Source organism: Novosphingopyxis baekryungensis DSM 16222, assembly GCF_000420305.1.
Classification (GTDB): domain Bacteria; phylum Pseudomonadota; class Alphaproteobacteria; order Sphingomonadales; family Sphingomonadaceae; genus Novosphingopyxis; species Novosphingopyxis baekryungensis.
Genome location: NZ_ATUR01000003.1, coordinates 511,181 through 613,188 on the forward strand (window position 1 = coordinate 511,181; position 102,008 = coordinate 613,188).

95 protein-coding genes, 1 tRNA gene, 2 rRNA genes, 1 other RNA gene and 1 pseudogene (1 of these 100 cut by a window edge) are annotated in these 102,008 nt (G+C 61.6%); 24 read left to right on the forward strand and 76 right to left on the reverse strand.

Annotation, left to right across the window (positions count from 1 at the left end; all coding sequences use genetic code 11):
• The 6 genes from G410_RS0106295 to G410_RS0106315 all read right to left on the reverse strand — a co-directional run.
• Positions 1 to 738: the 5' end (the start) of a DNA polymerase III subunit gamma/tau gene (locus G410_RS0106295; RefSeq protein ID WP_028971142.1), read on the reverse strand. 936 nt of this gene lie to the left of the window's left edge; the window shows 738 of its 1,674 coding nt (coding positions 1-738); its start codon is at positions 736 to 738; its stop codon lies off the left edge, out of view.
• Positions 739 to 986: 248 nt separating this feature from the next.
• Positions 987 to 1,082: signal recognition particle sRNA small type (gene ffs / locus G410_RS17670), an RNA gene on the reverse strand.
• 35 nt (positions 1,083 to 1,117) lie between these two features.
• On the reverse strand, positions 1,118 to 2,032 hold the full coding sequence (gene bla, locus G410_RS0106300; protein WP_022672806.1) for a class A beta-lactamase: 915 nt from the start codon (positions 2,030 to 2,032) through the stop codon (positions 1,118 to 1,120).
• Positions 2,033 to 2,036: 4 nt separating this feature from the next.
• The gene (locus G410_RS0106305; protein WP_022672807.1) at positions 2,037 to 2,372 is read right to left on the reverse strand and encodes a 2Fe-2S iron-sulfur cluster-binding protein; all 336 of its coding nucleotides are present in this window, start codon (positions 2,370 to 2,372) and stop codon (positions 2,037 to 2,039) included.
• 5 nt (positions 2,373 to 2,377) lie between these two features.
• Positions 2,378 to 3,478 carry a cysteine desulfurase family protein gene (locus G410_RS0106310; RefSeq protein WP_022672808.1) on the reverse strand — a complete coding sequence of 367 codons (1,101 nt, stop codon included), beginning with the start codon at positions 3,476 to 3,478 and terminating at the stop codon, positions 2,378 to 2,380.
• A complete protein-coding gene (locus G410_RS0106315) occupies positions 3,475 to 4,530 on the reverse strand; it encodes a cysteine desulfurase family protein (RefSeq protein WP_022672809.1) in 1,056 nt (351 codons plus the stop codon). The genes G410_RS0106310 and G410_RS0106315 overlap by 4 nt, the downstream gene beginning before the upstream one ends.
• Before the next feature lie 106 nt (positions 4,531 to 4,636).
• Between G410_RS0106315 and G410_RS0106320 the strand changes: the two genes are divergently transcribed.
• Positions 4,637 to 5,293, forward strand: coding sequence for an alpha/beta hydrolase (locus G410_RS0106320; RefSeq protein WP_022672810.1), 657 nt, complete (start codon positions 4,637 to 4,639; stop codon positions 5,291 to 5,293).
• A gap of 29 nt (positions 5,294 to 5,322) precedes the next feature.
• On the opposite strand, the gene G410_RS0106325 is transcribed toward G410_RS0106320, so the two are convergent.
• Positions 5,323 to 5,529, reverse strand: coding sequence for a hypothetical protein (locus G410_RS0106325; RefSeq protein WP_022672811.1), 207 nt, complete (start codon positions 5,527 to 5,529; stop codon positions 5,323 to 5,325).
• A 141-nt stretch (positions 5,530 to 5,670) separates the two neighbouring features.
• Here G410_RS0106325 and G410_RS0106330 point away from each other — a divergent pair, with 141 nt between their 5' ends.
• From G410_RS0106330 to G410_RS0106355, 5 genes are all read left to right on the forward strand, one after another.
• A complete protein-coding gene (locus G410_RS0106330) occupies positions 5,671 to 6,123 on the forward strand; it encodes an RpiB/LacA/LacB family sugar-phosphate isomerase (RefSeq protein ID WP_022672812.1) in 453 nt (150 codons plus the stop codon).
• A complete protein-coding gene (gene glyA, locus G410_RS0106335) occupies positions 6,120 to 7,427 on the forward strand; it encodes a serine hydroxymethyltransferase (protein ID WP_022672813.1) in 1,308 nt (435 codons plus the stop codon). Before G410_RS0106330 ends, glyA begins: the two co-directional genes overlap by 4 nt.
• 20 nt (positions 7,428 to 7,447) lie before the next feature.
• Positions 7,448 to 7,909 carry a transcriptional regulator NrdR gene (gene nrdR, locus G410_RS0106340; protein ID WP_022672814.1) on the forward strand — a complete coding sequence of 154 codons (462 nt, stop codon included), beginning with the start codon at positions 7,448 to 7,450 and terminating at the stop codon, positions 7,907 to 7,909.
• A 120-nt stretch (positions 7,910 to 8,029) separates the two neighbouring features.
• A complete protein-coding gene (locus G410_RS0106345; protein WP_156851872.1) occupies positions 8,030 to 8,662 on the forward strand; it encodes a hypothetical protein in 633 nt (210 codons plus the stop codon).
• Between the two features lie 234 nt (positions 8,663 to 8,896).
• Positions 8,897 to 9,343 (forward strand): OsmC family protein, encoded by a 447-nt coding sequence (locus tag G410_RS0106355; protein WP_022672817.1) that lies wholly within the window; start codon positions 8,897 to 8,899, stop codon positions 9,341 to 9,343.
• A 313-nt stretch (positions 9,344 to 9,656) separates the two neighbouring features.
• On the opposite strand, the gene G410_RS0106360 is transcribed toward G410_RS0106355, so the two are convergent.
• From G410_RS0106360 to G410_RS0106385, 6 genes are all read right to left on the reverse strand, one after another.
• Complete coding sequence (locus tag G410_RS0106360; RefSeq protein WP_022672818.1) at positions 9,657 to 9,851, reverse strand: hypothetical protein; 195 nt, start codon at positions 9,849 to 9,851, stop codon at positions 9,657 to 9,659.
• Entirely contained in the window at positions 9,848 to 10,114 is a 267-nt protein-coding gene (locus tag G410_RS15880) for a hypothetical protein (RefSeq protein ID WP_156851873.1), read from the reverse strand. The genes G410_RS0106360 and G410_RS15880 overlap by 4 nt, the downstream gene beginning before the upstream one ends.
• 73 nt (positions 10,115 to 10,187) lie before the next feature.
• Positions 10,188 to 10,985 carry an SDR family oxidoreductase gene (locus G410_RS0106370; protein WP_022672820.1) on the reverse strand — a complete coding sequence of 266 codons (798 nt, stop codon included), beginning with the start codon at positions 10,983 to 10,985 and terminating at the stop codon, positions 10,188 to 10,190.
• Between the two features lie 232 nt (positions 10,986 to 11,217).
• Entirely contained in the window at positions 11,218 to 12,366 is a 1,149-nt protein-coding gene (locus G410_RS0106375; protein WP_022672821.1) for an acyl-CoA dehydrogenase family protein, read from the reverse strand.
• Positions 12,367 to 12,413: 47 nt separating this feature from the next.
• The gene (locus G410_RS0106380; protein WP_022672822.1) at positions 12,414 to 13,550 is read right to left on the reverse strand and encodes an acyl-CoA dehydrogenase family protein; all 1,137 of its coding nucleotides are present in this window, start codon (positions 13,548 to 13,550) and stop codon (positions 12,414 to 12,416) included.
• A gap of 162 nt (positions 13,551 to 13,712) precedes the next feature.
• On the reverse strand, positions 13,713 to 14,894 hold the full coding sequence (locus tag G410_RS0106385) for an acyl-CoA dehydrogenase family protein (protein ID WP_022672823.1): 1,182 nt from the start codon (positions 14,892 to 14,894) through the stop codon (positions 13,713 to 13,715).
• Between the two features lie 119 nt (positions 14,895 to 15,013).
• Here G410_RS0106385 and G410_RS15885 point away from each other — a divergent pair, with 119 nt between their 5' ends.
• From G410_RS15885 to G410_RS0106415, 6 genes are all read left to right on the forward strand, one after another.
• Complete coding sequence (locus G410_RS15885) at positions 15,014 to 16,543, forward strand: MFS transporter (RefSeq protein WP_162604079.1); 1,530 nt, start codon at positions 15,014 to 15,016, stop codon at positions 16,541 to 16,543.
• Positions 16,544 to 16,641: 98 nt separating this feature from the next.
• The gene (locus tag G410_RS15890) at positions 16,642 to 17,940 is read left to right on the forward strand and encodes an acyl-CoA dehydrogenase family protein (RefSeq protein ID WP_022672825.1); all 1,299 of its coding nucleotides are present in this window, start codon (positions 16,642 to 16,644) and stop codon (positions 17,938 to 17,940) included.
• 138 nt (positions 17,941 to 18,078) lie between these two features.
• Positions 18,079 to 19,161 carry a Zn-dependent alcohol dehydrogenase gene (locus tag G410_RS0106400; RefSeq protein WP_022672826.1) on the forward strand — a complete coding sequence of 361 codons (1,083 nt, stop codon included), beginning with the start codon at positions 18,079 to 18,081 and terminating at the stop codon, positions 19,159 to 19,161.
• An 8-nt stretch (positions 19,162 to 19,169) separates the two neighbouring features.
• On the forward strand, positions 19,170 to 20,243 hold the full coding sequence (locus tag G410_RS0106405) for a phosphotransferase family protein (RefSeq protein ID WP_022672827.1): 1,074 nt from the start codon (positions 19,170 to 19,172) through the stop codon (positions 20,241 to 20,243).
• 85 nt (positions 20,244 to 20,328) lie between these two features.
• The gene (locus G410_RS0106410) at positions 20,329 to 21,531 is read left to right on the forward strand and encodes a serine hydrolase domain-containing protein (protein WP_022672828.1); all 1,203 of its coding nucleotides are present in this window, start codon (positions 20,329 to 20,331) and stop codon (positions 21,529 to 21,531) included.
• A 75-nt stretch (positions 21,532 to 21,606) separates the two neighbouring features.
• Positions 21,607 to 23,649: a 3-hydroxyacyl-CoA dehydrogenase NAD-binding domain-containing protein gene (locus G410_RS0106415; protein ID WP_022672829.1), complete on the forward strand. Its 2,043-nt coding sequence runs from the start codon at positions 21,607 to 21,609 to the stop codon at positions 23,647 to 23,649.
• Positions 23,650 to 23,726: 77 nt separating this feature from the next.
• Here G410_RS0106415 and G410_RS0106420 read toward each other — a convergent pair whose 3' ends face one another.
• From G410_RS0106420 to G410_RS0106610, 39 genes are all read right to left on the reverse strand, one after another.
• Positions 23,727 to 24,272, reverse strand: coding sequence for a hypothetical protein (locus G410_RS0106420; protein WP_022672830.1), 546 nt, complete (start codon positions 24,270 to 24,272; stop codon positions 23,727 to 23,729).
• Between the two features lie 162 nt (positions 24,273 to 24,434).
• Positions 24,435 to 26,606, reverse strand: a complete 2,172-nt coding sequence (locus G410_RS0106425; protein WP_022672831.1) for a prolyl oligopeptidase family serine peptidase — start codon at positions 26,604 to 26,606, stop codon at positions 24,435 to 24,437.
• A 127-nt stretch (positions 26,607 to 26,733) separates the two neighbouring features.
• Positions 26,734 to 27,159, reverse strand: a complete 426-nt coding sequence (gene rplQ, locus G410_RS0106430) for a 50S ribosomal protein L17 (protein ID WP_022672832.1) — start codon at positions 27,157 to 27,159, stop codon at positions 26,734 to 26,736.
• Positions 27,160 to 27,274: 115 nt separating this feature from the next.
• Complete coding sequence (locus G410_RS0106435; protein ID WP_022672833.1) at positions 27,275 to 28,333, reverse strand: DNA-directed RNA polymerase subunit alpha; 1,059 nt, start codon at positions 28,331 to 28,333, stop codon at positions 27,275 to 27,277.
• A gap of 155 nt (positions 28,334 to 28,488) precedes the next feature.
• Positions 28,489 to 28,878, reverse strand: a complete 390-nt coding sequence (gene rpsK / locus G410_RS0106440) for a 30S ribosomal protein S11 (protein ID WP_022672834.1) — start codon at positions 28,876 to 28,878, stop codon at positions 28,489 to 28,491.
• Positions 28,879 to 28,991: 113 nt separating this feature from the next.
• The gene (gene rpsM, locus G410_RS0106445; protein WP_022672835.1) at positions 28,992 to 29,360 is read right to left on the reverse strand and encodes a 30S ribosomal protein S13; all 369 of its coding nucleotides are present in this window, start codon (positions 29,358 to 29,360) and stop codon (positions 28,992 to 28,994) included.
• A 223-nt stretch (positions 29,361 to 29,583) separates the two neighbouring features.
• Positions 29,584 to 30,489: a 30S ribosomal protein S6--L-glutamate ligase gene (gene rimK / locus G410_RS0106450; protein ID WP_022672836.1), complete on the reverse strand. Its 906-nt coding sequence runs from the start codon at positions 30,487 to 30,489 to the stop codon at positions 29,584 to 29,586.
• Positions 30,486 to 30,977, reverse strand: coding sequence for an ATP-dependent zinc protease family protein (locus G410_RS0106455; RefSeq protein ID WP_022672837.1), 492 nt, complete (start codon positions 30,975 to 30,977; stop codon positions 30,486 to 30,488). Before G410_RS0106455 ends, rimK begins: the two co-directional genes overlap by 4 nt.
• Positions 30,974 to 32,293 (reverse strand): NADP-specific glutamate dehydrogenase, encoded by a 1,320-nt coding sequence (gene gdhA, locus G410_RS0106460; RefSeq protein ID WP_022672838.1) that lies wholly within the window; start codon positions 32,291 to 32,293, stop codon positions 30,974 to 30,976. Before gdhA ends, G410_RS0106455 begins: the two co-directional genes overlap by 4 nt.
• A gap of 119 nt (positions 32,294 to 32,412) precedes the next feature.
• A complete protein-coding gene (locus tag G410_RS15895; RefSeq protein WP_022672839.1) occupies positions 32,413 to 33,018 on the reverse strand; it encodes an SRPBCC family protein in 606 nt (201 codons plus the stop codon).
• A gap of 114 nt (positions 33,019 to 33,132) precedes the next feature.
• A complete protein-coding gene (locus G410_RS0106470; RefSeq protein WP_022672840.1) occupies positions 33,133 to 33,786 on the reverse strand; it encodes an adenylate kinase in 654 nt (217 codons plus the stop codon).
• Between the two features lie 70 nt (positions 33,787 to 33,856).
• Complete coding sequence (gene secY, locus G410_RS0106475) at positions 33,857 to 35,236, reverse strand: preprotein translocase subunit SecY (RefSeq protein WP_022672841.1); 1,380 nt, start codon at positions 35,234 to 35,236, stop codon at positions 33,857 to 33,859.
• 238 nt (positions 35,237 to 35,474) lie between these two features.
• On the reverse strand, positions 35,475 to 36,005 hold the full coding sequence (gene rplO / locus G410_RS0106480) for a 50S ribosomal protein L15 (RefSeq protein WP_022672842.1): 531 nt from the start codon (positions 36,003 to 36,005) through the stop codon (positions 35,475 to 35,477).
• Between the two features lie 167 nt (positions 36,006 to 36,172).
• Entirely contained in the window at positions 36,173 to 36,367 is a 195-nt protein-coding gene (gene rpmD / locus G410_RS0106485; RefSeq protein WP_022672843.1) for a 50S ribosomal protein L30, read from the reverse strand.
• Positions 36,368 to 36,372: 5 nt separating this feature from the next.
• The gene (gene rpsE, locus G410_RS0106490; RefSeq protein WP_022672844.1) at positions 36,373 to 37,167 is read right to left on the reverse strand and encodes a 30S ribosomal protein S5; all 795 of its coding nucleotides are present in this window, start codon (positions 37,165 to 37,167) and stop codon (positions 36,373 to 36,375) included.
• Positions 37,167 to 37,520, reverse strand: coding sequence for a 50S ribosomal protein L18 (gene rplR / locus G410_RS0106495; RefSeq protein ID WP_022672845.1), 354 nt, complete (start codon positions 37,518 to 37,520; stop codon positions 37,167 to 37,169). Before rplR ends, rpsE begins: the two co-directional genes overlap by 1 nt.
• 3 nt (positions 37,521 to 37,523) lie before the next feature.
• Positions 37,524 to 38,057 carry a 50S ribosomal protein L6 gene (rplF, locus tag G410_RS0106500; protein ID WP_022672846.1) on the reverse strand — a complete coding sequence of 178 codons (534 nt, stop codon included), beginning with the start codon at positions 38,055 to 38,057 and terminating at the stop codon, positions 37,524 to 37,526.
• Positions 38,057 to 38,461, reverse strand: coding sequence for a 30S ribosomal protein S8 (gene rpsH, locus G410_RS0106505; RefSeq protein ID WP_022672847.1), 405 nt, complete (start codon positions 38,459 to 38,461; stop codon positions 38,057 to 38,059). The genes rplF and rpsH overlap by 1 nt, the downstream gene beginning before the upstream one ends.
• A gap of 11 nt (positions 38,462 to 38,472) precedes the next feature.
• Positions 38,473 to 38,778, reverse strand: a complete 306-nt coding sequence (rpsN, locus tag G410_RS0106510; protein ID WP_022672848.1) for a 30S ribosomal protein S14 — start codon at positions 38,776 to 38,778, stop codon at positions 38,473 to 38,475.
• A gap of 43 nt (positions 38,779 to 38,821) precedes the next feature.
• Entirely contained in the window at positions 38,822 to 39,400 is a 579-nt protein-coding gene (gene rplE / locus G410_RS0106515) for a 50S ribosomal protein L5 (RefSeq protein WP_022672849.1), read from the reverse strand.
• Positions 39,393 to 39,713 carry a 50S ribosomal protein L24 gene (gene rplX, locus G410_RS0106520; RefSeq protein ID WP_022672850.1) on the reverse strand — a complete coding sequence of 107 codons (321 nt, stop codon included), beginning with the start codon at positions 39,711 to 39,713 and terminating at the stop codon, positions 39,393 to 39,395. The genes rplE and rplX overlap by 8 nt, the downstream gene beginning before the upstream one ends.
• Before the next feature lies 1 nt (position 39,714).
• On the reverse strand, positions 39,715 to 40,083 hold the full coding sequence (rplN, locus tag G410_RS0106525) for a 50S ribosomal protein L14 (protein ID WP_022672851.1): 369 nt from the start codon (positions 40,081 to 40,083) through the stop codon (positions 39,715 to 39,717).
• Positions 40,084 to 40,151: 68 nt separating this feature from the next.
• On the reverse strand, positions 40,152 to 40,448 hold the full coding sequence (gene rpsQ, locus G410_RS15900) for a 30S ribosomal protein S17 (RefSeq protein ID WP_022672852.1): 297 nt from the start codon (positions 40,446 to 40,448) through the stop codon (positions 40,152 to 40,154).
• Between the two features lie 16 nt (positions 40,449 to 40,464).
• On the reverse strand, positions 40,465 to 40,698 hold the full coding sequence (gene rpmC / locus G410_RS0106535; RefSeq protein ID WP_022672853.1) for a 50S ribosomal protein L29: 234 nt from the start codon (positions 40,696 to 40,698) through the stop codon (positions 40,465 to 40,467).
• A gap of 2 nt (positions 40,699 to 40,700) precedes the next feature.
• Positions 40,701 to 41,132: a 50S ribosomal protein L16 gene (rplP, locus tag G410_RS0106540; RefSeq protein WP_022672854.1), complete on the reverse strand. Its 432-nt coding sequence runs from the start codon at positions 41,130 to 41,132 to the stop codon at positions 40,701 to 40,703.
• A 31-nt stretch (positions 41,133 to 41,163) separates the two neighbouring features.
• Positions 41,164 to 41,859: a 30S ribosomal protein S3 gene (rpsC, locus tag G410_RS0106545; RefSeq protein WP_022672855.1), complete on the reverse strand. Its 696-nt coding sequence runs from the start codon at positions 41,857 to 41,859 to the stop codon at positions 41,164 to 41,166.
• 3 nt (positions 41,860 to 41,862) lie between these two features.
• Positions 41,863 to 42,243 carry a 50S ribosomal protein L22 gene (rplV, locus tag G410_RS0106550; RefSeq protein ID WP_022672856.1) on the reverse strand — a complete coding sequence of 127 codons (381 nt, stop codon included), beginning with the start codon at positions 42,241 to 42,243 and terminating at the stop codon, positions 41,863 to 41,865.
• Positions 42,243 to 42,518 (reverse strand): 30S ribosomal protein S19, encoded by a 276-nt coding sequence (gene rpsS, locus G410_RS0106555; protein WP_022672857.1) that lies wholly within the window; start codon positions 42,516 to 42,518, stop codon positions 42,243 to 42,245. Before rpsS ends, rplV begins: the two co-directional genes overlap by 1 nt.
• Positions 42,519 to 42,521: 3 nt before the next feature.
• Positions 42,522 to 43,361 carry a 50S ribosomal protein L2 gene (gene rplB / locus G410_RS0106560; protein ID WP_022672858.1) on the reverse strand — a complete coding sequence of 280 codons (840 nt, stop codon included), beginning with the start codon at positions 43,359 to 43,361 and terminating at the stop codon, positions 42,522 to 42,524.
• A gap of 1 nt (position 43,362) precedes the next feature.
• On the reverse strand, positions 43,363 to 43,674 hold the full coding sequence (locus tag G410_RS0106565) for a 50S ribosomal protein L23 (RefSeq protein ID WP_022672859.1): 312 nt from the start codon (positions 43,672 to 43,674) through the stop codon (positions 43,363 to 43,365).
• Entirely contained in the window at positions 43,667 to 44,296 is a 630-nt protein-coding gene (gene rplD, locus G410_RS0106570) for a 50S ribosomal protein L4 (protein WP_022672860.1), read from the reverse strand. The genes G410_RS0106565 and rplD overlap by 8 nt, the downstream gene beginning before the upstream one ends.
• Before the next feature lie 3 nt (positions 44,297 to 44,299).
• On the reverse strand, positions 44,300 to 45,166 hold the full coding sequence (gene rplC, locus G410_RS15905; protein WP_425411244.1) for a 50S ribosomal protein L3: 867 nt from the start codon (positions 45,164 to 45,166) through the stop codon (positions 44,300 to 44,302).
• A gap of 337 nt (positions 45,167 to 45,503) precedes the next feature.
• Positions 45,504 to 45,815 (reverse strand): 30S ribosomal protein S10, encoded by a 312-nt coding sequence (gene rpsJ, locus G410_RS0106580; RefSeq protein WP_022672862.1) that lies wholly within the window; start codon positions 45,813 to 45,815, stop codon positions 45,504 to 45,506.
• Positions 45,816 to 45,954: 139 nt separating this feature from the next.
• The gene (gene tuf, locus G410_RS0106585; protein ID WP_022672863.1) at positions 45,955 to 47,145 is read right to left on the reverse strand and encodes an elongation factor Tu; all 1,191 of its coding nucleotides are present in this window, start codon (positions 47,143 to 47,145) and stop codon (positions 45,955 to 45,957) included.
• A 160-nt stretch (positions 47,146 to 47,305) separates the two neighbouring features.
• The gene (gene fusA / locus G410_RS0106590; RefSeq protein WP_022672864.1) at positions 47,306 to 49,378 is read right to left on the reverse strand and encodes an elongation factor G; all 2,073 of its coding nucleotides are present in this window, start codon (positions 49,376 to 49,378) and stop codon (positions 47,306 to 47,308) included.
• Positions 49,379 to 49,486: 108 nt separating this feature from the next.
• Positions 49,487 to 49,957 carry a 30S ribosomal protein S7 gene (gene rpsG, locus G410_RS0106595; RefSeq protein ID WP_022672865.1) on the reverse strand — a complete coding sequence of 157 codons (471 nt, stop codon included), beginning with the start codon at positions 49,955 to 49,957 and terminating at the stop codon, positions 49,487 to 49,489.
• Between the two features lie 24 nt (positions 49,958 to 49,981).
• Positions 49,982 to 50,353 carry a 30S ribosomal protein S12 gene (rpsL, locus tag G410_RS0106600; RefSeq protein WP_006831873.1) on the reverse strand — a complete coding sequence of 124 codons (372 nt, stop codon included), beginning with the start codon at positions 50,351 to 50,353 and terminating at the stop codon, positions 49,982 to 49,984.
• Between the two features lie 334 nt (positions 50,354 to 50,687).
• Positions 50,688 to 51,221: an isoprenylcysteine carboxyl methyltransferase family protein gene (locus G410_RS0106605; protein WP_022672866.1), complete on the reverse strand. Its 534-nt coding sequence runs from the start codon at positions 51,219 to 51,221 to the stop codon at positions 50,688 to 50,690.
• A complete protein-coding gene (locus G410_RS0106610; protein WP_022672867.1) occupies positions 51,218 to 52,303 on the reverse strand; it encodes a type III polyketide synthase in 1,086 nt (361 codons plus the stop codon). Before G410_RS0106610 ends, G410_RS0106605 begins: the two co-directional genes overlap by 4 nt.
• Before the next feature lie 161 nt (positions 52,304 to 52,464).
• Here G410_RS0106610 and G410_RS0106615 point away from each other — a divergent pair, with 161 nt between their 5' ends.
• Both G410_RS0106615 and G410_RS0106620 read left to right on the forward strand, forming a co-directional pair.
• The gene (locus tag G410_RS0106615) at positions 52,465 to 54,873 is read left to right on the forward strand and encodes a TonB-dependent receptor (RefSeq protein ID WP_022672868.1); all 2,409 of its coding nucleotides are present in this window, start codon (positions 52,465 to 52,467) and stop codon (positions 54,871 to 54,873) included.
• 98 nt (positions 54,874 to 54,971) lie between these two features.
• Positions 54,972 to 56,609, forward strand: a complete 1,638-nt coding sequence (locus tag G410_RS0106620; protein WP_022672869.1) for an alkaline phosphatase D family protein — start codon at positions 54,972 to 54,974, stop codon at positions 56,607 to 56,609.
• A gap of 272 nt (positions 56,610 to 56,881) precedes the next feature.
• Here the strand turns inward: G410_RS0106620 and G410_RS15910 are convergent, their stop codons facing one another.
• The gene (locus G410_RS15910) at positions 56,882 to 58,243 is read right to left on the reverse strand and encodes a DEAD/DEAH box helicase (RefSeq protein WP_022672870.1); all 1,362 of its coding nucleotides are present in this window, start codon (positions 58,241 to 58,243) and stop codon (positions 56,882 to 56,884) included.
• A gap of 347 nt (positions 58,244 to 58,590) precedes the next feature.
• Between G410_RS15910 and G410_RS0106635 the strand changes: the two genes are divergently transcribed.
• From G410_RS0106635 to G410_RS0106645, 3 genes are all read left to right on the forward strand, one after another.
• Positions 58,591 to 58,902, forward strand: coding sequence for a hypothetical protein (locus G410_RS0106635; RefSeq protein WP_028971150.1), 312 nt, complete (start codon positions 58,591 to 58,593; stop codon positions 58,900 to 58,902).
• Positions 58,903 to 58,972: 70 nt separating this feature from the next.
• Positions 58,973 to 60,469, forward strand: coding sequence for a glutamate--tRNA ligase (gltX, locus tag G410_RS0106640; protein WP_022672873.1), 1,497 nt, complete (start codon positions 58,973 to 58,975; stop codon positions 60,467 to 60,469).
• A gap of 268 nt (positions 60,470 to 60,737) precedes the next feature.
• Positions 60,738 to 61,448 carry a Crp/Fnr family transcriptional regulator gene (locus G410_RS0106645; protein WP_211214997.1) on the forward strand — a complete coding sequence of 237 codons (711 nt, stop codon included), beginning with the start codon at positions 60,738 to 60,740 and terminating at the stop codon, positions 61,446 to 61,448.
• Between the two features lie 38 nt (positions 61,449 to 61,486).
• Here G410_RS0106645 and G410_RS15915 read toward each other — a convergent pair whose 3' ends face one another.
• The 8 genes from G410_RS15915 to G410_RS0106685 form a co-directional block, all read right to left on the reverse strand.
• Positions 61,487 to 61,834 carry a response regulator gene (locus G410_RS15915; protein WP_022672875.1) on the reverse strand — a complete coding sequence of 116 codons (348 nt, stop codon included), beginning with the start codon at positions 61,832 to 61,834 and terminating at the stop codon, positions 61,487 to 61,489.
• A 161-nt stretch (positions 61,835 to 61,995) separates the two neighbouring features.
• Complete coding sequence (locus tag G410_RS0106655; RefSeq protein ID WP_022672876.1) at positions 61,996 to 62,829, reverse strand: oxygenase MpaB family protein; 834 nt, start codon at positions 62,827 to 62,829, stop codon at positions 61,996 to 61,998.
• Positions 62,830 to 63,131: 302 nt separating this feature from the next.
• Complete coding sequence (locus G410_RS0106660) at positions 63,132 to 64,598, reverse strand: DUF4403 family protein (protein WP_028971153.1); 1,467 nt, start codon at positions 64,596 to 64,598, stop codon at positions 63,132 to 63,134.
• Between the two features lie 108 nt (positions 64,599 to 64,706).
• On the reverse strand, positions 64,707 to 64,898 hold the full coding sequence (locus G410_RS17955) for a hypothetical protein (RefSeq protein WP_156851874.1): 192 nt from the start codon (positions 64,896 to 64,898) through the stop codon (positions 64,707 to 64,709).
• A 173-nt stretch (positions 64,899 to 65,071) separates the two neighbouring features.
• Positions 65,072 to 65,914: a PEPxxWA-CTERM sorting domain-containing protein gene (locus G410_RS15920; RefSeq protein WP_162604080.1), complete on the reverse strand. Its 843-nt coding sequence runs from the start codon at positions 65,912 to 65,914 to the stop codon at positions 65,072 to 65,074.
• 28 nt (positions 65,915 to 65,942) lie between these two features.
• Positions 65,943 to 66,623, reverse strand: coding sequence for a PEPxxWA-CTERM sorting domain-containing protein (locus G410_RS0106670; protein ID WP_022672879.1), 681 nt, complete (start codon positions 66,621 to 66,623; stop codon positions 65,943 to 65,945).
• Between the two features lie 150 nt (positions 66,624 to 66,773).
• Positions 66,774 to 69,290 carry an ABC transporter permease gene (locus tag G410_RS0106680; RefSeq protein WP_022672881.1) on the reverse strand — a complete coding sequence of 839 codons (2,517 nt, stop codon included), beginning with the start codon at positions 69,288 to 69,290 and terminating at the stop codon, positions 66,774 to 66,776.
• Entirely contained in the window at positions 69,287 to 69,982 is a 696-nt protein-coding gene (locus G410_RS0106685; protein ID WP_028971155.1) for an ABC transporter ATP-binding protein, read from the reverse strand. Before G410_RS0106685 ends, G410_RS0106680 begins: the two co-directional genes overlap by 4 nt.
• Here G410_RS0106685 and G410_RS0106690 point away from each other — a divergent pair.
• Both G410_RS0106690 and G410_RS0106695 read left to right on the forward strand, forming a co-directional pair.
• On the forward strand, positions 69,981 to 70,706 hold the full coding sequence (locus G410_RS0106690; RefSeq protein WP_028971156.1) for an arylesterase: 726 nt from the start codon (positions 69,981 to 69,983) through the stop codon (positions 70,704 to 70,706). The genes G410_RS0106685 and G410_RS0106690 overlap by 2 nt on opposite strands.
• Positions 70,707 to 70,793: 87 nt before the next feature.
• Positions 70,794 to 72,239, forward strand: coding sequence for a helicase HerA domain-containing protein (locus G410_RS0106695; RefSeq protein ID WP_028971157.1), 1,446 nt, complete (start codon positions 70,794 to 70,796; stop codon positions 72,237 to 72,239).
• Between the two features lie 31 nt (positions 72,240 to 72,270).
• Here G410_RS0106695 and G410_RS0106700 read toward each other — a convergent pair whose 3' ends face one another.
• The 4 genes from G410_RS0106700 to G410_RS0106715 all read right to left on the reverse strand — a co-directional run bounded on the left by G410_RS0106700 (position 72,271) and on the right by G410_RS0106715 (position 77,477).
• Positions 72,271 to 72,675 carry a hypothetical protein gene (locus tag G410_RS0106700; RefSeq protein WP_022672885.1) on the reverse strand — a complete coding sequence of 135 codons (405 nt, stop codon included), beginning with the start codon at positions 72,673 to 72,675 and terminating at the stop codon, positions 72,271 to 72,273.
• 240 nt (positions 72,676 to 72,915) lie between these two features.
• Positions 72,916 to 73,797 carry an ROK family protein gene (locus tag G410_RS0106705; RefSeq protein WP_022672886.1) on the reverse strand — a complete coding sequence of 294 codons (882 nt, stop codon included), beginning with the start codon at positions 73,795 to 73,797 and terminating at the stop codon, positions 72,916 to 72,918.
• The gene (locus G410_RS0106710) at positions 73,794 to 74,915 is read right to left on the reverse strand and encodes a glycoside hydrolase family 68 protein (RefSeq protein WP_022672887.1); all 1,122 of its coding nucleotides are present in this window, start codon (positions 74,913 to 74,915) and stop codon (positions 73,794 to 73,796) included. Before G410_RS0106710 ends, G410_RS0106705 begins: the two co-directional genes overlap by 4 nt.
• A gap of 75 nt (positions 74,916 to 74,990) precedes the next feature.
• Positions 74,991 to 77,477 (reverse strand): TonB-dependent receptor domain-containing protein, encoded by a 2,487-nt coding sequence (locus tag G410_RS0106715; RefSeq protein WP_022672888.1) that lies wholly within the window; start codon positions 77,475 to 77,477, stop codon positions 74,991 to 74,993.
• A 169-nt stretch (positions 77,478 to 77,646) separates the two neighbouring features.
• Here G410_RS0106715 and G410_RS0106720 point away from each other — a divergent pair, with 169 nt between their 5' ends.
• On the forward strand, positions 77,647 to 78,981 hold the full coding sequence (locus G410_RS0106720) for an MFS transporter (RefSeq protein WP_022672889.1): 1,335 nt from the start codon (positions 77,647 to 77,649) through the stop codon (positions 78,979 to 78,981).
• A 40-nt stretch (positions 78,982 to 79,021) separates the two neighbouring features.
• Positions 79,022 to 80,074: a LacI family DNA-binding transcriptional regulator gene (locus G410_RS0106725; protein ID WP_022672890.1), complete on the forward strand. Its 1,053-nt coding sequence runs from the start codon at positions 79,022 to 79,024 to the stop codon at positions 80,072 to 80,074.
• Between the two features lie 409 nt (positions 80,075 to 80,483).
• On the opposite strand, the pseudogene G410_RS18450 reads toward G410_RS0106725, so the two are convergent.
• The 8 genes and pseudogenes from G410_RS18450 to G410_RS0106760 all read right to left on the reverse strand — a co-directional run.
• A pseudogene (locus G410_RS18450) lies at positions 80,484 to 80,624 on the reverse strand (prolyl oligopeptidase family serine peptidase); the annotation flags it as partial.
• Between the two features lie 113 nt (positions 80,625 to 80,737).
• Positions 80,738 to 82,249: a S10 family peptidase gene (locus tag G410_RS0106730; protein ID WP_022672891.1), complete on the reverse strand. Its 1,512-nt coding sequence runs from the start codon at positions 82,247 to 82,249 to the stop codon at positions 80,738 to 80,740.
• A 259-nt stretch (positions 82,250 to 82,508) separates the two neighbouring features.
• The gene (locus tag G410_RS15925) at positions 82,509 to 84,044 is read right to left on the reverse strand and encodes a tryptophan halogenase family protein (protein WP_022672892.1); all 1,536 of its coding nucleotides are present in this window, start codon (positions 84,042 to 84,044) and stop codon (positions 82,509 to 82,511) included.
• A complete protein-coding gene (locus tag G410_RS0106740; protein ID WP_022672893.1) occupies positions 84,041 to 86,071 on the reverse strand; it encodes a glycoside hydrolase family 97 protein in 2,031 nt (676 codons plus the stop codon). Before G410_RS0106740 ends, G410_RS15925 begins: the two co-directional genes overlap by 4 nt.
• Positions 86,071 to 87,702, reverse strand: coding sequence for an alpha-amylase family glycosyl hydrolase (locus G410_RS0106745; protein ID WP_022672894.1), 1,632 nt, complete (start codon positions 87,700 to 87,702; stop codon positions 86,071 to 86,073). Before G410_RS0106745 ends, G410_RS0106740 begins: the two co-directional genes overlap by 1 nt.
• Positions 87,699 to 89,546 (reverse strand): alpha-amylase family glycosyl hydrolase, encoded by a 1,848-nt coding sequence (locus G410_RS15930; RefSeq protein ID WP_033317365.1) that lies wholly within the window; start codon positions 89,544 to 89,546, stop codon positions 87,699 to 87,701. Before G410_RS15930 ends, G410_RS0106745 begins: the two co-directional genes overlap by 4 nt.
• A complete protein-coding gene (locus tag G410_RS0106755; protein WP_022672896.1) occupies positions 89,539 to 91,062 on the reverse strand; it encodes a tryptophan halogenase family protein in 1,524 nt (507 codons plus the stop codon). Before G410_RS0106755 ends, G410_RS15930 begins: the two co-directional genes overlap by 8 nt.
• 67 nt (positions 91,063 to 91,129) lie before the next feature.
• Complete coding sequence (locus G410_RS0106760) at positions 91,130 to 93,880, reverse strand: TonB-dependent receptor (protein WP_022672897.1); 2,751 nt, start codon at positions 93,878 to 93,880, stop codon at positions 91,130 to 91,132.
• A gap of 263 nt (positions 93,881 to 94,143) precedes the next feature.
• On the opposite strand from G410_RS0106760, the gene G410_RS0106765 reads away from it, so the two are divergent.
• The 3 genes from G410_RS0106765 (at position 94,144) to G410_RS0106775 (ending at position 98,234) form a co-directional block, all read left to right on the forward strand.
• The gene (locus G410_RS0106765) at positions 94,144 to 95,166 is read left to right on the forward strand and encodes a LacI family DNA-binding transcriptional regulator (RefSeq protein WP_022672898.1); all 1,023 of its coding nucleotides are present in this window, start codon (positions 94,144 to 94,146) and stop codon (positions 95,164 to 95,166) included.
• Positions 95,167 to 95,274: 108 nt separating this feature from the next.
• Complete coding sequence (locus G410_RS15935) at positions 95,275 to 96,813, forward strand: MFS transporter (protein WP_022672899.1); 1,539 nt, start codon at positions 95,275 to 95,277, stop codon at positions 96,811 to 96,813.
• Positions 96,810 to 98,234 carry an alpha-amylase family glycosyl hydrolase gene (locus tag G410_RS0106775; protein ID WP_022672900.1) on the forward strand — a complete coding sequence of 475 codons (1,425 nt, stop codon included), beginning with the start codon at positions 96,810 to 96,812 and terminating at the stop codon, positions 98,232 to 98,234. Before G410_RS15935 ends, G410_RS0106775 begins: the two co-directional genes overlap by 4 nt.
• A 373-nt stretch (positions 98,235 to 98,607) precedes the next feature.
• Here the strand turns inward: G410_RS0106775 and G410_RS0106780 are convergent.
• The 3 genes from G410_RS0106780 to G410_RS0106790 all read right to left on the reverse strand — a co-directional run bounded on the left by G410_RS0106780 (position 98,608) and on the right by G410_RS0106790 (position 101,906).
• A tRNA-Met gene (locus G410_RS0106780) sits at positions 98,608 to 98,684 on the reverse strand.
• 176 nt (positions 98,685 to 98,860) lie between these two features.
• Positions 98,861 to 98,975, reverse strand: a 5S ribosomal RNA gene (gene rrf / locus G410_RS0106785).
• Positions 98,976 to 99,108: 133 nt separating this feature from the next.
• A 23S ribosomal RNA gene (locus G410_RS0106790) occupies positions 99,109 to 101,906 on the reverse strand.
• Between the last annotated feature and the right edge of the window lie 102 nt (positions 101,907 to 102,008).

Below are 102,008 nucleotides of genomic sequence, written 5' to 3' on the forward strand. Positions count from 1 at the left end.
AACGCGGCCATCGCCGTCCATATCGGCATGCGCGATCGCCTGATCGAGAATGGACAGCCCGTCGCGCACCGATCCTTCGGCGGCATGGGCGACAAGCTCGACCGCTTCGTCCGCCGCAGTGACGCCTTCCTTCTCGACGATCTCGGCAAAATGCCGCGCCAAGAGGTCCACCGGAATACGCTTCAGGTCGAAGCGCTGGCACCGCGACAGCACCGTCACCGGCACTTTCTGCACCTCGGTCGTGGCAAACAGAAATTTGACATGCGGCGGCGGCTCTTCCAGCGTCTTCAACAGCGCGTTGAAGGCGTTTTTGGACAGCATGTGCACTTCGTCGATAATGTAAATCTTGTAGCGCGCCGACACGGCGGCATAGCGCACCGCCTCGATAATCTCCCGCACGTCGTCCACACCGGTATGGCTGGCGGCGTCCATCTCGATCACATCGATATGCCGCCCCTCCGCAATCGCGCGGCACGGTTCGCAGACACCGCAAGGGCTGATCGTCGGGCCGCCCTGCCCGTCCGGACCGATGCAGTTGAGCGCCTTGGCGATCAGGCGCGCAGTCGACGTCTTGCCGACCCCGCGCACGCCCGTCATCAGAAAGGCATGGGCCAGCCGGTCGCGCTTGATGGCGTTGGCCAGCGTCTGCACCATCGCATCCTGGCCGATCAGCGCATCGAAACTTTGCGGCCGATATTTACGCGCCAGCACCCGGTAAGCCGGGTCCGTGCCGGTCACCGTTTCGGGCACGCTGGCCGCCGCGGGGGCGGCAGCAGGCGGCGGCGCGGCGGGCTCGGGCAGGCCAAGGCCCAGCGCATCCTCCGGCATATCGGGATCGCGCGGCGTCAGATCGAGATCGTTGGAATCAGGCATCGAGGCGCAATGTAGGGTGGCAAATGCCCCCTGTCGAACCGCGCGCGGCAAAATCCGTGGATAAACGGTGCCGCGCTGTCGCGCGCATCGTGCAGTGCACTGACCTGTCAGGAAAAGTAGGAGCCGGACGACCCGCAGCGAATATCGTTACGGCTGCTTCCGTCAGGACCTGACCGGGTTGGCGAATGCCACGTCCGCCCGACTCCCGAACGGCATATGGCGAAGACCCGGCGCGAATGCAAGATCAGCGATCGGCTGCAATTCCGCTGGCCGCCAGGGCCGCCACTTTGGCGATGGCCGCATCCGCCGCTGCCGCATCGGTGGCCGGACGATCGAGATAGACCGCAATGACATAAGGCTCCGTGCGCGGGCTCGGGCGCACCACCGCCACGTCATTATAGGCCGGGTTGGGAAAGCCGCAGGTCCCGGTCTTGTCACCGACCACCCACCGCGCGGGCAGGCCGGCACGAATCCGCGCGCCGCCCGTTTCGCTGGCACGCAGCCATGTTTCCAGCTGCGCTTTGGAGATGTTGTTCAGTCGGTTTCCGGTCAGCAGCCGATGCAGCGTCTTGCCCATCGCGGCGGGCGTGGTGGTGTCGCGCATGTCTCCGGCCGCATTCTCGTTGAGATCCGGCTCCAGCCGCGATGGCCAGCTCACCTTGTCGCCGGTCGTGCGCAGCCACTGGAACAGTGTGCCCGGCCCGCCGACCAGATCATAAAGCAGATTTGCCGCGCTGTTATCGCTCAGCGAAACCGCCGCGCCCGCCGCGCCGCCCAGCGTGACCGAGCCGACGGCGGCATATCGCTCGACATAAGGCGAATAGCCGACCAGATCGGCCGGATCGAACGCCAGTGGCTGATCGAGATCGTAACTGCCCTGCTGAACGCCTTCCAGAACCATCGCGGCCAAGAGCGTCTTGAATGTCGAGCACATCGCAAACCGCTCATCGGCGCGATAGGCCAGCAAGGATTTACCGTCCGCATCGACAACGAAAGCGCCGAGGCGCCCGCCGGTTTCCGTCTCGATCGCGACCATCTGCGCCCCCAAATCGGACGGCGGGGCGAAAAACGGTTTGGGCGCAAGGATTTCCGTTACCGGTGCCAGCACGGAACAGCCACCAAGCCCGGCGCATGCCGCCAGAAGGAGCAGCCGGCGCACCCCGTCAGACCCCCTGCATGTTGCGGCTTTCGCCCGGAATGCGCACCGTCAGCCCGTCGAGCTGCTCGGTCAGGTCGATCTGGCAGCTCAGGCGGCTGGTGCGGCGTGCCCCGGCGGCCAGATCGAGCATATCCTCTTCTTCCTCGCTGGCGGGCGGCAGCTTGTCGAACCAGTTCGCATCGATAATGACATGGCAGGTGGAACAGGCCATCTGCCCCTCGCAGGTGCCTTCCAGCGGCTGGCCATTGGCCTGGCCCAGCCGGAGCAGATTATCGCCCGGCGCGCCTTCCACATGCTGCTCGGTTTCGCCATCGCTCGACAGGAATGTAACTTTCACCATATGCCTTATTGCGCCTTTGCGGCCCGATTGATCAAGTCCGCAGCAATCCGCAGATCCTGCACGCTGCTATACCGCCCGAAACCGAGACGGATGGAGCTTCTGATCTGCGTATCGGCGAGACCGAGCGCTTCCAGCACGTGGCTGGGGCGGCCCGACCCGCTGGCGCAGGCCGATCCGGCGGAAAACAGCACGCCGCGCACGTCGGACATCAGCCTGCCGACGTCCAGCCCGTCCCGGCGAATGTTCAGATTTCCGCGATAGCGCTGCCCGGTCGACCCGTTGACCGTCCAGTCGGCGAACAGCGCGGATGCCTCTTCCCACAGCCGGGCCACATGCTCGGCATCCTCTTTGCGGCGCACGCGCGCAATTGCGGCGGCGGCACCAAAGCCTGCGCACAAGGCCGGCGACAGCGTGCCCGATCGCAGCCCCTGCTCCTGCCCGCCGCCATGCATCAGCGGTTCGATCTGCACGCGATCGCGCAGCCACAGCGCGCCGATGCCCTTGGGGCCGTGGATCTTGTGCGCGCTGATCGCGATCATGTCCGCCATCACAGGCAGCGCGATGCGGCCATAGCCCTGCACGGCATCGCAGAAGAACAGCGCGCCCGCGCCATGGGCCATATCCGCCAGGGCATCGAGCGGCTGGATCACGCCGATTTCATTGTTGACCGCCATGGCCGCCACGATGGCGGTATCGTGATCGATGGCCGCGCGCGCCGCCTCCAGATCGACCAGTCCGTCCGGCCCAACCGGCAAAAGGACAAGCCTGTACCCTTCTCGTTCCAGCCAGAAAGCCGTGTCGCGGACGGCGGCATGCTCGGTGGCGATGGTCACGATGGTGCGGCGCTGGCCCGAACGCATGGCCCCGATCAGCCCCATATTGATCGCTTCGGTCGCCCCGCTGGTGAAGATGGTTTGCCCGCCGTCCGGCAGTAATCCGCTCACCTGATCGCGCGCCACTTCCACCGCCGCTGCCGCCTGCCGCCCGCCGCCATGGCTGCTATGCGGGTTCCAGAAGCCCGCATCGATCCAGTGGCGCATGGCATCGGCGGCCTCCGGGGCCATCGGCGTGGTCGCCTGATAATCGAGATAGATCGGATCGCTCATGGGGTCATCTGCTTCCAGAGGGTCAGAAACCGATCGATATCGGTCTCGCTGGTTTGCGGGCCGAAGCTGACGCGCACCACCTCGCCCGCCGCCTCGGCGCTCCAGCCCATGGATGTCAGCACATGGCTCGGCTTGATCGTACCGGAAGAGCAGGCGCTGCCAGCCGAAACGGCGATACCGGCCATGTCGAAGCGTACCAGCTGCGCCTGTGCGCTTTTGCCCGGCATGCGATAGCTGGCGATCATGGGCAGCCGCGGCGTGCTGTGCGCCACCACCTCCCCGCCCGCCGCTACGATCTCGTCGTCCAGCATCGCGCGCAGTTTTGCGGCGCGCGCCAGCCAGCCGAAATCCTGTTCCAGCGCGACCGCCATGCCGATGGCACCCGGTACATTCTGCGTGCCCGCGCGATAGCCTTGCTCCTGCCCGCCGCTCGGCCGGAGCAGCGACAGATCGCGGAGCAAAAGCGCGCCGATGCCGGGCGGGCCACCGAACTTATGCGCGGAAATGGCGATCACATCGGCGGCTGTGGGAAGCGGCAGCTTGCCTGCGCTTTGCGAACAATCGGCAAACAGCTTGCCCTCGTTCAGCCGGACGATCTGCGCGATATCGTCCAGCGGCTGAATGACCCCGGTCTCATTATTCACCTGCTGCACGGCAAACAGCCCGCCGGGGCTATGCGCCGCAAATTCGCTCAGATCCTCGAACGCGATCACGCCGTCTGGCTCGACCGGCAGACGAAAGGCATCCGGGGCCGCGCGCAGCACGGCGTCATGCTCGGTCGCGCCCACGGCATGCGCCGGGACGGACGCGCGCTGCAAGGCGATGGAGATGGATTCGCTGGCTCCGCTGGTGAGGATCAGCTCGCCGTCCCAGTCCAGCGCTTTTGCGATGCGCGCCCGCGCTTCTTCCAGCGCGCGCCCGGCGCTGCGCCCGGCAGCGTGCGGGGAGCTGGGGTTGGCCCAGCGTTCCATCGCGTCGTTCATCGCCTCACGCACCGCCGGAAGCACCGGCGTGGTGGCAGCATGATCGAGGTAGAGCGGGCAATTGGTCATGAACGTCCATCTTTATTGCAGTTTGCGTGGCAAATTCTATATAGCGGATCAATTATCGCTCCGTCCGTCCGGACGAGACGCCCCCTCTTAGCGGACTATTCCTCCCATGCCCGAAGTCATTATTCCCGGTCCCGAAGGACGGCTCGAAGGCCGTCTTGCACCAGCACCGCGTCCACGCGCGCCGGTTGCGATGATCCTGCATTCCCACCCCAAGGCGGGCGGAACGATGAATGAGCGGATCACCCAGAACCTGTTCAAGACGTTCAAGGCGCGCGGGTTCCTCACGCTGCGTTTCAACTTTCGCGGCGTCGGCCGCAGCCAGGGCGAATTCGACAACGGCATTGGCGAGCTTAGCGACGCTGCCTCCGCGCTGGACTGGGTGCAAAGCTTTCATGAAGAAGCGCAGACCACCTGGATCGCAGGCCACAGCTTTGGCGCGTGGATCGGCATGCAACTGCTGATGCGCCGTCCGGAAATTCGCGGCTTCATCTCGATCAGCCCGCCGGCCAACATGTATGATTTCAGCTTCCTGGCCCCCTGCCCCAGTTCCGGCATCATCATCCAGGGCAAGGAAGACGATATCGTCACGCCCGTGGGCGTGCAGAAGCTGGTCGACAAGCTGCGCACGCAAAAACACATCACCATCCACCATGACGAAATTCCGCGCGCCAATTTCCTGTATGATGGAGAACAGGACGCGCTGATGGCCTCGGTCGACAATTATCTCGACATGCGCCTGGACCCCAATTCACCGATCAAATGAGCCGGTGACACCGGCCATGGAATTGGCCTTCAGGACGCGTCGGCGGCGCGTCCTGCCAGCGTCTCGCCGCTTCTGGTCGGCACCGACCAGATCGCCAGATTGGCAAACATGACCAGCGCCGCGATCACCATGAGCAGCACCTTTTTGCGCTCTCCACCACGGCGGTGCAGCGCATAGGCACCGGCCAGCAGCGCGATGCCGGCGATCATCAGGACGGACAGGATTGCATTGGCCATGCAGCATGACCTAGCCGATTGCGTGCCGCATCGCCATATGCTGCGGGCAATAGGATAAGGGCCATATAGCGGTTGGCGTGCTGGCGCGGCGTCGCTAGATGGTGCGCCAACGGACTCGCCCGATCAGCACGAGGAGCATTTATGCGTGTCGCCATCGCTTCCGACCATGCCGCCATCGAGATGAAAGCCGCGCTCGCCGACATGATGCGCGAAGCCGGCCATGATGTGGTCGACCTTGGCCCTGCCGACAGCAGCAGCGTGGATTATCCGCTCTATGGCTACAAGCTGGCCGAGGCCGTGGCATCCGGCGCGGCGGAACGCGGCGTGGCATTGTGCGGATCTGGCATCGGCATTTCCATCGCGGTCAATCGCAACCCCGATTGCCGCAGCGCGCTCGTGTCCGAGCCGCTGTCCGCCGAGCTCGCGCGTTCGCACAACAACGCCAATATCATCGCCATGGGCGCACGGCTCATCGGCATCGAACAGGCCAAGGCCTGCCTGAACGCTTTCCTCACCACCGATTTTCTGGGCGACCGTCATCAACGCAGGGTCGACCAGCTCAGCAACCCACCTGCCCAGGAGAATGCCCGATGAGCACCGTTATCGACCGCAAGATTCGCCCCGATGGCTTCTTCGATTCCGCGCTAGTGAAATCCGACCATGCCGTGGCGGAGGCGATTTCCGCCGAATTGCGGCGCGAGCGCAGGCAGATCGAGCTGATCGCATCGGAAAACATCGTCAGCCAGGCCGTGCTGGAAGCCCAGGGCTCCGTGTTCACCAACAAATATGCCGAGGGTTATCCGGGCAAGCGCTATTATCAGGGATGCGCGCCATCGGACACGGTGGAGAAACTGGCGATCGATCGCGCGAAAATGCTGTTCGATTGCGCTTATGCCAATGTCCAGCCGCATTCGGGCGCGCAGGCCAATGGCGCAGTGCTGCTGGCCCTGATCAAGCCGGGTGACACCATATTGGGCATGAGCCTCGATGCCGGCGGCCATCTTACCCACGGCGCGGCGCCGTCCATGTCGGGCAAATGGTTCAACGCCGTGCAATATGGCGTGCGCGAAGACACGCATCTCATCGATTATGACGAAGTCGAGCGGCTGGCACTGGAACACAAGCCGCAGCTCATCATCGCTGGCGGCTCTGCCTATCCCCGGCATATCGATTTCCCGCGCTTCCGCGAGATTGCCGACAAGGTAGGCGCCTATCTGCAGGTCGATATGGCCCATTTCGCCGGACTGGTGGCCGCGGACATGCATCCCAGCCCGCTGCCGCACGCCCATGTCGTCACCACCACCACGCACAAGACGCTGCGCGGGCCGCGCGGTGGCATGATCCTCTCGAACGACGAGGCGCTGGGCAAGAAATTCAACAGCGCCGTTTTCCCGGGTCTGCAGGGCGGACCGCTCATGCATGTCATCGCCGCCAAGGCGGTGGCCTTCGGAGAGGCGCTGCGCCCTGAATTCCGCAGCTATTCGGCGGCGGTGATCGAAAACGCGCAGGCGCTGGCACAGCGGCTGAAGGATCGCGGGGCGGATCTGGTCGCGGGCGGCACGGACACGCATGTCGCGCTCGTCGATCTGCGCCCGCTCGGCGTGACCGGGCGGGATGCGGACGAGGCGCTGGAGCGCGCTTCGATCACCTGCAACAAGAACGGCATCCCCTTCGATCCGCTGCCGCCGACCAAGACCAGCGGCATCCGCGTCGGCTCACCCGCCGGCACCACGCGCGGCTTCGGCATCGCGGAGTTTCAGGAAATCGGCGACATGGTGGCCGATGTGCTGGAAGGCCTGCGCGACAAGGGCGAAGAGGGCGATCCGAAGGTGGAAGCCGATGTAAAGAAGCGCGTCGAGGCGCTGTGCGATCGCTTCCCGATTTACGAAGGCCAGTAAGGCCGATCTGAAAGACCGCCATGCGCTGTCCCTATTGCGCCCATGACAACAGCCAGGTGAAGGATAGCCGCCCCAGTGAAGACGGGGCGGCCATCCGGCGGCGGCGGCAGTGCGAAAGCTGCGCTGCGCGTTTCACGACCTTTGAGCGTATTCAGCTGCGCGATGTCACCGTGGTCAAAAGCGAGAACCGCCGCGAAAGCTTTGATCGCTCCAAGCTGGAAAAATCGATCGCGCTCGCCTGCCGCAAACGCACGGTGCCGCAGGAGCGGATCGATCAGCTGGTGTCCGGCATCCAGCGGCAGCTGGAAACCAGCGGCGACAGCGAAGTGCCCGCCGGGCGCATCGGCCAGATGGTGATGGAAGGGCTGCAACAGCTCGACAGCGTGGCCTATATCCGCTTCGCTTCGGTCTACAAGGACTTCACCGAGGCGCGTGATTTCGAGGAATTTGCAGGCACGGTGAAAGATATCGGCCAAGGCTGATCGTGATGCCGCCGGATTCTTTCGGCCATGCGAGACCTTCCGAACTGTAACCTTCCAAATTTCGGCCCTCCAAAATCTGGCCTTCCGATGTTTAGCCAGCGCGCTTATATCGGACGTCCGATGGCCAAGCGTCTTTCCATTGTATGCGGTCTTTTGCTCGTCGCGCTTTTTGCCGGACTGCTCGGCGCCAAGCTGCTTGGCGGCCCTTTCACCTCCGGCCGGGCGTCGGACGATCGGGTCCAGACCGAGCGTTATGCGCTGGGCCGGGATATCTACCATCAGGATGATTACGCGGTCGATACGCGCTATGCACCCTATACCCCCGGTGAAAAGCGCATCGCGAAACCCACCGTGGCCGGGGCGCGAGCGATCGAGCCCTATGAAGCTGCCCGGCCGGCGCACCGGATCGAATTTTCGATGGACGACGGCAATTTCATGGAGGCACAGGACCTGCCCCGCAGCGACTATGGCATGATCGATCCGCCCGCCCCCGCCAGAACGGACCGCGCGCGGCCATCGACCCAAGCGGACACGGATGGCCCGGAAAATCTGCTGCCGCGCGGTTACACCCGAACCGAAACGCCATCCACCCGCATCGCGCCGGCACCGGAGCGGTCTGTCCGGAAAGCCGATCCGGTGGCCGATACCGAGCAGCGGATCATGGATATCGCAACCGGACGGTCCGGGAATACCGCCCCCGGCAACGGGCGCCCGGACGATTCGCCGGACCCTGCCAGCATCGGCGAACAATAGCCCCAGCGCGCCCCGCCGGCCCGCAAACGGAACCTCAAGAACATCAGCGACGTTATCTTTGGCGAACCCGCTTTATGGATGGACGAATGATGACCCTGGGTCGGCTGACGATGCGCTTTCTGACATTGACCGCCGCACCATCGGCCCTCGCCGCCATCATCGCGATGTTCAGCTGCAGCTGATCTGGGCCGATAAAGCGATCACACATCACTTAAATCGAAGGAATATGAAATCATGGCGATGACCAATTGGGGCTCTGCCCGCTACGAAGGCCTTGGCAAATCCGGCAAGGGCCATGTGTCCACCCAATCGGGCGCGCTCGAAAACCAGCCTTATGGCTTCAACACGCGCTTCGAAGATGCGCCCGGCACCAATCCGGAAGAGCTGATTGGCGGTGCCCATGCCAGCTGCTTCACCATGGCATTGTCCTTCGCGCTGGCCGATGCCGGTTTCAAGGACGGCGTTCTGGATACCAAGGCCGTGGTCACGCTGGAAAAAGACGGAGACAGCTTCAAGGTCTCCAAAAGCGAGCTTACGCTGACCGCCCAGATCGCCGATATTCCGGAAGACAAGTTCGCCGAGATCGCCAATGGCGCGAAGAAGAATTGCCCGATCTCCAAGCTGCTCAATTGCGACATCACGCTGGAGCACACGCTGAACAGCGAATTTTCCGTCGGCTGACCGAGCAATCCCGAAAGACTGATCGGGGGCCGTGCCATTGGGCGCGGCCCTTTTTTTATGGGTGATCGCATTCCCACGATCCGCCCGATCAAATCGGCGATGGCCCAAAAGGAAAACGGCCCCTGAGGCATGCCCAGAGACCGTTTTCTCATCACTCCGGCTGGAGCTGGGAGAGGAGGAGGAGGAAAGCCACCCGCCGGAGGAAGGGCCGGTTGTTACCGGCGATGCAGCCTACATATGCCGCGCTGCGGCAAAGACAATTGCAGCTTGCTTGCCTCCAATTGCGGAAACCGCAACCCTGCTCTCCTCTCTCTTATTTCCGGTGCGGGCTGCCATAATCCGGCTTGCCGCCATCATCGTCCGGATAGGCGTCCGGCGTCGTGGTCGACTGCGTATCGGCCGCGCCGTCCGGGCCTTGCGGCTTGTTCGGGGTAACGGGCTCTGCTGGCCCTTCCGGCGCGTCAGGCTTTTCGCCCTGCGCATGATTTCCATATCCGCTGCCGCTCATCGTGCATTCTCCTTATTTTCGGACGAGTCCTCGTCCATCATGTCGACGATGTCCTGGTCCGGCATGGTGCCGACCGGGTGCAGTTCCTCTTCCACCGCTTCGCCTTCGGTGATCGACTGGCCACGATCGGGCGTCAGATCATCGACGATGGCGCCGTCCTTGTGATTGCGACCTTCCGTTTCCAGAATTTCGGCACGCTGCGAGGGATCATAGCCCTCCAGCTCTTCGGTTTCGTTCGCATTTTCATCGGGATGCCTAGGCATGATCATTTCCTTTCATTCCCGTGGACAACGGCGGGGTGCGCCTTGGCGTTCCCTCACCATCCCCGCAAACCGGTCAGCTGGGATCGATGCTGTTGTGCGGCAGCCCTGCATCGACGATGCCGCCGTCCACCGTAACGGTTGAACCGATGACATAATCGCCCGCGCGGCTTGCCAAATAGATGGCCGCGCCAGCCATATCCTCCGGCTCGCCGATCCGACGGGCCGGAATGCCCTTGGCCACGGCGTCGCCAAAGTCGCGCGCCGCCTTGTTCATGTCCGACTGATAGGCCCCCGGCGCAATCGCGGTTACGACGATACCGTCTTCGATCAAACGCGCGGCCATGCGCTTGGTCAGGTGCAGGATCGCGGCCTTGGACGCCTGATAGCTATAGGTTTCCCAAGGATTGAGCTTGCGCCCGTCGATCGAACCGATGTTGATGACCTTGGCCGGCGAATCCATCGATCCGGCGGCTTTGAGCAACCCATGCAGCGCCTGCGTGAGGAAGAACGGTCCCTTCACATTGACGTCCATCACCTTGTCCCAGCCTTGTTCCGGGAAATTCTCGAACTCCGCGCCCCAGGCGGCACCGGCATTGTTCACCAGGATATCGAGTTTTTCTTCCTTCGCGCCGATAGCCTCGGCCAGTGCGCGGCAGCCCTCGACCGTGCCGACATCGCCGGGAATGGCGATCACCTTGTCGCCAAGCTCGGCCACCGTGGCCTCCAGCTGCTCGACCTTGCGCGCGCTGATATAAACCCGCGCGCAGCCCGCGCCGAGAAAGCCCTCGACGATCATCCGGCCGATGCCACGCGAGCCGCCGGTCACCAGCGCTACCTTGCCGTCGAGCGAGAATAATTTGGGGATGTCCATGGGTCTTCTCCTGAGATTTCTGGTTATCGATGTAGTCGATCAATATGGCGTGATTGTCCGGAAGTTCGCAAAAGACGCGATACGCTCCCAGTCAAACGGGCCACGCTCATCGCCCGCAGCAGCATCATAGCGATTGCGCGCAATGAGCCAGGCCGTGAAACATGGTGCACCGTAGCGCCCCCAGCGGGCTTTAGGACAGGCCCGGCGGACAAAGCGTGATGCCGCCTCGCGGTCAGCCGCCGGTCTTCAGCGTCTCACGGGCGATGATGCTGCGCTGGATCTCGCTGGTGCCTTCATAAATGCGGAACAGCCGCACATCGCGGTAGAAACGTTCGATTCCGTAATCGGCGATATAGCCGGCCCCGCCATAGACCTGCACCGCGCGGTCGGCCACGCGGCCCACCATCTCCGATGCGATCAGCTTGGTTGCCGCGCAGTCCAGCGTGATGCTCTCACCCGCATCGCGCTTGCGGGCGGTCTGTTCCACCAGCGCGCGCGCGGCCATGCATTCGGCCTTGCTGTCGGCGATCTGCGCCTGGATCATCTGAAAGCTGGAGATCGGCTTGCCGAACTGCTGCCGCTCGCTGGCATAGCCCACCATATCTTCGATCAGCCGCTCGGCAGCGCCTACGCAGACGCCGCTGATGTGTAGCCGCCCGCGATCGAGCACGCGCATGGCGACCTTGAAGCCCTCGCCCTCCGCGCCGAGGCGGTTTTCCACCGGCACTTCGACATCGTCGAAATTGACGTCGCAGACATGCGCGCCCTGCTGGCCCATCTTTTTTTCATGCGCGCCAACGGAAAGCCCGGGCAGATCGCGCGGGACGAGGAAGCTGGAGACGCCATGCGCTCCTTCCCCGCCGGTGCGCGCCATGACGGTGAACAAATCGGCCTTATCGGCATTTGTGATGTACCGCTTCGATCCATTGAGGCGGTACACGCCCTTGGCTTCGTCCAGCGTGGCGCGCGTCTTCACGCTACCGGCATCGGACCCGGCATCGGGCTCGGTCAACGCGAAGCTGGTGATCAGCTCTCCGCTGGCAATGCGTGGCAGCCATTTTTGCTTCTGTTCATCGGTGCCGGCCATCACCAGCCCTTGGCTGCCGATGCCGATATTGGTGCCGAAGCTGGACCGCATGGCGGGCGAGGTATGCCCCATCGCAATGGCCACGCCGATCTCCTCGGCCATGGTCAGGCCGATGCCGCCATATTCTTCCGGAATCGTCAGCCCGAACAGGCCAAGTTCCTTCATCTCGTCGATAACGTCCTGCGGGATCTCGTCCTTATCGCCCACCTGCCCTTCCAGGGGACGCAGGCGTTCGGTGACGAAACGGCTGACCGTTTCGATGAGCTGATCATAGGTGTCTTTATCGAGGGGCACGTCTGTTTCCTAATGTGATTGCGCGGGCAGCTGCGGCATGGCCTGCCCTAGTAACCGCTAAGCTCTGCCACGCGGTTGGCATGATAATTGGCATCGCCCATATATTCGGCCAGCGCGCGATCGCGCTTCATGAACAGGCCGATATCATATTCATCGGTCATCCCGACGCCGCCATGCATCTGCACGCCTTCGCGCACGGCCAGATCGGACGTGATGCCGGCCTTCGCCTTGGCGATGGAGACCCAAAGCTCCGCATCGTCGCTGCCTTCATCCAGAAGCTGTTGCGCCTTGAGCACGGCAGCGCGCGCAATTTCCATCTCGCTATAGAGATGCGCCGCGCGATGCTGCAGCGCCTGGAATTCGCCGATCAACCGGCCGAACTGCTTGCGTTCCTTGAGATAGGTTACGGTGCGGTCCATCGCGCCGGTGCCCACGCCGATCAGCTCGGACGCCGAACCGGCACGCGCGGCGGCCAGCACCTTGCGCAGCACCGTCCAGCCCTCGTCCACTTCGCCGACCACCGCATCTGCCGTCACTTCCACGCCGTCGAAATCGACATGGGCTGCCATGGCGCTGTCGACCAGCCGGGCGCTTTCCATGCGCATATTGGCGGCATCCTTGTCGACCGCGAACAGGGTGATGCCCTGCGTCTCACCAGCGGCGCCGCCGGTGCGCGCGGCCACGATCAGTGCGTCCGCGCTGCCGCCCTGCAGCACGAACTGCTTGCGGCCGCTAAGCTTGAAGCCATTGCCGGCGCGCTCCGCCTGCATCGCAATGCGCTCGGGCCGGTGCTTGCCGCCCTCGTCTATCGCCATGCCGAGCACGGTTTCTCCGGCCACGATGCCGGGCAGATATTTCTCGCGCAGGGCCGATCCCGCTTCGTTCAGCGCGGTAACGCCGGCCACCGCGGTGCCCAGAAACGGCGAAGGCGTCAGATTGCGGCCAATCTCTTCCATGACCACGCCAGCCTCGACATGGCCCATGCCGAGCCCGCCATCGTCCTCGCCGACGAGGATGCCGGTAAAGCCCATCTCGCCGAACTTTCGCCACAGATCGTGACTGAACCCGTCCTTGCAGTTTTTGTCGCGGAATTCGCGCAGATGCGCGACGGGCGCCTCGTCCGCCATGAAGGGCCGTGCGCTGTCCTGCATCATGGCCTGATCGTCGTTGAGATAAAGTGGCATTGGTGATGTCCTCTGAATGTTTCCCTTCCCGTTCATGGGAGGGGCAATGAGACCAGGGGCCGTTGGCGGCATCCGGTCGCAGCGGTGTGGGCCTGCAGCCTGGCGCACCAGGACCGCAGCCCACCCCCGCCCCCTCCTGCGATCAGGAGGGGGAGATAATGATTACGCCCCCGGCAGTTCCAGAATGCGCTTGGCGACCACATTGAGCATGATCTCACTCGTGCCGCCTTCGATGCTGTTGGCCTTGGTGCGCAGCCAGCTGCGGGGACGCCCGCCCTCGTTCGAGCGCTCGCTTTCCCATTCCAGCGCGTCCGATCCGCCCGCCTCCATGATCAGCGCATGACGGCGCTTGTTCAGCTCCGTGCCTGCATATTTCAGCATATTGGGTTGGGCGGGATGCCCCTTGCCCGCCTTCATCTCATCGGTGAAACGCTCGCTCATCGCGGTGAAGGCCAGCGCATCGACGTCGAACATGGCGAGCTGCGCGCGCAGGATCGGGTCGTCCAGCTTGCCGGCATCGTCCTTGCCGACCGTTTCGGCCAGGACCGCTCCGAGCGATCCCGCGCGGTCTCCGCCACCGGTGCCGGAGATCATCTCGCGTTCATGACCCAGCAGATATTTCGCCACGTCCCAGCCGCGATTTTCCTTCCCGACGATCTGGTCCTTGGGCACCTTCACGTCATCGAAAAAGGTCTCGCAGAACGGGCTGTTGCCGCTGATCAGCTTGATCGGCTTGGTCGTGACGCCGTCCGATTCCATGTCGAACAACAGGAAGCTGATGCCCTGATATTTGTTTTCCTTGTCGGTACGGACCAGGCAGAAGATCCAGTCCGCCTTGTCGGCATAGCTGGTCCAGACCTTCTGTCCGTTGACCACCCAATGATCGCCCTCATCCTTGCCATAGGTCTGCAGCGAGACGAGGTCCGAGCCGCTGCCCGGCTCCGAATAGCCCTGGCACCAGCGGACTTCGCCGCGCGCGATGGGCGGCAGATAATGCTTCTTCTGCTCTTCGGTGCCGAAATGCAGCATGGCGGGCCCGAGCATGGAGATGCCGAAGCTGTTCAGCGGATTGCGTGCATTGATGCGCCCCATTTCCTGCCGCAGGATCTTGGTTTCTTCGGGCGAAAGACCGCCGCCGCCATAATCCTTCGGCCAGTCCGGCACGGTCCAGCCGCGCCCCGCCATGGCATCCAGCCACTGCTTTTGCGCTTCGTTCTTGAAGGTCCAGTTGCGCCCGCCCCAGCAGATATCGTCTTCGCTCTGCACCGGCTGGCGCATTTCGGGCGGGCAGTTTGCCTCCAGCCAGGCGCGGGTCTCGGCGCGGAATGTGTCCAGATCGCTCATGTCTTCGGTCTCCTTTGGGCGGCGCCTTTTGGAACGCGGCCATCTTCCCCGCAATTGCACCAAATTCGGGGCCGCGACGCAAGGGTTCGTTTTGCTTTTTCGAAAAAAGGGTATGGCGAATGCGATTGACGCACATGCTGGCGCGCGTCAGCATGGGGCAGAAAAAAGAACATAAAACAAATCTTGAAAAAGGAGGGGCGGCAATCGCCACGACTATCCATATCGCGCCCAGCGCGCCCGTTCCGCTTGGCACCAAGCTGGCTTACGGGTTCGGCGCGGTCGCCTACGGCATCAAGGATAACGGTTTTTCCGTGTTCCTGCTGCTGTTCTACAACCAGATCGTGGGACTTCCGGCCGACTCGGTGGGCCTCATCATCGGCTTGGCGCTGATTGCCGATGCCTTTATCGATCCGGTCATCGGCAGCCTGTCGGATCGCACCCGAACCAGATGGGGCCGTCGTCATCCGTGGCTCTACGGCTCCGCCCTGCCGATCGCACTCAGCTGGCTGATGCTGTGGAATCCGCCGGAAGCGAGCATGGGCGTGACCCTGGGCTATCTGTTCACGTTCGGGCTGCTGGTACGCGCGTCGCTGTCGTGCAACGAAGTCCCGTCACTGGCGCTGACGCCGGAACTGACCAGCGACTATACCGAGCGCACGCTGGTGGTGCGCTATCGCTATCTGTTCGGTTGGGCAGGCGGCATTCTGATGCTGGCGCTGGCCTATGGCGTGATACTGGTGCCCGGTCCCGGCTATCCCAATGGCACGCTGAACCCCGCAGGCTATCCGCGCTACGCCATGATCGGCGCGCTCATCATGTTCGTCTCCATTCTGGTATCGGCCATCGGCACCCACAAACGCCTTGCCCGCCCGATACCGGGCCGCCCGCAGACCGCCGACAGCATTCGCGATATCGTGGCGACGCTGCGATACAGGCCGTTCATGACCCTGATGATCGCTGCGCTGTTCGGCTATGCCGCGCAGGGCATCACCTTTGCGCTCACCAATTATCTGCTCGAATTCATCTGGCAGTTTTCTGCGGCCCAGTTCCTGATCTTCGCGCTGGTGCTGTTCGGCAGTGCGGTGGTGGCTTTTCTCGTTATCGCGCCGATTGCCAAGCGCACCAGCAAACAGCGGGGCGCGGCGGCCACCGCGGTGGTGGCCGTGTTGTTCGGCAGCGGCGCCTATTGGCTGCGCTTCTTCGGCATAGCGCCGGACAATGGCGATCCCCTGTTGCTGCCGCTGGTGCTGTCGATGATCGGCATCGGCAATGCGGCCTTCATTTCCTCGCTGATCCTGACCGCTTCCATGGTGGCGGACGTTACCGATCACGCCGCCAAAGCCACTGGACGCCAGACCGAGGGGCTGTTCTATGCCGGCTTCTTCTTCGTACAGAAATCGGTCACCGGTCTCGGCATCTTCCTCAGCGGTATGATCTTGGGCGCGGTGGGATTTCCGGAGAAAGCCGCGCCGGGCAGCGTGCCGGACGATATATTGTCCCGCCTGATCCTCGTTTACGGCCTGGCCGTGGCGATCCTCGGCACCCTCTCGGCCCTGTCCTATCTGCGCTATCCGCTATCTGGCCGGGAAGAGCCGGACGCCGAAGGGCTGCAGAAGGTGGCCGCCACTGCCGAGCCGCCCGCCACATAAGCCGATCGCCATACTGCATGCTGGAAAAAGCATCGCCGATCTGTCACTAACCCGGCATAACACTTCAACTGCTTCGTATTTCGAGAGGATGACCTTTTATGGATTTTGACCTGACCGAACGCCAGAGCCACTGGCGCGACCGTATCCGCACCTTCATCGAGCAGAATGTCCGCCCCGCCATTGGCGATGTGCAGGCCGAGATGAACCAGGGCGATCGCTGGAAAGTCATCCAGACCATCGAAAACCTGAAGGAAAAGGCCAAGGGCCAGGGTCTGTGGAACCTGTTCATGCCGCCGAATTCCGGCCAGACGCATGTCGACGACAGCTTCGAATTCGAAGGCCCCGGCCTGACCAATCTGGAATATGCGCTCTGTGCCGAGGAGATGGGCCGAATCGGCTTTGCGTCCGAGGTGTTCAACTGCTCCGCGCCGGATACCGGAAACATGGAAGTGTTCCACCGCTACGGCACGCGCGAGCAGAAGGAGCAATATCTGAAGCCGCTGATGAACGGCGAAATCCGCTCCGCGTTCCTGATGACCGAGCCCGATGTGGCCAGCTCCGATGCGACCAATATCGAGTGCCGGATCGAACGCGATGGCGACGAATATGTGATCAATGGCCGCAAATGGTGGTCCAGCGGTGCGGGCGATCCGCGCTGCAAGATTGCCATCCTGATGGGCAAGACCGATCCGGACGCCTCGCGTCACTCCCAGCAGTCCCAGATCCTCGTGCCGCTGGATGCCGAGGGCGTGGACATCGAACGTTTCCTGCCGGTGTTCGGTTATGACGATGCGCCGCATGGCCATATGGAAATCGCGCTGAAGGACGTGCGCGTACCAGCCAGCAACATCATTCTGGGCGAAGGCCGCGGGTTCGAAATCGCGCAGGGTCGCCTTGGGCCGGGCCGTATCCATCACTGCATGCGCACCATCGGTGCGGCGGAAGAAGCGTTGGAAAAGATGTGCCGCCGCCTGCTGAGCCGCACCGCCTTCGGCAAGCTGATTGCCGAACACAGCGTGTGGGAAGAGCGTGTGGCCCGTGCGCGGATCGATATCGACATGAGCCGCCTGCTCTGCCTGAAGGCCGCCGACATGATGGACAAGGCCGGCAACAAGGCGGCGCAGGCCGAGATCGCGATGATCAAGGTGCAGGGACCGAACATGGCACTGCGCATCATCGACGATGCGATCCAGGCCCATGGCGGCGGCGGCGTGAGCGAAGACTTCGGTCTCGCCAAGGCCTATGCCGGACAGCGCACGCTGCGGCTCGCCGATGGGCCGGACGAGGTGCACAACCGCGCCATCGCCCGCATCGAACTGGGCAAATATGGCGGCAAGGAAGCGATCCAGGCCGCCAAGGCCAGCCGCGCCCAGCCACCTGCCGGCATGCCCGGCTGATCAGGCGCCAGGGCTTATTTATATTGGAGTGTGATTCCGGCGAAGGCCGGAATCACAAATAGCCCCATAATAATCTGATCCGAACGACGCTCTATCCGAGACCCCGGCCTTTGCCGGTGTGACGACAAAAGGAATCCCATGAAAGCCGCTTTGCTGACCGCTCCCAAGACGCCGCTGGAAATCGTCGACGCGCAGACCGACAATCCCATGCCCCATGAAGTGCTGATCCGCACCGTGGCCTGCGGGGTCTGCCGGTCCGATCTCCATTTTGCGGACGGGGCATTTCCGCATCCCATGCCGGTGATCCTGGGCCATGAAGCCGCGGGTGTGGTGGAAAAGGTCGGCAGCGAAGTGACCACGGTGAAGCCGGGCGATCATGTCGTCACCTTCTTCACCGTATTCTGCGGCAAATGCGACATGTGCCTGTCCGGCAAATACACGTTGTGCACCAGCTCGGCCATTCGCCGCCCGGATGGTGCGCCGCCGCGTCTGACGTTGGACGGCGATCCGCTGGCGCAGTTCATCAATCTGTCCGCCTATGCCGAACAGATGCTGGTGCATGAAAATGCCTGCGTGGCGATCGACAAGGAAATGCCGCTGGAAAAGGCCGCGCTGCTGGGCTGCGCGGTGCTGACCGGCGCGGGCGCGGTGTTCAACGACAGCAAGGTGCGGCCCGGCGAGACCGTGGCCATCATCGGCTGCGGCGGCATCGGCCTCAGCGCCATCAACGCGGCGAAAATCGCCGGCGCGGGCCGCATCGTGGCGATCGACCCGATTGCCTCCAAGCGGGAACTTGCCCTGAAAATCGGCGCGACCGATGCGATGGACCCGATGGAAGACAACGCCACCAAGAGCCTGTTGAAATCCAGCGGCGGCGGGTTCGATCATGCCATCGAGTGCGTCGGCCAGCCGGCCACCGCGGAGATGGCGTGGAATATCCTGAAGCGCGGCGGCACCGCCACCATCCTGGGCATGATCGCGCCGGGCAAATCGGTCTCGATTCCGGGCCATACCTTCCTGTCCGCCAAGAAATTGCAGGGTTCGCTGCTGGGCGGCTGCGTGCCCCCGATCGATCTGCCCCGCCTCGTGCAGTTCTATCTGCGCGGCGATCTGGATCTCGATCTGATGGTGGCCGAGGAAATCCGGCTCGATGGCATCAACGGCGCGCTGGATGGCCTGCGGCAGGGCGATACCGCCCGCTCCGTCATCCGGTTCGATTGAGGAGAAACATGGTGAGCGAAGACCTGAACGATACCGTGATCGGCACCATGGACGTGCCGGAGAAGGATCAGCTCGATCGAGCGGCGCTGGACCAGTGGATGCAGGCCCATGTCGAAGGCTATGCCGGCCCCATGGACATATCCAAGTTCAAGGGCGGCCAGTCCAACCCCACCTACCGCATCGATACGCCGGACCGCAGCTATGTGCTGCGCCGCAAGCCCTTTGGCGAACTGCTGCCGTCGGCCCATGCGGTCGACCGGGAATATAAGGTGATCGCCGGGCTGCACCCCACCGGATTTCCGGTGGCCAAGCCCTATGGCCTGTGCACGGACGACGGCGTGGTCGGTTCGATGTTCTACATCATGGAAATGGTACAGGGCCGGTCGCTATGGGACGGCACGCTGCCCGGCATGACGAAGGACGAACGGCGCGACATCTATTTCGCGCTGATCGACACATTGGCAGAGCTGCACCAGACCGATCATGAAGCCGCCGGTCTTGGCGATTACGGTAAACCGGGCAATTATTTCGAACGTCAGGTGGGCCGCTGGACCAAGCAGTATAAAGCCGCCCAGACCGACGATCTGCCGGAGATGGACAAGCTGATCGCATGGCTGCCGCAGACATTGCCGAGCCAGGAGCGCACCAGCATCGTCCATGGCGATTACCGGATCGACAATGTGATCTTCGCGCAAAGCGAGGCGCGGGTCGCCGCCGTGCTGGATTGGGAACTGTCCACGCTGGGCGATCCGATGGCCGATGTCGCCTATCTGCTGATGAACTGGGAAACCGAGAGCGAGGGACGTGCGGGCCTTGCCGGGGTAGACCTGGAAAGCCTTGGCATTCCCACGATGGACGAAATGATCGCGCGCTACGCACAGAAGACCGGCCGATCGAGCATACCCGATCTCAACTGGTATTTCGCGTTCAACATGTTCCGGCTGGCCGGCATCGTCCAGGGCATCAAGAAGCGCATGATCGATGGCACCGCGTCCAGTGCGCATGCCAAGGAAACGGTTGCCCGCATGCCCGATCTTGTCCAGTCCGCCTGGATGTTTGCGCAGCGCGCCGGGGCCGCATGACCGCACATGGTGTGAACATATCGGCGGGCCCATGCGTTCGTCCATTGCAAAGCGAGACCCGGATGACAGGAGCAACACCCCTTATATGAGCACGGCTTTCAATCAGGATCGCCTCGAACGGATTGCGCCCTTTCTGAAGGCGAAATATCTCGATACCGGGCGCATGCCGCACGCCGCCGTGCTTGTCGGCACCAAGGACGGGCCGTCCTTTCATTCGCTGCAAGGCGATGCGCGTGAAGGCCAGCCACTGGCCGAGGACACGATCTATCGCATCGCCTCCATGACCAAGCCGCTCACCTCCATCGCTTTCATGCAGCTGGTGGAACAGGGCAAGGTAGCGCTCAGCAATTATGTGCATGACGTGATCCCCGAATGGAAGAATCTGGGCGTGTTCCAGGCCGGTGGCGGCGAAGCGCCGTTCCAGTCCCGCCGCCCAAAGCGCCCGATGCAGATGATCGATCTGCTGCGCCACACCTCCGGCCTGACCTATGGTTTTCAGGAGCGCACGCCGGTGGATGCGGCCTATCGGCGAGACAAGCTGGACAGCTTCAATGCGCAATATGATCTGGAGACCTTCCTCAAGAAGATCGCCGAATATCCGCTGCTGTTCGATCCCGGTGAAAGCTGGAACTATTCCATCTCCACCGATGTGCTGGGCGGCGTCATTCAGCGGATCGCCGATCAGCCGTTCGACGCCTATCTGAAAGAGCATGTGCTGGATCCGCTGGGCATGGAGGATACGCATTTCGAGGTGCCCAAGGACAAGGCGGACCGCCTGGCCGATGCCTATTATTTCCACAGCGCCGAGAAAAAGAAGCTGTTCGATCCCGGCGGCCCGATGAGCAAATGGGCCAATCCGCGCGCCATGCCCTCGGGCGGCGGCGGCTTGGCCTCCACCATCGGCGATTATGAACGCTTCTGCCGCATGTTGCTCGGTCAGGGAGAATATGAAGGCGCCCGTGTGATCGGTCGCAAGACGCTCGATCTCATGACCGCCAATCACCTGCCCGGTGGCAAGGATCTGACCGAATTGTCCGTCAGCCTGTTCTCCGAAGCGGACAATGCCGGCGTGGGCTTCGGCCTCGGCTTTGCCGGGACGATGGACCCGCACAAGACGCTGACGCCCGGATCGGCCGGCGATTTCTACTGGGGCGGCATGTTCTCGACCGCCTTTTTCATCGACCCGGCCGAAGAGCTGTTCATGATCTTCATGACGCAGCTGATGCCCAGCTCCACCTATCCGGTGCGCCGGGAACTCAAGACCATGATCTACGCCGCGCTGGAATAACCGGCGGTCAGGGGCAAGCCCCTGCCGATGCGGCGATCACCATTTCCATCCCATCCGTCAAAACAAGGAAAACATATGACAGACTCCCCCATTTCCACCACCCGCGAAGGCGATCTGCTGATCGTCACGTCCAACAATCCGCCGGTGAACGCACTGGGCGCCGCCGTGCGCACCGGCCTCACCGCCGCGCTGGACGAGGCAGAGGGTGACGACAGCATCAAGGCGCTGGTTCTGCGCTGCGAAGGCCGCACCTTCTTTGCCGGGGCCGACATCACCGAATTCGGCAAGCCGCCGGTCGAGCCGCTGCTGCCCGCCGTGATCGAGCGCATGGAAGCGTTCGGCAAGCCGATCGTTGCCGCGATCCACGGCACCGCGCTGGGTGGTGGCTGCGAGACGGCGCTGGGGTGCCATTATCGCATCGCCGTGCCGTCCGCCAAGATCGGCACGCCCGAGGTGAAGCTCGGCCTGTTGCCCGGTGCCGGTGGCACGCAGCGCCTTCCGCGCGTCGCGACGGTCGAGCTGGCGCTGGAGATGACCGCCAAGGGCGATCCCATCTCTGCCAAGAAAGCGCATGAAGCCGGCTTGATCGACCGCCTGGCGGGCGAAGATACGTTGCGCGAGGAGGCCATTGCCTTTGCCAATGAAATCAAGGACGCCCGCCCCATTCCGCGCGTGAGCGAGATGGAAGCCAAGGCGGACGCTGGTGTGTTCGACGAATTCCGCAAGGCCAATGCGCGTAAATTCCATGGCTTCGATGCGCCGGAAGCCAATATCAAATGCGTGGAAGCGGCCACGCAGATGCCTTTCAAGGAAGGGATCGCGTTCGAGCGCGAGCAGTTCGGCAAGCTGATGTTCGGCAGCCAGTCCGCCGCCATGCGGCACCTGTTCTTTGCCGAACGCAAGGCGGCCAAGATTGACGATGTGCCGTCCGACATTCAGCTGCGCGAGATCAAGAAGGTCGGCGTGATCGGTGCGGGCACCATGGGTGGCGGCATTTCGATGAACTTCCTGCAGGCCGGCTATCCGGTCACCATCGTCGAGATGAAGCAGGAAGCGCTGGACAGCGGCACGGGCGTGATTCGCAAAAATTATGAGAACAGCGCCGCCAAGGGCCGCTTCACCAATGATCAGGTGGAACAGTGGATGGGTCAGCTGACCGGTTCGCTGAGCCAGGACGATCTGGCCGATTGCGATCTGATCATCGAAGCGGTGTTCGAGAATATGGATGTGAAAAAGGAGATTTTCGGCAATCTCGATCGCATCTGCAAGCCGGGCGCAATCCTGGCGTCCAACACCAGCTATCTTGACGTGAATGAGATCGCTGCGGCCACCAACCGCCCCGGTGATGTAGTGGGCATGCACTTCTTCTCGCCTGCCAATGTGATGAAGCTGCTGGAAGTCGTGCGCGGTGAAAAGACCGACAAGGACGTGCTGGCCACGGTGATGGATGTCGCCAAGAAAATCCGCAAGGTCGCCGTCGTTGCCGGTGTGTGCGATGGCTTCATCGGCAACCGCATGCTGAAGCCGCGTCAGGTGGAAGCCAACAAGCTGCTGATGGAGGGCGCGACACCCAGCCAGATCGATAAGGTGCATACCGATTTCGGCATGCCCATGGGGCCGTTCCAGATGGCCGATCTGGCCGGTGTGGATATCGGTTGGCACCGCGATCCCACCCGCATCGAGAATATCCGCGATGCGCTGGCCGCAGAAGACCGCTGGGGTCAGAAGAAGGGCGCCGGTTTCTACGATTATGACGAGAAGCGCCGCCCCTCCCCGTCACCACGCGTGGCAGAGATCATCGAGGATTTCCGCAAGAAATCGAACGCCGAAGTGCGCGAGATCAGCGATGAGGAAATCATGGAGCGCACGCTGTACCCCATGGTGAACGAAGGCGCGCTCATTCTGGAAGAGGGCATCGCCCAGCGCGCCAGCGACATCGATGTGGTGTGGATCTACGGCTATGGCTGGCCGGTCTATCGCGGTGGCCCGATGTTCTGGGCCGATCTGGAAGGCGCCAAGAAAATCCTCGCCGGGCTGGAAAAGCATGAAGACAAGTTCGACTTCAAGATTTCCAAACTGCTTCGCGAGAAGGCGGACAAGGGCGAGCGGTTCAACTGATCCCGCTTCCCGATCACCAATAGAAAAAGGCCCGGTAGCGATACCGGGCTTTTTTTCTGTCTGCTCTCACCTATCGATCAGATGCCGCGAATATCGACATCGACCACGCGGCCACGCTGGATGGTGCAGGTGAAGCTGCCCCGGTCATAATTGTTGCGTCCGCGATTGCCCCAGCGGTTGCCACGGCGATCATATTCATTGATCACGATATTGCCGCGCACGCGCACACCCCGGCGCAGGCGATCGACGTCGCGCACTTCGGTCACACGAACATCGCTGCCATAGCGGCGGCCCTCATATTGCGCGGCCTGCACGCATTGCTGGATGGCCTGCGAACCGCGATTATATTGCGCGCTGCCGCGATAATATTGATTGTCGTTATAGCCACGCGTCGGATAGCCATTCGTATTGGGATAGCGATTGTAGCGGTCGTCATTGTCGCTGGCCGCCGCAATAATGGCGGCAAGCCCACCCAAAATGGCCACGCCGGCGATGACTTCGCCGGCGCCGATGCCGCCACGATCCCGGTCGCGAAAGACCTGCGCATTGGCGGGGGCCGCCGTGGACATGAGCACGGCCGCACCGACAGCCGAACCGATTAGCGTTTTCTTCAAATATGTCATGGGTCGTGCTCCTTTATATCTTCCCCGCTGCATGGTCCGTTCTAGCGAGGTCGTTGTGACCCCGTTCTGAACTGCACTGGCAGCGATTGTTAATAAAGGAAGCTATTTACATGAACAGACTGCCGGACTCCGCCGCTTGATAGACGGGCCCGGCAGCGATGATCAGTTTTTCGTCAGGTCCAGCCCGGTGCCGTTCGCCAGGAAGGCGTAGATATCGGCATATTCGGCGATCAGCTTGTCGGTCGGCTTGCCCGAACCGTGGCCGGCACGGGTTTCGATCCGAATGATCTTCGGCATCGGCCCCGTCTCGGTTGCCTGCAGCCGCGCGATATATTTGAAGCTGTGTCCCGGCACGACGCGGTCGTCCGTATCGGCGGTCGATACGATCACGGCGGGGTAATCCGCCTTCACCTTGCCAATCGTGTGATAGGGCGAATAGCTGATGAGGTTGCGGAAATCCTCTTCCCTGTCCGGATAGCCATAATCATCGACCCAGTAGCGCCCGGCGGTGAACCGGTCGAAGCGCAGCATGTCCATCACGCCCACCGCGGCATGCGCGGCAGCAAACAGATCAGGCCGTTGATTGACGACGGCGCCCACCAGAAGGCCACCATTCGAGCGGCCCTCGATCGCCAGCTCTTCCGGCCCGGTAAAGCCCTCTGCCTTCAGATACTCGCCTGCCGCGATGAAATCGTCGAACACATTCTGCTTGTTGAGCAATCGCCCGCCGTCATGCCAGGCCTTGCCATATTCCCCGCCGCCGCGAAGATTGGCCTGTGCGAACACGCCGCCCTTGTCGATCCACGCCATGCGAAGCGGAGAGAAGCCGGGCGTCAGCGAGATATCGAAGCCGCCATAACCGTAAAGAAGCGTTGGCGCGGGCCCGGTCACGTCTTTTCGGCGCACCACGAACATCGGAATCCTGGTGCCATCCTTGCTGGCGTAGAAGCGCTGCTCGGTCACGTAATCATCGGGGTTGAAGGCCAGCTTGGGCGCTTCCCAGACCATGGGCGTCTCGGAGGCCATGTCGAGCCGGTAGACCGCGCCGGGCTGCGTGAAGCTGGAAAAGGCAAAGAAGGTCTCGTCCTGGTCGGCATCGCCGCCAAAGCCGCCGACCGAGCCGATGCCGGGCAGCGCAAGGCTGTGCCGGTTGGACCCGTCCAGATCGGCGATCGTCACCTCGTTCTTGGCATCGACCAGATAGTTCAGCACCAGCTTGCCACCGACGATCGACGCGCTGTCGATCACGGATTCGCCTTCAGGCACGATCTCGGTCACATCGGCCTCGGTCCCCGTCACCGGCATGGTTACGATACGCAGCCTGGGCGCGTCCTTGTTGGTGGCGAAATAGAGCTGGTCGTCGACCTGTCCGAGCATGCGCCAATCGTTCTTCAGCTCCGGCACGATCACCCGCGCCGCCGGCGTTTCGGCGGTCAGATCGATCAGGTTCAGGCGATAGGCGCTGTCGGTGCCGGAGGAGCTGGTCACCAGGGCAAAGCGGCCATCATCGGTCATCTCGGCCACATGGTTGAGCTTGGGCTCGTCCGGCGTGGCAAAAAGCAGCCGGTCGGCCGATTGCGGCGTGCCGAGCGCATGATAATATACCGCCTGCTGCTCGTTCAGCGCCTGAAAGGTTTCGCCTTCTGCCGGCTCGGGAAAGCGCGAATAGACGAAGCCCTTGCCGTCCTTGGTCCAGTCGAGATTGGAGAATTTCACCCATTTGATCTCGTCGCCGGTCGGCTCACCAGTGGCCACATCCAGCACGCGGACGGTGCGCCAGTCGGTCCCTCCGTCCTGAATGCCATAGAGAAGATGCGTGCCGTCGTCGCTCGGCACCCATTCGGCCAGCGCGGTCGCGCCGTCCTTGGACCATGGATTGGGGTCGATCAGCACACGGCCCTCACCGTTCAGCTGATCGCGCACATACAGCACCGACTGGTTCTGCAGCCCGTCATTGCGGGTATAGAAATAATGCCCACCCTTGACCGTCGGCACACCGAAACGCGCATAGTCGTAAAGCTGCTTCATGCGCTGCGCGAGGGCATCCCGCCCTGGCAAGGTCGCCAGATAGGCGTTGGTGGTATCGACCTCGGACTGCACCCAGGCGGCCACCTCCGGGTCTTCCCGCACGTCATTCTCCAGCCAACGATAGGGGTCGGCCACCTTCACGCCAAACTGCTCTTCCACCACATCGCCCTTGCGGGTCTCGGGATAGGTCAGGCCTGGCGCTGCGGTATCGCTGTTCGTCGTCGCGCGCTCCGTTGTCTGCGCGCAAAGGGCGGCGGGCAGACTGAGCGCAAGAGCGGTGGCGGTAAGCAGCGAGGATGTGCGCATGAATGGGAGCTCCGGATTGTAGATACGAAAAAGGCCATGACATCCGTCGATGCCATGACCCGAATTCTGTTATAGTGCGCTCAGATGAACACAAGCTGTCAGATAACAGCTTTGGGAAGAATTGGCCTCAGGCCGCTTCGTCCTCATATTCGTCGGCGTTCATCACCGGGCCGCTATCCTGGCCGCGTGCGCTCTCGTCACGGTCCACCAGCTCGATGACGGCCATCGGCGCCATGTCCGACTTGCGGAAACCGGCCTTGATGACACGGCTGTAGCCGCCGCTACGGTCCGAATAGCGATCGGCCAGCGTGTCGAACAGCTTGGCGAGCTGCGTTTCGTCCATCAGGCGGCTCTGCGCCAGGCGACGGTTGGACAGGCCACCCTTCTTCGCCAGCGTGATCAGCTTTTCGATATAGGGACGCAGTTCCTTGGCCTTCGGCACGGTCGTCACGATCTGCTCATGCTTGATCAGTGCCGCTGCCATGTTGCGCAGCAGCGCGATACGGTGCGAGCTGGTCCGCTGAAGCTTCCGCTTGCCCATTTTATGACGCATGATTGTATCTCCGTTCGTAAGGGGTCCGTATGAGGTAACCCAGTCCAGGCTCTTTTAATGGGAAGAGCCATATCCCATAGATGGCCACCCCGCCGTCGACGGGGTGGCGGATGACTTAACCGAGCAGTTCCTGCTCCAGCTTCTTGGCCATTTCCTCGATATTCTCCGGCGGCCAGCCAGGAATGTCCATACCGAGGCGCAGGCCCATGCTGGACAGCACTTCCTTGATCTCGTTCAGCGACTTGCGACCGAAATTCGGCGTGCGCAGCATCTCGGCTTCGGTCTTCTGAACCAGATCGCCGATATAGATGATGTTGTCGTTCTTGAGGCAGTTGGCCGAACGCACCGAAAGCTCGAGCTCGTCGACCTTCTTGAGAAGATACCGGTTGAGCTGGTTAGCATCGGACTCTTCACCCATGGGCGAAGCGGCCTGGCCGACCGGCGCGCTGGACTGCGTCATCGCTTCTTCGAAGTGGACGAAGATCTGCAACTGATCCTGAAGAATGCGCGCGGCATAGGCCACGGCGTCTTCAGGTGTCACCGAACCATCGGTTTCCAGCGTCAGCGAGAGCTTGTCGAAATCCAGTTCCTGGCCAACGCGGGCATTGTCCACCTTGTACGCCACCTGGCGTACAGGCGAATACAGGCTGTCCACGGGGATCAGGCCGATCGGCGCGTCGGCCGGACGGTTGGCGACGGCAGGTACATAGCCCTTACCGCTATCGGCGGTCAGCTCCATGTTCAGCGTCGCGTCTTCGTCGAGATGACAGATGACGAGATCCTTGTTCATGATCTCGATATCGCCGGACACGGCAATGTCGCCGGCCTTGACTTCGCCGGGGCCGGTCTTCGACAGCTGCAGGCGCTTGGGGCCTTCGCCTTCCATCTTCAGCGCGATCTGCTTCACGTTGAGGACGATGTCGGTCACATCTTCGCGCACACCGGCGAGCGAGGAGAATTCGTGCAGCACATTTTCGATCTTGATCGAGGTGATGGCTGCGCCTTGCAAGGAAGACAGAAGCACGCGGCGCAGCGAGTTACCGAGAGTCAGGCCAAAGCCACGCTCAAGCGGCTCGGCAACCAGAGTGGCCTTGCGCTTGACGTCGCCGGCGGACTTCAGTTCGAGATTGCTGGGCTTCTTGAGTTCCTGCCAGTTCTTCATATTGACAGCCATGGAATTCCCCTAAAGTTCGGGCCCCGGAGCATCAGAGGACCCTCATGTGAATGTGCGCGGGGCGGGATGAAAGCAGCGCCGTCCGCCCCCGGCCGGCGGCCCGGATCAGCGGGCTTCCCCGAAAGGAAGCCCCACTGCCGGACCCTGAAGGGGGTTCAGACCCTCCGGCGCTTGGATGGGCGCACGCCATTATGCGGGATCGGCGTCACGTCGCGGATCGAGGTGATGGTGAAGCCCACCGCCTGTAGTGCGCGCAGCGCGGACTCGCGACCCGAACCGGGGCCCTTCACTTCGACTTCGAGCGTGCGGACACCGTGATCGGCGGCCTTCTTGCCTGCGTCCTCGGCCGCCACCTGAGCGGCGTACGGCGTGGACTTGCGGCTGCCCTTGAAGCCCATCATGCCGGCGCTGGACCAGCTGATCGCATTGCCCTGCGCGTCGGTGATGGTGATCATGGTGTTGTTGAAGCTGGCGTTCACATGCGCAACGCCGGCGGTGATGTTCTTGCGCTCGCGCTTGCGAATACGCTGGGGTTCACGTGCCATTTGGGTATTCCTTCAAAAATTGAAGGGGGATGTTGCCATTCCCGTCGCTCTGCGGAGGCCGAAGCCTCCCGCGGAGAAATAGGGAAAACAGTCCCCCGGACTGTTTTCTGGTCCTATTTCTTCTTGCCGGCGATCGGCTTGGCTTTACCCTTGCGGGTGCGCGCATTGGTGTGCGTGCGCTGGCCACGGACGGGGAGACCCCGGCGATGGCGCAAGCCGCGATAGGAAGCGAGATCCATCAGACGCTTGATGTTCATCGCGGTCTCGCGGCGAAGATCGCCTTCCACGGTGTGCTCAGCGTCGATCGTTTCACGGATCTGCAACACTTCCGCGTCGGTCAGATCCTGAACGCGGCGGCTGTGGTCGATGCCCAGCTTGTCCGCGATCTCAACGGCCTTCGTGCGGCCGATTCCGGTGATATAAGTCAGCGCAATAATTACGCGCTTGTTAGTGGGGATATTGACCCCAGCGATACGTGCCATTTATTCTTAAACTCCTGCTCCACAGGGAGGGCCCGGACGGGCGCCCTATCTCATCGCGTGAAACCGAACGCACGAAAGCCAGCGGCGCATAGCAGGCGCTGCTGGTACCTTCCGTTTTTCGGATGCTGCTTGATTTAGGAGTGAGTCGCCATGCTGTCAAGCGGTGTGGCGCAACTTGGCCAGCGGCACGCCGTCTTCATTCCGACCGCCGGCGGGCAGAGCGTCAGCCCTGCCCCTTGGTCTTGGTCCTGCCATTGGCTTTGTGCGTTTCCATGAATTCGATGATCTTGGTTGCCACGTCAATACCGCTGGCATTCTCGATGCCTTCCAGCCCGGGCGAACTGTTCACTTCCATGATGACCGGCCCGTGATTGGAGCGCAGGATATCGACGCCTGCGACGTTGAGCCCCATCACCTTGGCCGCGCGAACGGCCGTGGAGCGTTCTTCCGGCGTGATCTTGATCGACTTGGCCGATCCGCCGCGATGCAGATTGGAACGAAAATCCCCTTCGGCGCCCGTGCGCATCATGGAGGCAACCACCTTGCCGCCGATGATGAAGATGCGAATGTCCGAAGACCCCGCCTCCTTGATGAACTCCTGCACCAGGATGTTGACGTTGGCGCCGCGAAACGCCTCGATCACCGACTTGGCCGATTTCTCGGTCTCCCCCAGCACCACGCCGATGCCCTGTGTGCCTTCCAGCAACTTGATCACCACCGGCGCGCCGCCGACCATCTTGAGCACTTCGTCGGTCTGCTTGGGATCATGCGCAAAGGCGGTCACCGGCAGGCCTAGACCATGTTTGGCGAAAATCTGCATCGAGCGCAGCTTGTCCCGGCTGCGGCCGATGGCGACGCTTTCGTTCAACGGCCACACGCCCATCATCTCGAACTGCCGCAGAACGGCCAGACCATATTGCGTGATGGACGCGCCGATGCGTGGAATCACCGCGTCATAACCGAGCAGCGGCTCACCATTATGGCGCGCGCCGGGGCGATGGGACACGATGTCCATCGTCACCCGCAGCGTATTGAGAATATCGATCTCATGACCGCGTTCACGCGCCGCCTCCACGATACGCTTGTGCGAATAAAGATTGGCGTTGCGCGCCAGCATCGCGATTTTCATGCGTCTCTCTCCTCAGGGCGGCCCAGCATCCAGCGCCGCGCGCAATTCACGCGAAAACCCCGCGCCAATGCCCGCCGCCCGATGAGAATCGGAAAAGCCATTGCGCGCCTATTGGCGAGAGTCAGATGCCCGGTCCACGTAAAATCGCCCATGCGCATGGTTGTCTCGATAACATAGCGCAATTGCACCTCTCCATTGGAGGATTTGATCTTGCGCCGCGCCACGGCAGGCGCGGTAATTTTGCAAGAGGGCTCATCCTGATGCACGCGCGTCCAGAACTCGACCATCAGCCCGTCATCGGTCTCGATCGGCTTCAAGCGCGTGGCATGGATCGACGACGTGGCCGCGCCGGTATCGATCTTGGCACGAATATGGTGCAGCCCGAGATCCGGCAACTGCACCAGCTCCGCCCATCCAATCTCCACCGGCTGGGACAATTTGCTGCGTGGCTCACGCGCCCTTTCGGGCATTTCCCATTCGCTGGTCACATCACGCCATAGGCAAGCATTGCGTCGGCCACCTTTTCAAACCCGGCAATGTTCGCACCACGTCGATAATCGACCGATCCGTCATCGCATTCGCCAGCCTTACGGCATTTGTCATGGATGTCGGTCATGATTTCGGTCAGCAGATCATCCAGCTTTTCGCGGTCCCAGTGCATGCGTTCGGCATTCTGGCTCATCTCCAGGCCGGACACCGCCACACCCCCGGCATTGGCGGCCTTGGCCGGAGCAACCGTCACGCCCTTTGCGCGAAAGACGTCCATCGCGTCTGCCGTGGTCGGCATATTTGCCCCTTCCACCACATAGGCGATATCGTTGCCGGTGAGCGCTTTGGCGGCGCCTTCATCGATCTCGTTCTGCGTGGCACAGGGCATCGCGACGTCGGCATCCATTTGCCAAGGCTGTTTGCCCTCATGATAGGTGATGTCATCAAATTCGTCCGCCGCCTCGCTTATACGGCCGCGCTGTTCGAATTTCAGGGTCTGGATCCAATCCAGCTGATCACCAGTCAGACCGTCCTCGATCTCGATCGTGCCGTCACTGTCCGACAGGCTAAGCACCTTGGCCTCGCAATCGATCAGCTTCTGCGCGGCATATAGTGCCACATTGCCGCTGCCCGACAGAATGACCGATTTGCCCTTCAATTCCTCATCCTGCGCCGCGAGCATTTCGCGCAGGAAATAGACCGCGCCAAAGCCGGTGGCCTCGGGCCGCATGCGGCTGCCGCCATAGGGCATTTCTTTGCCAGTCAGCACACCCTCCCAGCGGCCGGTGATCCGCTTATATTGCCCGAACAGATAACCGATTTCGCGCGATCCCACGCCGATATCGCCCGCGGGCACGTCAACATCCGGGCCGATGTGGCGGTATAGCTCGGTCATGAAACTTTGGCAGAAACGCATGATTTCGGCGTCGCTCTTGCCATGCGGATCGAAATCCGACCCGCCCTTGCCTCCACCCATAGGCAGACCGGTCAGCGAATTCTTGAAGGTTTGCTCAAAAGCCAGGAATTTGAGAACGCTTTCATTCACCCCGGACGAGAAGCGCAGGCCGCCCTTATAGGGGCCGATCGCGTTGTTGTTTTGAACGCGCCAACCACGCTGCACCTGCAGATGCTTGTCATCATCCTCCCATACCACGCGAAAGCTGATGATCCGGTCCGGCTCCGCGATGCGCTGCAGGATCTGCGCATTGTGATAGTCCGATCGGTCCTGGATCCATTCGTAAATATCCTCGGCGACTTCGCCGACGGCCTGAACGAATTCATCCTGATGGGGGTTGCGGTCCTTCACGCCTTGCATGAAGTCTTCGAGCGTTGGGCATTTGCGGGAAATAACAGGCCTCTCGATATGCTTGGGATGGATCTACCCAAACAACCGGTGTCGCCGATTATCGGTTCCGGCCCCTACCCTTGCCGTCCTCACTTATCGCCGGGAACCGTCTTTTGGGCAGCGCCGGTTGCGGGCGCATCAGCCGCTGCGTCGACCAGCCTGGCCAGGCCCGACAGCTGCTGCCCGATGACACCATCCACCGCCGGGGCTATTTCAGCCACCGGATATCGCATGAAGCCGCCAACGACATATTTAAAGGTGATCAATGTGCCGCCCTCACTCGGTTTCAGACCGATGGTCAGCGTGCCGCTTACCCCTTCGGACTGCAACGGCCCCAGCGCGCCGGTCATGCGCAGCACCTTTGGCGGCTCCACATAAACCACCTGCATATGCTGTACGCTGCCGCTGTTCTCCAGTTTGCCACCGCGCTGCTCGCGGATACGCTCACAGAAACACCCGCCCGCCTGCATATCGAGAAAGAAATTGTCGCCATCGCCGGTGAAGCTATGCCGCTCGTCCCACCAGCGGTTCGGTGCAGCCAAGACGGCCCAGACATCGTCCGGAGATGCTTCCACCTGCGCCTGATGTTTGACGGCAAAGCCCATGCCCGACTGCGCCTCCACTTCCGCAGCGGCGGGAGCGGAAAGCAGGACCGGACAGGCGGCAAAAGCAGCGAGCGCAAGATATCTGTTCATGGCTCTACCGTAGCCCGGCGCGCCAAAGCACGGCAAGCGCCAAGACCGTATCCGGTAGCAGCTGGGATTTGAAGGACGACCGGTGGGTCAGGCAGACGCGCCAATGCGCATCGGTCAGGCTTTCAGAACCTCTTCGATTTGGGCCTGTACCGCGTCCATGGAGCCCATGCCGTCGATGCGAGTCACGATGCCACGCGCATCATATAGCGGTAGGATTGGCGCCGTCTTGGCACGATAGTCGGCCATGCGCTTGCGCACGGTCTCTTCATTATCGTCCGGACGGCGCTTGAATTCCTCGCTTCCGCATTCGTCGCAGACGCCCGCAGTTTCCGGCTGCTTGTAGCGATCATGATAACCAGCGCCGCAGCGTGCACAGGTGTAGCGGCCGGTAATCCGGTCGACCAGGGCTTCCTCGTCAACTTCAAGCTCGATCACATGATCCAGCTTGCGATTGCGCCGATCCAGCAGATCATCGAGCGCATGGGCCTGCGCTTCGGTGCGTGGATAGCCATCGAAAATGGCGCCGGTGTCGGGACCAAGCTGGTCCAGTCGATCGTCGATCAGGTCGCTGACCAGCTGATCGGAAACCAGCTCACCGGCATCCATCACGGCCTGCACTTGCTTGCCGAGATCGCTTCCGGATTTCACCGCGGCGCGCAGCATGTCTCCAGTCGAGAGCTGCACCATCGCATGCTCGGCTTCCAGACGATGTGCCTGCGTGCCCTTGCCGGCGCCAGGAGGCCCCAGCAGAATGATGTCCTTGGCCATAATCAATCCCCGTCCCGGCTCGTTTATTCACGTCGCGGCGTCGCCCGTCCGGCGACTCCCGCGCGGCGTCTTATAGACGCGAACGACCGCCCTTCAACTTCGCCTTCTTGATAAGATCGCCATACTGATGGGCGATCAGGTGGCTCTGGATCTGGCTGACTGTGTCAATCGTCACGTTCACGACGATCAGCAGGCTGGTCCCGCCGATCACGAAGAACTGCGTCTGACCGGTTGCGCCGATCACATATTCCGGCAGCAGGCAGACAACCGCCAGATAGGCAGACCCCAGCACCGTGATGCGCGTGAGCACATAATCCAGATAATCCTGCGTGTTCTTGCCAGGGCGGATGCCCGGAATGAACCCGCCCTGCTTCTTGAGATTATCTGCGGTTTCCTCGGGATTGAAGACCACCGCGGTGTAGAAGAAGCAGAAGAAGACGATCCCCAGACCATAGAGCAGCAGATAGAGCGGCTGCCCGTGGGCCAGATACTGATTGATGGTGATGATCACGTCGCCAAAGGCTGTGTCACCGGTCAGATTGCGACCGGCGAAGTTAGAAATCGTCACCGGCATCAGCAGCAGCGAGCTAGCGAAGATCGGCGGGATCACCCCGGCGGTATTGACCTTAAGCGGCAGATGGCTGCGATCCGCCTGCATCATGCCGCGCTGCGTGGCGCGCTTGGGATACTGGATCAGTACCCGGCGCTGTCCGCGCTCCATGAAACAGATGAGCAGGATCAGCACGATGAACATGCCAACGAACATCAGCACCATGCCGGCGCCCAGGCTGCCTTCGGAAAGACCGGCGCCAAGCTGACCGATCAGCGTTGGAATCTGGGCGATGATGCCGGCCATGATGATCAGCGAGATACCGTTACCGATGCCGCGTGCGGTGATCTGTTCACCCAGCCACATCAGGAACATGGTGCCGCCGACCAGGCTGATGACCGCGACGACGCGGAACATGAGGCCAGGCTCAACCACTGCCTGCATGCCGGAAGACGCGGCCAGCGTTTCCAGGCCAGCGGCAAGGAAATATCCCTGCATCGCGGTCAGGAACACCGTGCCGTAACGGGTATACTGGTTAAGCTTCTTGCGCCCGGCCTCGCCCTCTTTCTTGATCGCGGCCAGCGATGGAGATAGCGATGCTGCCAGCTGCACCACGATCGACGCGGTGATATACGGCATCACGCCCAGCGCGATGAGGCTCATGCGCTGCAGCGAACCGCCGGAGAAGGTGTTGAAGATATCCAGCACGCCGCCCTGCGCGTTGTTCGCGTAGAGTGCGGCAAGCGCAACCGGATCGATACCCGGAAGCGGGACGAAGCTTAGCAGGCGGAACACGATCAGCGCGCCAAGCGTAAACCACAGGCGCTGCTTGAGTTCGGTTGCCTTACCGAATTTCGAAAGACTGATATTGGCAGCCATTTGTTCGGCTTTGGAAGCCATGCGCGATACCCTCTTAACGTTCCCGCCCTGATGTTCCGACGCCGCGACTCCCGGCGCGGGTACAGACCATTCGCAAGGCGTCTATATCGGGCCCGCAGGCCCGGCTGGCAAGGGAGGCATTGCAAAGCGCCCCCTGCGCATAAAAAACCGCCCGCTCCGGCGATGCTAATTTCTGTCCTTCCGCCCTCTCACGAAGGCGAAGGAAGGTCGATCAGCACAGCCGCAGCGGGCGTGGATATTACTTCTTGGCTTTGGCGGCCTTCTTGTCGGCGCTCTTCTGCTTCTTGGCTTCGGCGTCGGCATCCACCTTCTTGGCGATGACTTCGACCGTACCGCCGGCCTTTTCGACCGCCTCGATCGCACCCTTGGATGCACCGGCAACGACGAAGTTTGCCTTGGTGGTCAGTTCGCCCTTGGCGAGCAGACGCACGCCATGCTTGCCGCCGCGTGCCAGACCAGCAGCCTTCAGCGCGGCATGGTCGAACGCGTTCTTCGCGTCCAGCTTGCCGGCGTCGATGAACTTCTGGACCATGCCCAGGTTCACTTCGGCATAATCCTTGCCGAACGGATTGTTGAAGCCGCGCTTCGGCAGGCGCATGTGGAGCGGCATTTGGCCACCCTCAAATCCCTTGATGGCAACGCCGGAACGGCTCTTCTGGCCCTTCTGGCCACGGCCGGAGGTCTTGCCCTTGCCGGAACCGATGCCACGGCCGACCCGCATCTTGGATTTGCGGGCACCGTCATTGTCACGGATATCATTGAGTTTCATAAGTCTGCACTCGCTTTCGCTTTGTTCGCGCTGGGGACGTCCAGGCCGGCTGGCCCGGGATGTAAAAATGTCCATGGGCCTGAAACAGGCCCGGGCCTTTCGGCGTCGGAGGCTTGCTCCTTACCAAAAGACCCGGACTTGTTAAAGACCGTTTGTAGAAAGGCTATTCAGCCCTCGACAACCTTCACCATATGGGGAAGCTTGGCGATCATGCCGCGAATTTCGGGCGTGTCTTGAAGCTCAACCACACGACCGATCTTGCCGAGGCCGAGCCCAGCCAGCGTCTTGCGCTGGTCCTTGGGACGGCGGATCGGCGAGCTGGTCTGCTGGATCTTGATCATGGTTTTTTCGTTCTTAGCCATGCTGATTACTCCGTGACCGCCGCGGCTTCCGCCTCGGCTGCCTGCTGATCGGCACCGCCGCGTCCGAGCAGATCCGCAATCTTCTTGCCACGGCGCGCCGCGACGGACTTCGGACTGGTCTGATCGGTGAGCGCTTCGAAGGTTGCGCGGATCATGTTGTAGGGATTGGACGTGCCGACAGACTTGGTCACCACATCGGCAACGCCAAGGCTCTCGAAGATAGCGCGCATCGGGCCACCGGCGATGATGCCGGTACCGGCAGGCGCCGAACGCAGCGTCACCTTGCCCGCACCGAAGCGGCCATTGCCGTCATGATGCAGCGTGCGGCCATCCTTCAGGGGAACGCGGACCATGGCCTTCTTGGCCGCCGCGGTTGCCTTGTTGATCGCTTCCGGCACTTCGCGTGCCTTGCCGTGACCGAAACCGACCCGCCCCTGACCGTCACCGACCACGACCAGCGCGGCAAAACCGAAGCGCTTACCGCCCTTCACCGTCTTGGACACGCGGTTGATGTGGACGAGCTTTTCGATCAGCTCTTCGCCGCCATCGTCGTTGCGGCCGCCACGGCCACCACGATTGTTGTCGCGACCACCACGGCCACCACCGCGATTGTTGTCACGGCCGCCGCCACCGGGGCCACCACGGCCACGGCCACGGGCGCCCTGACGGCCAGTGTCGTTGCGTGTGTTCTCGATGGTCTGCTGGTTCGCCTTGGGATCGAGAACCGCCTCGGGCTGGTTGCCCTCGCCGGTCGTGCCTGGCTTGGCAGCGCCTTCGTTGGGTTGTTCGTCAGCCATCATTAAAACTCCAGTCCGCCTTCGCGCGCGGCATCCGCCAGCGCCTTGACCCGGCCATGAAAGAGGAACCCGCCGCGATCAAACACGACATTGGTCACGCCAGCCTTCTTCGCAGCTTCGGCCACGCGCTTGCCGACTTCGGCAGCGCCATCCGATGTAGCGGCGTTCTTGGCTTTCGCGCCCTTGTCCAGCGACGATGCGGAGGCAAGCGTCTTGCCCTCCTTGTCGTCGATGATCTGTGCATAGATATGCTGGCCCGTCCGGTGAATGGACAGACGCGGGCGGTTGAGGCCCTGCTTGCGGAGCTTCGCGCGGACCCGGGCCCGGCGGCGTTCGAAAAGAGACATTTTCGCCATGGCTTATTTCTTCTTCCCTTCCTTGCGGAAGATATACTCGCCGCGATACTTCACGCCCTTGCCCTTGTAAGGCTCCGGCTTGCGCCAGCGGCGAATCTCGGCAGCAACCTGCCCAACCTTCTGCTTGTCGATGCCGGAAATCTCGATCGTGATCTGATCCGGCGTCTTGATATCGATGCCATCGGGAATGGCGAAATCGACGTCGTGGCTAAAGCCGAGCTGCAGTTTCAGGATCTTGCCCTGAACATTAGCACGGTAACCAACGCCGTTGATCTCGAGCACCTTGGAGAAACCCTCGGTCACGCCATCGACTAGGTTCTGGACCTGGGTACGCTGCATGCCCCAGAAGGAGCGCGCACGCTTCGTCTGGTTGGCCGGGGTCACCGCGACCTCGTTATCGTTCAGGTCGTACTTCACCTCGTCCAGGGTCGGCATGGTCAGCTCGCCCTTCGGTCCTTTGACCGAGAGCACAGCGCCGTCCATCTTTGCCGTCACGCCAGAAGGCAGTGCGACCGGTTTTTTACCGATGCGGCTCATCAGAATACCTCCGCGAGAACCTCGCCGCCAACATTCTGTTCGCGCGCTTCCGCGTCGGACAGAACGCCCTTTGGCGTCGAGACGATGGTGATGCCAAGGCCATTGCGGACCCGTGGCAGATCCTGGCTGCCGGAATATACGCGGCGGCCAGGCTTGGAGACACGCGCGACATGCTGGATCGCGGGCTGTCCTTCGAAATATTTCAGCTCGATGCGGATGCCTTCATGCTGGCTGCGACGGCCGATATTTTCAGCCGTGTAACCGCGAATATAACCTTCGCGCTGAAGAACGTCGAGCACCCGCTGGCGCAGCTTGGAGGACGGCGAGATAACGCTGTCCATCTTTGCCTGCTGGCCGTTGCGGATACGGGTGAGCATATCGCCCAGGGGATCGGTCAATGCCATGATTTAAATCCTTACCAGCTCGACTTGGTCACACCGGGGATCAAGCCTTTATTGGCCAGATCGCGCAGCTGAATGCGGCAAAGCCGGAACTTGCGGTAGTAAGCACGGGGACGGCCCGTCGTCTCGCAACGGTTCCGCACGCGGGTGGGATTCCCGTTGCGCGGAATTTCCGCCATCTTCAGACGCGCAATCAGACGCTCGCTCTCATCGAGAGACTGGTCTTTTGCCTGTGCCTTGAGCTTTGCATATTGGCCGGCGAATTTCTTCACCATGCGCTTGCGACGCTCATTCTTGTTAACGGAACTCAGTTTCGCCATGACTTAAGTTCTCTTCCTTTCTTAAGGAAAAGAGGCGTTGCCCTCAGGCCGCCTCCTTCTCCTGGGTTTCATCCTGGGGGAACGGAAAGCCGAACAGTTGCAGCATCTCGCGTGCTTCTTCATCGGTCTTGGCCGATGTCGTCACGATAACGTCCATCCCGCGAACCTGGTCGATCTGATCATAGCTGATCTCGGGGAACACGATCTGCTCTTTCAGACCCATGGCGAAATTGCCACGGCCATCGAAGCTCTTCGGATTCAGCCCGCGAAAGTCGCGAATACGCGGCATTGCGATGTTGGTCAGACGGTCCAGAAATTCGTACATGCGCTCACGGCGAAGCGTTACCTTCACACCGATCGGCATGCCTTCACGCAGCTTGAACTGCGCGATCGACTTCTTCGCCATGGTGATCACCGGCTTCTGGCCAGCAATCAGTTGCATTTCCTCAAGAGCGCTCTGGACCTTCTTCTTGTCCTGAGATCCCTCGCCCACACCCATGTTGATCGTGACTTTCTCGATCTTGGGTACGGCAAAAGAATTCGTGTAACCGAACTTCTCGGTCAACGCCTTGACGATTTCCTCGTCATATTTCTTGCGGAGGCGCGGCACATAATCAGCCATCGATTGTCTCCCCGGACTTTACGGCGACGCGAACGCGCTTGCCGTCTTTCTCTTCGAAACGAACGCGGGTCGGCTTGCCATCCTTGGGATCGGCGAGTGCCACGTTCGAAATGTGCAGGGGCGCCGGCTTGCGGTCGATGCCGCCCTGCGGGTTTTCCTGCGTCGGCTTGCGGTGCTTGGCGTGGACGTTGATTCCGTCCACCAGCAGCTTGCCGTCCTTGGGCATAACCCGGGTCACCTCACCGGTGCGGCCCTTGTCCTTGCCTGCGAGGACGACAATCTTGTCGCCCTTCTTGATCTTAGCCATCGCCATGTCAGAGCACCTCCGGAGCCAGCGAAATGATCTTCATGTGCCGCTTGGCACGAAGCTCGCGAACCACGGGGCCGAAGATACGCGTACCGATCGGCTCCTGGTTGTTGTTGACCAGCACGGCGGCATTGCCGTCGAAACGGATCACCGAACCATCGGGACGGCGCACATCCTTGCGGGTGCGCACGATGACGGCACGGTGCACGTCGCCCTTCTTCACGCGGCCACGCGGGGCAGCTTCCTTCACCGACACCACGATGATGTCGCCGACGCTGGCGGTACGACGCTTCGACCCGCCCAGCACCTTGATGCACTGGACGCGCTTGGCGCCGCTGTTATCCGCGACGTCTAGAGTGGATTGCATCTGGATCATGGATCCGGTTCCTTCTTCCTGGCTTGCCGGGACGGGCCCGGTAGTTCCTAGTTACTTCAAGATCGGGCTCAGGCTTCCGCCGGCTCGACCACTTCATTTACCGCTGCCGGCGCATCGGCTTCCGCACGGCCACCGACCTGCTCGAGCACGCGCCAGGTCTTGTTCTTGGAGATCGGCTTGGTCTCCTCGATGCGGACCACCTCACCGGTGCGGAACTTGTTGTCCTCGTCATGGGCGGAGTACTTCTTCGAGCGGCGCATGATCTTGCCGTAAAGAGGATGCTTGATCTTCCTCTCCACGAGCACGACGACCGTCTTGTCCATCTTGTCCGACACGATCGTGCCGGTAAGTACGCGCTTGGGCATATTCTTCTATCCTTCCTCAGGCGCTCTTCGCGGACGCAGCAGACTGGCTCTGGGCCGTCGCGGCGCGTTCCGTCTGCAGCGTCTTGATGCGCGCAATAGAGCGACGCACTTCGCGCACACGCGCGGGCTTTTCCATCTGGCCGGTCGCAGACTGAAAGCGCAGGTTGAACTGCTCCTTCTTCAGCTGGCCGAGCTCGGTCTGGAGCTCATCGTCGCTCTTGGCGCGAAAATCTTCGACAATCTTGCTCATGTTCAGCCTTTCAGGTGTGATTCGTCGCCAAGACGGGCGACCACCTTGGTCTTGATCGGCAGCTTCATCGCTGCACGCTCGAACGCTTCGGCGGCCAACGGACCAGCCACGCCGTCCAGTTCGAACAGGATGCGGCCGGGCTTCACACGTGCAGCCCAATATTCGACCGAACCCTTGCCCTTACCCTGACGAACTTCGGCAGGCTTCTTGGACACTGGAACGTCTGGAAACACGCGAATCCAGAGACGACCCTGACGCTTGATGTGACGCGTGATCGCACGGCGAGCCGCCTCGATCTGACGCGCGGTAATCCGCTCAGGTTCCATCGCCTTAAGACCATAGGAACCGAAATTCAAGGTGGTGCCGCCTGGCGCCTTGCCCTTGATCCGGCCCTTGAAGGCCTTGCGATACTTCATTTTCTTCGGTTGCAGCATCTTGCTTTACCTTATCCTCTAACCCTGGCGATCAACGAGCAGGCCGGACGCCGGAGGTTTGAGCCTCCATCATCAGCCGGTCGGTTGCCATGGGATCATGGGCCATGATCTCGCCCTTGAAGATCCACACCTTGATGCCGATGATGCCATAGGCAGTCAGCGCCTCGGCTTCGGCATAATCCACGTTCGCACGCAGCGTGTGGAGCGGAACGCGGCCCTCACGATACCATTCCGTACGCGCGATCTCGGCACCGCCAAGACGACCGGCGCAAACGATCTTGATGCCTTCGGCACCCAGACGCATGGCGGACTGCACGGCGCGCTTCATGGCGCGGCGGAACGCGATACGGCGGATCAGCTGATCGGCGATGCCTTGCGCAACAAGCTTGGAATCGACTTCCGGCTTGCGGATCTCGACGATGTTCAGTGACACGTCGCTCTGAGTCATGTTGCTCAGCGCGCGGCGCAGCTTTTCAATGTCTGCACCCTTCTTGCCGATGATCACGCCGGGACGCGCCGCATAAACGGACACGCGGCACAGCTTGGCAGGCCGCTCGATCACGACCTTGGAGATCGCGGCCTGCGGCACGGTTGCCATGATGTGCTGACGGATCTTGAGATCTTCCATCAGAAGACGGCCATAGTCATGCCCTTCGGCATACCAGCGGCTGTCCCACGTCCGGTTGATCTGAAGGCGCAGGCCGATCGGATTGCTTTTATGACCCATGGCTTACGCCTCCTCTTCCTGCTCGCGCACCACGATACGGATGCGGCTGAACGGCTTGATGATCTGGCTGGCGCGGCCGCGGGCACGGGCCCGGAAACGCTTCATGCGGATCGACTTGCCGACGCTGGCTTCCGATACGACCAGCGCATCGACATCCAGATTGTGGTTGTTCTCGGCATTGGCGATTGCAGAGGCGAGTACCTTGCGGACATCCTCGGCCATGGCCTTCTTGGAGAACTGCAGCACATTCATCGCATCTTCCACGCGGCGGCCACGAATAAGGCCTGCCACAAGGTTCAGCTTCTGCGCCGAGCCCTTGACCATCGTACCGACGGCCAGCGCTTCATTCTCTTCGACGCGGCGGGGGTTCTTGACCTGTCCCATCAGCGTTTGCCCTTCTTGTCAGCGCCGTGACCGTGGAAGGTCCGCGTCGGCGCGAATTCGCCCAGCTTGTGGCCAACCATGTCTTCATTGACGGACACAGGAATGAACTTGTGCCCGTTGTAGACGGTGAAGGTCAGGCCGACAAACTGCGGCAATATGGTGGACCGGCGCGACCAGGTCTTGATCGGCGTGCGGCTGGACTTGTCCTGTGCGTCCTCTGCCTTCTTGAGAAGGTAGAGATCGACGAACGGCCCTTTCCAAACAGAACGTGCCATGGATTACCTCTTCTTCTTCGCATGACGCGACCGGACGATCATCTTGTCCGACGCCTTTTTCTTGTCGCGGGTCCGCATACCCTTGGTCGGCTTGCCCCATGGTGTCACAGGGTGACGACCACCGGACGTACGACCTTCACCACCACCATGAGGGTGATCAACCGGGTTCTTGGCAACGCCGCGTGTCAGCGGGCGCTTGCCACGCCAGCGGTTGCGACCAGCCTTGGCGAGCGTCGTGTTCGAATTGTCCGGGTTGGACACAGCGCCCACGGTGCCCATGCAGGTGCCGTGAATATAACGCTGCTCGCCCGAGTTGAGGCGCATCAGGACCATGCCGCGATCGCGACCGACCAGCTGCGCATAGGTGCCAGCGGAACGAGCGATCTGACCGCCCTTGCCAGGCTTCATCTCAATATTGTGGCAGATCGTACCGACCGGCATCTGGCTCAGCAACATCGCGTTGCCAGGCTTGGTGTCGGTCTTTTCGCCTGCGATGATGGTATCGCCAACATTCATGCGCTGCGGAGCGATGATGTAAGCCTGCTCGCCATCGCTATACTTGATCAGCGCGATGAAAGCGGAACGGTTGGGGTCATATTCCAGACGCTCGACCGTCGCTTCCACGTCCCATTTACGACGCTTGAAATCGACGATGCGATATTTCTGCTTGTGACCGCCGCCGATGCCGCGCGATGTCACATGACCCTTGTTGTTCCGGCCACCGGTTTTGCGCTTGCCTTCGGTGAGTGCCTTGACCGGGCCGCCCTTGTGGAGCTCCTTCCGGTCGACAAGCACCAGGCCGCGGCGTGCGGGGCTGGTCGGTTTATAACTTTTCAACGCCATCTCAGACTCCCGTGGTCACGTCGATGCTCTGGCCTTCAGCCAAAGTCACAACGGCCTTCTTGACGTCCGAACGGCGGTAAGGCTGGCCTTTCCAGCGCTTCGTCTTGCCCTTCTGGACCATCGTGTTCACGCGAAGGACCTTCACGTCGAAAAGCGCTTCCACAGCAGCCTTGATCTGCGGCTTGGTGGAACTGCCGGCGACCTTGAAGACCACGGCATTGTTTTCGGACAGAAGCGTCGACTTCTCGGTGATGTGCGGTGCGACGATCACGTCATAATGACGCGTATCGATCTCGCTTTTTGCCTTAGCCATTGAAACGAGCCTCCAGCTTTTCGAGCCCTGCGCGGGTCAGAACCAGCGTTTCGGCCCGCAATATGTCGTACACGTTCGCGCCGATCGCTGGCAGAATGTCGATGCCGTACAAATTGGCCGAAGCCTTTTTGAAGCCTGCATCCACGGTCTCGCCGTCGATCACCAGGGTACGCTTGCCGAAGCCGAGGCCAGCGGCCTGCTCCTTGAGCGCCTTGGTTTTGGCATCCTTCATTTCCAACGTGTCGAGCACGATGATCTTGTCGGATTTCGCCTTGTCGCTCAGCGCCATTTTCAGGCCGAGCGTGCGAACTTTCTTGTTAAGCGACGGATTGAAGTCACGCAGACGGGCACCATGGGCCTTACCACCACCGATGAAAATCGGTGCAGCACGATCGCCATGACGGGCGGTACCGCCACCCTTCTGCTTGCCGAACTTCTTGCCAGTGCGGGCAACGTCGCTGCGCTCACGCGTCGGACGGGCGGTGCCACGTGCCTTCTCGCGCTGCCAAGTGACGACACGGTGCAGAATGTCTGCACGCGGATCGAGCCCGAATACGTCTTCGGAAAGCTCGATATCGGCGCCGGCGTTTTTACCGTCGAGGGTCTGAACCTTCAGCTTCACGGCTTAGCCCTCCTTCTCTTGATCTTCGACAGGCTTGTCGCTGTCCGTCGGCTGATTTTCCACCTTCTCGGCGTTCAATGCAGCCTGCTCCTGAACCTTCTGGCTTGCTTCCATCTCGGCAGCAGCTGCCTCGATCTCGGCATCGGTCGGGCCAGCCTGACGCTCATGCGCGGCTGCGCTCTCGATCATGCCAGCGCCAGCCTCGTCGTGGGAGAACTGATCGGCGTTGCGCTTCATCGCGCCGGGGAACGGAAGACCCTCAGGAGCCGGCACCTTCACCGAATCCTTGACGATCAACCAGCCACCCTTCGAACCTGGCACGGAGCCACGAACGAAAATAAGGCCGCGCTCGCTGTCGGTACGGACGATTTCGAGATGCTGCTGCGTGCGCAGACGGTCGCCCATATGGCCGGCCATCTTCTTGTTCTTGAACACCTTGCCCGGATCCTGACGGTTACCCGTCGAACCGTGCGAACGGTGGGAGAGCGACACACCATGGGTAGCACGAAGACCACCGAAACCGTGACGCTTCATGGCACCGGCAAAGCCCTTACCCTGCGTACGACCTTGAATATCGACCATCTGGCCGGCCACAAAGTGATCCGCGGTAACGGTGGCACCGATGGGAAGAAGACCCTCTTCGCTGTCTACGCGGAATTCCGCGACGCGCGCCTTGGGGGTCACCTCAGCCTTCGCGAAGATTTCGCGCTGGGGCTTGTTGACGTTCTTGGCCTTGCGCTCACCAGCACCGAGCGTAACGGCAAAATAGCCATCACGGTCCATGCGGCGCTCGCCGACGACCTGACAATTTTCTAGCGACAAGACGGTGACCGGCACATGCTGGCCGTCCTCCTGGAAGAGGCGGGTCATCCCCATCTTTTTCGCGATCACGCCAGTGCGCATGATCAATGCTCCTTTAAACAGAGGCCTGCCGGGACCATTCCCGAAAGGCGTGAAGGCCCGCCGGATCATTCCGACGAACCCTATTTCAGCCCAGCTTTTCGTAACGTCGCCCCGTCCGGGCTAAATGCTTCAACGCGCCGGAGCGCTGGAGAGGCGAGACGGGGGACGCAGGCCACGGACGAAACCGTGCGGTATCCCTATGTCGCGGAAGAGACCTGCTCTTCCCAAAGATAGTAGAGGGCCAATGCCTCAACGCTGATCAAAGTGCAACCCCGATCAACGGATACCAACCGATCCTTCTGGATCAGGCCAGCTTGATTTCAACATTTACACCAGCAGCAAGATCAAGCTTCATCAAAGCATCGACTGTCTGCGGCGTAGGCTGCACGATATCGAGCAACCGCTTGTAGGTGCGAACCTCGAACTGCTCGCGCGACTTCTTGTCGACATGCGGGCCGCGGTTGACCGTGAATTTCTCGATACGCGTCGGCAGCGGAATGGGCCCACGGATGAGCGCGCCGGTGCGCCGTGCAGTATCGGCGATGTCTCCCGTCGCCTGATCGAGCACGCGGTGATCAAAGGCCTTGAGGCGAATGCGAATATTCTGCGTTTCCATAACGTCCAAACACTACCGATGCGAAAGAGCCAAAAAACAAACCGCCCCACATCCATACGGAAAGCCGGGGCGGCCTCTGAAATAACGAGCCGCCCGGATCAGTGACGAATCAAGGATCCGGGCGGCTGCGCAGTACTTATTACACCTTGATGGTGCTGACAACCCCTGCGCCGACCGTACGGCCGCCTTCACGGATTGCGAAACGCAGACCTTCGTCCATGGCGATAGGTGCGATCAGCTTCACGCCGATGGTCACATTGTCGCCAGGCATAACCATCTCGGTGCCCTCTGGGAGGATCACTTCGCCGGTCACGTCGGTCGTGCGGAAGTAGAACTGCGGACGATAGTTGGCGAAGAATGGCGTGTGACGGCCACCTTCGTCCTTCGACAGCACGTACACCTCAGCGTCGAACTCGGTGTGCGGCGTGATCGAACCGGGCTTGGCCAGAACCTGACCACGCTCGACATCGTCACGGGCCGTACCGCGAAGCAGTGCACCGATATTGTCGCCAGCTTCACCACGATCGAGCAGCTTGCGGAACATTTCCACACCGGTCACGATGGTCTTGCTGGTGTCCTTGATGCCCACGATCGACACTTCGTCGCCAACGTTCACGATGCCGGTTTCGATACGGCCGGTCACAACCGTACCGCGACCGGAGATCGAGAACACGTCCTCGATCGGCATCAGGAAGTCCTTGTCGACCGGACGGTCAGGCTTTGGAATGTAGGAATCGACCGCATCCATGAGAGCGATGATCTTTTCCTTGCCGATATTGTCATCACGGCCCTCGAGCGCAGCAAGCGCCGAACCGGAGATGATCGGAATATCGTCGCCAGGGAAATCATAGGAGCTAAGCAGCTCGCGGATTTCCAGTTCGACCAGCTCGAGGAGCTCTTCGTCGTCGACCTGATCGACCTTGTTCATGAACACGACCAGAGCGGGCACACCAACCTGACGGGCAAGCAGGATGTGCTCGCGGGTCTGAGGCATCGGGCCGTCAGCAGCGTTCACGACCAGGATCGCGCCATCCATCTGGGCAGCACCGGTGATCATGTTCTTCACATAGTCGGCGTGACCGGGGCAATCGACGTGCGCGTAGTGACGCTCAGCGGTCTCATATTCCACATGAGCGGTCGAGATGGTGATGCCACGCTCGCGCTCTTCGGGTGCCTTGTCGATGTTGGCGAAGTCAACGGCCGCGCCGCCATGCGTTTCAGCCATCACCTTCGTGATCGCTGCGGTCAGCGTGGTCTTGCCATGGTCGACGTGACCGATGGTGCCTACGTTTACGTGCGGCTTGTTCCGCTCGAATTTTGCTTTTGCCATTTTACCCTACCTTCTTCTGCAATGTCGTTTGTCGGGCCCTGAAGCGCCGCGCATTGGCGGCGACCTGAACCCAAGTCAACAGTCTTAAACTTGGCTGCGCACGCTTCCGGACGCCGGATACCGGGACGCGAAAGCGTGCCCGATAGCCGATCCGAACGCCTTAGGCCAGCTTCTCTTTCACCTCGTCGGCAACATTCTGCGGCACTTCTTCATAATGAGAGAACTGCATGCTGTATTGCGCGCGTCCCTGAGAGAACGAACGAAGCTGGTTCACGTATCCGAACATATTCGCCAGCGGCACCATGGCTTCAACAGCCTGGGCGATCCCGCGCACTTCTGTGCCCTGGATCTGACCGCGACGGGAGTTCAGATCGCCGATCACGTCGCCCAGATACTCTTCCGGGGTGATGACCTCAACCTTCATGACCGGCTCGAGCAGCTTGATGCCCGACTTCTGCGCCACTTCGCGCATTGCGCCGCGAGCACAGATTTCGAACGCCAGTGCCGACGAATCGACGTCATGATATTGACCATCGGTCAGGCGGATATCGAAATCGATGATCGGGAAGCCAATCATCGAGCCGGTCTCTGCTGTCTCGCGCATGCCCTTCTCGACCGAGGGGATATATTCCTTGGGAATATTACCACCCTTGATCTCGTCGATGAAGTTGATGCCCTGGCCACGCTCACCCGGGGTTACCGTCACCTTGATACGACCGAACTGGCCGGAACCACCCGACTGCTTCTTGTGGGTGTAGTCGACTTCGACTTCGCGCTTCAGCGATTCGCGGTAAGCCACCTGCGGCGCACCGACATTTGCTTCTACCTTGAATTCGCGCTTCATGCGATCGACCAGAATGTCGAGGTGAAGCTCGCCCATGCCCTTGATGATCGTCTGGCCCGATTCGTGATCGGTCGACACGCGGAAGGACGGATCTTCGGCAGCCAGGCGATTGAGCGCAACGCCCATCTTCTCCTGATCGGCCTTGGTCTTCGGCTCCACCGACAGCTCGATCACCGGCTCGGGAAATTCCATGCGCTCAAGAATGATCGGCTTGTTCGACGCGCACAGCGTGTCACCGGTCGTGGTTTCCTTAAGGCCCGCAATAGCCACGATGTCACCGGCATAGGCCGCATCGATATCCTGACGATCATTGGCATGCATCAGCAACATGCGGCCGATCTTTTCCTTCTTGTCCTTGACGGAGTTGAGCACGGTGCCCTTCTCCAGAACGCCGGAATAGATGCGCGCAAAGGTCAGCGTACCCACGAACGGATCGTTCATGATCTTGAACGCCAGCGCGCTGAACGGCGCTTCGTCGCTGGAAGGACGCGTGTCTTCGGTGTCGGTATCGGGCAGAACGCCCTTGATGGCCGGCACGTCGAGCGGGCTGGGCAGATAATCCACCACGGCATCGAGCAGGGGCTGCACGCCCTTGTTCTTGAACGCCGAGCCGCAAAGCACGGGCACAAACTTCTGGTCCAGCGTACCCTTGCGGATCAGCTTCTTCAGCGTGGCCACGTCAGGCTCATTGCCTTCCAGATAGGCTTCCATGGCATCATCGTCCTGCTCGACGGCAAGCTCGATCAGACGCTCACGATATTCTTGCGCCTTGTCCTTCAGATCGTCGGGAATTTCGATATATTCGAACTTCGCGCCGAGATCTTCGTCTTCCCAGACGATACCGCGGTTCTCGACCAGATCGACGAGACCCTTCAGGTCGCTCTCGATACCGATCGGGATGTACAGCACGGCAGGCTTCGCGCCGAGACGATCAATGATCGACTGCACGCAGAACTCGAAGTTCGCGCCGGTACGGTCCAGCTTGTTGATGAAGCACATGCGCGGGACTTTATACTTGTCCGCCTGGCGCCACACGGTTTCGGACTGCGGCTCCACGCCGGCCACGCCGTCGAAGCAGGCCACAGCGCCATCGAGCACACGGAGCGAACGCTCGACTTCAATCGTGAAGTCGACGTGGCCGGGGGTGTCGATGATGTTGATGCGGTGATCGTTCCAGAAGCAGGTGGTTGCTGCGGAGGTGATCGTGATGCCACGCTCCTGCTCCTGCTCCATCCAGTCCATCGTCGCAGCGCCATCATGCACTTCGCCGATCTTGTAGGACTTACCGGTGTAATAGAGGATCCGCTCGGTCGTGGTGGTCTTGCCGGCGTCAATATGCGCCATGATGCCGATGTTGCGGTATTTTTCGAGCGGATAATCGCGGGCCATGCTGGCTACTCCAGGAATGCGGTCGGGGTGTTCGGAATTCGGGGGCTATATAGGAAGAGGGGCCGGTATGTGCCAGCCCCTCTTCCGTTCGTTCAAGTTGGCGGGCGCTTACCAGCGATAGTGCGAGAAGGCACGGTTGGCTTCGGCCATCCGGTGCGCATCTTCGCGCTTCTTCACGGCGTTGCCGCGATTATTGGCTGCGTCCATCAGTTCGCCGGACAGACGGCCGACCATGGTGGTCTCACCGCGCCCACGCGCAGCCGAGATCAACCAGCGAATCGCCAGCGCCTGAGCGCGCTCCGGACGCACTTCGACGGGGACCTGATAGGTGGCACCGCCCACGCGGCGGCTACGGACTTCGATGCCCGGCTTGATGTTGTTGAGGGCATCATGGAACATCTGAACCGGATCGGTCTTGGCGCGCGCCTCGACGGTGTCGAGCGCTCCGTAGACGATGCGTTCGGCGGCAGATTTCTTGCCGTCATACATCAGGTTGTTCATGAACTTCGAAAGGATGACATCCCCGAACTTAGGATCGGGAAGAATCTCGCGCTTTTCTGGGCGACGACGACGTGACATAAATTTTTCTCCTGAACCCGGTGCTTATTTAGGACGCTTCGCGCCGTACTTCGAACGGCTCTGCTTGCGGTCCTTGACCCCCTGCGTATCGAGCACGCCGCGCAGGACGTGATAACGCACGCCGGGAAGATCGCGCACACGGCCGCCACGGATCAGCACAACGCTGTGCTCCTGGAGGTTGTGGCCTTCGCCCGGGATATAGGAGATGACTTCGCGCTGATTGGTCAGGCGAACCTTGGCCACCTTGCGCAACGCCGAGTTCGGCTTCTTCGGAGTCGTCGTATAGACGCGGGTGCAAACGCCGCGCTTCTGCGGGTTCTGCTCCATGGCAGGGACCTTGCTCTTGGCCTTCTGCGGAACGCGGCCCTTGCGGACCAGCTGGTTGATAGTCGGCATAAATGCTTCACCTTATCATTCTGTGTGCCACGACCGGTTGGCGCAAACGAACATCGCTTGCGCCCATGAAGGCCATGGCGGCGGTTACTAGAGCACCCGGCTGCGTGGGTAATGACGGGGGAACCAGTCCCATGATCCGTCCGCCCCGGGCGCGCTTGTTTTCAGCCCTATCGGCTGCTTCCATCTCGGCCATGCAGAAAAACACGGCCTTAACGGAAGCGCGCCCTCTACAGGCAAACAAGACGCCGGTCAACGCCCTGCCGTATGGGTTATGGGCAAAATCCAGGGCGCTTGCGGCACGGCCATTGCCGATGGTTGCCGGTACGTAGCGCCATCACGCCTTTGCGTCGAGGCCCCCGCGCTTGGCGAGCACGCTGTTCTCCATGCGAATGCGCCAGAATAGCAGCATCGCATTCAGGATGGAAAAGACGATCGCCACCGTCACTTCGTTCAGAATCAGCGGCACCAGCGCTATTTCCAGCACCACAACCAGATAGTTCGGGTGGGACAGGAAGCGATATGGCCCCCGCTTCACCCTCGGAAAGTCCGGCCCACTGACCAGCCGCGTCGTCCACCAGCGGCCCAGCGTCACCAGCGCCCAATAGCGCAGTCCCTGCACCACCACGAACAGCGCGAACAGCAACGATGGCGGCTCGGAGCCAGGAACCGCCAATGCCACAACGCACAACAGCCACAGCGTGTGGAGAATGATGAACAGCGGATAGCCCCGCTGACCGAATTCCTCTCCACCTTCCTTCAGCAGACGCGCCGTGTTGCGCCGCGCAATGACCAGCTCGATCATACGCTGCAAGAAAACATAGGCGATGAAGGCCACCGCCCAGATCGGCCAGTCGACCAGCGGGGTCATGGCCGCACCATGCCGATGGCGCCGGTGAAGCCGGGACCAAGCGCCGTCATCAGGAACGGCTTCTCGCGCTGTTCGGCCAGCAGACGTTGCAGCACGAACAGTACCGTCGGCGACGACATGTTTCCATAATCGCGCAGGACCGCGCGTGTGGCTGGCAGCGCTGCGCCTGTGTCTGGTGCATCCGGCACGAAATAGGCGGCCAACGCATCGACCACGCGTCCGCCGCCGGGATGGCAGGCAGGCTCTCCCATATCGGAGAGAGCGAGCCCCTCCCCTGCAAGATATGCATTGCACATGGGCGCAAACTCCTGCGTCACGAAGGCGGGAATATTTTTGGCCAGCACCAGGTCGAAGCCGGTATCGCCGATGTCCCAGCCCATCATGTCGATCGTCTTCGGCCAGACGCGCTGGGCGAAACTGCCGATCTGCGCACCAGGCCGATCGGCGGACAGGATGGCCGCGGCGCAGCCATCGGCGAACAGGCAGGCAGCAACGATGTCCTTCTTGTCCATCCGCTGATGATCATAGGCCAGGCTGCACAGCTCCAGCGCCACGAACAGCGTGTGCCCGCCGCCCTGCGTCAGCTGCGACGCAATCGACAGGCCTAGCACGCCGCCCGCACAGCCATAACCGAACAGCGGCACCGTGCGCGTATCGGGGCTGAACCCCATGTCGGCAATCAGGCGGCTGGGAAGGCTCGGCGTCATCGTGCCGGTGGTGGATACGAACACGATGGTATCAATATCGGCGGGTGACAGAGCAGCAGCGTCCATCGCCTCATTCGCCGCACGGCGCGCCAGCGCCGCCCCGGTGTCGGCATAGACCTGTGCGCGCTCGGGCCAGCTGCGCGGCTGCATGTAAAAGTCCACGGGCCGCGCAATATGGCGCCGCGCGATGCCGGTATTGGCAAGGATGCTCTCCATCCGTCCGGGCAAGGGGCTGCCGCGCCCAGCAGCCAATATGTCCATCACATCGCCCTGCTCCAGGACGGTATCCGGCACCGCAGTGCCGATCGATTGCAGATAGGCCAATGTCCGTACGGGCTCCTTGCAGATCGCCGGCCCAAGCAGGCGATCGTTCATTCTTACGAAGCGTTAGCGCCAAAAGCTGCGCGCCGTCTTGCAAATTCCCCAGTTCGGCAGATTTGCGCCGCCGATGACTTGCTCCGGACGCACAGATTTCACGCCCCTGTCACCGCCCGTCGCCAAGGGCAGCGCACAACCAAAACAGAGGGCTCTCTTCCATGCGCACCATCTCCCATCTTGCTATCGCCATATCGCTCACCGCCGGCCTCTCGGCCACCGCACAGGCGCAGTCCGCCGCCACTCTCGATGCGGACCAGCCCGGCAATGCCGGCGTCAATGACGAGATCGTGGTCACCGCCCAGAAGCGTGCCGAGAGCATTACCGATGTACCGCTGACCGTGACCGCACTGAGCGGGGAATCGCTGGCCAGGATCGGCGTGGACGAATTCGACGAGGTGGCTGCTTATATTCCCGGCCTGATCGTGCAGGAGCAGAGCCCCAATAACCCCGGCTTCGTGATCCGTGGCATTACCTCCGATTCGGGCAGCGCGCAGATCGCGCCGCGCGTATCGATCTATTATAATGGCGTCGACGTATCGCGCTCGCGCGGATCCTATTTCGATCTGTTCGATATCGAGCGGATCGAAGTGGTGAAAGGCCCGCAGGCTACTTTGTTCGGTACCGCCTCCACCATCGGCGCGATCAGCGTCATCACTGCCCGCCCCACGTCCGACGAAAGCGCCTTTGGGCAGGTGAGTTACGGCAATCTGGGCGCGGTGCAGGCCACCGGCGTCATCAATGGCGGCAGCGAAAAGGTGCAGGGGCGCCTGGCCGCCACCTATAAATATCGCGACGGCTATGTGCGCAATATCGCTGGCCAGCCGGGCACCGTCAGCGCGCAGCAAGTTGGGGTTGTGCAGGACGATCTGAACGGTGTGGACCAGTTGGGCGTGCGCGGATCGCTGCGTCTGCGCCCGACCGAGGACGGCATCATCGATTTCGTGTTCACTTATGAACAGCAGCGCAATCCCGGCACGGCGTTCAAATCCGGCACCATCGCGCCGACGGGCGGCGACACCAGCCCCTACAGCTTCGCCGAACTGGGCGGATCGCCGTTCAGCGAGGCAGTGCTCGGCCTACCAAAGCTCGGCCTGAACCGCGAAGTCTATGACGCCAATGTCAGCATCGAATTCCCCATGTCGGACGACTGGTCGCTGAATTCCATTACCGGCTATCGCAAGTTCGACAGCCTGGAAGTGTTCGACGCCGACGGATCGGGCCTGTTCTTCCTGGAATTTGCCGAGGATTCCAAGGGCGAGCAGATGAGCCATGAGACGCGCATCAACTATGACGGCGGCAATTTGCGCGGTTTTGCCGGCTTCAACATCTTCCATGAAGAAGGCACCCAAGGCGTTCCCTTCTCCACCGATGAGGGCACCTATATCGCCTGCGCGCCCTTCCCTGCCTTCAACCCCGTGCGACAGGCCGTGGCCCCGGCATTCGGCGGGCTGGACAATGTCTGCATCGGCCCCAATGGCGAATTTAATGCCGCTGCCGTCAGCGGACTGCTCACGCAGGGCGCGGCGGCCATCATCCCCTATGCCAGCGAATTCGTGAATGGCGGCAAGAACAGCAGCTATTCGCTGTTCGCCGATGCCACCGCCGTGCTCGGCAATCTGGAGCTGACGGCTGGGCTGCGCTATCTCTATGAAGAGCGGCTATCGACCTATTTTTCCAACCAGCCCGGCAGCCAGGTGTTCGCCGGTCTGGGCGCGCCCGGCGTGGCGCTGCTCGGTTCGGTCGATACCGCCGGGCAAACCTTCCGCGTCAGCGATGACTATGACGCCTTCCTGCCCCGTTTCAATGCGCTCTACCGCATCTCGCCGGATGTGAACCTCTACGGCACCATCTCCAAGGGCCGCCGCTCGCCGGTGCTTCAACTTGGCGCAAGGAGTACGGCCAGTGGTCCGGTGGCGAATGTTACCCGGATCGCGGAGGAAACCGTCTGGAATTACGAGGGCGGCATCAAGGGCAGCTTCGACGGGTTCACCGGATCGCTTGGCGCCTTCTATCAGGATTACAATAATTTCCAGGTTTCCCTGATCGACGATGCCGGCAATGCACAGAACTTCAACGCCGGGCAGGCGCAGAATTTCGGCATCGAGGTGGAAGGCAGTTACGCCGTCTCCCGCGATCTGCGGATCTTTGCCAATTATGCCTATATCGATGCCAAGATCGGCGAGCCTGCCGACACATCGGTCACCCAGTTCGTCGACAGCCGCTTCCGTCTGACGCCCGAACATAGCGCGTCCGGCGGCATCGATTTCGACAAGGATCTGGGCGGCGGCATCGGCATCTTCCTGACGCCGACCGTCACCTTCCAGAGCCGGGTCTATTTCGAGGTGCCCAACAGCCCGCTGACCACCGAGGATGGCTACACCCTCGTCAATCTGCGCGGCGGCGTCAGCTTCGACGATGGCCGCTATGAAATCGCCGGTTTTGCCCGCAACCTGCTGGACGAAGACTATCTGATCGACGCAGGCAATACCGGCGGCTCGTTCGGCACCACCACCTATATCGCTGGCGAACCGCGCCTGTACGGCGTGCAGCTTTCCGCGCGCTTCTGAACGATCACTTCCCAGGGCTGCGCCCGCTTGTGAGATGCCCCAGCCATGGGCAGGATCGCGGCGCAGCCCACTGTTTTTCCGACCGGGAGACTTTTGTCATGACCCTAGACCTCGACCGCCGCCTTCTCCTGCAGGCAGGCACCTTCGGCATTGCCGCACTATCACTGCCCGGTGCGGCGCTGGCCTTTCAATCGGCCAGCGGTTTTTCCCACGGCGTCGCCTCGGGCGAGCCGACGCAGGGTTCGGTGCTGCTTTGGACGCGCTATGTCAGCAGCGGCGATACCCGATTGACCGCCGAAGTCACCGACCCGGCCACCGGCAAGGTGGTCGGCGGCGGATCGGTCACCGCGATGCGTGACCGCGATTCCATCGCCAAGCTGGTGGTCGACGGGTTGCAGCCTGGCCGCTGGTATTATTACCGCTTCATCGCCCCGGATGGCAGCGCCTCCCCGCAGGGACGCACGCGCACGCTGCCCGATGGGGAAACCGCCAAATTTCGTATGGGCGTGTTCAGCTGTTCCAACCTGTCCTTCGGCTGGTTCAACGCCTATGCCGCCGCCTGCGCGCGCGACGATCTGGACCTGGTCATGCATCTGGGCGATTATTTCTACGAATATCAGGTTGGCAAATACCCATCCGCTGCAGAGGCTCTGCCTGGCCGGACGATCCAGCCGAGCAATGAGATCCTGACGCTCATGGACTATCGCCTGCGCTATCAAAGCTACCGTGCCGATACCGATCTGCAGCGTCTGCACCAGATGTGGCCGATGATCGCGCAGTGGGACGATCATGAAATCGCCAATGACAGCTGGCAACATGGCGCAGAGAACCACCAGGCGGACGAAGGCGATTATGAAACGCGCAAGCGGATCGCGCGCCGTGTCTATCGCGAATGGATGCCGGTCAGTGATTTGCCCGACGACCACGATCAGTGGAAAAGCTACCGCATCGGCGATCTGGCCACCATCTTGCTAACGGAAAGCCGTCTGCACGCGCGCGATGAGCAGCTCGATCTGGGCGCTGCGCTGAAAGGCCAGACCAATGTGGAAGCCACCCTGGCCGCCTTCCGCGACCAGACATGGCGCGACCCAAGCCGCACCATGCTCGGCATGGATCAGGAGGCATGGTTCGCGGACACGCTGAAACGCTCCGTCGGCGCCGGCCAGAAATGGCAGGTCTGGGCGCAGCAGACCGTTATGGGCAATCTGCGCCTGCCGCCACAGGCGCTCGGTTGGATCCCCGAAAGCGCACCGGAGATTGCCAAGCAGCGCGCCGCGATCGGTGCGATGGCCAGCAAGGCCGGTCTGCCGCTCAATTTCGACAGTTGGGACGGCTATCCCGCTGCGCGCAACCGTGCCTTGAAAGCTGCACAGGCCGCCGATGCCGACCTGATCGTGCTATCGGGCGACAGCCATAATGGCTGGGCCTTCGATCTGCCAACGGAGGGCAAGCCAGCCGGCGTCGAATTTGCCGGCCACAGTGTCACCTCGCCCGGCTTCGAAAGCTATTTTAGCGGGGTCGGAGCGGATACCGTTGCCGCCGCGCTCTACGAGACCAATCCCACGCTAAAATGGGCTGACCTCGGCCAACGCGGCTATATGTCCGTGGAACTGACGCCAGACACCGCCAGCGCCACCTGGGAATTTGTCGGCACCATCCGCGAACGCTCGGCTGCGCTGTCTGGCAGTCACAAGGCTGTCGTGCAGAGCGGCCGCCGCGTGATGAGCGCCGCCTGATCAGGAACCACACTCACTGCATTCGCCATTAGGGGAAGCAATGGGGCGCGCCGCTGGCAAAAGGAGCCGACGGCTCAGAAACGAAAAAGCCGCTGTCCTACTGCCCTTTGGCGGGCACATAGGACAGCGGCTTTTCTATCATAGCATTAAGGCTGCCATTGGCCGCCGTCGGGATCCATTATTGCAACCGCATCCAACAGGATGATCGCAAAGGGCCGTTGTGGCGGTGAAATGGCCGTGCCGTTTACGACCTTTCGGCAGCCGTAAACCGATCAGCCTTGCGGCCGACCGCCCCCGCCGCTGCCGCGATTGGCGCTGCGGCGATTGCCGCCTCCACCAGCGCCGCCCGTGGATTTGCCGCGATGCGGCTTGCCGCCGCCAGCCTTGCGCTCACCGCGCGGCTGTCCGGCACCCTTTCCGCCACCAGCCGCGCGCGGCTTGAAGCGCTGCTGGCGCTGACCGCCCATCTGTGGCGGTGGCAGCTCCTCGATCTCTGGCTTGTCGAAACCCTTGGGCAATGGCTCGATATCGAGCTTCATCTTGATGGTGCGCTCGATGTCGCGCAGCCACTGGCGTTCTTCGGGGCCGACCAGCGCGATGGCGATGCCGCTGGCATCCGCACGGGCGGTCCGCCCGATGCGGTGGACATATTGCTCGGGCACATTGGGCAGTTCGTAATTGAACACATGGCTTACGCCGGACACGTCGATACCGCGCGCGGCGATATCGGTGGCGACCAGCACGCTGACGCCGCCCTTGCGGAAGGCGTTCAGCGCCTTTTCGCGCTGCGGCTGGCTCTTGTTGCCATGGATCGCGACCGCATCGATGCCGGCATGATCCAGGCTCTTGATGAGCCGGTCACAACCATGCTTGGTGCGCATGAAGACAAGCACGCGGTCCGGGTCTTCGCTGCGCAGCAAACTCGCCAGAATCTTCGGCTTGTCTTCGCTACGCACGAACATGCCGCGCTGCTCCACCTTTTCGGCGGTGGTGGCCTGCGGTGCCACGGAAACCTTCTGCGGATCGCGCAGGAACTGCTGGCTCAACTCGGCAATGCTCTTGGGCATGGTGGCCGAGAAGAACAGGCTCTGGCGCTTGTACGGCAGCAATTTCACGATGCGCTTGAGCGGCTGCATGAACCCAAGGTCGAGCATCTGGTCGGCTTCGTCCAGCACCAGGATTTCGACCATCGACAAGTCGAGGGACTTCTGATCGTACAGATCGAGCAGACGACCCGGCGTCGCGACGAGAACGTCGACGCCCTTGGCGAGCGCACGCTTCTGCCGGTTGATCGGCACACCGCCGAAAGCGGTCGTGACATAAAGCCCCGTGCCGCGGCCGTAATTTACCATGCTGTCGGCAATCTGCTTCGCCAGTTCACGCGTCGGTGCGAGCACCAGCATGCGGCACTGGTTGCGCCCGGTGCCAAGCTTCTTGTCTGCCAGACGGTGCAACGAAGGCAGCGAGAATGCCGCCGTCTTGCCGGTGCCGGTCTGTGCGATGCCGAGAATATCGCGGCCTTCCAATGCCAGCGGAATTGCCTGCGCCTGGATTGGCGTGGGGTCTTCATAGCCTTCGCTCTTGAGGGCATTCTGAAGCGTCGCGCTAAGCGCGAAATCGGAAAATTTGGTCATAAGGTCTTTCAATAAAGACGACTGCCCCGAAGCGCCTCACCCTGTATGCGTCTGAAACGCAAATGCGGATGATCGCGCCGCGCGTGCGGCCGGATCGCTAAAAAAGCGACCCGCGTGATTGGGCTGCCGTGAAAAGGATCGCGATAAAGAGGCACGGCCGATGCCGGATCATTCCGGCTCACACGCTGCGCGCGCCCAAGACGGTCTGGCCGTTCTCGCTGACCGCCAAGTGGATGCTGCGCTGCAAAATGTCAAGCGCCGTATGAAACATAGCACCACTCCGATCGAATATGGTGCAGCGCACAAAATCCTTGCAACCGGCGGCCCTCGGCATCATTCTTGTTGACATGGAACCGAACAAAATCGTGCTCGAAGCAATCGCCCGCCAGAAATGTGTGATGGCCACCTACAACCGGCAGGAGGTGAAACTGGCTCCCCATGTTCTGTGGATGCGGCATGAAGATCTGTTCGTTGACGCCGTGGCGCTGGAGCGGGACGGCAAGCCGCCCAAGGAGCACAAGATCGGCACCTATAAGCTGGACGGCCTGAAGGACCTCTCCTCCCACGATCAGTCGTTCCTGCCGGCAAGCACCTACAATGCCAATGATCCGAAATATGCCGACGCCAAGCTGTTCGCACTGGAGCCGTTGCGCGTGTAAGCTTGGCGCATGCAGGGCGCGCTGATAGGAGCACTTCAAATCGCTCCATCGCATTGAAAAGGCCCTCGCCATGACGACCGACCGCACCCGCCCCGTCCGCACCAGGGTTGCGCCCTCGCCCACCGGGGACCCGCATGTCGGCACGGCCTATATCGCCCTCATGAACTGGCTGTTCGCCAAGAAGTATGGCGGGCAGTTCATCCTCCGGATCGAGGATACCGATCAGGTTCGTTCCACGCCGCAGTCCGAACGGATGATTCTGGATGCGCTGCGCTGGCTTGGTCTCAGCTGGGATGAAGGGCCGGATGTCGGCGGACCGCATGGTCCCTATCGGCAGTCCGAACGCACCGCGCTGTATCAGGAGCATGCGCAAAAGCTGGAGGCCGACGGCCACGCTTTCAAATGCTATTGCACGGCCGAGCGTCTCGATGCGATGCGCAAGGCGCAGATGAAGGCCGGTCAGCCGCCGCGCTATGATGGCCGCTGTTTGACCGAAGAAGGCCGCGCCGACGCCAAGGCAGAAAGCCCTGACGGCAGTTTCGTGCTGCGCATGAAGATCCCCGGCGAAGGCGTCTGCGCCTTTCAGGACGAATTGCGCGACGATCCGATCACCATCGAATGGTCCAAGGTGGACATGCAGATCCTGATGAAATCGGATGGTTTCCCGACCTATCACATGGCCAATATCGTGGACGATCATGCCATGGGCATCACCCATGTAATTCGCGGCGAAGAGTGGATCAGCTCCGTGCCGAAGCACGAGTTGCTTTATTCCTATTTCGGCTGGGAGCCCCCGAAATGGGCTCATCTGCCGTTGCTGCGCAATGCAGACAAATCAAAGCTTTCCAAGCGTAAAAACCCCACCAGCATCCTGTTCTTCCAGCGCGCTGGCTATCTGCCAGAGGCTCTGATCAACTTCCTAGGCCTGGCGGCCAAATCCACGTCCGGCGGTGAGGAAATGACCAGCCTTGCCGAGCTGCGGGAGGATTTTGCGCTCACCAACATCTCGCTCGGCGGACCCGTATTCGATGTCGGCAAGCTTGACTGGCTGAACGCGCGCTATCTTCGCGAAACCATGGATGCGCCTGCCTTCCTCAACCGCGTGCGCGATTGGGCGTTGAATGAAGCATATCTGCTTCCGATTGCCGAGATGGCCCAGAGCCGGGTCGAAAAGCTTGGTGATCTTGGCGGTCTCACCGCCATGTTTTTCCAGAACCGCCTCGATATGGATGAACCCACGCTACGCGATGTGAAAATGGAGCCGGATGAGCAGCGCCAGGCGTATCAGCTCGCCTTGTGGAAGTTCGACGCGCTGACCGAATGGGACAAACCATCCGTGGAGGGCGTTCTGCGCGATACGGCAGAGACATTGGACATCAAGTTCAAGTTCATGATGCGTGCCTTTTTCATCGCCATCACCGGCAGCCCGACGTCCGTTCCGCTGTTCGAAGCGACCGTCCATCTGGGCCGCGATATCGTGCGCGAACGCCTGCGCCACGCGCTGGATATCCTGGGTGCGCCATCCAAGAAAGAGCTCAAGGCGTGGGAAAGCCTGGCCAGCCGGTAGACCGAGCCGAGCCTTTATTTCTGCTCCCGTGTGGCATCCCCGCACATGTATTTCTTGGCCGTAGGTGCGTCGCATTCGCTGACAACGCCATATCGGTTTTGAATATTGCCAAATATTATTAACCTGCATAGGGTTACGAAACGTAAACGATCAATCTTTGAGCTGATATTTGCTACCCTATGCAGGACTACACTGAACGTATGCCAGAATACACTGATTGCGACCGAGTGATTTGTGGAGCGTTGTTCTGCATGCGGATTTATTAGTTGTGCAGACATCCAATCTCCTCATGGGTGCTATACTTGCAGCAACCGATAAGAACTTGATTCCGCCGGCCAAGCAGGTGGCGCTTCCTGCTGGCGTCCCGATCAACGACGAATTCATTTACGGAGAGCATATCTTCGTCATTGAAGAAGGCGTGGTGGGGACATTCGTGAAATCCCGAAAGTCCGGCCGAGTGTCCGAGGTCGGCATGATCGGCATAGAGGGTATGTTTCCTCTGGGATCTCTGCTGCGCCTTCAGTTGCCGACGGATTATTTGGTGGTCCCGCAGCTTGGCATACTGAAGGCCCATTTGATTGAACGCAGTCTCTTCTTGGATTGGGTCGGGGATAGCGAACAAGTCAGAAGATTGTTTGACCAATATCTGTATTTTCAGCTGATCGAGAAAAACAGCACGATTGCGTGCATGGACCAGCAGGGCGTCGAAGAGCGCATCAGCCGTGTTCTGTTGATGTGTCACGATCGCACTTTTGGAGATATCCTGACAATTACGCACGAGGACGTCGCGCAGATGATTTCGTCTTACCGGCCTACCGTCACGAACTGTGTCCATAATCTGGAAGATCAGGGCGCGATCAAGCTCAGCAGAGGGCAGATCGAAATCCTGAACCGCGATCTTCTGAAAGACATCTGCGGCCACACCTATGGCTATGCCGAGCGTTTTTACCGCGACAATATTGCGCCTTTTGGCAAATAGGCCGCTCGGAAGCGCGCCCTTCCGCGCCCATCCACTGCCTAGTTCAGGGCCACCGCAGGCGGAAGGTGCGCCAGGAGCATTTCCGAGGTGATCGGCTTACCGATCACGACGCTGTCCTGCGCCCAGGCACCGATCTGTTCACGGGTGTAACCGGTCAAAATCACATAGGGAATGCCGCGCTGCTTCAGCCCGTCGGCGATGGGCTCTGCGCTCTTGCCGCCCAGATTGGCGTCGAGAATCGCGAAATCGGCGGCATTCTGCTCGATCGCTTCCATTGCGGTCGAGAGATGTTGTGCATTGGCTGCGACCTGATAGCCTGCATCCAACAGGGTCATTTCGATATCGGCCGCAATCAACGGCTCGTCGTCTATTATCAGAACTCTCATGACCCTAACGCCATCCTTACGCTCGCACTAACCTGCGATGGGGACGGTAGACGAATATTCAGGGATCGGAAACGGATATCTTTCCGCTGCGTCAATTGAACGCCTGCGTCGCTCGATTGCCACCCCTGCCCCCGCGCAATCCGGACCGGGCCGGCGGCGCTTCAAGGCGCGGCGAGCGCCCATCGCAAGGTGTGCGTTGCCCCCAGCGCGCCGGTGCGCAGCAATGGTTTGGCCAGCGCCGAGACGGACAATCCGTGCATGCGCCGCGCCCAGCCCGGCATGAGATCGATACCCGCCTGCACGCTGAGCGATTGCATGGGCCCCAGACTGCGCCGCTGCGGCCGATAGCGCAGCAGCGCCTGCGCGGCCGCTTCCGTGCGTTCGTCGCGGCGCAGTTCGGTGCGATAATCGCGCATATAGGCCATCGCCGCGCGCCGGCTGCGTGGCAGATCGACCGCGCCCAGCCTTGTGTTGATATCGGCGATCTGATCGAAATAGGCGTCCTGCCGCGCGCGGCTCATCATCGGTTCGCGGTAGCGGATATAGGCGTCCAGAAAGCTCACCGCCTCGGTGATGTGCACCCAGCCGAGCAGCCGTGGATCATCCGCGCGATAGGGCGTGCCGTCCGGCAAGGTGCCGGTGACATAGCCATGGATCTGCCGCACCTTGTGGATTGCCGCTTCGGCCTGCGCCAGATCGCCATAGGTGGTGGTGGCGATGAAGCGCGCCGTGCGCCGCAGCCGCCCCTGCATGTCCTGCCGGAAATTGCTGTGATCCCACACCCCGGCAAGCGCGAGCGGATGTAACATCTGGAGGAACAGCGCCGCGATGCCGCCGATCATCATGGTCATCACATCGCCATGCACGTCGCGGATCACCGCGCCCTCGGCAAACAGCCCCGGCCCGTCATAGACCGATGCGCCCTGCCCTTCCTCCCGGAACAGGCCGCGCACCTCTTCGGCGATGGCGCTGCGGATGGAGGGCAGCCGCCTCAATGCAACGCGCCCACAGGTTCACACAGGTCACACAGTCCAGAGACGCAAAAAGCTCGCCGCGGCAAAGCGGCTCCACGGCCAGTCGATTCGGGACCGGCAGACACCCCGCCCGCATGGCCAGCCTCAAGCCATGGCGCGGCCGCCGTCAGGAAAAAGGAATCCGTGGTCATCCAGCCAATATAGGAACGCCGGTCGATGTAGGACAGCACTGGATTTCAGCAGGCGTCCGCGTGGAGGCGTCACCCGGCCATCGCCAGCAAACCGAAACAGAGGGCCGGTGGCCATCCCCGGCCCCATCCCACTCATTGCAGCGCCACGCGCGCCGTCCCCTCGATCCTGGCGGGCAGGAACAGACCCGCGCCCGTCACGCTGATCTTGCCGGTGGTCACCCGCGTGATATCCGCGCTGATGGCGAAATCGCCCTCCTGCGTGCTGCTGACCGCGGCTTTGACCTTGCGCAGGAGATCGTCGAAATCCTTCTCGAAATTCTGCGCGAGCGACGCGGCGACGAAGGACTTGATCCCCGGCGCATTGACCAGTTGCAGGATCAGATCGCCGCCGGTCATGTCGGTCGTGCCACTCACCTTCAGATCCTCGATCTGCACGGCGCGGGAATTTTTCGCATTGGTCGGTTCGCCGGTCAGCCAGACCGTGCCGGTGGTCGCCGCATCCCTGGATCCGATCTCGCGCGCGGCAAAGACGATGCCCACGGCAATGCGATCATTCTTGGTGGCATAGATCGTGACCTTGCGGAATTCGGCACGGACGTCGCCCACGCCGGGCAGGGAGAAGGGGCGCGCGGATCGCTTGACCAGCGCGCGCAGCAACACCGGCTCCAGCTGCCGGTAATCGGCGACCACGGGCACCACGAAGGACACCTTGCCCGGCTTTCTGTCCATCCTGGTCATATTGGGCAAGGGTGCCGGGTTCGGCGGGGCGGGCTTGTTGCCGACAAAGGCCTCCGTCAGCGCCTTCATGCCCAGGTTGAGCCGGATGGTCTGTCCATCGATGCGATACCCGCCATAAGCCAGCGTCTGCGGGGTGACCCGCATCCACACCGGCGGGTTTTGATCGTTGAGCGACAATATGGTGAAGGCGGACTGCCATGCCTTTTCCACCTCTTCGCGAATCCCGAGCTTCTTCAGCTCGGCTGGCAGATCGCGCTCCAGCCTGGCGATCACCGGCTTCAGTTTGGCATCGGCCTTGTCCGCGAAATTGATCCGCTGGCCAAGAAATTCGACATGCGGTTCGTCGGTCCAGTCATAATGCAGATCGGCGCTGCCGCGCGGGGTCCAGTCCTCGGCCAGATCGAGGCGAATCTCCGCCCGCGCCATGGCCCGCGCCGTTGCGGTCTCCCGGCTGATCACGCCGCCGATATCCTCCGCACGGACCACGGCGTTGAGCGGAATGGCAACCTCGATGGTGCGGCCAGACCCCGACAGGCGAAGATGGCCGCGCGTGACCGTGCCGACGATCCGGCATTTGATGCGCGGCGTCTTGATGGTGGCAATGCCCAGATCGACGCCCTTGGGTGCCACGCAGGTCTGCCCCGGTCGATCGATCGACCAGAGCTGTTTGGGTATCGACCGGTCCAGCGCGGCGGCCAGCGTGCCAAGCCGCGCCGTGACCGGAATGGCGATGATGGATGGCGCCGCCTCGATCTCGATCGGCGTGGTCACCCGCACCGGGGCCTTGTCGGGCGGCGTACGGCTGCAGGAGGCCAGCACGGGGATCGCCAGCAACAATGCCATTATTCTGACCAAGACCATGTCCTCCCGCGTTTCCTATGCAACCGGGCGCCGCCTGTGCCGAGCGCCGGTCTTATCGAACAAACCACCGAATGCTTTTTTTGCTCCCAAGGTTGCTGACGTGCGATTTCATAGAGCGTTGGCTTTACCGGGAATTGGCCACCAAGCATCCAAAATCTGGATTTGCCAGGCGACGCTTCTCGCGCGATGCGTCATGTACAGTTGCCTCAGCGCCCGCGATGGCCACAGATTCACCAACGGCACCGATCCGGCCAGCCCGACGCCCAGCGTATTCATGATCACGTTGTCATTGCTGCGCACCTGTCATGGCGCGGCCTTTCGCGGCGCGCATCAGGACGCAAGCCGAGGGTGCGATGGCAGGAGCAGCCGCACAGCTTCATCGCATCACCCAGTCGTGATGCCCCGAGCATATTGCGCGTTGCCCCTGCTTATTTGCATCATCCTATGAAATCATGTCCGTCGTCCGGGCACGATCATGCAGGAACGTGAGCCACTTTTTTGAGTGTGGCTTCGAAGCGCTTGTTCGACCGGCGTACTGCGCCGCGCATCGTGAACCCGATCATAGCGAACCCAAGCAGCAGCATCAGCCATGTGGACGGTTCCGGAACGGCACCGGCCACCGGCGCAAGGCTGGCGGTGATCCGCAGATCGTCCACGGCCAGGCCATGATCGCTGCCTGTGGAGTTGGAATCGAACCAGCGAAAGCCGAAGGAAGCGCCGTCGGCAATGGAAAGACCGGCAATCGTGCCGAATATATCGACCGAATTCACATTGCCATTCAGGGCCGTGTTTCCGCTCAGCACCAGCGGCGTGAACGCCAATGCATCCACATCGCGCCAGGTGCCATTATCCAGTTCGGATGCGTCCGTCGAAAGCTGAAAGATCAGGCCATCGTCATTCGAGCTGCCAGCGCGCCACTGCTCGCCGGTATAGGCAAACCGCAAATCGCTTATGATCCGGTCAAGGCGATTGATGAAGATGGCCCCGAAATAGATCGCGTCATTGCTGCCGCTCGCCAGACTGCCCAGTGCGCGGTCCGCAGAATTGCCGAAGCTGTAGACATCTCCAGCGTTCGACGACCCGCTACCCGCCCGGTAGAATCCGTCCGCTGCACTGCCGGATCCGGTTTCGACAACTTGAAAGCCATCGGGAAGCGCGCTGTTTCCTGTGCCACTGGCTGCAAGGCCGTCGAAATTCTGGCTATAATCCAGCGTCGTCAGCGCAACGGGATTGGCGGGCGTTTTTCCGGCGGCATGGGCCGCGACCGGCGCACAGCCGAGAATAAGCGAGGCGACGAACAATTTTGATAAAGTCATGGGATGATCCCTTCTAAAGATATGCAGATCAGGCAGACACATAGCTCAGCTTGCGGGTGCGCCGACGCAGACCGGCACCGACCGCTCCAAAGCCCAGCACCAGGAATGCCCATGTCGACGGTTCCGGAACCGCCGCGATAACATCGCCGGTGACACGGAAATTGGCGTCGCAATTATTGCCCGGCCCCTGGCAATTGCTGTAGATATTGGCGGAATTTGTGAGGAGTCGGCCACCCGTATAGGCATCGCCGCCGAGCAACTGGCCGCTGCGCACGTCGAAGGCCGGCCCCACGACGAGGGCCGCGCGCGACGAGCTCGCATTCAGCACGGCAGTATACAGCGAACCGAGCGTCAGGACGACATCCGGCAAGGCTATGTCGACCCATTCCACATCGTTGCGCGACACGATCGAGCCTGGCAGCACGAAGCTTTGCGTGAACAGCGATGCGCCGGTCAGGGTTTCGCCCTGAAAGAGCGACAGTGTCAGCGGGCTGTTGGCGGAACCGGTGTTGAGAACGCTGAACTGAAATCCGATGGAACTGACCGTATTGGTTTGCGCCGTGAAGCTCTGCCCGATCGGATCGAAGGCGGAAATCGTGACCTTTCGATTCGTCTGCGGGTTGGCGACGACTTCCAGCGTTTCAGCGGCCAATGCCGGGGCTGCGAGCGAAAGAGCGATCAGGGGTATGGCAAAAGCTTTGAACAACATGCGACTCTCCAAAATGGCGTTAATCGCTTGTTAAGCAAAATCTAAGTCTGGCATATTTCAGTGAAATGGCGGCACGGTGAATTGCGTGAAAAACAATAGACAGCGCCTTGCAAAGCGGCCCAGCGCGCAGCCATAGCCGCGACGCGTCATCTACAATTGCCGCAGCGCCTGCGACGGGCGCACGTTCATCAGGGGCACCGATCCGGCAAGACCGATGCCGAGCGTGAGCAACGCGCCGCCGCCCAGCACGCCGAGCACGACAAGCCAATCCGGCCGCCAGCTGAATTCGAACAATTGGACGATCACCACCCAGGCGCCGAGCGTGCCGAGCGCAAGCGCCACCAGCGCCAGCGCCCCTGCGAGCATGGCATATTCCAACCCCTGCGCCGTAAGCACCTGACGGCGGGTGGCCCCGAGCGTCTTCATGATGACGCTGTCATAGCTGCGCGCCTGACGCGAGGCGGCAATCGCGCCGACCAGCACGGCCAGGCCCGCCAGGATCGCCACCGAGGCCGCAGCCAGGATGGCCGTCGCCATCTGGCGCATCAGCGTGGTGATCTGGCCCACCACCTCGCCGACCGGAATGATCGAGGCCGACGGGAAGGCATCGACGATTGCGCGCTGCAGACCGTCGGTGCGGGCCGCCGCAATGGTGGCGGCCAGATTGTGCGGCGCGGCGGCCAGCGTGTCCGGCGTTACCACCATCACATAGTTGAAGCCCATCGTATCCCAGTTCACCTTGCGGGTGGAGGCCAGCGTAAACGCGGTCTCGCGTCCCAGAATGGAGACGGTTATGCTGTCGCCGATCTTCAGGCCGAGAACATTGGCCGCTTCCTCGTCCAGCGAGATCAGCGGCGGCCCGCGATAGTCCTGCGGCCACCAGCGACCCGATGTCAGTTCGCTGCCCTCCGGCAGACGATCCGAATAGGTCACACCGCGCTCGCCGCGCAGGAACCATGCGCCTTCCGGCAACTCCTTCAGATCGGCGACGCGAACATTTTTATAGGCCACGATGGTGCCGCGAAGGGTTGGCACCACATTGGTATCGGCGCCGGGCGCATAGCGATCGACGATCTGCCCGAACCGCGCCTTCTGCTCCACCGGCACGTCGAGCACGAAATAATCCGGGGCGCGTTGCGGCACCACCGTTGCGATTTCATTGTTCAGGCTCGTCTGGATGCCCGCCAGCGTGACGAACAAGGTCAGCGCAAGGCCAAGGGCGACAACCAGCGCGGGGGTCTGCGATCCGGGGCGGTGAAGATTGGTGAGCGCCAGACGCAGCAAGGGATTGCGCGGGCGCGGCGCCCTGGCGGCGGCGCGGGCGATGGCCCAGCCAATCGCCAGCAGGATCAGCAGCACCGCCAGGCTTGCCGCCAGCACGGCGGCGGCGAACAGCGGGTCGCGCGCGGTGGCGATGGCCAGCGCGGCAATCGCGACCACGGCCAGACCCACCGGCCAGCGCACGGCCTTCCAACCGCTGCGCCCGCGCTCCACCACGCCGCGAAAGATCGACGCGGCCGGCTGCGTGCGTGCGCGGGCCAGCGGCGGCAGGGTAAACACCAGCGCGATCAATGCACCGAAGGTGGCGGCCTTGATCAGCGGCAGCGCAAACAGCCCCGCCTCGGGCCGCACCGGCAGCAGATCGCCGATCAGGGCGGAGAGCAGCGGCACCAGCGCCGCACCGGCGATCAGCCCCAGCAGGATGGCGGCCAGCGCGACCAGGCCGACCTGCAGACCGTAAATGCGCGCAATGTCCTTCGATCCGGCACCGAGCACCTTGAGCGTGGCGATGCCGGGACGCTTGGTCGCCAGATAGGACGCCACGCCATTGCCCACGCCGATGCCGGCGATGATGAGCGCGGTCAGACCGATCAGCTCCAGAAACTGGCCCATCCGCTCGAAAAAACGGAAGGCCCCCGGCGAGGCGCGGTCGCGCGTGCGGAACTCCAGCCCGGCGCTCGGGAACTGCTGCTCCCACCGTTCGATCAGCGCATCCGGGGCGGGGCCCCCGCTGGTGCGCACGCGATATTTGCTTTCATACATGCTGCCCGGCTGGATCAGCTCGGCCCGCCGAAATCCCGCAAGCGAGGCGATGGCCACCGGCCCCAGCGTGAAGCCCTCCCCCACCCGGTCCGGCTCGTCCCCGATGATGCCGCGCACGGTGTAATCCGCCGTGCCGTAGCGAAGCTGCGCGCCTGTCTGCAGCGCCAGCCTTTCGGCCAGTCCCTGATCGATCAGGATTTCATCGGCGGCGAGCGGCGGCATCGGCGCGCCATCGGCCAGCGTCAGCCGGCCATAGAGCGGATAGGCGCCATCGACGCCCTTGAACTCCGTCAGCACCGATTCCCCGCCCGCCACGGCCCGCGCCATGGCGCGAAGGCGGATAGTCTCGCTGACGGTGCCGGCCTGCGCAAAGGCGGCACGCTCGGCTCCATCGGCGCTGCGCTGGCTCATCGATATCTCGACATCGCCGCCCAGCAGGGCGCCGCCCTGATCGCTCAGCGCGCCGGTGATCGACGCGGTCAGGCTGCCGATCGCGGCCAAGGTCGCCACGCCCAGGAACAGGCACAGAAACAGGAGGCGCAGCCCGCGCAGGCTGGCGCTCAGATCGCGGCGCGCCAGACGCCAGGCGGTGCTCCAGGGAAGCGCGGCGACCGGGGCGCTCATGACGCGGCCGCGCTGTCCGATACGATCCGCCCGTCCTGCATTTCCAGCACCCGGTCGCAGCGCTCGGCCAGCGTCTCGTCATGGGTGATGATGATCAGCGTGGCGCCCGCACTGGCGCGCCGTTCGAACAGCAGATCGACAATGCCGCCGCCGGTTGCCCGGTCCAGATTGCCGGTCGGCTCGTCGGCAAAGATAATCGACGGACGCGGCGCGACGGCGCGGGCAATGGCCACGCGCTGCTGCTCGCCGCCCGAAAGCTGTGAGGGATAATGGGCCATGCGATGGCCAAGGCCGACTGCCGAAAGCTCCGCCGCCGCCGTACCGAAGGGATCATCGGCCCCGCTCAGCTCCAGCGGCACCGCCACATTCTCCTGCGCCGTCATGGTCGGCAGCAGATGGAAGCTTTGCAGCACAATGCCGAGCCGGTCCCGCCGTACGATCGCCAGCGCATCTTCATCCAGCGACCGGAAGTCCGCGCCCGCCACCTCGACCGTCCCGCCGGACGCCTGCTCCAGCCCGGACAGGATCGCCATCAGCGAGCTCTTGCCGGAGCCAGACGGGCCGAGCAGCGCCACGCTCTCGCCCTGCTGGATATCCAGATCGATCCCATGCAGAATGTCCACGCGCGCTTCTCCATCGCCCAGCGATAGCGTGACATTGCGGGCGCGCACGACAATAGGGGTATCCGGCATGAGGGAGCGTCGATCCTTGAAAAGAAATATCATCCTATATGTAGCCGCCGCGCTGCTTTTCCAGTCGCTGGCCGCCTGTTCGCCCGGCGCGGACAGCGCCCCTGCCCAAAGCGAGGCGCAGCAGAACGCAGGCGCCAGCACCGCAGCCGCGACGCCCGCCGTAGACGAGAAGCTCGTCCTGGCCTTCGGCGACAGCCTGTATGCCGGCTATCAGCTCGGCCCCAAGGAAGGGCTGGCCCCGCAGCTGGAACAGGCGCTGGATGCCAGCGGCACCCCCGCGCAGGTCGTCAATGCCGGGGTCTCCGGCGATACCAGCGCGGCGGCCCGGCAGAGGCTGGCCTTCACGCTGGACGGTCTGCCCCGCAAGCCGGATCTGGTGCTGGTTGGCCTTGGCGGCAACGACATGCTGCGCGGCGTCGATCCGGTGCAGACGCGCGCCAATCTCACCGCCATTCTGGACGAACTGCAACGGCGCGAGATTCCCGCCATGCTCACCGGCATGCTGGCCGCGCCCAATCTCGGCCCGGATTATCGCGCCGCCTTCGAATCGATCTATCCCGATCTGGCGCGCCGCTATGATGTGCCGCTCTATCCCTTCATCCTGGAGGGCGTGCTGGGCCAGAACGCGCTGATGCTGCCCGATCGCATCCATCCCAATCCACAAGGGGTGCAGGTGATGGTCCAGGGCCTCACGCCCGCGGTCAAGGCAGCGCTGGCCGGCTGAGACTATCCACAGGCTCTGCCCGCGCTTTTGACCCAAGGCACGCAAGCGCTCTTGGGCTGCGGCGTCGAACCGGATAGCGTGGCGGCCATGCGCAGCGATATCATCATCGGCCAGGCGGCGGACGGCTCCGACATCCCCGTCGATATCGAGGAGTTGCTGGCGAGCCGCCTGCTGGTGCAGGGCAATAGCGGATCGGGCAAATCGCACCTTCTGCGCCGCCTGCTGGAAGAAAGCGCCAAGCTGGTGCAGCAGGTGGTGATCGATCCGGAAGGCGACTTCGCCTCGCTGTCGGACCATTTCGGCCATGTGCTGATCGACGGCGCCAGCTATTCCCCGGCGGAGATCGAGGCGCTGGCGCTGCGCATCCGCGAACATCGTGCATCGGTGGTGCTCTCGCTGGAAGGGCTGGAGGTCGAACAGCAGATTCGCTGCGCCGCGCAGTTCCTGAACGGCCTGTTCGATGCCCCGCGCGATCACTGGTTTCCCGCCTTGGTGGTGGTGGACGAGGCGCAGATGTTCGCGCCCTCCGTGGCCGGCGAGATTGGCGAGGATACGCGCCGCCTGACCCTGTCCGCCATGACCAATCTGATGTGCCGGGGCCGCAAGCGCGGGCTGGCGGGGATCGTGGCCACGCAGCGGCTGGCCAAGCTGGCCAAGAATGTCGCGGCGGAAGCCTCCAATTTTCTCATGGGCCGCACCTTTCTGGATATCGACATGCAGCGCGCGGCCGATCTGCTCGGCATGGAACGGCGGCAGGCGGAGCGGATTCGCGATCTGGAGCGCGGCCATTTCCTCGGCCTCGGCCCCGCCATCAGCCGGCGCCCGCTTGCGGTGAAGATCGGCCCGGTGCAGTCCGGTCCCCGCACGGTGGAAAGCGGTCTGCTGCCACCGCCCGATGTCGAGGCGGCCGATATGGAAGCGCTGCTGCATGAAGAGCTGGCCGTTGCCGCGCCGCCCGCGCCTCCACCGCCCCCGCCACGGCCCGTTGCGGATGTGGCCGAGCATATCGAACGCGCAGCCCCAGGCGTGGCGACTGCAGAGCCTGCCGACATGCCCAGCCATACCGAGAGCCAGCAGGCCATCGACCGTATCCTAAGCCAGATGGCGCAGGAAGATGGCGCGACGTTCCGCTCCCCATCCCGCCTCTATCAGGATTTTGCCACCCGTTGCCGTCAGGATCCTGGCGTGGCCATTCCGCTCGATCTTACGGAATTTCGCCGCCGCTTCGCGATCGCCAGCGCCAGCCTGGATCATCTGGATCCGGCCCTGCGTGCGCAGATCGAATCGCTCGGCACGAATCTCAGCGACGATGTGCTGGCCCCCTTCCTCGTCATCGCCCGCGCGGCGGCCGAGGGATTGGACGAGCCCGATGAAGAGGAACTGGCGCGCGTCTACGGCAGCAGCAGCACCGGACGCATCCGCCGCTTGCTGGATCATTTCGAACGGTCCGGGCACATCGTGGTGCGCAACGAATTTGGCGGCGGCCGCCGCATTTTCGTGCCGGGGTTGGAAGAGGTAACGGCTGGCCGCTAGCGCAGCGCGGGCCAGTCAGTCCCAGGTCCCATCAATCGGGGTTGCTGCTACGCCGCTCGCGGAACCATTGGCGCAGCATCTGTTGCGTGCATCCGGTGGAGCCGGACGGGCCAACCGCGGTACAACTGCCGGGAATGAGATAACGGGCATCGTCTTCCATGCCCTCCACCTGCACCGCCCAGGCCGTATCGCCGGCACCCGTCCGCTGTTCGCGGACCGCCGCAGGAACACGGTACCGCTCGGATTCGGGATGGTGGGCACAGACCACCAGCTCTCCTTCGCTTTTGGGGCAGGCATCGCTGCCATAGACAGCCACGGGGATGACAATGCTGTCGCCATCGACCACCGCCGTAGCGTCGCCGCTGCCAGCAGACTGCGTGGCCATCAGCGGCGATGCCAAAAGGCCGAGGCCCAGCAGAGCAAAGCGGACGTGCATGAAGATGCCCTTTCCTGACGCCCCGTTTGCAGATGTAACGCAAGGAACGGCAATCCGTCCCGCACAAACTGCCACAAAACGCCGAGCCACGCGGGCCTTGGACGAAAGAGCCTCATCGGTTGGGGCGCTATCACCGCTGATCAGGCGCGGGGAAAAGCATAGGACGCTTTGCTGTCAGTGCGTCAGGCCATGGATCCAGCCCCCGCTCAGCATCGAGAACATCGCTCTGAGCTCGATCACTTATAATGAGGCATTACAGGCCAAGGCCAGAGCGCCGGTGATACCGGCGTCGATACCGAGAGCCGGCGTGCGCACGACATGTTGCTTGTGGCCCGGTAAATAATTTGCACCGATATCTGCGGTCATGCTGGCGACCCGCGCAACCAGCCCCGGTGTTTTGGCCACGCCGCCGCCAATCACGATTACTTCGGAAGCCATGGCGGCAAAAAGGGTGTGGCAAGCCTGGGCAAGATAGCCGGAGACATGATGATGGGCCTCATGTTCCGGCGGCAGGTCGGACAGGGTTTTGCCCCAGCGCTTCACGATGGCTGGTCCGCTTGAGAGCCCTTCCAGACAGTCGCCGTGGAAAGTGCAGATCCCGGCGAAATCGCGGTCGCCTGCTTCACGGCGTGGGAAATAATGGCCAAATTCCGGATGGCCTGCGCCATGCACCGTTTCGCCGTTGATCACCAAACCGACCCCTATACCGGTGCCGACCGTCATATAGGCAATGGAGGCGGCACCGCGTCCCGCACCGAAGCGATATTCGGCCAATGCGGCGGCATTTACATCGGTATCCAGGCCGATCGGGCGCTCGAGCGCGCGACTTAAATGGCCCACCAGATCGAAGCCGGACCAATCGGGTTTGGGGGTGTCGAGGATATGGCCCCATCGCTCGCTATGTCGGCTGAGTTCGACTGGACCGAAGCTGGCGACGCCCAGCGCAGCGATAGGTCCCTGGCTGGTAAACCACGCGACCGCCTCGGCCAGCGTCGTCTCAGGATCGCGTGTGGGAATGACATGGCGATCGATCATGGCGTCCGGCGCGGTGCCGACGGCCAAAACGAATTTCGTGCCGCCCGCCTCGATACCGCCAAACAGGGGAGCATCTCGGCAAGTCATGCAAAGGCCTCATCGGCCAGTGTGCAGCGATCGCCATCTATCGTCAGACGTAGCAAAGGCGCCGGCACGCCGCCGAACGGTTGTGGCCCGCTGGCTGCTTCGGGTGCAGAAACGGCATCTCCGCCGGGCCAAATATCGACGAAACTGGAAACGACCAGATCGGACGACACGAACCAGCTATAGCATTGAGAACCGGCATCTTCGGGGTTGGCGATGACCAGACCGCTACCGTTTAACGGGCGATAGGGTCCGTCCAGCCGGTCCGCCACCATGCCATAAAGACCGTTGGGCGCGTGGCGCAGATCGGGTGCAAAGGTGAAACGCTGCGTCACCCAGAAAGCGTAATAGCGCCCGGCGTGACTGACAAGATGTGCGCGCTCCAGCTCATTGTTCACGCCGTCGGCATGGATCGCCGGGGGAACCAGCTGCCATGCGCCATCCACGCGCTTCGCAAGCCCGAACGCGCCGTTGAAGGCGCTCTGCGATCCCGCAAGCGACGCGGTAAAGGCCAGATATTCAGCGCCATCGGCCGGATCGCGAAAATAGGCCGGATCGCGAAACGCCTTGATCTTGCCCGCCTCGCCCTCGTGCTGATCGGCCGCCATATAGTCCGGCGTGATCGCATCCAGCGATGGCTGCGGAACCGACCATTCGCCGATCGCACCGTCCGCGTCCACCGTGGCGGAGGTCTCGAACAGACGCTGCTGATAGCCGCCCGGACGCGCATCGGTCCCGGCACCGGTGAAATGCAGCGTGAGGCGGTCCCCGTCGAGCAGCGCCGTGCCCGCCCATTCGCGCTCATAATCCGTGTCGAAATCCGGCAGCACGGGGCCGCGGTCGTGCCAGCGCCCATCGATCCGCTCGAGCCAGCGGATCTTCGCCTCGAAATGGCGCAGGGCCGGATCACCGCGATCGGGCGCGCTCAGCACCATCCACATCTCGCGCCCGGCAATGTCTGCCATCATGCCGTCGGCTGCCTGGACCGGCCACATATCCCAATAATAGATGCCCTCCCCCCCGATCGGCTGGAGACCATCCAGATTGTTCAAAACCGGAACGCGGGCAAGCTGGCTGGTATCGATATTGCGCAGGTCCGCACCCGTCCATGCCGTGGTCATATGCTCAATTCTCATGCTCGATTGGTGGAACGGCCGGAAGCGCTGCCTCCGGCCGGCCGGAAAGGATCGACTGGCCTAGAAATCGAACCGGAGCGAGGCCGAGAGCGTACGGCCATTGATCGAGCGTGCACGAACAATGCCGTTGGCGGGGATTGCGCCTTCTTCCGCCTCGGTAAAGCCGTTGATGTCGAACACATTGTTCGCGTTCAGCGCTAGCGTCACATTCTCCACCGGGCGCACATTCAGATAGGCGTTGATGGAAGTGAAGCCCGGCAGGACCAGCTGATTGCTGTCCTGCGCATAGCTGTCCGTGGTGCCGACGGCATTGACGCCCAGACCGAAGAACTCGCTGTCATAGGCGGCGGTAGCCTGGAAAACGAGATCGGCCTGGCGGCGCGGCGTGTTGCCGATATTGGCCGGGCTGATATTGTCGTCCTTGATCTCGGCATCCGTATAGGTGGCACCAGCCGAAAGGCTGAAAGCGCCTATGCGATAAGAGCCTTCCAGCTCCACGCCATAAGCTTCGTAGGAGCGGCTGAAGACGGCCTGCGTTGTGGCCTCGAAATTCTCCTCCTCGGTCTCGGCGTAGAAACCGGTGGCGTACAGCGCCAGCCCACCGCCACGATATTTCACGCCGGCCTCGGCCTGCTTGACGAAATCGATGGCGACCGCGTCGCTGCGCAGTTCACCGGTCGTGGTGCTGACATTATTATCGTTGAACAGGATGCGATCGGCGTTGGCCCGCCCGCCTTTGCTGTAGCGCGCGAACACCGACAGATCGCTGGTCAGCAGATAGTTGGCGCCGATCGAGTAGGAGAAATAGTCGTAATTATAATCGACCGGAGCGCTGTTGGCCGGGATGAAGCTGGTCTGCGCCTCGGCCGGATCGATCACGCCATCATTGTTGAAATCGAACGACGTGATGCCGTTGCGGCCGCCCCCCAGATCCGAGCCCGATATGGTGCCACGCGCATCGCCGAAATCATAACGGACGCTGCCGTCCAGAGTGAGGTCGCCCAGCTCCAGACTGATCGAGCCGAACGGTGCCTTGGTGGTGTATTGCAGATCGTAGGAGCGGCGGCAGCAATTGCCGAAGAAGGTGGCACCGAAGCCGGCCGTACCGTTCTGCGTCACCAGATCGCCCGCGGCATTGCGCACGTCCAGCAACACGGCCTGCCCTTCGCCCTCTACCGAAGACAGATGGGAGGTCCACAGCCAGTCCGTATTGATGTCCTGCCGGGAGAAGTAGAAGCCGCCGGTAACGGTGGCCGACCCGCCGGCAAAATCGAAATCGCCGGTCGCACGGATATCATTGGTGAGATTATCGAGGCTGTTCAGCCTTGTGTTGAACAGCACGATGCTGGCGACCAACCCATTGCCGCCCAGCGCGGAGGGATTGGCGACCTGCTGACCGCTCAGCGGGCCGCTGGCATAGAATAAGGTAGAGCCTGCCCCGCCGACAGAATCGGCTGCCGCCTGCGCACCGCCGACACTGCCGGGAAATGGCGATACGAATGCACCGCTAATGTCCGAATAACGGAAGCGCTCGGTGATGGTGATGCCGCCAAAATCATATTCGGCTTCCAGGCCGCCGGCGGCAACCACGGGATGCATGCCTTCGGACACATTGTAGACGGCAGGGTTATTATTGCCGTCCAGCGACTGCACCGGCTTGAAATTGGCGGAGTGCAGCGAGCTGGAGTTGATGTCGAAATTCGGAACATTGCTATATTCCGGATTTTCGTTCGTGCCGGTCACCAGCACCGGATTGGGCAGATAGCCAACGGAATGATCGTCCAGATATTTACCGTAAAGGCGGATATAGCCGCCGGTGAACTGCTGCGTGATATTGGCCTTGATCTGGCCGCCCCGGCTACCGTCATAGCCCACGTCGCGCGGACCATCGCCGATGCGCGAAAAGCCGCCGATGTGGAACAGCGTGTCCGGCCCGATGCGGCCACCATAATCGAAGTCCGCACGGAACTCGCGATAATCGAGGCCTGCGGTCACGCCGAAGGATCCGCCTTCGCTCTGACCGGTCTTCGAAATAAAGTTGATCACGCCGCCCGGTGAGTTGGACGCAAAGGTGGAGGCCGAACCGCCGCGCACCGCTTCGACACGGGCAATGTTGAAATCGGTCCGCAGGAAGATGTCGGCATTGCCGAAAGTGATGTCGCCGAATTCGAGGATCGGCAGGCCGTCTTCCTGCAGTTGCAGGAATTTCGCGCCGCCGGACGCCACCGGCAGGCCGCGCACGGCGATATTGGCGTTACCGTCACCGCCGGAGCTTTCCGAGCGGATGCCCGGTATCTGGCGGATGAGCTCGGCAGAGGAGCGCGGTGCCAGGTCGACGATCGTGTCCGCATTCAGCGAACTGACCGACACCGACGATTCCAGCAGATTCTGGCCGCGCGCCACAGCGGTCACCACGATGGCGATATCGTCCAGCTGCGGCGGAGCCTCGTCATCATTGGCCGGGGCCTGTGCGGTCGTCTGACCCATGGCCGGGGTGGACAGAACGGTGAAGGCAACGCTGGCAGCCAGCAAATGGCGAAGTCTCATATCTCAAGCTCCTCTCGTCCACGCTTTGATAGCGCGATTCGCAGTCTTGAATACCGTTTGTGCAATCGTTTGCAAACAATTTATGCAATCGTTTGCAAAAGTCGATGGCTGGTGTATCTGCTGAACCACGACAAGATGCGCGACAGCATCGATGGAGAGGACCGAATTGATGGCAGGCATCGGTAAACCGCGGCTTTCGCTGCTGCGAATCATCGAAATGAACATCGGCTTTTTCGGCCTGCAGTTCAGCTTCGGTTTGCAGCAGGCCAATATGGGGCCGATCTACGGCTTCCTTGGCGCGGACGAGGCGACGATGCCGCTGCTATGGCTCGCCGGCCCCATGACCGGCCTGATCGTGCAGCCGATCATCGGCGCGATGAGCGACCGCACCAGCACCCGTTTCGGCCGCCGCACACCCTATTTCCTGATCGGCGCGATCATCTGTTCGATCAGCCTGTTTCTGATGCCCTATTCCAGCGCGCTGTGGATGGCCGCATCCTTGCTGTGGATCCTGGATGCCGGCAACAACATCACGATGGAGCCCTATCGCGCCTATGTGGCCGACCGGCTGGCGCCGGACCAGCGCTCCGTGGGCTTCCTGACTCAGAGCGCCTTTACCGGCCTTGCCCAGACCCTGTCTTATCTGGCCCCCACCCTGCTCACCGGCATGGTGGCGAGCAATGTGCTGGACGCCAATGGCATTCCGGTGGTCGTGCGCATCGCCTTCATCATCGGCGCGGTCCTGTCCATCTCCACCATCGTCTGGTCGGTCTGGCGGGTGCCGGAACTGCCGCTGACGGAAGCGGAGCAGGCCGATCTCGCGGCCAAGCCGCTCACGGTGCGCTCCACCTTTGCCGATATCGGCACAGCCGTTCGCGAGATGCCCAAACCCATGCGCCAGCTGGCGCTCGCCATGCTGTGCCAATGGTATGCGATGTTCGTCTATTGGCAGTATATCGCCTTCGCCATTTCCCGCTCGCTTTACGGCACCAGCGACACGGCCAGCGCCGGGTTTCGCGAGGCGGCGCTGACGGCGCAGCAGATCGGCGCTTTCTACAATTTCATCGCCTTCCTGTCCGCGCTGGCGCTGATCCCCATCGTGCGGCGGCTGGGTGCGCGATCGGTGCACGCCGCCTGCCTGGCCGCATCGGGCGCGGCGATGCTGCTGATTCCCGGCATGGACGATAAAATCGGCCTGTTCGTGCTGATGCTCGGCATCGGCATCGGTTGGGCGGGCATGATGGGCAATACCTATGTCATGCTGGCCGATTCGATCCCGCCCGAGCGCAACGGCATCTATATGGGCATTTTCAACATGTTCATCGTCATCCCCATGCTCATCGAGACGCTGACCATGCCGCTGATCTATGAGCCCCTATTGGGCGGCGATCCGCGTCATGCGCTGATGCTGGGCGGCGCGCTGATGCTGCTCGGCGCTATCGCCACGCTGTTCGTCGATGCCGGCCATCGCGTGCCGCGCAAGCCCATGCCGGTCACCAGCTAAACGCTGGGCTTAGGGGCAGACTGTGCTAGGCGAAGCGGACATGTCGGAACCAGACACAGACAGGCCGGCGGCGCCCGATGCGGCCACAGCGGACCGGCCGGTGCGCACTCTGGCCGATCTGGCGCGGATCGCAGGCGTGTCCACCGGCACGGTCAGCCGCGCGCTCGCAGGCAAGAGCGTGGTCAAGGGCGATACGCGCAAGAAGATCGAGGCGCTCGCCCAGCAGCATGGCTTTCGCCTCAATCAGGTCGCCAGCAATCTGCGCCGTCAGCGAACCGGCGTGATCGGCATCGCCATCCCGCTTGGCCATGACCGGCGCCAGCAGGTGTCCGATGCGTTCTTCATGACCCTGCTCGGTTATCTTGCCGATGCGCTGACGGAGAAGGGCTATGACCTGATGCTCCGCCGCGTGATCCCTGACCGTGACGAGGACTGGCTGGACCGTTTCATCGGATCCGGCATGGTCGATGGCGTGCTCGTGATCGGCCAGTCCGACCAGTTCGCGCGTATCGAGGAGGTTGCCGGTCGGTATCGTCCCATGGTCGTCTGGGGCAATCATCAGGAGGGCCAGCGCCACTGTGTCGTCGGATCGGACAATCGGCTGGGCGGCAAGCAGGCAGCCGAGCGCTTGATCGCGCAGGGTGCCCGCAGACTGGCCTTTCTTGGCGACCCGACCGCCACGGAATTCGCCGCGCGATACACCGGCGCCAAATCGGTTGCCGATGCGCATGATGTGCCGATGATCACCCTGCCCACGCATCTGGCCCCAGACCGCATGGCCAAGGAAGTGGCCAGCCATATGGATCAGCATGCGGGCGCAATCGACGGCATCTTCGCCGCGACGGATATTCTCGCCATGGTCTGCCTGGCAGAATTGGCCGGGCGGCAGATTGCGGTGCCGGACGATATCAGGGTGGTCGGGTTCGACGATCTTCCTCTGGCCGAACAGACCGCCCCGCCGCTCACCACCGTTCGACAGGATATACGGGCTGGCGCGTTCGGCATGGTCGATCTCTTGCTACGCCGCCTGGCGGGCGAGGAGACCGAGAGTCTCGTGATGCAACCAGAACTGGTGGTGCGGCAAAGCGCCTAGGCGGCCCGGAAGCGCTCTCAAAAATGAGGGCAGAGGAAAGCGTGTCTGTTTCCCAGCGTTCCTGCTTTCAACTGTCGGCTTCTTGCAACCGGCTTGTCGTGAGCCGGCAGTTCGTGACAGGCCCAAGAACGGCTGTGAGATCGTGATCCTCGACAATGGCAGCTTCGCGATGGATCGGCCCTATAATCGCTAGCGTCCGAAAGCATGATGCAAGTCGGTTGATCCCTTCCGACGTAGGCGTTCACGACCAGCTACTCACCGCTAGGCACAGCGCTTTCGCCAGGCCTGGTCCAGCCGCCCTGATATCGTTCGAACCATGCGAGAATTGCGGAGGCCTTTGCAGCCGACTGGGAGGGCCTTGCTCCAATCCAGCCGTATAAGGGCCGAGATAGGCTGGATTGTCAGCTCAGAGCGCCTGAGTCGTCCAGTTAATCAGCGGCTTCTGCGCCACAGCCGCCTTCAAACACTTTGTCATGCCGACAATCCAGCTCGTCAGCACACCACCGCCGGAGCCTCCGGTGACAAACAGGCGATCGGGATCTGCAATGCCTAGGCGGCGTGGACAAATTTCGGTTCGGATAAGACCGCATCAACCAGGCGTTTGCATGACCGATAGATTATCTGCCAAAACTACAGTTTCTATTTGCAAGTTTCCCAGCGCAGTCAGCGGGCCCGGATGAAGTCGCGTATATCCCGCGAAAGCGCCTGACGGTCTTCGTCGCGCACATACATCATGTGGCCGGCATCATAATAATGCCACTCGATCCTGTCCTGCGGAATGCCGGTGCGCGTTAGCGCATATTCGGCCGCAAAAAAGGGCGTCGCGAAATCGTACCAGCCCTGCCCGACGAAGATGCGCAGCCCTGAATTTTCACGCAAGGCGCGCCCGAGATACGGCGCCACAGTCAAATAGGCGTTGCGATCGCGCCCACCCTCCAGGCTCCAGTCCCATGGCCCGACATTGCCTATCGCAACATAGTCCTCGTCGGTTTTGTAGCCCAGCGTATCGCGCATGAAATGGTTGATCGCGGCATTGTAGCCACCATCGATGCCGTAAAAGCTGGGATCATTGTCCGGTGTTTCACCAGCCTTGTCATAATCCACGCCGGTATAGCGGCTGTCCAGCCGGCCTATGGTCATCCCGCGGTCGCGCAGCAATTCCTTGTAGAACCGGCCGGAGCTCACGCGAAGATCAGCCTGGTCGAGATATGACTCGGACAGGCCCGTAAAGCGCGCCAGCTCGCCGCGTATGGCTGTGCGCTCCTCAACCGTCGCGGTCTGCCCCTTGAGCAGGAAGCTGGCATAGGGTCCAATAGCGAACCGGCGCGCCTCCTCCACAAATTGCGCAACCGACGTGGCACCCGCCCCGGCCTTGCCGTGATAATGGGCGGTGGCTGCCATGGACGGCAAGGTCGTGATGTAACTGAGTTCTGCGCCCTCTGTCTCCGCGCCCGCGCCGAAATCGAGCACGGTGGAGATCAAAATTACGCCGTTGAGCGCGACATCATTATAGGCACCCTCAAGCTGGTCGACCACGGCGGCCGACCGGGTGGTGCCATAGCTCTCGCCGCCCAGAAATTTGGGGCTGTTCCAACGGCCATTGTCGCTCAGCCATTTGCGGATCACCTCGGCGACGGAGCGCGCATCCTTGGTCACACCCCAATAGTCACTGCCCTCCGTCTTACCGATCAGATGAGAGAAGCCGGTCCCCACCGGATCGATAAAGACAAGGTCGGTCACATCGAGCAGCGAATCCGGATTATCCAGGATAGGGTAAGGCGGGGCGCCATCATCACGCGCATCGGAAGGAATGGCGACCCGCTTGGGGCCAAAGGCGCCCATCTGCAGCCAGACAGAGCCAGAGCCCGGCCCGCCATTGAACAGGAAGGTGACCGGCCGCGCTGTGTCATTCGGCTCAGCGACATACGACGTCACCACAATCGCCGCGGCCGGTTCGTCATCCTCATTTTTCAGCACGGTTTCGGCTACGGTGGCGGTGTACGCCATGCGCGCGCCGCCAAAGGTACCCGAAAGCCTGCGCGAGGTGGAGTTGGCGATATAATCGACCTGCTCTTTGGCATCGGCCTTGTCGCCCCCCGCATCCTGCGCTGAGATGGGGGCGGACAAAAACGTGAGAGCGGCAGCGGTCGTCGCCAAGCAAAAGGTTCTGATCATTGCGCGACCATGCCAACGCGCGGTTGCCAACGCAATCATCGCCAACACTGGCATAATCGACAATCTGAGCCGGGGCCGAGCGCAACCCACTCGCTGCATTGCTCAAAATCCCTTCGCCAAGTCCAGACCCAGCATGACAATGTGCTTTATCGCCTGCGGCGCAAAGTCGAAAACATGTCAGAAGTGCTTTGGGGCCGATGACGCATCTACGTCCGTTCCCATTGAGGCACGCACCAGTTCATGCCCGGATTTTGCTTCGCTACAATCCTATTTTGCAGCTGGATTGGTGAGTCCTGAAGCTGGTCAGCTGAACATCATGAGAAGCAAAGTTTAGGGCCGCTCGATCAAGAAAGTCGGCAGCTTTAGATAAGTCGAACCTGTATGCGCCTTCACGCAGCTTCGACTGATCTGGAAAACTTCCATATCCAGCGAAAAGGCAGTGCCAACTGAGGTTGGAGTAATACCGAGCTATGTCTAGCCGCTGAATCGTAGCGTTCATGTCCTGGCCGGTGAACCAGGTGGTCATCAACGCTTTCAGATCGTCGGATAGCGTATCCATGGCCGCCGCTTCGCGCCAATATTCTCCGCCGCGCTGGTTCAACCTGTAATGCGCCACGATATAATCGCGGATGCCTTCATAGCGCCGTGCGATGCGGGTGTTGAAAGCGCCGCGATGCTGCGCAGCAAAACCGCCAGCTTCATAGGCAGCGATGAACTCCTCCACCGTCGCCAGCACGATATGCAGCGCAGTTGCTTCCAGCGGCTCTAGAAAGCCTTGCGCCAGACCGACGGCAAGGCAGTTGCTGCGCCAGCTATCCTCGAGCCGCCCGACTTTCATCCGCAAGTGCCGCGCCTCCACCAACCCGTCCAGCGTGCCGGTGTGACGGCGCAGCTCGGTCTCGGCTGCATCATCGGACAGATGGCTGCTGGAATAGACATAGCCATTGCCGGTCCGCGATGTCAGCGGGATGGACCAGGCCCAACCTGCGCTGAGCGCGGTGGCGCTGGTGGCGATCGGCATCCCGTCCGTGGCGGCGGGCGTCGGAAGCACTACGGCGCGATCGTTGAACAGATTTTCGGCAAAGGGCAGGAAGCGCGTACCCAGCGTCTTTTCAGCCAGCACCGCCGCGAAGCCAGAGCTGTCGATGAAAAAATCGCCCTCTATCCGTTCCCCGCCCTCGCATAGAAGCGCGGCGATATCGCCGCTTTCCGCCTGTTCCACTTCAATCACGCGGCGTTCCAGATGGCGCACGCCCTTTGCCGTGGCTTGATCGCGCAGATACGCGCCCAATTTGTGCGCATCGAAATGATAGCCATAGCTCAGATCGAAGGGGAATCGCCGATCGGCATGCGGGCCAAGCTTCGCATCAGCAAGCGCGGTCGGCAGGAACCAGCGGTCGGGATGGGCGGGCGCTGCGGTTCCGCCACGCTGCAAGGCGCAGGCCCGCTGGAAATGCGGCTGTGTGTGCACATCGATCGCCGAGGGAAAGGGGTGAAAATAGCGCTCAAAGCCTGGACGTTCGGACCAGCCATGAAAACGGATGCCGAGCTTGTAGGTGGCATCGCAGGCAAGCATCCAATCGGCCTCGGCTATGTCCAGCCGGTCGAAAAAAGCCTTGAGCTGCGGCGTAGAGCCTTCGCCCACGCCGATGATGCCGATGGCCGGGCTTTCGACGAGCGTGATCTCCACCGGGCGCGCCGCATGCTTGCCGAGCCAGCGCTGGGCCATCAGGCATGCGGCCATCCAGCCAGCGCTGCCGCCGCCCAGAATAACGATGCGGTGGATGCCGTTCACCCCACCGGCGTCAGCCGCACGGCAAATCCGCCGCCGGGCGCCATGGTGAGATCCAACATGTCGCCGCGCTGCACAGGCTTGCTCTCTATCGCGATGCTGTGGCGTGTTTCGGTGCGATAATCCGCGTCCGCGCCGTCGCGATAGATCGTGGCGGTATAGCTCTTGTCCGCGTCCAGAAAATCGAGCGACACGGAAACGCTGCGTGCATTCTCGTCCGTCACGCCGCCGACATACCAGTCCTGCCCGCCGCGTTCCTTGCGCGCCATCACGGCGTAGTCGGCCACCTCGCCCTGCAGCACGTGGCTTTCCTCCCAATCGGTCGGCACCTGCTTGATAAAGGCGAACGCATCGGGATAGCGGGCGTAATTTTCCGGCAGATCGGCGGCCATCTGGATCGGGGAATATAGCACCAGATAGAGCGCCAGCTGACGCGCGATGGTGCTCGGTAGATCGCGTCCGTCCCGCCCCTTCAGGGAGAGGACACCGGGCGTATAATCCATCGGGCCGGACAGCATGCGCGAGAAAATCAGGCTGGGCACATGGCTGGGGATGTTCCCGGGCACGCCCCAGGCCTGATATTCCATGCCCCGCGCGCCTTCGCGGCTCACCCAGTTGGGATAGGTGCGGCGCAAGCCCGTATCCTTGATCGGCTCGTGCGGATTGACAGCGATGCGATGGCGCGCGGCGGTCTCGACCACTTTCAGATGATGGCGCGCCATTTCCTGCCCGTCATGCCAGCCGTAGCGCAAAGGTGCGTCCCCGGTCGGCAGCAGCTTCACACCGCCCGCATCGGCGACGTAGCCCGTCTTCACGCTGTCCACGCCCAGCCGCTCGTACAGCGCCATCGCGTCTTCAAGCTGCGGCTCATACACCGCAATATTGCCGCCGGTTTCGTGATGGCCGACCAGATGCACGCCTTTGGACAGGCCATAGCGCGTGACTTCCTCGATATCGAAATCGGGATAGGCTTCGGTAAAGCTGAAGTCCGATCCATTGCCGAACCAGTTGCCGTCCCAACCCTTGTTCCAGCCTTCGATGAGCACGCCGCGAAAGCCGTTCTCGGCGGCAAAATCGATATAGTCCTTGGCGTGCTGCGTCGTGGCACCATGATCGGGCCCGCTGTTCCACGTCCATTCGTTGAGGTGCATCGCCCACCAGATGCCGACATATTTGTAGGGCTTCACCCAGCCCACATCGCCCAGCTTGTTCGGCTCGTTGAGGTTCAGATCGATATTATTGTCGTAGAGACCAGCGGCATCCTTGGCGATACGGATGGTGCGCCAGGGCGTGGTGAAGGCGCCATCGCGCACCACCTTGGCCTGCCCGCTGCCGGGCGAAAGTTCGGCGCGAAAACGGCGGCCGTCCATGCGGCGCATCCACATGCCAGCATAATCGACCAACGCCGCCTCGTGAAACGCCAGATGCGTGCCATCGGCCAGCTTGAACGTGATCGGCGTGTGCGCAGTACCCACGGCGTCGATCGGCGTCTCGTCGTAAAGATATTCGTATCGGTTCCAGTCGCCGCCGCGAATCCACCAGGCGGTGCCGGGCTGGGCGATGTTAAACTCGGTCAACTCCTCGGCAATTTCGGTGCGCCCGGCGCTCTCGGGAAATTCGTAGCGGAAGCCCACGCCATCGTCGAACAGGCGAAAGCGCACGGTCAGGCTGCGATCCTCGAACGCCGTATCGAGGAGCTCGAGACTTAGCTCGATGTGATTGTCGCGCACCTGCCGGTTCTCGCCCCAGGGCTGTTCCCACGTCATGTCGGCCCTGTCAGTCTGAACGTCGGCGAGCTCCAGAAAGCGGCTGATCGGCGGCGCGTTGTCCATCAGGAAACCGAGCCGGGAATTTTCGATCAGCGGCGTGCCGTCCCGCGCGATGGCATAGCTAAAATGCCCCTCCCCATCCCAGTCTATGCTGACGGTGATATGGCCATCGGGTGAGCTGGCGCTGGCCACTTCCTCAGCCAAAGCCGGCGCGGAGAAAAGCAGCGAAAGCGCAGGAAGGGCGGCAAGGATAGAGCGCATCAGACGGTCTCCAACTGGATGACGAGGGCGGCATAGGGTCCAAGCATATCACCGCCATGATCGCCGGTGGCGGACAGGATCGCACCGCCTTTCGGCAGCGTGCAGGACAGCGGTTCGGACGACAGGTTGAACAGGCATAGCAGCTGTTGGCCATCATAGGCTCGCCGGAAGCTGAGCAGCGATCCGGCAGCGTGGCAACCGGTCAACGTTCCTCGCGCCAGCGCGGGATTGGCCTTGCGCAATGCGATCATGGCGCGCGTCCAGTGCAGCATCGATTGCGCATCCGCGGCCTGTTTGTCGACCGCCAGCGCGGCATGGTCCGGCCCAATCGGCAGCCATGGTTCCCCGCTGGAAAAGCCCAGGCCATTATGCGTGGACTGCCATGGCATCGGCGTGCGCACCCCGTCGCGCGATAGCGTGAGCGGCCAATTGGCTATGGCTTCGGGGTCCTGCAACTGCTCGAACGGAATATCGACCTGCGTCAGACCCAGCTCCTCGCCCTGATAGAGGATGGCGTTGCCGCGCAGGCACAGGAGCAACATTGCCTTCATGCGCAGGAAGGCATCGATATGCTGCGGATCGGCCCAGCGGGAAACCGCGCGGGGCGCATCGTGATTTTCGAACGCCCAGCTCGGCCAGCCCTCGCCCGCATCGCCTGGCCACCCCGCCAGTGCCGTACAGACCAGTTGCGGGGTCAGTTCTTCGGCATAGAGAAAATCGAAGCCATAGGCGCTGTTCAGACGCTTATCGTCCGCCGTGAACTGCTTCATCTGCGTCTCGGCAAAATCCCCGCCGACCTCGGCCAGGGTAAAGGTAGCGCCATAGTCATCCGCCACCGCGCGGACCCGCTCCAGAAAGCGGGCTATGCCGTCATGGCCCTGGTTGAACTGCTTCAGCTGAAAATCATAAGGCCGTGTGCGCGGCTTGCCATTGTCCGGCATTGGCGGGTTATCGCGCAATTGCAGATCGTGCATCGTATAGTTCAGCGCATCGATGCGAAAGCCATCGACCCCGCGTGCAAACCAGAAGCGGGCCACGTCCAGGATCGCGTCCTGCACGTCCGGATGATGCAGATTCAGGTCCGGCTGTTCGGCCAGAAAATTGTGCAGATAATATTGCCCGCGCCGCGCGTCCCAGGTCCAGGCCGGGCCGCCAAAGACGGATTGCCAGTTGCTCGGCGGCGAACCGTCGGGCTTGGGATCGTGCCAGACATACCAGTCGGCACGCGGATTATCACGGCTTTGGCGGCTTTCCTCGAACCAGGGATGCTGATTGGAGCTGTGCGACCAGACCTGATCGATCATCAGCTTGAGGCCCAGTGCATGGGCCCGCTCCACCAGCGCATCGAAATCGGCGATCGTGCCGAAAATCGGGTCGACCCCGCGAAAATCCGAGATGTCGTAGCCGAAATCCCGCATCGGCGATGTGAAGAAGGGCGAGACCCAGATCGCATCGACGCCCAGATCGGCGACATGGCCGAGCCGCTGGGTAATTCCGGCCAGATCGCCCACGCCATCGCCGTTGGAGTCGGCGAAACTGCGCGGATAAATCTGGTAGATCACCGCCCCGCGCCACCAGTCGGCGCGCTCGGTGTCCTTCTGTCTGTCTGTGATGGGAGCCCCCAGTGTCATCGCGCCGATGCCTCCCTGCAGATGGCATAGCCGAAAGCGGGCAGCTCGATCGCCGCAGAGCCGGGTGCAGCCGGAGCGGCCGGACAGGTCCCCGCCAGCGCGGTGAAGGCGCTTGTGCCGGTCTCCACCACCACATTGCGGCGGATCGGCTGGGCGCTGGTGTTGAACGCGATCAGATATTCCGCGCCGCTTTCGGGGTCGAAGCGCGAGACTGCGAACAGCCCCGGCTCCTGCTCATAGCCGCGCACCACTTGCCGCCCTTCGCTCAGCGCGGGATGCGCCTTGCGGATGGCGGCCAGCGCGGCGATCAGCCGATAGAGAGGATGGCTGGTGTCGAAATTCTCCGACGCCGTGGTCGCATCGGTACCGATCAGCGCATTGTCATTATACACCGCCGTACGCGACGCGAACATATCCTCGCGCGCCGACTGATCGTTGCCATCGCCGACGAAGCCTTGCTCATCGCCATAATAGATGACCGGCGATCCACGCAGCGTCATGAGCATGGCATGGCCGAGCGAGACGCGCGCCAGAAGTTCGTCCTGCGTTACGCCAGGCATGTCTTCCTTCAGCAACGTAGAGAAGCGGCCCATGTCGTGATTGCCGAGAAAGGTCGGCAAGGTCCGCGCGGTTGCTTCTCCGCCCTCGTACAGCACGTCTCCGTCGAACGTTTCGGCCAGCACATGCGTGCCTTTGCCGCGCCCCAGCAGTTCGCGCATCGCCGCCTGAAACGCGAAATCGAGCACGGCGGGCAGTGCGTCGCGCCGGGTATATTGCGCGATATAGCCGTTGTCCGGCACGTCCTTGTACACCTCACCGAAGATATGGAAATTCGGGATGCCGCGCGCCTTGGCCCGCGCCTGCATGGCGGGCACGAAGGCCTGCCAGAATTCGGGGTTCACATGGCGCGCCGTATCGATGCGGAAACCGTCGATGCCGGTTCGGTCAATCCAGTCCGAATAGATATCGATCATGCCCGTCAACACATGCGGATGCTCGGTGAACAGATCGTCCAGTCCGGAAAAATCGCCGAAGCGTGAACTTTCACCGGTGAAGGTCGAATTGCCGCGATTGTGATAATATTGCGGATCGTTGAGCCAGGCTGGCGTCTTCACCGTCCGCTCGGCGGCTGGCACAACGGGCGTATAGGCGTAGGTAGGGTCCGTAAGCTGGGCGAAATTCTCCCGCGTCATCAGCTGGTCGCCGCCAAAGCCCGGATTGATCCGCGCGCCGTCCGGCCCGCCTTTCGCCGAATAAGGATAGTCCGCGCGCGAACGATAGGGAAAGCCCGCCGCCTTGCCTTGCGCATACTGGATCACGTCTGCGGTGTGATTGGTGATGATGTCCATATAGACCTTCATGCCGCGCGCATGGGCGGCATCGACAAAGGTCTGGAAGTCTGCCGGGCTGCCGAAATGGCGGTCCGGCCGCGTGAAATCGGTGATCCAATAGCCGTGATAGCCGGCACTTTCGCCGCCCTTTGGACCTTGCACCGCTTTGTTCTGGAAGATCGGCGAGAACCAGATGGCGGTGATGCCAAGGCCCTCCAGATAATCCAGCCGAGCCGTCAGGCCCGCCAGATCTCCGCCATGGAAAAAGCCCTTGGCGGCCGGATCGAAACCGGTGGTGAGGCGATCCCCGTTCAGTCCGCCGCGATCATTGGTTCTGTCGCTATTCTCGAACCGGTCGGGCAGCACGAAATAGACGATCTCCGCTTCCGGAGGCCGTGCGCGCATGTGTTCGAGCGTTGCGGCGCGGCCATCCTGCGCATTGGCAGCAGTGCCGGCAAAGGCGCAGCTCGCCATAGCGGCGAGGCTCAGAATAAGGCCGGTGGACTTAGCCATGGATTGGCTCCTGTGTTGGAACGGTGGCCAAAACGCGATCCAGAAAGTCGCGGTGACTGGGCATTTTGGCGGTTTCACGCGCAATCAGCGCTGCAATGTCGGAAAGAAAGCGCTGCAGCGCTTGCGGCTCCAGCGCATCGGCGAGCGGATGATAGGCCACAGGCTCCACCCCCTGCCCCAGCAGCAATTGCAGCCAGGCGGTTTCGGCGAACAGTTCGTCATGCTTGCGATGGATCTGACCGGAGGCGCGGAAGATCGCGATTTTCTGCGCCAGACCCCCCGGAATTGCCATGGCACGCACCGCTTTCCAAAAGGGCTCGGCCCGGCGGTTGAGATGATAATGTGCGATCAGAAAATCGCGCACAGTCTCATATTCGAACCGGGTCTGGCGGTTATATTCGGCGGCCAATGCGGGATCGCAGCTGCGGTCCGGAAAGCTTTTGATCAGCCGGTCGATGCCCGACTGGATAAGGTGGATCGAGGTGGATTCCAGCGGCTCCAGAAAGCCTGCCGACAGCCCCAGCGCCACCACATTGCCGGTCCATGGCGCGGCGCGCATCCCGGTGGTGAAGCGTAGCTGGCGCGGTTCGTCCAGCGGCGCGCCTTCCAGATTGGCCAGCAGCGCCGCGTGCGCCGCATCGTCGCTCATATAGGCGCTGGAATAGACCAGCCCATTGCCCACACGGTGCTGCAGCGGGATGCGCCATTGCCAGCCCGCCGCGCGCGCGGTCGCCTGCGTAAAAGGCCGGAACCGCGCCCCATGTTCGCACGGCACCGCCACCGCGCGGTCGCAGGGCAGCCAATGGCTCCAGTCATCATAGGCCGCGCCCAGCGCGCCTTCGATCAGCACGGCGCGAAAGCCCGAGCAATCGATGAAAAGGTCGGCCGCCAGAGTCTCGCCGGATTGCAGTGTGACCGAGGCAATATGGTCACGCTCACCCTTGCGTGTGGCATCCGCCACCTCGCCCTCGATCCGGCGCACGCCATCGCTCTCGGCCGAACGGCGCAGAAAAGCAGCATAGAGCCCGGCATCGAAATGATAGACCGGGCGCATACCGGACAGCCGCGTCTGGCCGATCCGTTCGATCGGCGCAAACCGCTCCTGCAAAGCTGCGGCGGCGTTGAGCGAATAATCGTCCAGCACCGTGGCCACGCCGCTATCGCGCCCGCGCAGCCAGTAATGGTGGAACGGGGTCAGCCCCAGCGGCGCACCGATATCGCCGAATGCGTGAAGATAGCTCTCTCCTTCCGCGCCCCAGCCATTGAACTGGATGCCAAGCTTGTAGCTGGCTTTGGTGGCCCGCAGAAAATCGGCTTCGTCGAACCCGAGAAACGCATTGATATGGCGAATTTGCGGGATCGTCGCCTCTCCCACGCCAACCGTGCCGATGCGATCCGATTCCACCACCGTAATCGCCACTTGCCGCCCGAATGCCTTGGCCAGCACGGCGGCGGCCGTCCAGCCTGCGGTGCCGCCGCCCAGGATCAGGACCGATCGGATGGAATTGTTACGCATCACTGCCCCTCATCCATGCCGCCCCATCTCCGGTACGCGTCCCCGGAGATGCGGCGATCATGGGCGATCAGAACTTATAGGTGAATCCGGCCAGGAAACGGCGACCATAGATCTGGTAATCAATCACCTGCAGCGGGGTGTCCTCACTGGTAGCGGATGCAAAGCGCTCGTCGGTCAGGTTCTGGCCCTGCAGATAGATGGACAGGCCGGACAACGCGCTCCCATCCTGAAAATCATAGCCGATCTGGCCGTCGATAATCGTCTCGCCCAGGGCCTGACGGCGCGTCGGCGATCCGCCGAAGCCGGTGAAATCACCCAGGAAGCTGGAGCGATAGCGCACACTGCCGCGGGCGTTGAATCCCCATTTCTCGAAATAGGCGGTGCCGTTCGCGACCAGATCGGAATAGCCGGGGATCTGCCCCTGATTGCCGTTCACATCCTCTACCTTGCTATCGGTATAGCCGACGCCGCCGGTCACACCGAAGCCATCCAGCGCATCGACAAATAGACCGAATGGCAGCGTCCCTGCCAATTCCACGCCCTTCAGCGAACCATTTCCAGTATTGGCCGGTGCACTGAGGCGCCCGATAAGACTGATGGGTGTCTGGCCAGCGGGTAGAGGGTAATTGCTATAGTCGAACGGTATCTGGTCGTTGGAAATATAGCTGGTGATGGTCTTGGCAAACAGCTGCACCGCGACATAGCCGCCGAGACCAAAATATCGCTCAAAGTTCAGATCGAGGCCCGTTGCGATATAGGGGCGTAGCTCCGGATTGCCGCCATTGCCGTCGATGATGGCGCCGAAAGGCGTCTGCGTCAGGCCATAGCTGATGGCCGCACGCATATCGTCAAGCCGCGGCTTCATGATCTGACGCGAGAACCCGACCCGGATCACGAAATCGCTGTCGAAACGCGCCGAGAAGTTCATGCTGGGCAGCACTTCCCAATATTTGTCCCCGCCGGACACATCCACCTGCGTACCGTTCAGGAACGCGATCCCGCGCGAGCTTTGATCCGTATATTGCGCCTGAATACCGATATTGCCGGTCAATGTGCCGCCGTCGAACGGCGCATCGATATTGGCCTGCGCATATAGCGTCAGCACATCCTCATCGATGGTGTAGGCCTTGGCCGGAACATCGTTGGACATGTTGGGCTGCAGCGTCAGCACGCCTGCCGAAATCAGATCCCGGGCGTCATAGCTGACGACGGGGCCGAGCCCCAGATAATCGAGATTGGTCGGCTCCAGCAGAAACTCGCCGGGGATCGTCACTTCCGTCGCGCCATTGGGCAGGGTGACGAAGCTTTCGTCCGGCGTCAGCGATTTGGTCCGTGTGGTGTAATTTGCGCCAAGCTGCACGCTGCGTAGAATGTCGCCGCCCAGCTCACGCTCCACCTCGGCACGGAACTGCTTCAGCTCATCCTTGATCATGCGATCGTTGGAATAGCCGGCCTGGATCACATCGCCGCCCCAGCCGAGCGGATCGGTCAGCTTGATTAGACTGGGATCGCTGTAATCCAGTTGATGAGTGTAGACGGACCCGGACGAGCCGGAGGTGAAGCCGATGGTGTCGGTCGCATCGGTCTGCGGACCATTGGGGTTCCAGTTATAGCCGGTGCCGGAATAGCTTTCGATGCTCAGCTCTTTGCGATCGGTGCGCGAATAGCCGAAATCGAGAAATGCGTTCCAGCCATTGTCGCCTTCATATTTGGCGTTGAGGCCGCCGCTGTACAGATCCGCCTTCCGATTGAAGATATCGTTGCGGACCACGCCCTGGACATTGTTGAACGTCCCAGTGGTGTACTGCCCGTCCACCACATTGCCGCCGCCGCCAAAGGTGGTGCCGAAGAAGGAGAAGGGCAGCTCGATGCCGCGCTTGGACTGGTCGTCGTTGAAATTCGAATAGAAGCCGTCGGCGGTCAACGTGATCTGGTCGCTAACGCGGGCCTGCACCGTACCGTTGAAGCCAAGGCGCTTCAGCAATGTGGACGTGACGAAGGATTTGGAACCGGCGGGCACCACATTGCCGCTGCCATCGGGATCGAAATAGCCCCAGGCGTTGAACTCCTGAATCTGATAGGGCTCTTCGGTATAGGCCGCGGACAGCGCAACGCCGATCTGATCATCGGCGAATTGATCGACATAGGTGGCGTTGGCCCGGAAGCCGAACTCGCGCGAACCGGCGTTGAGCGCGCCGAGGTCGGCGTAGGAACCGCGTGCGCCGACCGCCAGAACCTGACGTCCATAATCCAGCGGGCGGATGGTGCGGATGTCCACCGTACCGACCAGCCCCTGACCGACAAGCGACGCGCTGGGGGTTTTGTAGATCACCACTTCGCTGACGACTTCGGCCGGATACTGATCGAACTCGACCCCGCGATTGTCGTTCGTCGACGTCTGCTCACGTCCGTTCAGCAGGGTCTGTGAGAAATCGGGGCCGAAGCCGCGGATCGAGATGACGTTGGAACGGCCGTTGAGGCGCTGCGACGTAATACCCGGCAGACGCGCAATCGATTCGCCGATCGAGGCATCGGGCAGTTTGCCGATGTCTTCCGCCGACACCGATTCCACCACCTGGTCCGAGGTCTTTTTCTCGGCGACGGCGGTTTCCAACGCCCCGCGGAAACCGCTGACCACGATCTCCGGCGTATCGGCGATCTCTTCCTCGACCGTCTGGTCATCCTTGGCCTGCACCGGCGCGGCCTGCTGCTGCGCAAAGGCGGGTGCGGACAGGAAAAGTCCACTGGCCAGGGCGGCCGCGCTGACGCCGCGAATGAGATGGGCGTGAAGGCGCGCGTCGAAACGGGTCATGGTCATCAGATTTCCCCTCCAGGATATATCCGCCGTCTCTTGCCTGTTTCTTTAGACCAAGATTTGCGGCGTGCTTTGGCAATTAAGTGCCTGATGAGCCGCAGTTCCGGATCGCGCTAGACAGCATACGTATACGCATAATTGTCACATGCCCTGGAAAAGCAGCCGCCTTCGGACTGCGGCCGATTGCATAATATGCGCCCTCGCCTAGGCTAAGCATCCAGCGCCGCCGCAGGAGCAAGCGCCTAGGAGAAGGATGAAAGGCCAGCGTGAGCCAGCGCATCACGTCGTTCGATATCGCCGAACTGGCGGGCGTGTCCCAGCCGACCGTATCGCGCGCACTGCGCGGGTCCAATGCGGTCAGTAAATCCACGCGCGAGCGGATCGAGAAGATCGCGCGCGAGCTCAACTATTCGGTCGACAAGCATGCCAGTTCGCTGCGGCTGCAGCGCGCCAATACGCTGGCGCTTTTGTTTTTCGAGGACCCGACGGCGGACGATACGCTGATCAACCCCTTCTTCCTGTCCATGCTCGGATCGATCACGCGCCGCTGCGCGCAGGCCGGCTTCGATCTGCTCACCAGTTTCCAGCAGCTGTCGAGCGACTGGCACACCGATTATGAGGACAGCCGCAAGGCCGATGGTATCATTCTGCTAGGCTATGGCGATTATGCCGATTACCGCCCGCGCCTGCGCAGCCTGAAAGCGCAAGGCACCCATTTCGTGCGCTGGGGTGCGCCGGAAGCGGACGATAGCGGACTGACCGTCGGCTGCGACAATCGCGCAGGCGGACGGATAGCGACCGAACATCTGTTGGATGGCGGATGTCGCCGCATCGCCTTCATCGGGCGGTGCGACGATGGCTATCCCGAATTTCGCGCCCGCTATCGCGGCTATTGCGATGCACTGGCGGCACGGGGACTCAAGTTCGATCGGGATCTGCAGGTCGATGCGCTGACGCTGGAAAGCAGCGGTGTATCGGCGGCGGAGCACCTGCTCGCCAGCGGCACTGCCTTCGATGCATTGTTCTGCGCGTCAGATCTGATCGCCATCGGCGCAATGCAGGCGCTCAAGGATCGCGAATTGGCCTTGCCACAGGACGTGGCCGTGGTCGGCTTCGACAACATACCCGCCGCCGCGCAGGCCAGCCCACCGCTCACCACCGTGCAGCAAAATGCCCGGCTGGCTGGCGAAGTGCTGGTGGATACGCTGATCGCGCGCATCGATAACAAGGATGTAAGGCCCGAACTCCTGCCTGTGGAGCTGATCGTCCGCGACAGTTCACAGCTTTAGCATACGAATACATGGCCGCTCCCGGCCCGGCCGCGATTGCGCGGCGCCACCCGCTCCGCCACGCTCTGCCCCGATAACATAAGAATCCGTCCAGCCGGGAGAGGGTATATGGACCAGATCGCAACACAAGCGGGCAAGCCGCGCCAGGGATTCTGGGGGCTGTGGAATATCAGCTTCGGTTTCTTTGGCATCCAGATCGGCTTCGCGCTGCAAAATGCGAACATGAGCCGCATCTTTCAGTCGCTCGGAGAATCGCTCGACAATCTCCCCGCACTTTGGGTCGCAGCCCCGCTGACCGGGCTACTGGTCCAGCCGATCATCGGTCATTATTCGGATCGAACCTGGAGCCGGCTGGGACGCCGCCGTCCCTATTTTCTGGCAGGCGCAGTGCTGGCCGGACTGGCGCTGTTCGTGATGCCCAACAGCCCGGCTCTCTGGTTCGCCGCAATGATGCTGTGGATTCTCGATGCCTCGCTCAACATATCCATGGAGCCTTTCCGCGCCTTCGTCGGCGACATGCTCGGCAAGGATCAGCATACGGCGGGTTATGCGGTGCAAACCGCGTTCATCGGATCGGGCGCGGTGGTGGGATCGGTATTTCCGTATCTGCTGGAGACGATCGGCGTCTCGAATGTCGCGGCAGGCGGCGGGGTGCCGGACACGGTGCGCTACAGTTTCTGGTTCGGTGGCGCAGCGTTGCTGACCGCGGTGCTGTGGACCGTCTTCACGACGAAAGAATATAGCCCGGAGGAGATGGAAGCCTTTGCCGAGGAAGCGCGTGAGGACCCCGCCGTCTCTCCGGTCCGCGCCCTGGCGGCGCGCAGCCACACCGCGTCGATCCTGTGGATTGCAGCAGGCGCGATCATCGCCTTTGTAGTCGCCGAATTCGATCTGGAAAAGGAGCTGTTCCTGCTGGCCGGTCTCCTCGCGGCCTATGGCATAGCCTCGATCGCGGCCGTTGCGATGGCGCGCCAGGGGCGTGAGGCCAATCTGCTCGGCCATATCGTCGGCGATTTTTCCGGTATGCCCAATATCATGAAGAAGCTGGCGCTCGCGCAGTTTTTCAGCTGGTCGGCGTTGTTCATCATGTGGATCTACACCACGCCGGTGGTCGCCCAATATGCCTTCGGCACCAGCGATCCAGCTTCGCCTGCATTTAACGAGGCCGGCAATTGGGTTGGCATCCTGTTCGCGGTGTACAACGGCGTGGCGGCCATTTTCGCCCTCGTCGTGCTGCCGCGGCTGGCAGCAGCGATCGGCCGGGTACGCACGCATATGGCCTGTCTTCTGGCGGGCGCGCTGGGCTATGCCAGCTTTTTGATCATCCGCGATCCGCAATGGTTGATTGCGTCCGAGGTGCTGATCGGCATTGCCTGGGCGTCGATCCTCGCCATGCCTTACGCCATTCTGGCGAGCACGCTGCCGAGCCGGAAACTCGGCATCTATATGGGTCTGTTCAACGTCTTCATCGTGGTGCCGCAGCTGATCGTAGCCACCGTGATGGGCAGCGTATTGAAAACCTTTTTCCCGACCGAACCGATCTGGACCATGGCCTTTGCCGCCATCGTGATGGCCGCCGCCGCGCTTGCCATGCTGCGCGTGCCCAGAGTGGGCAAGACCGGCGCCGCACAAGGAGCCATGCTATGAAATCTACTCTCGGAACCACGCTGTTGGCGGTCACCTTCCTCGCAGCGCCTGCCGCGGCGCAAGACCGTCCGCCGATCGACCAGCGCACGCTCGCCGATTATGCGCCCGAACCCTATGTCACGCTGCAGCATGCTCCATGGACCGAAAAGGCGGTGCTGTATCAGATCAACACGCGGCAATTTACTAGGGAGGGCACCTTCCGCGCCGCCATGGCCGAACTACCGCGTCTGAAGGAGCTCGGCGTCGACATTCTCTGGCTCATGCCGATCCAGACGATCGGGGAACAGAACCGCAAGGGCACGCTCGGCAGTCCCTATTCGGTAAAGGACTATACCGCGGTCAACCCCGAGTTCGGTACCGAGGCGGACCTGCATGCCTTTATCGACGCCGCACACGCGATGGGCTTCAAGGTCATTCTGGACTGGGTTGCCAACCACAGCGCCTGGGACAATGCCTGGGTGACGGAGCATCCCGAATGGTATGAGCGCGACTGGAAGGGCGATTTTCACCCAACCCCATGGTGGGACTGGTCCGACATTATCGATCTGGATTACGATCAACCCGGCGTGCGCAAGGCGATGACGGAGGCGCTGGCCTATTGGGTGCGCAAATTCGATATCGACGGCTACCGCGCTGACGTGGCGGGCTATGTGCCCATCGATTTCTGGGAGCAGGCCCGCGCCGATCTGAATGCGCTCAAGCCAGTCTTCATGCTGGCCGAGTGGAAAGACCCGGAGCTGACGCGCAAGGCCTTCGACGCGGTCTACGCTTGGGATTGGCACCAGACCGCCAAGCGCGTGGCCAAAGGGGAAGCCGATGCAACCGCATTTTACGGCTATTATAGTGAGAATGAGAGTGCGTGGCCCAAAGAGGCGATGCGCATGACCTATATCGCCAATCATGACAGCAATGCGTGGGAGGGCACGCAATATGAGAATTTCGGCGCCGCTCTGCCCGCCATGATCGCGCTCAGTTTCACCGGCGAAGGCCTGCCGACCATCTATAACGGGCAGGAAGCGTGCAACCGCAAGCGGCTAGAGTTTTTCGAGCGAGACCCAATCGATTGGAGCCAAGCGAAGGGCTGCGAATTGACCGATCTTTTCCGTAACCTCATCGCTTTCCGCGATGCCAATCCGGCTCTTCATAATGCCCCGTGGGGCGCACGCATGATCAAGGTCGAGAATGACCAACCTAAGCAGGTCTTGAGTTGGGTGCGGCAAAAGGACGGTAATAAGGTGTTGGGGCTCTTCAATTTTTCCGATCAGCCCGTGAACGTCGGTTTTTCATCGACATTACAAAACGGAACCTACCGTGATTTCGCCACCGGTCTACCAATCGAAGTCGATAGCGAGACGACAGTGGCGCTCGCGCCATGGCATTATAGGCTAATGGCGACAGCGATCCACGGGGAGCAGGAATAAAAGCCCTTCCAGCTTTGAGCCCTGCCGATACGGGAAACACCTGTTAAAGCTTGTCGCGCGAGGCATCGCGCTATTGGCAAGTGACAGTGTACCAATAGGAGCGACCGGTCCGCACATGCTTAGTCAGGCACATAGGACACGGCGCCGCCGGCCCATGCGAGGCCGTAGAGCCACATGAACCGGCGCGACTGCAGGTGATGGGCGTGAGGAGGTGCCGCCTCATGGGGCCGTGCCATGGATCGATTCCCTAACCGCGCAGACCCTCTGCATAAGCGGCTTTGGGCTTTCTTGCCAAGACCGGGATGCGCTGCCGCCGAACCACGCGGGTTTTGGACAAAAAAAAAGCCCCGCCGGAGGGCGAGGCTGTTGTATTTGGTTGCGGGAGCAGGATTTGAACCTGCGACCTTCAGGTTATGAGCCTGACGAGCTACCGGACTGCTCCATCCCGCGACATTTTTTGTAGAGCCTCAAGCGCCGGCGCGAACATCCGTTCGCTTGACTATCCTCGCGCCTGCGGCGCTGCGGGCGGCCGTTCGGCCTTGCGAAGCCTAACGGCTTCGTTGGCTCTGTCAGCTGTATGACGATGTCATTATGAATGGGTTTTCCCTTGATGCGCCGGCTGCAATGCCTGGCGACGACCTACTCTTCCAGTGCTTGAGCAATAGTACCATCGGCGCTGTCTGGTTTCACGTCCGAGTTCGAGATGGGATCGGGTGGGTCACAGACGCTATGGTCACCAAGCAATGAAGCCGGCGCAAAAAGAGGTTTTAATCGATGCACGTTTTTACTGTTCTATCAGCGTCTCCGGCTGAGCAATCCGTCATGTTCTGACATCGCCAGTCTTGTGACTGGCACTGTCATTGATGGTGGGACTCTCAAGCGCGAATTGAGTAATTAGGACTGGTTAGCTTCATGCGTTACCGCACTTCCACACCCAGCCTATCAACGTCGTGGTCTACGACGACTCTATGAAATCTAATCTCGAGGGAGGCTTCCCGCTTAGATGCTTTCAGCGGTTATCCCGTCCATACATAGCTACCCTGCTGCGCGGCTGGCGCCACGACAGGTACACCAGAGGTATGTTCAACCCGGTCCTCTCGTACTAGGGTCAACTCCTCTCAAATTTCGACGCCCACGGCAGATAGGGACCAAACTGTCTCGCGACGTTCTGAACCCAGCTCACGTACCACTTTAATTGGCGAACAGCCAAACCCTTGGGACCTGCTCCAGCCCCAGGATGTGATGAGCCGACATCGAGGTGCCAAACGATTCCGTCGATATGAGCTCTTGGGAATCATCAGCCTGTTATCCCCGGCGTACCTTTTATCCGTTGAGCGATGGCCCTTCCACGAGGGACCACCGGATCACTATGACCGACTTTCGTCTCTGCTCGACTCGTCAGTCTCGCAGTCAGGCAGGCTTATGCCATTGCACTCTAACAGACGGTTTCCAACCGTCCTGAGCCTACCATCGCGCGCCTCCGTTACTCTTTAGGAGGCGACCGCCCCAGTCAAACTACCCGCCACAGAGGGTCCTACTACCGGATAACGGTAGTTAGTTAGACATCAGAAAAGCACAGGGTGGTATTTCACTGGTTGGCTCCACTCGGACTGGCGCCCAAGTTTCAAAGCCTCCCACCTATGCTACACAGTTCTTTCCTAATGCCACTCTGAAGCTGCAGTAAAGGTGCACGGGGTCTTTCCGTCTAACCGCGGGTACTCCGCATCTTCACGGAGAATTCAATTTCGCTGAGCATATCCTGGAGACAGTGGGGAAGTCGTTACGCCATTCGTGCAGGTCGGAACTTACCCGACAAGGAATTTCGCTACCTTAGGACCGTTATAGTTACGGCCGCCGTTTACTGGGGCTTCAATTCGGAGCTTGCACTCCTCCTCTTAACCTTCCAGCACCGGGCAGGCGTCAGGCCCTATACGTCGTCTTGAAGCCGACTTAGCAGAGCCCTGTGTTTTTGCTAAACAGTCGCTACCCCCTGGCCTGTGCCCCCCGACAGTGCTTGCGCATAGCCGGGGCCTCCTTCTTCCGAAGGTACGGAGGCAATTTGCCGAGTTCCTTCAGGATACTTCTCTCAAGCGCCTTGGTATACTCTACCTGACCACCTGTGTCGGTTTCGGGTACGGTCTATACGGTGGGGCTATTTCCTGGGACAACATCACCGCCCGGACAATCCAATAAGTCCGAACAATTTACGCCATCCGTCACACACCACCAGGCCCACGAATATTTACGTGGTTCCCATCGACTACCCCCTTCGGGCTCGTCTTAGGGACCGGCTAACCCTGCTCAGATTAGCTTTAAGCAGGAACCCTTGGTCTTTCGGCGACAGTGCATCTCACACTGTTTATCGCTACTCATGTCAGCATTCGCACTTCCGATACCTCCACCCTCCATTACCAGAGAGCTTCATCGGCTTACGGAACGCTCCGCTACCGCGTGATCGTAAACGATCACACCCTAAGCTTCGGTGCACGTCTTGAGCCCCGATACATTTTCGCCGCAGAATCTCTTATTTAGACCAGTGAGCTGTTACGCTTTCTTTAAAGGATGGCTGCTTCTAAGCCAACCTCCTGGTTGTTTTGGAAATTCCACATGCTTTACCACTTAGACGTGACTTGGGGACCTTAGCTGTAGGTTAGGGCTGTTTCCCTTTTGACGACGGACCTTAGCACCCGCCGTCTGTCTCCCGGACTTGTCTCTATGGTATTCGGAGTTTGGTTAGGTTTGGTAGATCTCGCGACCCCCTAGCCCATCCAGTGCTCTACCCCCATAGGAAAACGTCCGAGGCACTACCTCAATAGTTTTCGCGGAGAACCAGCTATTTCCCGGCTTGATTGGCCTTTCACCCCTAAGCACAACTCATCCGATAATTTTTCAACATTAAACGGTTCGGCCCTCCAGTGCGTGTTACCGCACCTTCAGCCTGGTCATGCATAGATCGCCGGGTTTCGGGTCTAATCCGTCGAACTCATTCGCCCTATTCAGACTCGCTTTCGCTGCGCCTACACCTAACGGCTTAAGCTTGCTCGACAGATTAAGTCACTGACCCATTATGCAAGAGGTACGCGGTTGCCCCATAAAGAGGCTCCCACTGCTTGTAGACATTCGGTTTCAGGTACTGTTTCACTCCCCTCATCGGGGTGCTTTTCACCTTTCCCTCACGGTACTGGTTCGCTATCGGTCATGTACGAGTATTTAGGCTTGGAGGGTGGTCCCCCCATATTCAGACAGGATTTCACGTGTCCCGCCCTACTCAAGTCCTGTTGTTTCGCTTTCGCATACGGGACTGTCACCCGCTATGGTCAAACTTTCCAGAATGTTCTGCTAACTAAACAACAGGCACTGGCCTGGTCCGCGTTCGCTCGCCACTACTAACGGAATCTCGGTTGATGTCTTTTCCTCCGGGTACTGAGATGTTTCAGTTCTCCGGGTTCGCTTCACCAAAGCTATTTTATTCACTTCGGTAATATCCTATCCACCTCGCTCCGATACTGGATAAATCCAGCAGCGAAGAGAAATGGTGAGGATGGGTTTCCCCATTCGGAAATCGCGGGATCAAAGCCTGCTCACGGCTCCCCCACGCTTATCGCAGCGTGCCACGTCCTTCATCGCCTGTACATGCCAAGGCATCCACCAAATGCCCTTACCTCACGCTTGAGAGTCCACACCACCAACGACAATGCCGGAGCAGCCAAAAGGCCAGCCCGTACGATCGTCAGCTTGTGGACGAATTATCTCAGCCAGATAATCATTTGATTG

Excerpts from the sequence above, each read along its gene's own strand:
- G410_RS0106305 (WP_022672807.1), bottom strand. The coding sequence starts at position 2,372 with ATGGTGAAAGTTACATTCCTGTCGAGCGATGGCGAAACCGAGCAGCAT.
- G410_RS0106310 (WP_022672808.1), bottom strand. The coding sequence starts at position 3,478 with ATGAGCGATCCGATCTATCTCGATTATCAGGCGACCACGCCGATGGCC.
- G410_RS0106315 (WP_022672809.1), bottom strand. The coding sequence starts at position 4,530 with ATGACCAATTGCCCGCTCTACCTCGATCATGCTGCCACCACGCCGGTG.
- G410_RS0106320 (WP_022672810.1), top strand. The coding sequence starts at position 4,637 with ATGCCCGAAGTCATTATTCCCGGTCCCGAAGGACGGCTCGAAGGCCGT.
- G410_RS0106325 (WP_022672811.1), bottom strand. The coding sequence starts at position 5,529 with ATGGCCAATGCAATCCTGTCCGTCCTGATGATCGCCGGCATCGCGCTG.
- G410_RS0106330 (WP_022672812.1), top strand. The coding sequence starts at position 5,671 with ATGCGTGTCGCCATCGCTTCCGACCATGCCGCCATCGAGATGAAAGCC.
- glyA (WP_022672813.1), top strand. The coding sequence starts at position 6,120 with ATGAGCACCGTTATCGACCGCAAGATTCGCCCCGATGGCTTCTTCGAT.
- nrdR (WP_022672814.1), top strand. The coding sequence starts at position 7,448 with ATGCGCTGTCCCTATTGCGCCCATGACAACAGCCAGGTGAAGGATAGC.
- G410_RS0106345 (WP_156851872.1), top strand. The coding sequence starts at position 8,030 with ATGGCCAAGCGTCTTTCCATTGTATGCGGTCTTTTGCTCGTCGCGCTT.
- G410_RS0106355 (WP_022672817.1), top strand. The coding sequence starts at position 8,897 with ATGGCGATGACCAATTGGGGCTCTGCCCGCTACGAAGGCCTTGGCAAA.
- G410_RS0106360 (WP_022672818.1), bottom strand. The coding sequence starts at position 9,851 with ATGAGCGGCAGCGGATATGGAAATCATGCGCAGGGCGAAAAGCCTGAC.
- G410_RS15880 (WP_156851873.1), bottom strand. The coding sequence starts at position 10,114 with ATGCCTAGGCATCCCGATGAAAATGCGAACGAAACCGAAGAGCTGGAG.
- G410_RS0106370 (WP_022672820.1), bottom strand. The coding sequence starts at position 10,985 with ATGGACATCCCCAAATTATTCTCGCTCGACGGCAAGGTAGCGCTGGTG.
- G410_RS0106380 (WP_022672822.1), bottom strand. The coding sequence starts at position 13,550 with ATGCCACTTTATCTCAACGACGATCAGGCCATGATGCAGGACAGCGCA.
- G410_RS0106385 (WP_022672823.1), bottom strand. The coding sequence starts at position 14,894 with ATGAGCGATCTGGACACATTCCGCGCCGAGACCCGCGCCTGGCTGGAG.
- G410_RS15885 (WP_162604079.1), top strand. The coding sequence starts at position 15,014 with ATGCGATTGACGCACATGCTGGCGCGCGTCAGCATGGGGCAGAAAAAA.
- G410_RS15890 (WP_022672825.1), top strand. The coding sequence starts at position 16,642 with ATGGATTTTGACCTGACCGAACGCCAGAGCCACTGGCGCGACCGTATC.
- G410_RS0106400 (WP_022672826.1), top strand. The coding sequence starts at position 18,079 with ATGAAAGCCGCTTTGCTGACCGCTCCCAAGACGCCGCTGGAAATCGTC.
- G410_RS0106405 (WP_022672827.1), top strand. The coding sequence starts at position 19,170 with ATGGTGAGCGAAGACCTGAACGATACCGTGATCGGCACCATGGACGTG.
- G410_RS0106410 (WP_022672828.1), top strand. The coding sequence starts at position 20,329 with ATGAGCACGGCTTTCAATCAGGATCGCCTCGAACGGATTGCGCCCTTT.
- G410_RS0106415 (WP_022672829.1), top strand. The coding sequence starts at position 21,607 with ATGACAGACTCCCCCATTTCCACCACCCGCGAAGGCGATCTGCTGATC.
- G410_RS0106420 (WP_022672830.1), bottom strand. The coding sequence starts at position 24,272 with ATGACATATTTGAAGAAAACGCTAATCGGTTCGGCTGTCGGTGCGGCC.
- G410_RS0106425 (WP_022672831.1), bottom strand. The coding sequence starts at position 26,606 with ATGCGCACATCCTCGCTGCTTACCGCCACCGCTCTTGCGCTCAGTCTG.
- rplQ (WP_022672832.1), bottom strand. The coding sequence starts at position 27,159 with ATGCGTCATAAAATGGGCAAGCGGAAGCTTCAGCGGACCAGCTCGCAC.
- G410_RS0106435 (WP_022672833.1), bottom strand. The coding sequence starts at position 28,333 with ATGGCTGTCAATATGAAGAACTGGCAGGAACTCAAGAAGCCCAGCAAT.
- rpsK (WP_022672834.1), bottom strand. The coding sequence starts at position 28,878 with ATGGCACGTGAACCCCAGCGTATTCGCAAGCGCGAGCGCAAGAACATC.
- rpsM (WP_022672835.1), bottom strand. The coding sequence starts at position 29,360 with ATGGCACGTATCGCTGGGGTCAATATCCCCACTAACAAGCGCGTAATT.
- rimK (WP_022672836.1), bottom strand. The coding sequence starts at position 30,489 with ATGAAAATCGCGATGCTGGCGCGCAACGCCAATCTTTATTCGCACAAG.
- gdhA (WP_022672838.1), bottom strand. The coding sequence starts at position 32,293 with ATGCAAGGCGTGAAGGACCGCAACCCCCATCAGGATGAATTCGTTCAG.
- G410_RS15895 (WP_022672839.1), bottom strand. The coding sequence starts at position 33,018 with ATGAACAGATATCTTGCGCTCGCTGCTTTTGCCGCCTGTCCGGTCCTG.
- G410_RS0106470 (WP_022672840.1), bottom strand. The coding sequence starts at position 33,786 with ATGGCCAAGGACATCATTCTGCTGGGGCCTCCTGGCGCCGGCAAGGGC.
- secY (WP_022672841.1), bottom strand. The coding sequence starts at position 35,236 with ATGGCTTCCAAAGCCGAACAAATGGCTGCCAATATCAGTCTTTCGAAA.
- rplO (WP_022672842.1), bottom strand. The coding sequence starts at position 36,005 with ATGAAACTCAATGATATCCGTGACAATGACGGTGCCCGCAAATCCAAG.
- rpmD (WP_022672843.1), bottom strand. The coding sequence starts at position 36,367 with ATGGCTAAGAACGAAAAAACCATGATCAAGATCCAGCAGACCAGCTCG.
- rpsE (WP_022672844.1), bottom strand. The coding sequence starts at position 37,167 with ATGATGGCTGACGAACAACCCAACGAAGGCGCTGCCAAGCCAGGCACG.
- rplR (WP_022672845.1), bottom strand. The coding sequence starts at position 37,520 with ATGGCGAAAATGTCTCTTTTCGAACGCCGCCGGGCCCGGGTCCGCGCG.
- rplF (WP_022672846.1), bottom strand. The coding sequence starts at position 38,057 with ATGAGCCGCATCGGTAAAAAACCGGTCGCACTGCCTTCTGGCGTGACG.
- rpsH (WP_022672847.1), bottom strand. The coding sequence starts at position 38,461 with ATGGCATTGACCGATCCCCTGGGCGATATGCTCACCCGTATCCGCAAC.
- rpsN (WP_022672848.1), bottom strand. The coding sequence starts at position 38,778 with ATGGCGAAACTGAGTTCCGTTAACAAGAATGAGCGTCGCAAGCGCATG.
- rplE (WP_022672849.1), bottom strand. The coding sequence starts at position 39,400 with ATGGCTGATTATGTGCCGCGCCTCCGCAAGAAATATGACGAGGAAATC.
- rplX (WP_022672850.1), bottom strand. The coding sequence starts at position 39,713 with ATGGCGATGGCTAAGATCAAGAAGGGCGACAAGATTGTCGTCCTCGCA.
- rplN (WP_022672851.1), bottom strand. The coding sequence starts at position 40,083 with ATGATCCAGATGCAATCCACTCTAGACGTCGCGGATAACAGCGGCGCC.
- rpsQ (WP_022672852.1), bottom strand. The coding sequence starts at position 40,448 with ATGCCCAAGCGCGTACTTACCGGCACGATCGTGTCGGACAAGATGGAC.
- rpmC (WP_022672853.1), bottom strand. The coding sequence starts at position 40,698 with ATGAGCAAGATTGTCGAAGATTTTCGCGCCAAGAGCGACGATGAGCTC.
- rplP (WP_022672854.1), bottom strand. The coding sequence starts at position 41,132 with ATGCTGCAACCGAAGAAAATGAAGTATCGCAAGGCCTTCAAGGGCCGG.
- rpsC (WP_022672855.1), bottom strand. The coding sequence starts at position 41,859 with ATGGGTCATAAAAGCAATCCGATCGGCCTGCGCCTTCAGATCAACCGG.
- rplV (WP_022672856.1), bottom strand. The coding sequence starts at position 42,243 with ATGGGACAGGTCAAGAACCCCCGCCGCGTCGAAGAGAATGAAGCGCTG.
- rpsS (WP_022672857.1), bottom strand. The coding sequence starts at position 42,518 with ATGGCACGTTCTGTTTGGAAAGGGCCGTTCGTCGATCTCTACCTTCTC.
- rplB (WP_022672858.1), bottom strand. The coding sequence starts at position 43,361 with ATGGCGTTGAAAAGTTATAAACCGACCAGCCCCGCACGCCGCGGCCTG.
- G410_RS0106565 (WP_022672859.1), bottom strand. The coding sequence starts at position 43,674 with ATGGCTAAGGCAAAAAGCGAGATCGATACGCGTCATTATGACGTGATC.
- rplC (WP_425411244.1), bottom strand. The coding sequence starts at position 45,166 with ATGACCCGCCTCTTCCAGGAGGACGGCCAGCATGTGCCGGTCACCGTC.
- rpsJ (WP_022672862.1), bottom strand. The coding sequence starts at position 45,815 with ATGGAAACGCAGAATATTCGCATTCGCCTCAAGGCCTTTGATCACCGC.
- tuf (WP_022672863.1), bottom strand. The coding sequence starts at position 47,145 with ATGGCAAAAGCAAAATTCGAGCGGAACAAGCCGCACGTAAACGTAGGC.
- fusA (WP_022672864.1), bottom strand. The coding sequence starts at position 49,378 with ATGGCCCGCGATTATCCGCTCGAAAAATACCGCAACATCGGCATCATG.
- rpsG (WP_022672865.1), bottom strand. The coding sequence starts at position 49,957 with ATGTCACGTCGTCGTCGCCCAGAAAAGCGCGAGATTCTTCCCGATCCT.
- rpsL (WP_006831873.1), bottom strand. The coding sequence starts at position 50,353 with ATGCCGACTATCAACCAGCTGGTCCGCAAGGGCCGCGTTCCGCAGAAG.
- G410_RS0106605 (WP_022672866.1), bottom strand. The coding sequence starts at position 51,221 with ATGACCCCGCTGGTCGACTGGCCGATCTGGGCGGTGGCCTTCATCGCC.
- G410_RS0106610 (WP_022672867.1), bottom strand. The coding sequence starts at position 52,303 with ATGAACGATCGCCTGCTTGGGCCGGCGATCTGCAAGGAGCCCGTACGG.
- G410_RS0106615 (WP_022672868.1), top strand. The coding sequence starts at position 52,465 with ATGCGCACCATCTCCCATCTTGCTATCGCCATATCGCTCACCGCCGGC.
- G410_RS0106620 (WP_022672869.1), top strand. The coding sequence starts at position 54,972 with ATGACCCTAGACCTCGACCGCCGCCTTCTCCTGCAGGCAGGCACCTTC.
- G410_RS15910 (WP_022672870.1), bottom strand. The coding sequence starts at position 58,243 with ATGACCAAATTTTCCGATTTCGCGCTTAGCGCGACGCTTCAGAATGCC.
- G410_RS0106635 (WP_028971150.1), top strand. The coding sequence starts at position 58,591 with ATGGAACCGAACAAAATCGTGCTCGAAGCAATCGCCCGCCAGAAATGT.
- gltX (WP_022672873.1), top strand. The coding sequence starts at position 58,973 with ATGACGACCGACCGCACCCGCCCCGTCCGCACCAGGGTTGCGCCCTCG.
- G410_RS15915 (WP_022672875.1), bottom strand. The coding sequence starts at position 61,834 with ATGAGAGTTCTGATAATAGACGACGAGCCGTTGATTGCGGCCGATATC.
- G410_RS0106660 (WP_028971153.1), bottom strand. The coding sequence starts at position 64,598 with ATGGTCTTGGTCAGAATAATGGCATTGTTGCTGGCGATCCCCGTGCTG.
- G410_RS15920 (WP_162604080.1), bottom strand. The coding sequence starts at position 65,914 with ATGACTTTATCAAAATTGTTCGTCGCCTCGCTTATTCTCGGCTGTGCG.
- G410_RS0106670 (WP_022672879.1), bottom strand. The coding sequence starts at position 66,623 with ATGTTGTTCAAAGCTTTTGCCATACCCCTGATCGCTCTTTCGCTCGCA.
- G410_RS0106680 (WP_022672881.1), bottom strand. The coding sequence starts at position 69,290 with ATGAGCGCCCCGGTCGCCGCGCTTCCCTGGAGCACCGCCTGGCGTCTG.
- G410_RS0106690 (WP_028971156.1), top strand. The coding sequence starts at position 69,981 with ATGAGGGAGCGTCGATCCTTGAAAAGAAATATCATCCTATATGTAGCC.
- G410_RS0106685 (WP_028971155.1), bottom strand. The coding sequence starts at position 69,982 with ATGCCGGATACCCCTATTGTCGTGCGCGCCCGCAATGTCACGCTATCG.
- G410_RS0106695 (WP_028971157.1), top strand. The coding sequence starts at position 70,794 with ATGCGCAGCGATATCATCATCGGCCAGGCGGCGGACGGCTCCGACATC.
- G410_RS0106700 (WP_022672885.1), bottom strand. The coding sequence starts at position 72,675 with ATGCACGTCCGCTTTGCTCTGCTGGGCCTCGGCCTTTTGGCATCGCCG.
- G410_RS0106705 (WP_022672886.1), bottom strand. The coding sequence starts at position 73,797 with ATGACTTGCCGAGATGCTCCCCTGTTTGGCGGTATCGAGGCGGGCGGC.
- G410_RS0106710 (WP_022672887.1), bottom strand. The coding sequence starts at position 74,915 with ATGACCACGGCATGGACGGGTGCGGACCTGCGCAATATCGATACCAGC.
- G410_RS0106715 (WP_022672888.1), bottom strand. The coding sequence starts at position 77,477 with ATGAGACTTCGCCATTTGCTGGCTGCCAGCGTTGCCTTCACCGTTCTG.
- G410_RS0106720 (WP_022672889.1), top strand. The coding sequence starts at position 77,647 with ATGGCAGGCATCGGTAAACCGCGGCTTTCGCTGCTGCGAATCATCGAA.
- G410_RS0106725 (WP_022672890.1), top strand. The coding sequence starts at position 79,022 with ATGTCGGAACCAGACACAGACAGGCCGGCGGCGCCCGATGCGGCCACA.
- G410_RS0106730 (WP_022672891.1), bottom strand. The coding sequence starts at position 82,249 with ATGATCAGAACCTTTTGCTTGGCGACGACCGCTGCCGCTCTCACGTTT.
- G410_RS0106740 (WP_022672893.1), bottom strand. The coding sequence starts at position 86,071 with ATGCGCTCTATCCTTGCCGCCCTTCCTGCGCTTTCGCTGCTTTTCTCC.
- G410_RS0106745 (WP_022672894.1), bottom strand. The coding sequence starts at position 87,702 with ATGACACTGGGGGCTCCCATCACAGACAGACAGAAGGACACCGAGCGC.
- G410_RS15930 (WP_033317365.1), bottom strand. The coding sequence starts at position 89,546 with ATGGCTAAGTCCACCGGCCTTATTCTGAGCCTCGCCGCTATGGCGAGC.
- G410_RS0106755 (WP_022672896.1), bottom strand. The coding sequence starts at position 91,062 with ATGCGTAACAATTCCATCCGATCGGTCCTGATCCTGGGCGGCGGCACC.
- G410_RS0106760 (WP_022672897.1), bottom strand. The coding sequence starts at position 93,880 with ATGACCATGACCCGTTTCGACGCGCGCCTTCACGCCCATCTCATTCGC.
- G410_RS15935 (WP_022672899.1), top strand. The coding sequence starts at position 95,275 with ATGGACCAGATCGCAACACAAGCGGGCAAGCCGCGCCAGGGATTCTGG.
- G410_RS0106775 (WP_022672900.1), top strand. The coding sequence starts at position 96,810 with ATGAAATCTACTCTCGGAACCACGCTGTTGGCGGTCACCTTCCTCGCA.